Consider the following 115,343-nt stretch of genomic DNA (forward strand, 5'->3'; position numbering starts at 1 on the left):
GCATGAAGCCCCCCTCAAGATGAGATTTCCCATGGCGCAAGCTAGTAAGATCCCTGAAAGATGATCAGGTTGATAGGTCAGAGGTGGAAGCGTGGCGACATGTGGAGCTGACTGATACTAATAGATCGAGGACTTAACCAACGCTTTAAAAAGATGAACACCTTCTGATATTATCTAGTTTTGAAGGAATGAAAATTTCTTCTTGCATTTTTTAAAAAAGATGATATAATAATAGATGTCTTGAAAAAATGCTAACCAACAATGTTTGGTGACGATAGCGAAGAGGTCACACCCGTTCCCATTCCGAACACGGTAGTTAAGCTCTTCAGCGCCGATGGTAGTTGGGGGTTTCCCCCTGTGAGAGTAGGACGTCGCCAAGCTTGTATTGTTCCGCAGTAGCTCAGTGGTAGAGCATTCGGCTGTTAACCGAACGGTCGTAGGTTCGAGTCCTACCTGCGGAGCCATATTGGAGAGCTGTCCGAGTGGCCGAAGGAGCACGATTGGAAATCGTGTAGACGGGTAACCCTGTCTCAAGGGTTCAAATCCCTTGCTCTCCGCCATTTAATACCTGGCCCGTTGGTCAAGCGGTTAAGACACCGCCCTTTCACGGCGGTAACACGGGTTCGATTCCCGTACGGGTCACCATTTCGATAACTTATTGGAGGATTAGCTCAGCTGGGAGAGCATCTGCCTTACAAGCAGAGGGTCGGCGGTTCGATCCCGTCATCCTCCACCATTTCTTTTAAAAAGCATCAAGTTGTTTCTTTATGAATGAAACGTTTAACACGAAAACTTGAGGCATATAGTAACATTATTATTATCGCGGGGTGGAGCAGTCCGGTAGCTCGTCGGGCTCATAACCCGAAGGTCGCAGGTTCAAATCCTGTCCCCGCAATCTATGGTCCCGTGGTGTAGCGGTTAACATGCCTGCCTGTCACGCAGGAGATCGCGGGTTCGATTCCCGTCGGGACCGCCATTTTTAATTGTTTGGCTCAGTAGCTCAGTCGGTAGAGCAAAGGACTGAAAATCCTTGTGTCGGCGGTTCGATTCCGTCCTGAGCCACCATAGTAGTGCCGGTGTAGCTCAACTGGTAGAGCAACTGACTTGTAATCAGTAGGTTGGGGGTTCAAGTCCTCTTGCCGGCACCATGTTTCATCCGTGGAGGGGTAGCGAAGTGGCTAAACGCGGCGGACTGTAAATCCGCTCCTTCGGGTTCGGCAGTTCGAATCTGCCCCCCTCCACCATCTTACAGGGGTATAGTTTAAAGGTAGAACAGAGGTCTCCAAAACCTCCGGTGTGGGTTCGAGTCCTACTACCCCTGCCAATTTTATTGTTATGGCGATTGTGGCGAAGTGGTTAACGCACCTGATTGTGGTTCAGGCATTCGTGGGTTCGATTCCCATCAGTCGCCCCATTTTCAATGAAATGATGGTATAATGAATATAACATTAATGGGCTATAGCCAAGCGGTAAGGCAACGGATTTTGATTCCGTCATGCGAAGGTTCGATCCCTTCTAGCCCAGCCATATGCGAAAGTAGTTCAGTGGTAGAATACAACCTTGCCAAGGTTGGGGTCGCGGGTTCGAATCCCGTCTTTCGCTCCAAAAATGTTGGCGGCATAGCCAAGCGGTAAGGCAGAGGTCTGCAAAACCTTTATCACCGGTTCAATTCCGGTTGCCGCCTCCAACAAATTTTGCCCGAGTGGTGGAATGGCAGACACGCTGCACTCAAAATGCAGTGCCGCAAGGCGTGCCGGTTCGACCCCGGCCTCGGGTATCATACGGTCGAAGATATTAAATACAAAAAGGATCTCAACTTAATTGTTGAGGTCTTTTTTGTATTTAATAAACATGAGATTTAGATTATACGTCAGAAAGGATGTGAAATATGTCCATTCTCAATTCAGGTTATGCAATTCTTTCTTCAATAACTTAAGACATTTCCCTTACTTGTTATTTACTATGGTGATTGGATTATCAAAAATTCGAACCATAATGTTTTTATATGCGTTTAAAAAAGCGTTAAACGCAATGCTCTTAGTGAACGAAACTTATTGAAATAGGTTGAAACGCTAGGTGGTTTGCCCTGAAATTTTCTAATGACATGATTAAATTGAAAAATAAAGAGTTCAGTATAGGCGTTCTTACCCATTATCCTGTAATATTATTACTAAACGTAATAACAGGGGGTTTTTTGATATGAGCATTTCTTTAAGGACTAACATAAGCACTCAAGTATTGGATGAAACATCCGTTTTAGCTGCACTGGAGTCAAATTTAGCAATGATAGAATTCAATCTAAATAGAGAAGTAATATGGGTAAATGAAAACTTTGCAATGACCTTGGGATATACAATTGACGAAATGAAAAATATGCAGCATCATCAATTTTGTACAACGGAATTCAGGAATACCCGAGAATATGAATCATTATGGGTTACCCTCAAAAATGGAAAAAGGTTTCAAGAAAAAATTCAAAGGGTCGGTAAAACCGGGAATCTCCTATGGCTCGAAGCCACCTATATACCCATCCTAAATGAAGAAGGTAAAGTCCATGCTGTTCTTAAAATCGCAACAGATATTACAGAGCGTGAAAACAACACAATAAAAATCATTTCTCAGCTAAAAGATATGCCTGAAAAATTAGTGAATATCGTTGTTGAGAATTCCAATGAGAAAATTCAAGCAGTGGAGTCACTAAAAAAACAAACGGTTTTAATAAGTGATGTATCTAAAATCATACAAACCATCTCTTTCCAAACAAATGTATTGGCCTTAAATGCAGCGATCGAAGCAGCTCGAGTAGGGGAACAAGGTCGAGGTTTTAAAGTTGTTGCAGACGAAGTTAGAAGATTAGCAGGAAATGTTGATAAAGCCATAAAAAATATAAATTCCAATGTAGAAAATATTACTTTAGACGTAGAGAAGGTTAGTGAGATAACAGAAGATTTACAAAAAATAATCATCGACACTCAATCCATATTCAATAAGACGATCGAAAAGTTAGAAGGGATGACTAAATAAATGAGAATGCTAGGTTTCCATAAACTGAATATTCTTAATTTTTAAAAAATGTGGATAAAGAGAAATCATTACTTGATATCATAATGGAGTTATTGAAAATCTCTACAGATTGGCCCTCTTAGTATAGGGCTTTTTTTGTTTTCCAAGCTATGAGCTATATCAGGGCATGGGGCTGAATATTGAATCTAGGTATTAGGGATGATACTGCTAGATTTTTCGGAAAAATTATTGACAATGATAATCATTCTCGACTATGATGGTTTGGTGTGGTCCACCACATATACGGTAATGAGTAGGGAGAGAGCTTATTTTATGAGACAGAAAAAAACTTGGCTTCAAACGATGGCAGCAATTACGCTTGCCACATCTGCAATTCTACCAGTCGGTTCAATAGCTTCTGCGGAGGAGGAATCCAATACAGAGACCGATCAATTAATAGTTAAATATAAAACGAATAAAACCGCCTTATCAAAAAAACAAATGAAAAACATAGGCGTTGAAGATGTAGAAGAGGAAAATCAACTGGGGCTGTATGATGTAAAAGCTGAAGAAGCAAATACTGCCATTACAAAGCTTGAAAAGATGGATAACGTCGAATATGTTGAGAAAAATGTTACATATCAAACCGCTGAAACTATAGATGTAAATGATACATATTATAAAAACCAATGGAACTTAAGTGCCATCGATGCACAGGGCGCATGGGAAAACGTCAAGGATAATAGCAATCTAGTAAAAGTAGCTGTGCTTGATACAGGAGTTCAAGGTACTCATGAAGACTTAGCAGGCCGTGTACTAGAGGGGAAAACATTCGTAGAAGGATATGATGCAGCGTTTCAAGGGGATGACCAAGGTCATGGTACATTCGTATCCGGGATCATTGCCGCGAATGCTAATAATGGAAAAGGGATTTCCGGTATAGCAGGTGAGAAGAATGTCCAAATACTCCCTGTTAAGGTCATGAATAAATCAGGTGTCGGGGATGCCTTCAATATCGCACAAGGTATTGATTATGCAGTTGAGCAAGGTGCTGATGTCATCAATATGAGCATAAGCGGTGAATATAGCGAGACAATAGAAAAGGCCGTAAAGAATGCGGCGGACAAAGGTGTCGTCGTTGTAGCTGCTTCAGGTAACGGCGGCGGCAATGCAGATGCATCCTATCCTGCCGCTCTTCCGAATGTCTTATCGGTTGGTGCCATTGCTACAAAAGATCAAGTGTACGAGCGCTCGAATTATGGGAGCACGTTAGATATCGTGGCACCAGGCGTCAATGTTTTAAGTACATCATTACTTGGTGATTTAGGTACGGATGCAGGCCACTACTCCACTGGTTCTGGTACATCCTATGCTGCCCCGCATGTCGCTGCCGTTGCGGCGCTGTATAAGCTCAACCATCCAGAAGCGACTTCGAGTCAAGTCGAGGAAGCACTAACATCAACGGCAATCGATTTGAACGAAGAGGGCTGGGATGAGAAAACGGGCCATGGTAAGCTAAATGCGAAAGCCGCGTTAGCGGAAGATGTGGAAACTCCCTCATTAGCATTCGTCTTACCGAAAAAGAATGCGAATGTCGTTGGCACCACGACTGTACAAGTAGCGATTAATGATGCGAATACAAGTAAGACTATTTTCTATACAGACGAAGTAAACGATGGAAATGTCATCGGTGAGGTAAAGACAGCGAGTCAAACCTCGGTGCAATTCAAATGGGATACGACTAAGGTGGCAGACGGGTCACATCAGGTAATTGCCGTTGCACTCGATTCGAATGGTAAAGAACTGTCCCGTACTCAAACATCAGTGAAGGTAATGAATGCCCCGCAATCAGGCTACATGTTCACGGTTACGACACCAAGCGGTACGATTGCAAAAGGTGCATCCGTTAAACTGTATGAAAAAGTGGAACAAGAGGATGACACAAATGCTTATGGCTACAATGAATTGTGGACAGGCACGACAGATACGGAAGGAGCCGTTCGTGTACCGAGCCATGTGGGTACGGATTTGAAAAACTTACAAATTGTTGTCCAAGGGAAATTCGATACGGCAAAAGGTAACTCGTGGTTCATGTATTCACGTGAGGTGGCTTCATCAGGAACGATTACGTTAAAAAGTGAAAATACCGTTCCAGTCGCATTGAATACGGTGGATGAAGAAGGAAAAGGTTTGCCAGGTGCACAATACTTCATCGCCATGAAAGATGCAAAGGATATGACATTAGGTTCAACGACAATGATTAATGAGGAAGGTGCGAAAGAGGCACCGACTGTCTATTTAGATAAGGGCGCATATAACATTTTCTCCTACCATAAGGCCGAGGGGAAAACGTACTTCCTATCAAATACAGCAGCCCAAGTAGGGAACGATACGAAGACTTTGAATTTTGACAGCCGTGAAGCTGGGGAAGTGGCCATTGATAATCGTGATAAGGGACTGGAAAATGGCGTGTTGTATTTATATAATGATGCCATTTCAGAAGCAATCGGTTCAGACGAAGTCATCACTGGTCAAAAATTCTTTGTCACACCGGGTGACTACGATTATATGGTTGATGCGGAAGTGAAGGATCCGGATGGCGGGGAAAACTGGGTTTACGTCCTTGCGAATGATAAAACAAAAGCCGTCATCAAAAAAAATAAAAAGACGGTGATTAAAGCCGGTGGTTCAATCGATATTACAAAATTTGAACCGGATCAAGAATCACTTAAAAATTACTACAAGCAACGGGGCTTAACGTACATTGAACGTCCTTATCCAAATATTGCGTATAAACTAGATAAAGCATTTTACACGAAGCAAACATTTGGTGATGATTACGGCAATAAATTAGCGGGCATGTACCGAGGCTCCCTACATTCAGAAGATGCTTTGTATAAAAAAGATGTGAATACAGGAAAAACCGTGACCACTGTGGATGATGAAGCACAGATCGAAACGATTAACTTTGGTGATATTTATTCGAAGTACAAAGTTATGAGACTATCTGATAATAAAGTGATGCTTGATAGCCATGCGAAAAACGCAACAAACCCAGCCAACCGCCAATATTATTTCTATTCTTTCTGGGTGACGAGCAGTTCGGACGTGACAGAAGGAAAATATGAAATTTCACTGACGTTAGATGAAAACCCTTTAGCGAAAAAGGGCTTATACAAGGCAATCAATATTGACATGCAGGATTCAGGCACGACGATGCAGGTAAAAAATAAGGGTGGTAATAATGTTCCATCATACATCACGATCAATCGTTTAGAGAAAACGGAAGATGGCGATTCGGAATGGGTCCAATCTCTGGGTCAGAATACGGATACGACGAAAAGTTTATCATTACCAAGCAATCTCGAATTAAGCGATGAAGAAAATGGTAACATGGCGATTATTCGTTATATGCAGCCATCAGGTGAATACTCGTATATATTCCGCCAGTTCACCAGTTTAGATGAATTAAAGAACATCTCCATTCCGGATAATATGCAAAAGGTTGCGGTGACGGCGATGGATGGGGACAAAAAGCTTGATGGTGTCTCTACAAGACTTTGGATGATTAAAAAGCCTGTTACAATAGGTGGTCAAACAACCTATGTAACGGCGAATAATTTACAAAATTATAAGTATGATTCAATTTATCTAGAACCAGGAAACTTCGTCATGGAAGGGAACTATGTTTCATTACCGGATGAAAACAACCAGAAGGCCAACTATTATTTCCTTGAACCAACAGTACAAGTGAAAGATGGCCAAACGAATACAGTGGTTTTCGATAAAGAGAAATTAGCCCAAGTGAAGGTCTCAGCTGACGCAACAGGCTACAGCGATGTACGAGGGGCCATTATTTATCCGTACAACGAATATAGTCAGTCCTTTATAAAAACATTACGCGTTGGTCATACCTTTTATGTACCGTCCAATTTAAAAATGGATTTACAAGTTCAACTAGGTCTTGGCGACAATGAATCAGCGAATATCATTTGGAACTACTTCCTATCAAAAGGTGAACAAACATTCCAAAAAGGGCAGCAAGTCCAGTGGCAGGTTGGAGGCGACTTCAAGGCTAATATTACCCTCTCAAAAACAAAACTGCTTCAGGGAGACAAGCTTTCCGGTCATACATCCATAAATGATGCATATGGGAATGCCGTATCATCGGTATTAGTCAATCAGTCGACTGACTTCAGCATAGCTGACGATGCACTCATTGCCTATGAAAAACAAGCGAACGGGCAAATTGTTGAAAAAGCAGTGAAGAGCGACTATACGATTAGTCATGGTGGAACAACGGCTTCAGCTTCAAGTGTCAAGCCTGTACTGCGTATTTACGATAAAGCGGATAATAAGGTATTCGAAGACGCCAGTCTGAGATATTACGGACATATCGATGATAAGGATATATCTTTGAAGGAAGGTCAATATCGTGCAGAATTAGCACTGGCCGCAAGTCCTAAAGGACCAATCGCATCAGCGAAGAATACGGGACTATTCAAAGTCGGTAAAGACTCTGAGATGGTAGCACCGGTTCCGGGTATCAAAGAAGAAGTAAAGGTACCGACTATCTCACCGGTCACTGATCAAACAACCATGGTAAAAGGAAAAACGACGCCTAAAGCGGTTGTGACCTTAAAAAATGGTAAAAAGAATATCAAATCAGCAAAAGCGGATAAAAATGGGCAATACACAATGAAGATTTCCAAGCAAAAAGCGGGTACAAAGTTATCTCTTTCTGCGACACTAAAAGGCTATACGGCTAGTAAGGTAAAAACGATTACCGTGCTCGACCGCACCGCGCCAACCGTTAAGCCCATTACAGTGACAGATAAAACGACTGCTGTCACGATCGTTACCGAAAAAAATGTGACGATGACATTCACTGCAAAAGGAATGACGTATACAAAGCCTGTTTATAAAAATGGAAAGTATACATTAAAAATCGCCAAACTCCCTGCCAAGACGAAATGGACATTGATCGTCAAGGACAAAGCCGGGAATAAAACGAAGAAAACAGGCGTTGTATTAGATCGAACTGCTCCAAAAGCAGCGACTGTAGAAAAAGTGACAACGGCAACTACTATCGCGAAGGGAAAAGCTGAGAAAAAAGCCACGGTCACCATATATAAAGGAAAAGAAAAAGTAGCATCGGGTAAAGTCAATGCGAAAGGCACATTCTCAATCAAGGTGCCAAAGCAAAAAGCCAATACGACATTGCATGTTGTCGTCCAGGATGCAGCGAAGAATAAGTCAAAAGTGGCGAAAGTTAAAGTTGGGAAATAACTACGAACCAACCTCCGATATAGGAATATCGGAGGTTGGTTTTTTTTAGCTCTAAATGATTTGGGGGTAACAAACAATTCAGGGATAGAAAAATAATCGGATTGAATGTCTTACAATTCAAATGAAGATCATGGAGTCCTATCAACATACTGAGAAGAAACAAATATCTGGGAGGCTCGTACTATCACTTATTTCTTATTAATTAACTTACTGGCTTCGCCTTGCTGATTTACGGGAATATCTTTTCCGACTGTGACACGGCGTACGACGCGTTGGTCTTCGTAGTCTGCTATTGCGTAATGTTGAGTGGCCAAGTTATCCCAGATTACGACATCCCCTTCAGTCCACTGCCAGCGTACGGTGTTTTCCAAGCGCGTGACGTAAGAATCAAAGATGCTTAGTAATCTTTCGGATTCGCTTGTGGAATAGCCTTCGATCCTGCCTGCAAATCCTCCTAGTAACAGATGTTTTTTACCTGTTTCGGAGTGCACATGAACTACGGGATGTCTTGTTTTATAAACGGTCGATGCAAATACGGCACGATAGTTCTTTTTCACTTCATCATCAATCGTTTCACTTGGTTTGAATTGTGCATAATCATATTCATTTGTATGAATACCCCATGCTTCATCTGCAAGCTTTTGCAAACCTACCGGAAGGTCTTCGTATGCTTGATTCGTATTCGCCCAAACCGTGTCTCCACCCACATTTGGAATGGTGACGCCTCTTAGAATGGAGTATTTGGGAACTTCGGGAACGAACGTGACGTCAGTATGCCAATGGTTGGCTTTGGCACCTTGTTTGGAATCGAGCTCGAAGATATAGTTGGTATTGTCTTTTACGGGTACGGTTGGATGAGCGTAGGGTTCACCCAGTAGACTGGAAAATGCTTCTTGGCCTGCATCGTCTAAGTGGTGTTGCCCTCTGAAGAAAATCACTTTATGCTCGTTCAGTGCTTGCTTGATTTCGTTAAAAATAGCCGGGTCCAGGTCTCCGCTTAATTGAACACCTTGAATCTCCGCTCCGATTCTTCCTGCTACTGGTACCACTTTCACTTGTTTTGTCTTAACTTCAGTCATACTATATTCCTCCTCAATTTTTGAAATGAATGTCTCCTTGATATAACCTTATCAAATAAAAATATGGTAAAGTGGGGGGACCACTGGAAAAACCCACTACGCTCTATAGCTGCATGATGTTTCAGAAAAATCCACTTTGAAAAATTTCTTTTTTCTTTCCACTAACTAGAAGTCCCATTTTTTAGATGGTTTGATTTTCTAGTGAGGTTTCACTGACATTTACAATACATCCCGCTAATACTAATCGAGAGACCGTACCTTTTTAACTGGTACTATTCCTTCAATAAGTCCCCTCCTTGTTTTAAATTACACTTTACCTACTCGAATAGTCGACTTTTAAGACGTAAGAAACAAAAAAGAGATCCAACAAAGAGTTTCCTCTTGTTGAATCTCTGGTAGACCAGTTGATTCCGAACGTCTAACTATATGGTCTATTCTGGAAAGTGGTTTGTGTATGAATGCATCTTACCAATGATTGGATGAGTTTGTCAATCTTTTATGTATTAATCTTATAGTTTTAGTTGGAATAAAAGGAAAAATTGTTTTAACGTCCAATAGAAAAGGATGACCTTATGATAGCGGGTCACCCTTTGTACCTATAGTATCAATACACTCATCCCTTATATACAGGGAAATAAATAATAAAGGAACTTCCTTTATTCACTTGGCTTTCAACGACGATTTTCCCCTTGTACTTTTGGGCGATGGTATAGCAGACTGTCAGGCCGATACCGGTTCCTCTATCTTTCAGAGAATAAAAGGGGGTGCCGATTATTTCAAGCTGTTCTTTGGATAGACCGATGCCTGTGTCGGTTATTTTGATTTTTGCCATGTCTCGTTCCTGACTGGTCTCGACGATGATAAATCCTGGATTGTTCATGGATTCAATGCCATTTTTCATAATGTTGACCAGTAGTTGCTTGAGCTCAATGGGATTGATCTTTATGATTAAATCTTCCTTGAATAGTAGTTGGAATCCTATATTACGATTGTTTGCAAAGCTGGTCAAAAGGTCAGAGGTCTTCTGGATTTCCTGATTCAGCTGGATGACCTCAATATTATCGGTATGGGGTTTTGCCAATGATAGATAGTCATTGATAATGACCTGTGTGAATTCCAGTTCGGTAAGCATCGTTTGTACGTAGAATTTTTCCGTTTTGTTCAATTCCTTTTCTTGATCCAATAGCTGGGCAAATCCCTTTACGACCGTAATTGGGTTTCGAATCTCGTGGGCGATGGTGGCAGCAAGCTGACCGACCGAATCCAATTGCTTGGCTTGTTGTAATTCAGTATGAAAGGCATTTATGGAATTCATCCTGTTGTTTGTACTGATGAACACAAAGGCCAAGATGATCTGGATCGCGATGAAATTCAAGATATTTCCGAAACTATCAAATGAGACGTACTTATATGTATATTGTAAATTTGTATGAGAAATGAAATGGATGGAAATTGGACCGAGTATGGCATTTGATGCAGCTACAATGTAAAATCCGATTTTATCAAATAAAAATATGGGGATTAAGGGTGCCATGGCAAACATGGCCATCATGATGGCGGTATCTGGATACAACCAGAATTTCAGGTATAGGTAAATCGTGATGAGTAGAATGAAAATCGTTTTCCATTTGTTTTCGTCTTTTTTTATGAAAAAAAACAAAGATAGTATGATGGCGGATATCAAGAAAACTTGTATAGCCATATCGATAGGGTCATGTTTCCAGCTTATTGGCGATACGGAAATGCCCACCACTAGTAATAAAGACAACACAATCATGAAACTCTTAAGAATGAATCGTTGTTGGTTTTGAAAATACTGATGGTTTTTTAACATACATCACCTTATTCTAAAAATTCTATTTAATTAATAGTAATCTTTTCCTGGTTCTTTGTAAATCAGAAAAGATAGGGTGTGTGTTCAGCTTTTGATTTCCTGTCTATTACTAGAGTATGAAAGGCAGGTCAGTAAGGAAGTTGTTAGGCAGCAATAGGAATAGGTAGGAATGTATGCCCTGATTGAATCGTGGAAGTTTATTTTTTTACAAAATTTTCTTTGAAAATTTTCAAATGGGGACATATTAGTAAGATGGACGGGTATAAAAAAAGTAATAAGAATCCATTAGGAGGTTGAATATGAAGGCGGTAACTTTTCAAGGTGCAAAGGATATAAAAGTAAAAGAAGTGGAGGATCCGAAATTACAGCAGAAGGATGATATCATCGTACGGGTGACATCGACGGCGATTTGTGGGTCCGATCTTCACATTTATCAGGGAGCGCTCCCGACACATAAGGATTACGTCATTGGTCATGAGCCGATGGGAATTGTGGAGGAAGTCGGACCGGAAGTCACGAAGGTAAAGAAAGGGGACAGGGTCGTCCTTCCTTTCAATATTTCGTGTGGACATTGTTATTATTGTGAACATGATATGGAAAGCCAATGTGATAATTCGAACCGTAATGAAGAAATCGATACGGGTGGATATTTCGGCTTTACGGAACGTTATGGGAACTATCCAGGCGGACAGGCTGAATATTTGCGGGTACCATACGGAAACTTCATGCCATTCGTGATCCCGGAGTCGTGTGAACTAGAGGATGAGGCGCTTCTGTTCATGTCGGACGTGCTCCCGACCGCTTATTGGAGTGTGGAGAATGCAGGTGTGAAGGAAGGCAGCACGGTCGCCATTCTAGGGTGTGGACCAATCGGTTTGATGGCCCAGAAGTTTGCCTGGATGAAAGGCGCCAAGCGTGTGATTGCCATCGATAACCTTCCCTACAGGCTGAACCGGGCAAAACAGATGAACAAGGTGGAGACGTATAATTTCGATGAGTATAATGATATGGGTGCCTATATTAAGGAAATCACTTCAGGCGGAGTGGATATCGTTATTGACTGCGTCGGAATGGACGGAAAAAAATCAACCATTGAAGCCATCGAGCAAAAACTCAAGCTTCAGGGCGGAACATTAAGTGCCATCGAGATTGCGATGAACTCAGTTAAGAAATTCGGTACGATTCAACTGACTGGCGTTTACGGATCCAAATATAATATGTTCCCGCTTGGTAATTTATTCGAACGGAACATTAACCTGAAAATGGGACAAGCTCCGGTCATTCACTACATGCCGATGCTTTTTGATAAAATTACAAAAGGTGAGTTCGATCCGACAGAAATCATCTCACATAAAGTCCCGCTCGACCAAGCGAGTGCCGCTTATCAAATATTTAACGACCATGAAGATGAATGCATCAAAGTCGTATTAAAACCATAAAAATGCTTCATGCTTGCCAAAAGCCAATGGATCTATCCATCGGCTTTTTTTGGCGTGCAGAGGATGGCAAGACATGTATACGAGGTCCGGTTATTCCAGTATGGTCGATATAGGAAATGGACATTCTCGTATGTTGTCTGGCAGATTGGGGCCAGGTGAGGAAGAGACTATCAACATTCACTTTTAGAAAAATGTACTGTTATTAAGAAAGAATCGCTTCGAAGGGAGATTGAATAGACGCGTCAGGGGGAGAAAATGTTATATAATAATAGCAAAAGTAAGGGGGAAAGTGCATGATAGTGAATACTGTAGCAGAATTGTGTGCAGAAGTTGAGAAGGTGTACCAGCCGTTACATGTTACATTAACGATTGACATCCTAGATAAGAGATTCGGTCCTGTAAAGGCGGAAGCGGAGATTACCGTTTGCCCCGTTGAATCCAAGGGGTATTTCGAGATCCTGGTCGAGGAACTTGAATCGGAGCATATCTATGCTGCTGAAAATGGGTCCATTTATGGCAGCTTTGGCATTGACCAAAGTATCCAGGTTTATGATGAGGTATTGAACACGGTTCCATTCGATGCATTAATCGGAACGGGAAACTGGAAAGAAAAGATGGATTCATATTTGGCGGAAGATACATTAAAGAGTCAACTTGAAACCGTGCTGAAGAATTACCAGTTCAGCGATATGAGCGGGAAATATAAATTCAGAAAAATATGCACGATAACGGACTTTCACCTTGAAAAGTGAACAAAATAATAGAGAAGGCGATGTCGCCTTCTCTTTATTCTTTAATTAATTTAAATCCATTGGTATCCAGGATATATTGAATGCCTTGCCTAAAGGAATTGAAGGGACGAAAATCGATATCTATCCGAGTTCGGAGGATCGACTGAGCAAGTTTTGGTCCGATGCCGACCACGACGGGTTCCACACCCATTAAGGACAGGGCCTTGAATATTTTATTGATACCATCCAATTCGAACATATCAAAGTCATGTTTAAACGAAGTGAAATCCAGGATGATATACTCGATTTGGTGATCTCTACAATAGTTCAGGATTTTAGATTGAATCGTTTCTAAACGGTCGGGCGTCATTTTTCCTATGATAGGCACTAAAGCCGTTGAATCGTGGACGGTTGGGATTATCGGCGTATCGATTTCCATAAGCAGTTTTTTGCCTTCCTTGATCGTTTCCTCATATTCCGTTACATCTTGCCATGAGAGGATAAAGCCTGTTCGCTTTCCACTTTCATTCAGTATTTCATCCACCATGATATTGGCACTGAATTTTTTGAAAAGAACGATTTGTGCCGAGTGTGGAAAAGGACCATCCCGAAGAATTTTTTCCTGTCGTTCCCCGTGAAAGGAACTGACGTTTAGTCCAATGAAATCATCGGGATTTGTTATTCTCACATAGGGACCGATGGTTACTAAAAGATCCCTCGCATATTGGTTAAACCAAACAATGGTATGGTCGGAATCCGTTAAAAAGATGTTTTCTTCTATTTTATCCAACAGTTGGTATGTGTTGACGTTATTTAATATATCTGACATGGAGATACCCCTTTATGCGATTTCTTATGATGCTCGCTCGCCAAAAATCGTAACAGATTGAGATGGATCTGTCTATTCTTTATCATATGTTAGCGAGAATGAATAAAGGGTAGTAAAAAGGCATAGGAGTTAAAGCCAATCCCCATGCCAAACTACATCATTTATAAACCGACCCCGGGATTTTTACGGATGGGTTTCCGGAAGAATAGGGAGCTACTTCGTATTCCTGGAATATTAGATAAATTCCGTCTTTAGTGTAATAAAACTGGGAATGTTTGTTTACGGGAACATCACTTTGTTTATCGACAAAAAAGTCTTCATGTTTGCTCATGTATTTGTAAGCGTACTTCTGTACTTTCTTATATTTCTGTTTCGATGTGAGGATGTCGGCAATTTTCATTTGCTTGCCGGAAGATATTTTGAAATTATATGATGTTACAGCGCCGATTCCGTGTGCCCCGCCCTCATATACATAATTGTAGAGCAGGATACTTAGCTTTCCGTCTTGGTTGTACTTCACTTTATATTGGGTCGCATACATATAGTTACACGTTTTCCCATTGCACCACTCTTCATTTTTATCATCCTTATCCGCTTGTTTCACTTTTAAATAGGATGTATAAGCTTCTTTGGCATGTTTAGTGAATGCTCGGTTGATTTTTTCATGGGCTGTTTTACTTTTTAGTCCGGATACTTGAGGATACGATAAGTCACTGATACTTTTATACTTCTTCTTGGTAATCTTCACGGGGCTGAACGCTAAATATTTAGTAGATACATAGGATTTTTTGTCTTTGTAACGAATTTCCGACCATCCCGATTTGGTTCTGGAATAGACGGTCACTGATTTTCCTTTCTTTAGGGAGCCGACTTTTTTATAGTTGGTCCCAGGACCGCTCCTGACGGTCAAATCACTGTTCTTCGTATTGACCAAGGCATTTTCGGTAGTGGCAGCGGAAGCAGAGTCAGTTGATAGCAGAAAGTATGAAATAGTTGAAAAAGCTAGTATGGTAGCGAGGACGATTTTTGAGAGGTTTTTGATTGGCCACATGCGCATTCCTCCTAGTGCTATATTTTTACAGTTCCATTATATAAGGGTATTGATTAACTAGATAGTGTTATTTACGTATCAATTATATTACACAGATAATGAGGGGAATAGGATGAAAATTGGACTTGTACGACATTTTAAGGTCAATCATGATTTTCCAACCGGAAAGTATGTGACGGCCGATTTCATGGACCAATGGTTCAAGGATTATGATGAAGCGGATATTGTTTATGGGGAAACTCCACTATTGGATGTGGAGTGGAAGGCTTGCTACACAAGCGATATGTCGAGGGCACTGAAGACCGCCGAGCATATTTATCCCGATAAAATCATTCAAATGAAGGAACTGCGTGAAATTCCTTCGCCCCCTCTTAAAGGGAAGGTGAAACTGCCCTTCATTCTATGGGCCATCTGGATTCGGTGCTCCTCATTCTTGAACAAACAAACGAGACTGGAAATCAAGAAAGCTGAAAAGCGGATCAATCAAGCACTGGATCAAATCTTGGCAAATGGGGAGCAAGATACCTTGATTGTGAGTCATGCGGCTCTCATGGTGTATATAAGGAAAGAGTTGATCCGAAGGGGGTTCTCTGGTCCGAAGTATGCAGTCGCCAGCAATGGGAGGTTATATATGTTCGAAAAGGTCCCCTTTAATAGTTTGTAAGGGGCCACAATGATAGTGGATGGGTGGTTTGTATCTGTGTAAGTAATGCGAGAAGCTTTTTATTATTCCAGAAAAAGATGTAGGTAATTTCCCCAATAGTTATTCTTTTTCCAACCGTTGTGGTTTATTATTGTAATAGTGCAATTTTTTCGAATATAACGAATGGAAAAGAGGGTGAACGTCTTGGTGAAAGCCATATTTTTTGATTTGGATGATACATTACTCTGGGATCAGAAAAGTGTGAAAGAAGCTTTTGTAGCAACATGTGAAGTGGCAAAGGCGAAGTATGACGTAAATATTGGCGAGTTTGAGGAAGCGGTGCGCAAGGAAGCACGTGAGCTTTATTCTTCTTATGATACATACGAGTTTACGAAAATGATTGGAATCAATCCTTTCGAAGGGCTTTGGGGAGATTTTCAGGATGACCATGATGAGTTCCGGAAAATGGCCAAGATTGTGCCGATATACCGGAAAGAGGCATGGACAAGAGGGTTGAGGGCCCTAGGAATTGATGATCCGGCATTCGGGGCGGAACTTGCAGAACGCTTTCCGGCTGAGAGACGGAAAAAGCCGTTCATCTATGAAGAGTCCTTCCGTGTGTTGGATGAGTTAAAAGGAAAGTACAAATTGTTATTGCTGACGAATGGTTCACCCCAGCTTCAAAATACGAAGCTTGAAATCACGCCTGAACTTGTTCCATATTTTGATCAGATTGTCATTTCCGGAGCGTTTGGACGCGGAAAACCAGATGCTTCCATTTTTGAGCATGCACTTGAACTCATGAATCTTGATCAGGATGAAGTGCTCATGGTCGGTGATAATTTAATGACGGATATTCTTGGTGCCACACGTGCCGGCATTCAGTCGGTATGGATCAACCGTCATGACAAGGAACGGAATGAAGTCATCCCTACCTATGAAATCAAACATCTAGAAGAACTATATCCCATTCTTGAGGGGTTAAAAGAATAAAACAGAAATCCCCCTTTATCCGGGGGGATTCATTTTATTTCGTTTTATTAAAATGGAGGGGTGGTGGGACCAACCATCCTTTTTTCTTGTTCAAATGAAGGAATTTGGCACCCATAGCTGCATGTTCAGCATGGAATTGTTCGAACATCCCTGCAATATCCTCCCGTATGGATTGGGCTATCATATTGCTGCAAGCTATTAAACCGGCTGCAATATCCATGGATATGGAAGCGGCGATTTCCGGGTCCTGAAAGCGGGCGCCAACGGGGATTTCATCAATATCGACTTTTGATCGATCAGGTGGCGTTGGCGGTAATCCGATACCATTTTCCTTCAATAGTGCTTCCACTTCGGCGATTTCCTGTTTCCCTCGTTCGATTTTTTCTTAAATCAATTTACGCAGATCTTCATCACCAGCATGGTTGAGCAAGGTTTGATGACAAGCGACACAGCCCTTTGTCGTTACTAAATAGGTCCACGTTCCAAATACTTCTCCATAGTGCATCGGTTCTTCTTTTGGATTTCCACTTAATATTCCCATCGTCAACCTCCTTATGAAATAGGCAATCATATTGTAATGTATCCCGATATCAAACTGTTATTCATCGCAACGAAGAACGATATATCAATGAGAAATTTGGTCAATGGAAGGGAACAGGCATGAATATTCCCTATCGGTTTACCCATACTAATATTGGTTCCAACATCATACAAGGAGGGGATGTAAGTGCAAAATCAAAATCAACAACAGGGTCAAACACATCAAAATATGCAAACAGGCGCGGTACCTCCGCAAATGAATCATGGTGGTCATGAACTATTTGATGCACACGAAGTGCTAGCGGGGACGATTAGTGTTTTGGATACCTATATGTTGCTCCGTCAACATGTACAGGACCCAGAATTATTGGATATCCTTGATCGTCAATATCAGTTCATCCAACAGGAATATAATACTTCCTTAGAGGCTTTCCAGACGGGGCAAAAACCTTCCGTCCCAACCCAAACCTACAATATGAATCAAGGCAATGATTTTATTTATGGCCTAAAACCATCGAAGCCGAAGAAACCTTACCAATCGGTGTCAGAGATTAATGATCAAGGAATTTCGGGCTTGATGCTAGGGGCTTTGAAATCCAGTGCAACGTTAAAAGCCATGTCCGCACTTGAGATGACAAATCCAGTACTGCGTCGGGTCATCGCTGATTCCGTTCCGAATTGCATAGAGATGGCCTATGAGATTTCGCTTTATCAAAACAAACATCATTATTACCAAGTACCACAGCTTCAACAGCAGGATATGCAACAAATGATAAACTCATTTGCTCCTGCAAGCGGGAATCCAACCAATACCAACAACAATATGACCCATTGATCGGACCATAATCATTAAAGAAGGCGAGCATGCAATATGCTCGCCTTTCCTTGTTTCGATTGTTATTGTTTGAGCTGGTTCAAATCATCAATGCACGTTTGGATGAGCGTGACTGCCTGGCTCATCGCTGCACCACCACCAAATGCAACGGTTACGCCTATTGTTTCAAGTATTTCCTGTTCCGAGCAACCTTGATCGAGGCAGCCTTTCGTATGATAGATAATGCAATATTCATCCTGGGAATATAAGCTTATCCCTAAAGCTATCAGTTGTTTCTGCTTCTTCGATAAGATGCCTTCTTTAAAGCATTCTTCCGTTAAAGAATTGAACTTTGTTGCAAGTTCAGGCATCTTTTCCGTAAAAGAGCCGATTCCAGCTTTATATTCATGAAGAGCGGCTTCTGTCGTATTCTTCGTTTCAAATTCCAAGTTTAGTTCAGCTCCATCCTAATATTCTTTTCCTAGAAATTAGTATGAGCCAAATAGGGATGATTAAACATAAAATTATAGAGATTAAAATTCCGTATTTAGCGGCGGACGGGGTCTGGCGGTTTTATACCATTGAAAGCAAAGCAAACCAATGAGTACGAGGTCGATGGCATCCCCGGCATAGTACATGAGGACGGCTCCGGATTCCGCCTGGTGAGACATGACCCCGATTGGAGGGTTTGCATAGATGTATTTGGATAGGATTCCATGACCGGCTAAAGCAAGGACGAAGATAATGCATCGGAATACGAAACTGAACCGGTGCGGGGCCGGATCGATATAAACCATGGAAGCCGTGAAAAGATAGCCGGCAAGGAATACATGGATATGCACCAACAGATAGAGAGAGGCATGTTGATGCATGGCCGCATACAATTCCGTCGTATAAAGCACCCAAAGCCCTCCGATATTCAAGGTGGATGCTGTGATGGGGTTACTCAAAATGCGTACTGGCCAGGTTTTCAACAGACGTGAAAGACGCCTTGCGTGAGGCACTTTTAATGTGCGGAGCAGAAGAGTCATGGGTGCTGCAAGGACCATCAGCAGTGGAGCAAGCATGCCAAGGAGCAAATGGCTGACCATATGTGCGGTGAAACTCATATGACCCCGGTCCGCTATGGGTCCAATCACTGAAGCGGCAGCACAAGTCACTCCGAACACCCAAAAGAACATTCGGTGAAGTGGCCACTTTTTATGCTTTCGGTTGGAAAGGATCATCGCTGCTATATATAGGACCAAAATGATGGCGAGTAGTATCACCAGAGGGATTCCGGTAGAAGGCCCACTCGTGATATGATGCATATGTTCATCCTTCGTCATGATGATTTAGATTCTTTCGCTCTTTTTATCGTGCTTCGTCTTGTACGATAGATGAGGTAGACACCGACTACAATCAAAGCCGCAGCAATTATGTTCCAAATCAAATCGTACGGGAGGATATCCACATCATAACGAATTTGATGCAGCCTCATCAGCTTATGTTGGATGATCCCGTCATATAATTGGAAGCCACCAGCCCCTAGAAACACACCGCCTTGCCATCTTTTCAACCATAAGGCATTCCGCCTGCGAAGGTCAGCGAACATGAATAAAGAACCGATGGTCGCAAACCAGCTCAAAGCATGAAATAAACCATCAGAAACGAGTCCGATATTGGTCGTCGACTTATCATAAAAATGATGCCAATGCAGGAGTTGATGAAAGACCATTTCATCTATGAATGCGACAAGGCCGATGCCGAATAAGATGCCCGACCAAATATTGCGGGACGAGTAGATATAGCGATTTTCCGACATGGATTTATTTTTATGGTGCCGTGGTCTAACGTCCATATATGTATCCTCCTTCAATGAATCGTAGGTATACTATACCGTGAATCCTCTCAGTTTTTTTGAAACTATAATCCCCCCTACAGTTAAGCATCTTCCATATATTGATAATATCCATTGTTTCTACTATACCACCCAAAGGACAAAATGAACCTCTTATTCAACCAGTATTCACAAATTTTTTTGTGAAGATTTTTGTGGTTTTGGGGCAGGAAATCCGGGTAATAAAATAAACGTGACAGTAATTAGTAACCTTCCATTCGGAAAAAGGAAGGGACGATGTCAACCTAACAGCAAAGAAAGATTCATATAATAGCACGGATGAAAACTCTAGAAAATTAAAGGAGGAATCATTATGTTTCGTCATCAAAAAGAATTGCAATTTGAAGTAAAACCAGATCGTCCGGATCCTATGCTTGCCCGTCAAATCCAAGAGGTATTGGGTGGACAGTTCGGGGAAATGACAGTCATGATGCAATATTTATTCCAAGGCTTTAACTGTCGTGGAGAAGAAAAGTATAAGGACATGTTGATGGACATTGGTACGGAGGAAATTGGACACGTTGAAATGCTTTGTTCCTTGATTAGTCAATTGCTGGATGGAGCTTCACCCGAAGATCAAGCAGAAGCAGCCAAAGACCCGGTAACAGCAGCCATCATGGGCGGCATCAATCCACAGCATCTGCTTGTAAGCGGACTTGGAGGACTGCCAACGAACTCAAATGGTGTTCCTTGGAACGGTTCCTACATCGTAGCGAGTGGTAATTTATTAGCGGACATGCGTTCAAACCTGCATGCTGAGAGTCAAGGACGTTTGCAGGTAGCGCGTTTGTACCATATGACAAAAGATGAAGGTGTACGTGCGACCTTCCGTAAAATGCTTGCACGCGACCGTTATCACCAATATCAATGGATGGCGGCTATTGCAGAGTTAGAAGAGAAAAATGGTGTGGTCGTGCCGGCTTCCTTCCCACCTGAAGCCGAATTGGAATCACAGAAGGAAGCCTATGAATTCTGGAACCTTTCAGAAGGACAAGAATCAGCAGAAGGTCTATGGGCGACAGGAAGCGCTCCGGATGGAACAGGAGATTTTGTCTATGTAGCCGAGCCCGTTGCAAAAGGTCAAATCCCTAATCCAAAGGTTCCCGCTACTCAATTGCATCATGATCTGGATGGTAAGGCCGTATTGAAATAAGACCTTTTAATTATCAGGTTTTGTAACCTGTCCCTCGGGGGGCAGGTTTTTTCTGATTAGGAAGCAAGGGAATCATGCTTATTTTAACGCTTTCCTAGTTTTGACATTCAATGATTTGCCTGATGCTTTTATTTAGAGTAGCATATAGCTCACAAAAAGGACTGGGGGAGATTATAAATGAAAGCAGTGACAGTGAAGCAACCTGGAGGTGCGGATCAATTAGAATTTGAGGAATTTTCCATTCCACGTATAGGTCCTGGTGATTTGTTGATCAAGGTGCAGGCCTCTGCAATCAACAGAACGGATTAGCCAGGGAAGGAAAAGCAGAATACATGACCAATCCCATTTTAGGCATCGAAGTGGCCGGTGAAGTAGTGGAAGCAGCACCTGGAACCCGTATCGATTTAGGAACAAGGGTAATGGGACTCGTTAATGGTGGGGGATATGCAGAATACGCCGTCATGCCCGCGGACCGGGCAATGTTGGTACCGGAAAACCTCACATTTGAAGAAGCTGCAGCCATTCCCGAAGTATTTCTGACAGCTTATCAAACTCTGTTCTGGTTAGGACAAATAAAAGATCAGGATACCGTGTTGATTCATGCCGGAGGAAGCGGAGTCGGTACGGCCGCTATCCAATTGGCTAAACAAATGACCCAAGCAAGGATCATCACAACCGCCGGTTCGGAAGAAAAACTGGAGTTTTGCCAAGCCCTTGGGGCGGATGTATGCATCAATTATAAAAAACAATCGTTCGACGAAGAAGTACTGAAGGCTACTGATAATAAAGGCGTGGATGTAATTCTTGATTTCGTCGGTGCTTCATACTGGGAGAAAAATCTTAGAAGTATAGCCACGGATGGACGCTGGGTGTTAATCGGCATCCTGGGCGGAACCGTGGTGAATCAAGTGAACCTGATGGATCTGCTGCTTAAGAGGGTCCATTTGAAGGGTACCTTATTGACTCCAAGAAGCGATGCGTATAAAAAAGAGCTGACAGAAGAATTCGTCCAAAAAGCGATGCCGTTATTCAAACAAGGAAAAATCAGGGCGATAGTGGATCGAGCCTTCCGGTTTGAAGGCGTCCAAGAGGCCCACCGACATATGGAACAGAATAAGAATACAGGGAAAATAGTCATGAAGGTACATGAATAGAAGCAAAGGGGCTGACCAGGAGTTTTCTTGGTCAGCCCCTTTTTCATGATCATCAGAATGTCGATGCAAGCTTTTGAAGGATGCGTTCGATCACTTCATGGATCTGTTCATCCACTTCGCCGTCAATTGCCTCAGGTTTTAGCACTTGTACTGTCTTCGCTTGATAATGATCATAAAGGACATGCTTCAAGGAAAGTCCTTCTTTTAATAAAAAGGAGGAGTCCGTCATGACTTTCAGTGCAGCTTCATCCTGAATGATCAGGATTGTGGGATTCAGCTCATGGAAAATTCCATCTGCCATTCCCTGTGAATAGAACGAGTGGACGGTAGCCAGCCGTTCTTTTCTCGCCTCCATCTTTCTTGAATAGAGTGAGGGACAGCCAATCTTTAAGTCACTCATGAATATGTCAGAGGCATAAAGCGCCGATAAGACCGTTTGCTCATACACCTTTTGAAGCCGGATCTGATACGATAAGGACTCATCGGCAATCATCTGATCGGCTTCATGGATGTAGGCAAGGTAGTATTCGATCACTTCTAAAAGGATTTCTTCTTTTGAGGAAAAGTAATTATATAAAGAAGCCCGGCTTATATTCATCAATTTGGCCATATCTGAAATGGTCAGGGATAGGAACCCTTTCGTACGTACTACGTTCATGATTCTTTTTACATAGGATTTTCTCAATAATTGTTTTTCTTCAGGTGCGATTTTTCGCAAAAACGACACCCCCTTCAATACGAAAATTATATCATACTCCCATTTTCCATGCCTTGAGGCGGATAAGTTTACAAAAAGACGTAAGAGGTTTAAAGTATGAATATAAACACTTTAGACACTATTTATCTATTTTGTCTAAAGTGTTGGGCGGTTGCTTAAGCACATGAACAATCCCCTCGAAGTGAATGACACAATAGATACATGTAAAGGAGAAAACATAAATGATGAATATAGATTTTACTCGTATGTATATAGATGGAGAATGGCAAACAGGGAATAGTGACAAGTCGATGACGAACGTCAATCCTTTTACAGGTGAAGAACTTTTCACCATTCAGGCCGCTACAAGAGAAGATCTGAACAGGGCCTATGAAGCAGCAACCCTTGCACAGGAAAAGTGGGCTAACGAACTTCCGCAAGTTAAACGGGCAGTGTTGGAAAAAGCCATCCTTGTCATGCAGGATAATAAGGACATGATCACCGATTGGATTATTAAAGAATCAGGAAGTACCTTCATGAAGGCTCAGTCTGAATTCCAAGCTTCCCTCAACATCTTGAAAGAGGCTACCACTTATCCATATCGCATGGAGGGGAAAATCCTTCCTTCACAAGTACCAGGAAAAGAAAATCGTGTGTACCGAAATCCATTAGGCGTAATCGGCATCATTAGCCCATGGAATTTCCCTTTCCATCTGGCGATTCGATCTATAGCCCCGGCACTAGCTACCGGAAATGCGGTCGTCATCAAACCTGCTACAGATACACCGGTCACGGGCGGTTTGATCTTTGCCAGCATTTTTGAAGCGGCAGGCCTTCCAAAAGGCTTGTTGAATGTCATTGTCGGGCGCGGATCTGAAATCGGTGATGATATCGTTACCCATCCGACCCCACGCCTCATTTCCTTTACGGGCTCCACGGAAGTGGGCAGGCATATTGGAGAGCTTGCAGGCCGGGGACTTAAGAAAACAGCATTGGAATTGGGCGGAAATAATGCCTTCATCGTGCTTGATGACGCAAATATCGAGCAAGCCGTCGATTCCGCATTATTCGGGAAATTCTATCACCAAGGACAAATCTGTATGGCAATCAATCGGATTTTTGTCCATAAAGACATTTATGACGAATTTGCTGAACGATTCACCCAACTTGCAGGAAAACTTAAATACGGAAATCCTGCGAATGAGGATACCAATGTAGGACCGCTCATCAACCGAGATCAGGTCGATCGTATCTTAAAAGATATAGAAGGAAGCGTTGGGCAAGGAGCCAAGATTCGCTTGGGCGGACAAGCGAATGGCAATGTTCTTCAGCCGACCGTGATCACTGGAGTGACAAATACGATGCCACTTGCTGAGAACGAAATCTTTGGACCGGTTGCCATCTTGATACCTTTTGAAAATGATGAAGACGCAATCCAAATGGTCAATGCATATCCATACGGCCTAAGCGGATCCGTTCATTCTTCAAATCTTGAACGTGGCACACAAGTCGCTCATAAAATCCACACAGGCATGATTCATGTTAATGATCAATCCGTTAACGATGAGCCGCACATGCCTTTCGGAGGAGAAAAAGACTCAGGTCTTGGCCGCTTCAATGGAGAATGGGTACTTGAAGAATTCACGACGTTAAAATGGCTGTCCGTTCAACATAACAGCCGTAATTATGGTCCATTCATCAATAGATTGAAATGAATGGGATAAACCGAAAACATCCAAAGAGAACGTTCTTTGGATGTTTTTTGCGCGTATACATTTTTAGAATGATTAAAGGAATCAAAGTATGAATATTCATATTTAATATTTTTCGATTTCACGGGGGATATGATAAGGTACAAGACATATACCACACATCTTATCAAAACATTGAATAAGGAGAGTCGAACATGGGACAAATCAATGAATTGTTTCGAAAAAGAATTGGAATTTCGGAAAGTGAAAAAGTAACGTTTGGAAATATTCCCAACATACTTGAGAAAACGGCCAACACGATTCCCTTTGAAAACTCATCGGTCCTTGCCAAACAATCAAGTGATATCTCCGAAGAAAACATTATGGAGAAAGTCCTGATAAGGAATGAGGGGGGCGTTTGCTATGAACTGAATGCGGCCCTCTATTTTTTCTTCCTCGAAAATGGATTGGAGGTCTCCTTGGTTCGCGGAGTGATATACAACCAAGGATGGTCGATAACCGGAAGAACACATGTAGCCATACTATTAATGCATGAAGGTGAACCCTATTTAGTGGATACGGGTTTTGGAGGCAACTTACCATTAAGGCCAGTACCGTTAAACGGGGAAACCGTTCATTCTAACACTGGGGAATTCCGGGTGAAACGGATGGATACCGATCATGGCGATCATATCCTGGAACTGAAGCTGAAGCATAAAGATCCTGATTGGAGAATAGGATATGCCTTTGATACGGCACATCCTGTAGAACATATGAGGGAATTGAATGAGGTACAAACCATCATCAGGCAACATCCGAATTCACCTTTTAACAAAAGCCGACTGATCACACGACTTACCGACAATGGGAGTATCACGTTGACGGAAACCTCCTTTACCCGATGGGCAGACGGGAAAGTAGAAAAAGAGGAAGTCGATGAGAAACGTTTTAAAGAGATACTGAACCAATACTTCGGATAATGATGCAAATGGTGATAGGCTAACATGACCTGCGTATCACCATGTCTGATTTAATTTGTCACTATAAAAAACGATGGCTTCTTTATACTGTAATATGGATTCGTCAGATGTCGTTTCGACTAAAGTGTTTAGAAGGACTGCCATCGCTTTTTCATATTGCTTTAAATTATATAAGGTCATGGAATAAAAAACTTTTATTTGCTCAGAGTCTGGGAATAATAATAGCGCCTCTTCAAAAAGGTTCTGTGCCTCTACATATCTTCCTATTGATCGATAAGTACTTCCCAATCCTAAATAGGCTCCTTCTAAGTCTTTAGGAGGGAGTCCTAATTGAATGGCTTTTTCGTAATGAGGGACTGCCTCAGTTTCCAATCCCAAGTTATCGTAGCACCATGCCATTTGATATTGAAATACGGCATGGTCAGGTTCTTTATTTATTAATGTTTTCATTACGTTTTTAGCATCTTCAAATCTTCTCGCTTTTCGATATGTGAAAACTTTCATCAGTAAATCATTCATAGTAAACATCCTCCTGCCTCAGGTTGGTTTGGTATAACTTGGAATATGACCATTTATATCAAACTCCATAAAAACCCGCAAGAGAAAAAGAGACCAGGAATAGCGTTTTTATTTTTATATTCACCATATAAGCAGGACTATCATGTATCTCTGTCGAATAAAGTACGTTAGGTGAAAAGAGGATGATGAAAAATGAGTAAAGAGAAATATAAGTTTTATTATGTAAATGGAGTAACGGAAGAGTTAGAGGCAAATGAGCCATTAACTGATCATGCGAGCATCATTAACTTGCAGTTAATTCAGAATGCGACGTGGCTTCAAGTCGGCGGCAAACATATAAATTTGGCAAATGTCATTAGTATTGAGTTTGTTGGGGAACAAGATAGACTGAAACAAGACCCAATCCAGTATAGACCCAATAAATAAAGCGCAAATGTTTTTATTATGGAGTGAAAACTTTACGAAAAAGAATAATCCAGGGATGGTCATTTATGATCGTCCTTTTTCTTATGGGGATGAATTTCTGGAAGAAGGGACAAGGCATATAGGTATCTACCCGTCTAGTAGGGGTATCGTACTATTCACAGGTACGAGTATACTCCTCCCTAGTAAATAAAAACTTTTCATAAGAAATCTAGCCCATCCTCGAAAAGATTCTACTGAACCAGTAATGGATATCCAGTGGATGTTTTATATTTATCCAGACTACAAATATAACATTTTTTTATATTTATGTTATATTATAGGAGATAAGTAGTTGGTGAGAAAATACCTAAAAAGGTATATCGGAGGGATTTTATGAAGAAAATTGGTGTACTTAGTTTGTTTTTCATTCTTACTCTTTTAATCTCAGCTTGTGGAAGCAGTGACACAACAGTGAAAGAGAAAGGGAATGGTAGCGCCACAAAAGAGAAAAATGAAAAGGTTTACAAAGTGGGTGTGGATACAACCTATCCACCATTTGAATTTAAAGATGGAAATGATTATAAGGGAATTGATATTGATTTAATCCAGGCGATAGCGAAAGATCAAGGCTTTACGATTGAACTTTCCCCAATGGATTTTGGTGGGATCATCCCGGCACTGCAAGCGAATCAGCTTGACGTGGCCATTGCAGGAATGAGCATCACCGATGAAAGAAAAAAGGTAGTGGATTTCTCGGAGCCATATTTCGATGCCGGATTGACGGTGGTCGTCAATAAGGATAATACGGCCGTTAAATCTGTTGATGACCTTAAAGGAAAAACCGTGGCCGTGAAAAAAGGAACGACGGGTGCCAAATATGCACAAGATAATTCAAAGAAACTAGGAATTAAAGTCGTTCAATTCAATGACAGCCCAGCTATGTTTCAGGAAGTGTCGAACGGAAATGCAGAGGCGCTTATCGAAGATTACCCGGTTATCTCCTATGCAATCACTCAGAAGGACCTAGGCCTACAAATCGTGGGAGATCGTTTGAATGGTGATCAGTATGGCATTGCCGTATTGAAAGGGAAGAATCAGGAGTTGCTGGAACAAATCAATAAAGGGCTTGCCAACCTTAAAGAAGACGGAACATACGATGAGATTTTAAAAACATATCTTGGTGAATAAAGGATGCTTAAGGCGCGCTTAAAGCGCGCCTTCTTTTTTGAAAGGAGATGAAAAGAATGGATATCATTGTTTCGGCGTTACCCTATTTATTACAAGGACTGCAAGTGACGCTATATATATTTGTGATTGCCATCATATTAGGTTTTTTAATCGGTTTAGTCGTGGCCATGCTGCGCCTGGCCCCACTCAAGATATTGAATTGGATAGCAAAAATCTATGTAGACGCGATTCGGGGAACTCCCTTTATCGTTCAATTGTTTTTCATCTACTTCGGGATAAACTCCTTGCAATGGATCTCCCTGAACAATACAACGGCTGGGATCATCACCGTTGCAATCAATGCAGGGGCATACTTTGCCGAGATAATAAGAGCGGGCATACAATCCATTGATAAAGGACAAACGGAAGCAGCGAGATCCATCGGATTCACCAGTCCACAAACGATGCGCTACATCGTTCTTCCGCAAGCTTTCAGAAGAATGCTCCCTACTATCACGAACCAATCAATCATCAGTTTAAAAGACACCTCGCTTCTATCGATCATAGGCATTGCGGATTTGACCCAGCAAGGGCAGATTCAGGCGTCGGCGACATTTGAAGCGTTCAAGATTTGGCTGACTGTCGGTGTAGTCTACTTTATCATCATTTATCTGTTAACCTTGCTTGCTAATTTCATAGAGAGGAGGGTCCAATTAAGATGAGCATGATCACGGTGAAAAATTTGAAGAAATCCTTCGGTCAGGTGGAAGTCCTAAAAGATATCAATGCAGTTGTGCAGGAAAAAGAAGTGATTTGCGTTATTGGTCCTTCGGGTTCTGGAAAGAGTACATTCCTTCGTTGCCTTAACCTCCTTGAGGATGTTACGGGTGGGGAGGTAGTGATTAACGGGCATGAGATAACGAATAAAAAAACGAAAATCAATATAAATAAAGTGAGACAAGAGGTAGGGATGGTTTTTCAGCATTTCAATCTATTCCCGCATAAAACCGTTTTGGAGAACATTACATTGGGGCCCATTAAAATAAAGGATATCGAGAAAGGAAAGGCGGAAGAATTCGCATATGGATTACTGGATAAGGTAGGGCTTAGAGAGAAAGCGAAAAGTTATCCCGGAGAGCTATCAGGCGGGCAAAAACAACGGGTGGCCATTGCGAGGGCACTAGCCATGAATCCAAAAATCATGCTTTTCGATGAACCGACTTCCGCACTTGACCCTGAAATGGTGGGGGATGTTCTAGAAGTCATGAAACAGCTGGCCAAAGAGGGGATGACCATGGTTGTGGTCACCCATGAAATGGGCTTTGCCCGGGAAGTCGGGGACCGTGTCCTATTCATGGACGGTGGGTATATAGTCGAAGAAAACGAACCAAATGAATTATTTGGAAATCCCCGGCATGAGCGCACCCAGTCCTTTTTAAGCAAGGTGCTTTAATAGAAAGGGCTTCGTTAGGGGGCTGATGTCGATGTGTAGCGAAAACGATGCGTTTTAAGGAAGGCAACTTACCCTCAAGGGAAGTTGCCGTTTTTGCGCTGGAGAACTTTTTTATGAAGCCTTTTGCATCAACAGACAACCTCTTCTCTACCATGACAAATTCCGAGTTTTTTTGCCTTATTATTTTTGATTTTTATTGATTTACGCTATACTTTATAACAGAACAATAAAAAATGTTATCGTTAAAAGCCACTTGCACCATGGGCTGGAGACTGAAAAATAAGTAGGAACGAAGCGAAATGAAACGGGGAAATCAAATGCATAGTAGAAAGAAAAGAAGTAATAAACTGAAGGTCGTTTCCAAAGTAATCCTTATCATAATCGGTGCGCTTATTGCAGCATACGGATTGGAAGCCGTATTGATCCCGAATAACGTATCGGATGGAGGCGTAACAGGGTTAAGCATCGTTGGTTCCCAATTGTTTGGGTTACCGTTAGGCGTTCTGATTGGAATCATTAACATTCCTTTTGTTTGGTTAGGGTATAAGCAAATCGGTAAGAGTTTTGCTTTTTATTCCGTTATCGGCATTGCCTCGTTGGCAGTCGGTACGGTCCTGATGCATCATGTCCCTACAATCATTGAGGGTGATACATTGCTCGTTACCGTTGTCGGAGGGATCATCATCGGTTTTGGTATGGGTCTAGCATTGCGTAATGGTGGGGCATTGGATGGAATCGATATGTTGGCCGTATTGCTTTCTAGAAAATTACCTTTCGGAACAAGTGACCTTATCCTATTCTTGAACACGTTCGTGTTTATTGTCGTTTCCACAGTATTCGGCCTACAGGGGGCTATTCTATCGGCAATCGCATACTTTATTGCATCTAAAGTCATTCATATCGTCGAAGAGGGTTTAAGTGGTTCAAAAACTTTCAAAATCATTACGAAACAACCAGAATTAATGGTAGAGACGATTCGCGATCGCTTAGGTCGTGGTGCTACTTATAATGATGCTTATGGCGGTTATTCAAATGAGCTATTCAAGGAAATCACTTGTGTCATTAACCGTTTGGAAGAAAGTAAAATGAAAGAAATCATTTATGAAATCGATAAGAATGCCTTTGTGACCGTATATGACGTAGCTGAAGTCAAAGGCGGCAGTTTCAGGAAGCAAGATATTCATTAAAAGTATCTATACAAGGCAACAAGAAGATGACCTCCGTGCTTTATACGGAGTGTCATCTTTTTTTTCTTTCTTATGAATCATGAAGGATTAAGTATATTGCTAGTATTAAAATAATATCTTAGAACATACACTCTTATTAGGATGGAAAGGAAAGAAGGGAAGGGGAAATATGAATTTCGAGATGCAAATGGCGAGAATGCTGGCTGAAAATATAGATGGTTTTGTGAAGTTTGTCCAAGAACAGTACCAAGACGAACGTAATTGCTTTACATTGAATCGGGATAAGCTGTATCAGGTGAAGCTTCTAATAGAAGAGTATAAGTTTCAAATATTAGCGGATGAGCTCCAAAGAATAAATCGATTCACTTGGGATGAAACATACACATATTTATTGGTTGATAGATTTAGGGAAGGAATGGCCATCATCGATGAATATGTCGAAAATAACTATCAAGATTTATTCATCTTAACCGCTAGAATCTATACCTTGACTAACTTCAGCCTATCCATAGGCAGGAAGGAATTATTCAAGGAAAGTTGAAAAGGGCCCTGATAGGCCCTTATGCTATTTATATGATTTCATCTTAATTTTTGGATTTAATTTTTCCTAATTTTCTTTCGTTACGCTAGCCTCTTGAGCTTAATGGAGTCCATATTCATCCTCTGCAGCCTTCGATTTTACCTTATTTAGGTTTAAGGACTTTAGGTAAAGTGATGTTCACTTCCGTTCCTTTCCCTACCTCACTTTTAAAATCAATGATTCCCTGGTGTAGCTCGATAATGCGTCTATCAATCATCAGGCCTAATCCTGTTCCTTTTTCCTTCGTCGTATAAAAAGGTTCAAATAGCCTTTTTAACCTTTCTTTCGTCATGCCTGAGCCCTTATCCGTTATTTGGATTAAATAGTGCTGTTGGTTGATGTCTTTCAATGATACTTCTATGTCCCCACTATTTTCGTTGGTTGCTTCCAAAGCGTTTTGGATAAGATTCTTCAAAACCTTTGCGATGAGGCTTTGATCACATTCTGCTGTAATCATCGTTTGGTTATGAAGGTTGAGCTTAATGCCCTTTATAGCAACCTGACTTTCCAGACTTTTTATAACAGAAGCGATGATAGAGTTAATGGAGCATTCACTAATATTCATAGTTTTATCAGGTTGTGCTATAAACATGAATTTATTGACAATGTCGTCGATTCTATCTAATTCGTTCCTCATGATATCCAGATAATCTTGGATGGAATCATCCTTCACATGTTCTTTAATGACTTGGGTGAACCCGAATAGTGAAGTTAATGGATTTCTGATTTCATGAGCGATTCCCGCTGCCAACTCACTAACTACTGATAGTTTCTCTAATTCTTGTATTTTTGTTTCACTTCTTTTCTGATCTGATATATCGATGGCTGTCCCGATGACCTCCATGACTTGTCCATCCCTCATCATTGGATTTAACGAGGCAACATATTGTACGTCATCGATTTGCCCTTCATATGTAACGCTTTCCCCATTCCACGCTCTTTCATAGTATGTTAGCTTCTCTAAGGCTTGTTTCTGGGGTAAGAAGTCCTCTAAGGTATGACCCACAACCGTGGAGGAAGGGGTTATCGCATCTGTAATGAACGAACCTTCAACGAAAGTATGAACGAAGCGGTTATCTTTTTTTCTGAATTTAAATATAAACCCATTCCTTGGGATGAGTTCGCGGTAGTCAAGCGTATCGAAATTATGTAAGTCTTTATTTTTCATGTTTTTTCATCCTTAAAGGTGTTTTGTAATAAATTCCACATAATTCATAGCAATCCTTCATTAGGGAGAATTTTAATCTAATTGTAACAAACAAGGAAAATAATAGTGAGTAAGGGTGAAACCCTTAAGAGGGATGTGGTGACTTACAATCCGAAAAAATAAAGAGAATTCTTCAGAGTCAGGGTGAGCAGTTGACTGATAGTAAAGTCCCTTTAAACAAAATCCCCTGACAATGTAAAATTGTCAAGGGATTTTATGGTAGAGATTTTAATTAAAAGGGAAATTCACGATAATTTGTTTGAAGGGAAATCCATTTCGTCACAGTGAATTCTTCGACAATCCATGGGTTACCGAACCTTCCTAAGCCACTCATTTTGTTTCCGCCAAATGGTACATTCGTGCCATCATTAACCGTTTGGTCATTGATGTGTGTCATGCCACTGTCGATTTGAAGACCTAACCGTTCCGCTTTCTCCAAATCCGAAGAGAAGATGGCAGAGCTTAGTCCATACTTTGTGTCATTGGCAATCTCGATGGCGTCTTCATCTGTTTCTGCTTCAATGATGGAAACGACAGGAGAGAACAATTCCGTTTGGGCAATGGCATCTGAATTTTTAACATCTCGGAAAATGGTTGGAGTCAATACATTGCCAACGCGTTCTCCTTCTAATGCTACATTCACGCCGGCTGCTTTAGCATCTGCGATGACTTGTTGAACCTTTTCTAATTGGCGTTCGTTCACAAGTGGTCCAATCACGGTTTTAGGATCTAATTGATCACCATATGGAAGAGCTTTTGCCCGCTCTACGAATTTAGTGATGAATTCTTCGTAAAGGTCTTTGTGGACAATCAGGCGGTTGATGGCCATGCAAATTTGCCCTTGGTGAATGTATTTTCCAAAGATCGCAGCATCAACAGCACGATCCACATCCGCATCGGACAAGACGACGAATGGGTTGTTCCCACCAAGTTCTAGTGCAACTCGTTTCAGGTTTTGTCCAGCGATGGCCCCGATATGTTTTCCGACAGGAGTAGAACCTGTAAAACTGATTAGTCTAGGAATCGGATTTGTCAGCATACCGTCACCGATTTCCTCTAAATCCGTAAGAATCATATTGAAGATTCCTTTTGGTAGTCCAGCATATTCGAAGGCTGCGGCAATGAAGATTCCGCCTGCAAATGCAACTTGAACATCGGGTTTATGAACGATTGCGTTTCCTAATGCAATCGCTGGAGCAATGGTTCTCATTGATAAATTCATAGGGAAGTTAAATGGTGAAATAGAAGAAATAACTCCCAAAGGCAAACGATGTATATGATTGACCTTTCCATCGATGGCTGATGGCACTTCATGCATTTGATGAATTTCATCGACCATATTGACCGAAGCTTCTACTATTTCTGCAGTCAATTGAAACTCTACAGTCGCTTTGATAAGTGATCCACCCGTTTCGCGAGCGATCATCTCGATGATTTCTTCACGATTTTCCTGTAGGTATTCCCCGACTTTCATCATAACCTGGCGACGTGTGTCTGCAGAAGCTTTTGCCCAGTCTTTTTGAGCTTGTTTCGCTATTTCAAAAGTATCTTCCAGTTGCTTTGCTGTAGCCAAGCTAACGTTCGAGATTACTGAATTGTCATATGGGTTTAAGATATCATATCTACGTGAACTTAATCCTTCTACCCATTCTCCATTAATGAAGCTTTTGTTTAAATCTTTGATAGTTTTCATTCCATCCACCCCTTTTTTATTGAAACGTAATGAGTTTATCATGGTTTGCAACTAATTAAAAATACCTATATTATTACTTTTATATATGTTTGTCATATATAAAAATTCGAGGTGAAATATGGATATTAGACAGTTACGCTATTTTCTTGCCCTTTCGGAGGAGGGGCAAGTTTCTCGTGCGGCCAAAAGATTGAATATGTCTCAGCCACCGTTAAGCCAGCAACTTAATCTTATGGAAGAAGAACTGGGCGTGACGTTGCTTGATCGGAAAAGAAATGGAAAAAGGATGGAGTTAACCGAGGCTGGAAGAGCGCTATATGAGAAGTCTAAGGTGCTGTTGGAATTATTCGATGACTCCATGCTCGAAGTGAAGGAGACAGGTGAGGGGATACAAGGTACTTTAGCCATTGGAGCAGTACTTGCTTATATGTCTTACTTACCAAGCAAAGTCAAACAATTTAACGATAAATATCCTTCTGTTACTTTTAAATTATTCGCAGGAGATCCCTATGAGATCAACAATTATATGGAGAATCAGGATATCGAGCTCGCAATTGTTTATTTACCTGTGGATAGTAATCAAGTTTTCATCAAGAATATAGGGGAGGTACCGAACGTTTTTGTTGTTTCTGAAGAATGGGAGGACTTTCATTTTAAGGATAAAATTTCGTTGAACGATTTGGAAAATACGCCTTTGCTATTAGTACATAGGGAAAAAGGGTTGGGGATCTATGAAGAGATTATTGAGGAGTTTAAGAAAAATGAATTGAAGCCCAATATTCTGTGCGAGTGCCATGATGTAAATGTACTGCTTTCTTTGGTTTCAGCGGGTATCGGCGCAAGCATCGTCCCGAAATCTGCCGTCTCACCACACGGTATAAAAGGCGTAAGGGTGCTTGAAATTATCGATTCGGCGATTCAATCGAAAATCGCATTGATCTGGCGGAAAGACCGCTACCTTTCTAAGACGGCTAAACACTTCATTGATTTGTTTTAATTATAGAGTAAAAGGCATTCACCCGATCGTTACTTGCAATACCCGCAAATTTAATCTTCGAAGTATCTTCAATAGGGCATATTCCCTGGCATCGATTTGATTGAAGGACTTATTAAGTGAATGGTTAGGATCCTTACGAAAGCAGACTCCAAATGGGTTTGCTTTTTTTCTTTATTTTGTATAGGACAATCTTGTATCCGTAAATGCTGAAAGAAAGGAGGCGATGAAGGAATGGGCACTTTTGAAGTTCTGTCTCTCATGCTTGGTTTTGGGATGTTTGTCATTGCGATTCTTGATTTTAAAAATCATGATAAGAATTCTTGAATGGGTGGCTATAGATCATGGGCCCTGTGTGATAGGCTTGGCCATGGATTCTTTATATAACGGCACCTCACTCTGGATTGACAAAGCACAGGGCTACCCTTATTGTACTAGTAGACCGGTTGTTATAATTTTCAAGGAGTGATTCAGTATTGTCTGAAAAACCAACTTCCAAAGACATCCTTATTGAAGCGGCTTCTCGTCTTTTCAGAATCCGGGGTTATTATGGTGTAGGGCTAAAGGAAATCATTGAGGAAAGCAGTATTCCCAAGGGTTCACTTTATCATTATTTTCCAAAGGGGAAAGAAGAACTGGCTATTGAAGCGATTAACCATGCTAAGGATCTTGTCTTACGGGAGATAAAACATGTATTCGACAGCAATGATGATCCTGTTAAAGCACTTCAAGATCATGTTTATGAATTATCGAAATTATTCGGTGAGAATGGGGATCTCGTTGGCTTGCCGATAGGTACGATAGCGGGCGAGACATATTCCACGAGTGAGCCAATAAGATTGGCCTGTCAAGATGCGTTTACACAGTGGCAATCCATTTATGTGAATGAGTTTCTGGATGCGGGATATAGTAGAGAGCGGTCGAAGGAGCTAAGTTTTGCCATTAACGCTTTGATCGAAGGGGGCATCCTGTTATCGTTAACAGCGAAAAGCGCAGAACCCCTACAAGCAATTTCCAAGCTTATTCCGTCATTATTCATGAACAAGTAAGAGATACAGAAAAACTATGATTAGCTAGGTCTATTCAGTTAGTAATTGGAGGGAATTATTTTTATGTCAGATGCAACACAGCAACAAAATTCGACACCCGTCATTAGAACGACCCCTATTTTGATCGCTTTCCTAATAGCGGGATTCATCGGATTATTTAGTGAAACAGCTTTAAACATGGCATTGGGTGATTTAATTGAACAATTCAGTGTCAGCCCTTCCACGATCCAGTGGTTAACGACAGGCTACCTGTTGACGCTTGGAATATTAGTTCCGGTTTCAGGGCTTTTGATCCAGTGGTTCAGTACTCGTCAACTATTCTTTGCTTCATTGGTGTTCTCCATCATTGGAACGCTCATCGCCGCATTAGCGCCAGGTTTTGGTCTTTTGCTAGTAGCCCGTGTAATTCAGGCAATTGGAACAGCACTGTTATTGCCTCTTATGTTCAATACGATATTATTGATATTCCCAGTTCATAAACGGGGAGCAACGATGGGTCTAATGGGGCTCGTCATCATGTTCGCACCAGCGATCGGACCAACAGTTTCTGGCTTGATTCTTGAACACCTTACTTGGCATTGGATTTTCTGGATTTCGTTGCCTTTCCTTGTGGCCGCATTATTATTTGGCTTGATATATATGCAAAATGTCTCTCCAATCACTAAACCAAAAATTGACGTGCCATCGATTATTTTATCGACGATTGGTTTTGGCGGAATCGTATATGGCTTCAGTATGGCCGGGGACAAAGGATGGGGTAGTGCCATCGTCTTGATTACACTCATTGTCGGATTGATTGGCCTGCTCTTATTCTCCTTAAGACAATTGAAAATGGAAAAGCCGATGATCGATTTAAGCGTGATGAAATACCCTATGTTCACGTTAGGGCTCATTACCGTTTTCCTTGCTTTCATGGTCATCCTGTCTTCCATGATTCTTTTACCGATGTACTTACAAACGGGTATGGCATTGGCTGCATTCACAGCTGGACTTGTACTTTTACCTGGTGGTGTCCTGAACGGGATCATGTCGCCAATAACGGGACGTATCTTTGATAAGTATGGTCCTAGAGGGTTGGTCACTCCAGGATTCATCATCATGATTGTCGTGTTATGGTTCTTATCGAACGTCACGACAGAAACGACGATCACCATGATCATCATCCTGCATTCTTTATTGATGGTAGGGGTTTCCCTTGTCATGATGCCAGCACAGACGAATGGTCTTAATCAACTTCCGAAAGAACTGTACCCTGATGGAACGGCTCTAATGAATACATTACAGCAAGTGTCGGGTGCAATTGGTACGACAGTGGCGATCACCATCATGTCTGCTTCCCAAAAATCTTATATGATGAAATTGGAAAATCCATTAGACCCAGCTGCCATAGGAGCTTCATTGACAGCAGGTGTTCAAGATGCTTTCATTTTCGGTCTGCTTCTTGCGGTCGCCGGACTGGTTGTTTCCCTCTTCATTAAAAACGCACGTGAAAAGTAAATAAAAAAAATTAGCCAGAGAGAGAGTGATTCTCCTCTGGCTAATTTTTTTATATCGGTAGTAATCAAACTAGCTTAGATTTCTTAAGTTCTTCCATGGCGGCATGTTCTTTTTTACCATGTAAGAAGTAGTATAGGACGGTAGTGACAAGGACGGTAATACCCAGGATGACGTACAATGTACTGTATCCCGTTTTTGGAATGATGTATCCAAGAAGGTAAGGCCCAAATCCGAGCCCTGCATCAAGTGCAATGAAGAACGTTGATGTGGCTAACCCCATCCGGTGAGGCGGTGTCAGTTTGACTGCAATGGCCTGTGTGCTTGATTGCATGTTCCCAAATCCGAGTCCAATCAAGATACCGGACAATAGTAATGTAAAGCTATTTGTTGCTGTACTTAGGAGTAACATTCCCCCGGCAAAAATGATGAATGTAGGATACATAATGTAGTTTGCACCTTTGGAGTCCATCAATCGGCCTGTGAAAGGACGCGATACCAATACGGCAACAGCGTAGACAAGGAAGAAGAAGCTGGCTGTGCTGACCAGGTCGATTTCAATCGCATAGAAGTTAATATAAGAAAGGACGCTGGAATAACAGAATGCCACTAACAAAGTGATGATTGCAATTGGGACGGCATTCGGTTCAATAAAGCTAGAAAGCTTAAAGCCTTTCACCTCAGCTGTTTTAGTTGAGATCTCTAATTTCGGTACATATATGAAAAGAGCCGTCAGTACCCCGATGATGCCCAAGGCTACACAGAAAATCAATATCACTTGGAAGCTTGTATGCTGACTTAAAGATAGCCCGATGAAAGGTCCGATTGCTGTGGCTAATGTTGCACTCATGCTGAAATAGCCGATTCCCTCCGCTTTACGCGTAATCGGTATGATCTGGGCGACGATCGTTCCAGATGCAGTTCCGGCCATCCCCATTGTAAAACCATGAATTAAGCGGTTGGCGAGGAGGAAAGGAACCCCGAAATCCACAAAGTATAAAAGGGTAGCCAAGGTGAAGAAGACTAATCCGATCAATAATGTATTCTTCCGGCCAATGGCGTTGATGAAGCGACCGATCAAAAGCCGTCCAATCAATGAACCGATGATGAAAATTCCGGTAATGAGTCCTGCCTGGCTCGTGGTAGCACCATATTCTTCTACGGCATAGACCCCGATCGTGACCATTAATAAATAAAAGATTAACGTAATGAAAAAGTTGACGGAAGAAACGATGATAAAATCTTTCGTCCATAATTTTGGTTTAGCAGCTTGTTGCAATTTTTTGTCTCCTCACTTTATAAGTTTATTTCTTATGCTTTCCATGACGCGTATAGCTTCTTGTTGCTCAGCCTCCGAAACGCCTATCAGGATGTCCTGTTCGAATCGGTCAATCGTCACACGCACTTCCAGATAAACGGTTCTCCCCAGCTCAGTAAGATGCATGATTTTTTCACGCTTATCCTTACCAGGAATCTGTTCAACGTACCCGAGTTCTTCTAAGCGGTTAATCGTCCTTGTGACGGTCGGTTTTTCCACACCTTGATAATTGGATAACTCTACAAGCGTCGAAGGTCCGTCATTAAATAGGCGATATAAGATCGTCCATTGGGCCCTGTATAGATGGTGTTTACCAAGCTGTATATTGAGGTTGTTTTCAAAGGGTCTATATAACAACATTAGTTGATGGAAGAATTTACGATATGTCTCGATTTTTATTGCCTCCTCACCGATAATAGTTACCCTTGGTAACTATAGTAGTGTACCAGATGTGGTAATGGTCTGTATAGTGCTATTTTTCTTGTTTTGTGGATTGGGAAATTCATTTGATGCAAAATAAGAAAGTTTAGGATTTACAAATAGGGCTACATATAGAATAGTATTGGAAAAAGTAAGCAGAAACTTTGACCGTTAATCTGCATCAATGCTACGCTAACTTTTCTATAGTATGTAATAAAAATCAAGGAGGAACATGCATGACACAATCAACGCAACAAACGATCACACTGGCAAACCGTCCAAAAGGGATGCCTTCCAAAGAAGATTTCAAATTTGTGGAGAGTGAAGTTCCCTCACCGAAAGAAAATCAGATTTTAGTACGGACGCTTTATTTATCCGTTGATCCTTATATGCGTGGAAGAATGCAAGATACTAAATCCTATATTGCCCCATTTGAGTTGAATAAAGTCATCACTGGTGGCGTCGTGGCTGAAGTGGTGGAATCCAAATCGTCCAGCTTCAAGCAAGGCGATGTCGTTGTGGGAAATATCGACTGGGCGGAATATACGGTCGTGAATGAAAAGCAAGTCAGGGTGATTGATCCTAAAGTGGCACCAATCACGACTCATTTAGGCATACTGGGCATGACGGGATTGACTGCATACTTTGGGTTACTTGATATCGGTAAACCGCAAGAAGGCGAAACGGTCGTCGTTTCCGGAGCGGCTGGAGCCGTCGGTTCTGTCGTTGGACAGATCGCAAAAATCAAAGGTGCCAAGGTAGTGGGGATTGCCGGTTCGGATGAGAAAATAGAGTATTTAACAAAAGAACTGGGCTTTGACGGAGCTGTTAATTATAAGAAGGAAAGTTTTGAAACGGATTTGAAGAATGCAGTCCCTGATGGAGTCGATGTGTATTACGATAATGTTGGCGGCCAAGTAACGGATGCCGTTTTCAAACTGTTAAATATGAATGCGCGTATCCCATTATGTGGTGCAATCTCTTCTTATAATGCAGAAGGTAAAGATTTTGGGCCACGCCTGCAATCGGCCATGATCAAAACGAGCGCACTTATGAAAGGCTTCACGGTCGGGAATTATGCAAATCGTTTCCAAGAAGGAGCTTCAGATTTGGGGCAGTGGCTGCAACAAGGTAAACTGAAGTACGAAGAAACCATTGTGGAAGGGTTCGAAAACACCCCTGAGGCATTCTTGGACTTATTTAAAGGAAAGAACCTAGGGAAGCAGCTTGTCAAAGTTGCCGATCCGGAATACGCCGTTCTTTAAGTTTTTATACTGGGCATAGTGGAGGGAGACCTTTACTATGCTTTTTTTATGGTCCATGAAAGGGAACGCGTTAACTATTTTATAGGGAATGCACGAAATATGTGTAAAAATGCCATATTTCGTTATAAAATGTACATACAGACAGAAAGGGTGATGGATGATGTCAAATGTTGCGAAATTTCGAGATTTTTTAATGCGCGAAAAAATCCATATGAATGAGTTCAAAGAGGAAGATATCACCTTTTTCAGAGTGGAACAGAAGTTGAAGGATGGATGGAAGGTCCTGTTAGTCTTTTCATTTAATCAAGATGAAAAAGTGGCGGATTTATTTTGTTTTAATGTAACGGAGCTAAAGAATCCCGATAAGAAGGCAGCCGTTCATACGTTATTGAATGAATATAATGCTCAATTCCGATTTTCAAAGTTATATGAGGAAAATGGGACGATTTCGATTCGCTATTCGTATTCCCTTGATGGTGAATTTTTACCGGACTTGGCATTCCGAAAGCTGATCATGTTGCTTGAAACAGCGGAACAAGTTTATCCAAGGCTTATGGAAGTGATCTGGTCTTAATGTTTGGAAGAATCCTTTTGCCGGGAACTTTTTAACATCTTTATTGGGCCGAAACATATACTAATTCTATCTCCAGGAATTATTATTATTTTTTTCGAAAAGACTATTGCACTTTTGTGAAATTAGCTATATAATTATTTTGTTGTTAGTAATTCGACAAAATTCTACAAGGATATGCGGGTGTAGTTTAGTGGTAAAACCTCAGCCTTCCAAGCTGATGATGAGGGTTCGATTCCCTTCACCCGCTCCAATTATACATACTCATAACGCAGGGTTTCGTTACCTGGAGAACGAAGCTTTGCGTTTTTTATTTTCAAACAACAAGCGGGTATGAAAAAAATTCATTTAACGGTTGCATATTTTTCTATTAAGCTATATAATTATTTTATTAGTTGATTCGACAAAATTCTACAAGGATATGCGGGTGTAGTTTAGTGGTAAAACCTCAGCCTTCCAAGCTGATGATGAGGGTTCGATTCCCTTCACCCGCTCCAATCATACATACTCATAACGCAGGGTTTCGTTACTTGGAGAACGAAGCTTTGCGTTTTTTATATTTTCGAACAGAAATCCTACTGATTACAGCAGGATTTCTTTTTATTGTACAAATTTGTAAGTATCTGTTCTTTTACCTATAATTTAGGTAAGTGAAAATGGAGGAATGAGGTTGTACATGGATAAGAAGCTGAATGTGAAATCATTTTTTTCCTTGTTAAGATCGGAAAAACTGCCAATGGGAATGGTGTTATTTGTCGTAGTGTTAAGTTTGGTGGAAACGGTGGCGAGTCTCGTCGTCCCGTTGGTTACGAAGAATCTGGTCGATATGATATCTGGAAGCGGGATCGAGCGAACAACGATATTCCTTTTGCTAGGGGCTTTTATTGTCCAGACCGTTGCGGGAGGTTTTTCCTTCTACTTTCTGAGCTATATCGGTGAAAATGTTGTAGCTGGAATCCGTCGGAAATTATGGGATCATATTTTACAATTGCCCGTATCGTTTTTTGATTCCCACCAGTCCGGTGAAACGCTTAGCCGGATCACTCAGGATACGAATACGATTAAGACGATCATCACGAATCATTTCGTGACATTCATTTCAGGGATCATATCGATTATCGGGTCGATCATCATCTTATTCCTGTTGGACTGGCGGATGACGGTCATCATGCTCAGCATCGTACCACTATCCATGCTGATCCTGATTCCGCTTGGGCGGAAGATGTATAAAGTCTCTAAGCAGACGCAGGATGAAATGGCCACCTTCAGCGGAAATCTAGGGAGGGTCCTAGGCGAGGTCCGTTTAGTGAAGTCGCATAATGGCGAAGAGTTGGAACGTGAAAAAGGCAATCGTGGCGTTGGTGAGCTCTTTCGTTTTGGATTGAAGGAGGCTAGGATCCAAGCCATCATTTCCCCCTTCATGACGACAATCATGATGGTGATTCTCGTGATCCTTATTGGATATGGGGGAGTTCGGGTGGCTTCTGGTGCACTGACAGCGGGGACACTTGTTGCCATCATTATTTATATGATCCAAATCATCGTGCCCTTTAGTCAGATGGCCTCATTTTTTACGGCATTTCAAAAGGCGATGGGAGCGACGGAACGAATCCAGGGCGTCCTTTCGATACCTGGTGAAACCTATGAAGGGAAGCATGACACATTGGTCACAGCTGATTTGACGTTTAAGGATGTATCATTTTCCTATCAAGCGTCTAAGCCCATTTTGAATGATTTATCGTTTACGGTTCCTGCCAATAAGACGGTCGCCCTGGTGGGACCAAGCGGTGGTGGGAAGACGACGATATTTTCGTTGATTGAACGTTTTTATGAACCCACGAATGGGATGGTCTCGTTGGGAACGGTGCCAATTAAGGATATTGAACTTTCCATATGGCGGTCGCAAATTGGGTATGTGTCACAGGAAAGTCCAATCATGACGGGGACGATAAAAGAAAATATAGCGTACGGGCTAGGCCGTCAAGTTGAAATGGATGAAATCATCGACGCAGCAAAGATGGCAAATGCCAACCAGTTTATCGAAAGGCTTCCGGATGGCTTTGATACGGAGGTAGGGGAAAGAGGCGTGAAGTTATCGGGTGGTCAACGGCAGCGGATTGCCATTGCCCGGGCTGTGTTGCGCAATCCGAAAATCCTGCTATTGGACGAAGCGACATCCAATCTCGATAGTGAATCGGAACTTCTTGTTCAGCATGCCATCAAGAACCTGATGGCGGGCAGGACGACCCTGATCATTGCCCATCGGCTGTCGACGGTCATTGATGCGGATCGATTACTGGTTGTGGAAGAAGGGCGGATTACTGGGGCGGGGACACATGAAGAATTGCTTGCAAGTCATGGCTTGTATCGAAAGCTAGCCACGCAGCAATTGCAACTGCAGAATTGAGCACTTCAGGGGAGTAGCCTCCGAATCTGTTAAAAAATACACAAAAAAAACATGAGCCATTATCTCGATATGACTCATGTTTTTGCATTATCCTTCTAGGACGGAAAAAGATCCGTCTCCGCCGTGAATCTCGAGGAACATATCCATCAATGACTTTGTGAGCTGTTCGGCTTCTTTGATGGGTGTCTTTGCTTGTAAATAGATGATCTGGATGGCATGTTTGGTGTCTTCGGTGACCTTCGTCCGTTCCGAATCGACGTAGGGACTCCCGAATGCGCCGTCATCATCAGCTGAAACGATCATGTTTTCCATCGAGTTCACCCGCCCATTCAATCCAGGATATTGGTCCGGACTTCCACCAATTTTAATGGAGAGATCACCTGATAATGCATCTGCATCATAGATGCCAATCGGGACCTCGTATAAAAGCGAGAAGAAGTTATTCAAGTCGATGGCTGAATGGATAGGGGATAAGTAATTCTGCTTTTTGACTCGGCGGTATAGGGCCTCGACGGAAGGGCGATAGCGTGAAGGGTTCGTCCCGGTCATTTTGAAAATCTCCCGCCATTCTTTGATACCCGGAAAATCCGTGAGTTCCTTTTCTTCAAGATCAAAAAATAAAGCTTCTTGAAATAATTGAAGTCTCCCTTTTACCATTTGCGGCGAGGGGCCGACTTCGATGTTTTCGTATGTAATGAAACCAATCTTGAAATCGGGAACTTTGCTTGCGAGATTAGAGGAAATCTTAATTTCCAAGTGATACACCTCCAAAAATGATTGAAATTAGTTTATCATAGATACCAATGGTTTGATATGTTACAAGCATCATTGGGTAGAATGAAGAGAACGAAGGTGATAGAAATGGATATGCATGCACTCAAGCAAGAAGTGATTTTATATAGTAAGGAAATAGGCATCGATAAAATCGGTTTTACGTCAGCCACGACGTTCACGGAGTTGAAAAGCAGGCTGATCCGACAGCAGGAGCTGGATTATCAGTCCGGCTTTGAAGAAAAGGATATCGAAAAAAGGGTCAGGCCCGAATTGATCTTCGATAAACCGCAATCAATCATATCAATTGCGCTTGCCTACCCTTCGAAATTGAAGGATGCCCCTCAAAGCAAGAAAGGAGAGCGTCGCGGGATTTTTTGCCGGGCCTCCTGGGGAACGGATTACCATACCGTGCTCCGTAATAAACTGCAGCTACTTGAAGATTTTATAAAAGGGAAAGTCCCTGGAGCCATGGCGAAATCAATGGTGGATACGGGCGAACTTTCGGACCGGGCCGTTGCAGAGCGGGCAGGAATCGGATGGAGCGCTAAAAACAGCATGATCATCACTCCGGAATTTGGTTCGTATGTGTATTTGGGTGACATGATTACCAACTTGCCGTTCGAGCCGGATCAGCCGATGGAGGATCAGTGCGGCACATGCAATAAGTGTGTGGATGTATGCCCAACAGGTGCCCTTGTGCAAGGTGGACAGTTGAATGCCAAACGCTGTATTGCATTTTTGACGCAGACGAAAGATTTCCTTCCGGATGAATTCAGGACGAAAATAGGCAACCGGTTATATGGATGTGATACGTGTCAGACTGTCTGTCCAAAAAATAAAGGGATGGATTTTCATTTTCATGAAGAGATGGAGCCGGATCCAGAGCTTGCCAAACCGCTGCTGAAGCCATTGCTCACCATCTCCAATCGCGATTTTAAAGAGACATACGGACATGTATCTGGATCATGGCGTGGCAAAAAGCCGATTCAGCGGAATGCCATCTTGGCATTGGCTCACTTTAAGGATGAAACCGCCATGCCGGAACTGATTCAAATCATGCAAGAAGACCCGCGCCCCGTTTTGCGTGGCACGGCTGCCTGGGCGATCGGGAAAATCGGTCGGGAACGGTCGACCTCCATTTTGGAAGAAGCCAGGTTGAAGGAAAAAGACGAAGAAGTGCTCGCGGAAATTGAAAAAGGATTACAGTTCACTTACCATAATGAATAAAAAGGAAGGCCCCGAAAGCAACCATTCGGGGCCTTTCCATTTTTAGCAGTTTGACCGATAAATAGTGTGATTTGACCGATAAAAGTGGCAAAACGACCGATAAAAAGCCGAATTGACTGATAAAACTACCCCATCGACCGATAATTGCTTCTCAGTTGAGCAATGGACCGAATGAAGTTGTGTTTTTAACCAAGCCCTCCTTCATACACATTAGAAGAGGCGCTATGAAGGAGGGCTTGATTTTGAGGGAACAGTTGAAACGGCTTTTACAGGAAAGGGTTGAACTTTACACTTCCAATGAGCATGTACGGGGAGAGGGTAAGATCTATCTGAAAAAGGAAGCACTGAAGAAGCATGATACGGAAATTGTCCGTGTGAATGCTGCTGGAAAGGTTGACTCGGAACGGCAGGAAGGGGATTTGAAAATCCTGACCTATCAAGTGCATCTGCAGTATTTAATGAAGCAGGAGGATGGCTTCTATATAGAAGAGGAGATGGAAGAGAGGGAGGCGCGGTTTCGGGATGAATACTTAATAGAAGAACGGGAGCTTGAACCTGATTTAGAACCTGACGAGGACCCGGAAAATTGGGAAGTGGGTTTGGATCGGCTTACTTATAAGTATGACCGGATGAAGGCGGTTCAGTATGCGGAGCGATGGTGGAATGAGTTCAATCCACAGTATTATAAATTCACCGATGACTGCACCAACTTTATTTCCCAGTGCTTGCATGCCGGGAACATCCCGATGTGGGGCGAGCCGAACAAGAATAAAGGGTGGTGGATCAGAGGAAAGAATTGGAGCTATACCTGGACGACAGCTCATTCTTTGTATCATCTGCTTAAGGGAGGGAAAGGGATCAGGACAAAAGAAGTGGAGACGGCACAGGAATTGAACCTGGGTGACATCCTGTGCATTGACTTTGAAGGTGACGGGCGGTTCGATCATAACTTGATTGTGACGGCAAAGGACCAAAAAGGCATGCCTCTTGTGAATGCCCATACGATGAATAGTCGCCATCGATATTGGACGTATGAGGATTCGACTCGATATACACCGAACATCGTCTATAAATTTTTCGTGATATTAGATGGAGTGTGATTGTTTTTAGTCTGTTTGTTTAATGCTATAATTAGTTGAAGTTTAAACTAGAGGTGAAAATGAAGTGGCAATACATGTAGTTTTATATCAACCACAGATTCCAGCAAATACAGGAAATATCGCAAGAACATGCGCAGGAACGGATTCACACCTGCACCTTATCCGTCCGCTTGGTTTTTCAACGGATGATAAACAGCTTAAACGGGCTGGGCTCGATTATTGGGAACATGTGAAGATTCATTATTATGATTCATTGGAAGAGTTTTTTGAGAAGAATGCCGGCGGTGCATTTTATTACTTAACCAAATTTGGTGAACAGCCGCATACAACCTTCGATTACAGTGATCAAGAAAGTGAAATTTATTTTATTTTCGGACGCGAAACGACAGGACTGCCAAAAGAGTTGATCAAAGAGAATATGGACAGATGTCTCCGTATTCCAATGACGGATAAAATCCGGTCACTGAACCTTTCCAATACGGCCGCCATCTTGATTTATGAGGCGTTAAGACAACAGGATTACCGTGACTTGGAATTAAAAAGAGAATATTAAGGAGTTATTCGTCAGCGGGGTGGGGATGCTTTGCTGACGAATGCTTATACATAATTAGGGGGTAAAGCAATGAATAACATCATCGAGAAAATTCTGGACCACCGTTCCGTCCGTTCTTTTGAGGACAAGCTATTGTCTGCGGAACAAATTTCCACGATTGTTGAGTGTGCACAGGCTGCATCAACTTCAAGCTATATCCAGGCCTATTCGATCATCGGGGTGACCGACCCGGAAAAGAAAGCCAAGCTTGCTGAATTGGCTGGACCTCAATCATATGTAGAGAATAATGGACATTTATTCGTGTTTTGTGCCGATTTACATCGTATGGACATAGTAGCCGAGATGGAAAACGAAGATCTTACTGCACCAATTGAAAGTACGGAAAAATTCATGGTGGCCTGCATCGATGCCGCACTCGCTGCTCAAAATGCGGCGCTTGCTGCTGAATCAATGGACCTCGGCATTTGCTATATTGGTGGTATTCGTAATGACCTTCAACAAGTTTCGGAAATCCTGGACATCCCACATCGTGTCGTTCCTCTATTCGGCCTTGTTGTCGGATATCCAAAAAAACGTTCAGACAAAAAGCCAAGACTTCCTCAAGCCAATGTATATCATGAAAATGGCTATCAAACGGATAAACAGACCTTCATCGGTCAGCTAGAAGCATACAATGAAACGATTTCCGACTATTATGAGCAACGGACCAAAGGAAAACGGAAAGAAACCTGGACGCAACAAATGGCGGACATGGCCGGCAAGAAAAGCCGGATGTATATGAAGGACTTTGTGGAAAAACAAGGATTGAAAAAACAATAATTATAGGTGGATGATTCTCTACTTCATGTTCGAACATCCATTTAAAAGGATTACATCTCATTAATTATATAGAGCTTAAAAATAAGAGCCTGACACTAAGTGTTGGGCTCTTATTTCTTGTATAAATTAAAATAATGCAGATATTCTTTTTCTGATAGGATGTAAAAAAATTTTCCGATGAATTATTTCGAAGGTTCAAGGAGGCATGTCATAAATCAAGTATAAGGAGATTATCCGCTTTTTAACAAAGTAAATATTAACAAAGGCAATAGTGAGAAAACTTCACAGCCTAATTAAGTATATAATAAACATTTGTACTGATAACTTCATAATAAGAAAGGAAGTAACAATTTGCAGGTATTAGGTGGTATTTTATTTTTTTGTAGCTTCATATCTATCTTTGTATTTATCATTTTAGGTATAGTAGCACTACTCAAAAAGAACGGAAAGGCAAAATCACGTTTTATTGGAGTGGGTGGTTCATTTATTGTCGCCATCATTTCATTTATTATTATAGGAGCAAGCGGGGAATCTGAAGAAACCACAACAGATAAAGAGAAGCCAGCTCAAGAACAGAAAACAGAAAAGGCAGAAACACCTGAAGAGAAAGCAGAGAGAGAGGCCAAAGAGAAGGCCATTGTTGAGGAGAAAGCGAAACAGGCTGCTGAAGAAAAAGCTAAGGATGAAGCAGAGGCTAAGAAGAAGGCTGAAGCTGAGAAGAAAGCTAAAGAAGAAGCTGAAAAGAAAGCTAAAGAAGAAGCGGCTGCTAAAAAAGCAAATGCAAAGCCTATTGAATATAATAGGTTGAAGAAAAATCCAGATAAAATGATTGGTGAGTATACGAAATATACGGGTGAGGTTATTCAGATCCAGGAAGAAGAGGACTTTACGGCCATCCGTTTAGCTGTTACAAAAACATCATATGGATACGATCCTAATGACATTATAATGGTCATGTATGCAGGTACGACCGATTATATAGAAGATGATGTTATTACTGTGTACGGAACTATTTCTGGCGAATACAGCTACACTTCCCAAGCCGGTTGGGAAATCTCTATTCCAAGCATGCTTGCTGAAGAGTTTGAAAAGTAAAAGGAAAGTCACTCTTAGTGGAGGCACTTATTTGGTGTCTCTTTTTTATATGCTTTTCTTCCAAAAAAAGGGGCTTCCCCCACAAGTCATTTTCATGACTTGTGGGATAGCTCCCTTTTTCGTATGCTCTTATTTATTTTTCACACCTGGTTTGTCGGCATATCCACCAGTGAAGATGGCAGCTAAAAACGCAATTGTTACGGCAATGACAATAACTGTTCCCATGATGTAACCTCCCTTTACCCATATTGTCCCACTTAAGTATAGGCTTAGTATACCCCAATTTTTAGTAGATGTGCACGTAAATTTTCTTGCCCCGTGATTTGTCACCAAATATTCAAGACTTTAAAGGAAAACCTTGGATTGGGCAGCCGGACAAGATGAACCTCTTTGGAAAGTCTGACATGTTTGTCAAACTCGGCGCATAGATTTAAGTATTCTCTGAAAGTGATAGGGGGAGGTTCCTAGATGGATATTTTAAAGAAAATCGAAAAATTTAGAGAAGATGAACAGAAGCTGAAGTGGGAAGGCACCTTCGCAGAATACTTAGAGATACTGAAAGAAAAGCCATTAGTTGCACAATCTGCTCATTCGCGTGTATACAACATGATCAGAGATGCTGGGATAGAGGAAGTAGATGGAACGAAGAAGTACAACTTTTTCAGTGGTCAGCTGTTTGGACTTGAGGATTCATTGGAGAGGCTCATCGAGGAGTATTTTCATCCCGCCGCTAAGCGGTTGGATGTCCGAAAGAGGATTTTGCTTTTGATGGGACCGGTATCAGGTGGGAAGTCTACATTGGTTTCACTCCTTAAGAGGGGGCTTGAAAGTTATTCGTTAAATGACTCAGGGGCGATCTATGCGATAAAAGGATGTCCGATGCATGAAGATCCACTGCATCTCATTCCTCAAAACTTGCGGCAGGATTTCTTTGAGGAATATGGCATCCGGATTGAGGGGAATCTGTCACCGCTGAATGTGATGAGATTGGAACAGGAATATGGCAGCCGGATTGAAGACGTGATGGTTGAGCGTATCTTCCTTTCAGAAGACAAACGTGTGGGGATTGGTACATTCAGTCCATCCGACCCTAAATCACAGGATATTGCCGACTTGACCGGAAGCATCGACTTTTCGACGATTGCCGAATTCGGATCTGAATCAGATCCGCGAGCCTATCGCTTTGATGGTGAGCTCAATAAGGCAAATCGCGGAATGATGGAGTTCCAGGAAATGCTGAAATGTGATGAGAAGTTTTTATGGCATTTGCTCTCACTGACTCAGGAGGGGAATTTCAAAGCAGGAAGGTTCGCATTAATCAGTGCAGATGAACTGATCGTTGCCCATACGAATGAAACGGAGTACAAGGCATTCATATCCAACAAAAAAAATGAAGCCCTACATTCCCGGATTATCGTCATGCCGATCCCGTATAACTTAAAGGTGAGCGAAGAAGAGAAGATTTATGAAAAAATGATCCATGAAAGCGATGTTTCCGATGTCCACATTGCTCCGCATACCTTGCGGGTGGCAGCCATTTTCAGTATCATGACCCGTTTAAAGGATCCGAAAAAAGGTGATATCGATTTATTGAAAAAGATGAGACTGTACGATGGGGAAAATGTTGAAGGATTCAACTCCGCGGACATCAATGAGCTGAAGAAGGAATACCAAGATGAAGGCATGAGCGGGATAGATCCACGGTATGTCATTAACCGGATATCCTCCACTATCATTCGGAAGGAAAACCCGTCCATCAACGCACTTGACGTATTGATGTCGTTGAAGGCAGGCCTTGACCAGCATCCGTCGATAACGAACGAGCTAAGGGAACGATATTTGAACTTCATTTCGCTTGCACGTAAGGAATATGATTCGATTGCCAAAAATGAAGTGCAAAAAGCGTTTGTGTATTCCTATGAAGAGTCGGCGAAGATCCTTATGGACAATTACCTAGATAACGTCGAAGCATACTGCAATAAATCAAGACTGCGCGATCCACTGACTGGGGAGGAAATCAATCCAGACGAGAAATTGATGCGCTCGATTGAAGAACAAATCGGCATTTCTGAAAATGCCAAAAAAGCCTTCCGTGAAGAAATCCTGATCCGTATCTCGGCCTATGCAAGGAAAGGAAAACGATTTGATTATAATTCCCATGACCGCCTACGTGAAGCCATTCAGAAAAAGCTGTTTGCTGATTTGAAGGATGTTGTCAAAATCACGACTTCAACCAAGACACCGGATGAAAGACAACTGAAGAAAGTGAATGAAGTCATCAAGAGACTTATTGACGAACATGGGTATAACTCGACTTCCGCCAATGACTTACTTCGCTACGTAGGAAGCTTGTTAAACCGCTAAAAACAAGAAGACCCCTGCCTTAAAAGGTGGGGGTTTATCGAAAGAAAATATTGTAAATAATACCAATTCGTGATATCTTTTAGCTGAAGCAGTTATTCTCCGATGTTAATAAAACAACCTATTAAAATCCTCTGAAATACTTCGCGCTTCGGATATTTTCACATGATCGTCCAACATGTACATGAAGAAACGTTGTCGTTGTCATGGATCAGTAAGGTTTTTTCTGTTTTGTAAGCGCAATCATAAAAAGGTTGATGGAGGGATTTCAAATGAGTGTAATCGCTGAATTGAATGAATTGGCTGGTAAAATCAACAGTAATCCGGAGCATATCCAAAACGAGGAAAATCGTGTGTATCAATTCAACATTGAAGAGATTGGACCGGTTCAGCTGTTGATTAATAATGGACAAGTTGAAGTGATCGAAGGTACGACAAATGATCCAGAAGTGACATTGAAATTATCAGAGAAGAATTTCTCCAAGTTATTAAAGGACGATTTAAATACAACGGTCGCTTTTATGACAGGTGGCCTAAAGGTAGACGGAAACATCGCTTTGGCATTGAAACTGCAGGAAATTGTAAAACGTTATAAATGAAAATACCGAACTCTGCCGTTCTTGGGAGAGTTCGGTGTTTTTTGTGTTGTGGGTTCTTTTATTCAGTGACATTTAATCCGTATTGTTCGATGAGTGTGACGAGCTGGCTTGGTGATAACTTGTCTTCGCGGTATTCGATTTTGATTTCGCCGTCATCCACATCGATGATGGCACGCTCGACGCCTTCCGTACTCAATAGGATGGACTCTAAATTTAAAATTGGGCCCTCGGTTGTCGCTTCCCTCACATAGAGTGTAGTGGTTTCCATGCTCCATTCACCTCCTGGATTTTTTCCATATAGATTATCTATACCCTTTATCCATTGGACATATGTACGGTTTGAAAATTGGAAATATAGGGTATCAATAAGGTAGAGGTGATATAAAATGAGTAAAGAAGAATTGAAAAGAGAACATGTTCCAGAGAACAGTTCGATGGCGAAAGACTTAGACGAGATGAAAGAACTTGGGAAGCAAATGGAACGGCAGAGAACGAACGAAGAACTGAAGGAATGGGATAAACGACCAGGTACCGTCCAACATGAAGTCGAGGAAAAAAAAGAGTGAAAAGGCGTGCCATTGAAATCGTTCCATCCATGTAAAAAAGGGTATCCAAGGAAGTTACAGGATGCCCTTTTATTTGTGTCAATGCCTATCGAAAAACCGCATTGATCGGGATGGGAGATCGACATCCCCTGCAACTCCTCCTTTTATAGATCCTTCAAATCTTAATAACCCGTAACGTAACTACTTCATTCTCTTTGTTTTCTCTCTAAAACAACGATTCCGCCCGCTTATATCATTTCATTAGCACCGGTCACTCACTGAGGATATTGAGTTTCTTGTTGTTCAGGTTTATCCTTCCCTGTTGACCTGGGACAGCCGCAAAGCATGTCCAATTTCTTTTATCGCGTAGGAACCCGTCTTATTTTTTGGGCAAAACAACCATTAATGAATTTTTGTGTAAATTATCCTTCGCCGCTGCATAGGATAGAGTAATACTTTTATTTTTATCCGATTTTTCTCGAATTGTATATTTGAATAGCTAAACCTGTGTTGCTGTGGGCTTTCTCACACTAATTTATTATATGAAGGAATGATGAAAAGCGTGCAAACATTTTTAAGGGGGGAAGAGAATGTCAGAAGAGAATAATAAACAATACGTGATCTCAGAGGAAAACTGGTCCCTCCATCGGAAAGGCTATGATGATCAACAACGCCATCAGGAAAAGGTGCAAGAGGCTATCAAGAATAATCTGCCTGATTTGATTTCTGAAGAAAGCATCGTGATGTCCAATGGTAAGGATGTTATCAAAATCCCGATTCGCTCCTTGGATGAATATAAAATCCGCTATAACTATGATAAAAACAAACATGTCGGTCAGGGGGACGGGGATAGTAAAGTCGGGGATGTCATTGCAAGAGATGGATCGCCATCGAATGCCGGTTCCGGAAAAGGGCAAGGTGCTGGGGACAAGGCGGGCGAGGATTATTATGAAGCCGAAGTGTCGATGATGGAGTTGGAGGAAGCATTGTTTAGCCAATTGGAGCTGCCGAACCTTCAGAAAAAGGAACATGCGGAGCATACGCTTGAGCATATTGAATTCAATGATATCCGGAAAACCGGCTTGATGGGGAATATCGACAAAAAGAAAACGATGATATCGGCCTTCAAACGGAATGCCTTAAGCGGCGATCCAGGCTTTCATCCCATTTATAAGGAAGACTTCAAATTCAAGACATGGAATGAGGTCGAAAAGCCGGATTCCAAAGCGGTCGTGCTGGCGATGATGGATACATCAGGAAGCATGGGTCTGTGGGAAAAATATATGGCCAGGAGCTTCTTCTTTTGGATGAACCGCTTTTTACGGACAAAATATGAAACCGTCGAGATAGAATTCATTGCCCATCACACCGAAGCGAAAGTTGTGCCTGAAGAGGATTTCTTTTCAAAAGGGGAAAGCGGTGGAACGATTTGTTCATCCGTCTACCGTAAAGCATTAGAACTTATCGATCATAAATATGACCCTGTGAAATTCAATATCTACCCGTTCCATTTTTCCGATGGTGACAACCTCACATCCGATAATGCCAGGTGCGTCAAGCTCGTGGAAGAACTCATGAAGGTCTCCAATATGTTCGGTTATGGCGAAGTCAACCAGTATAACCGCCATTCCACCCTCATGACTGCCTATAAGAACATTGACAATGAAAAATTCAGGCATTATATCCTTAAGCAAAAGGCCGATGTATTCCATGCGATGAAGAGCTTTTTCAAGGAAGAAGAAAGTAAGAAATACGCGTAAAACAAAGAAAAAGAAGCCTGTGATGGCTTCTTTTTCTTTGTTGGCTTTAGGCCTCTACGAGAGAGGGTTCCAGCTTAGCTTTTGAAGAATCTTTCTTATGGGTGGTAAGTGTTACAACTAAACAGATGCCTAGGAATACAACAAATAAGCTGGAGATGACCCATAATGCCGTACCAAGGCTGGCTTGCATATTACCACCATAGTAAAGCAACGACCTCATTCCATCGACCATGTACCTCGTTGGAAGGAAGATGCTTGCGATACGGTGGAAATCCGGTAGGTTTGCGATAGGAACCGCCCCACCACTGCCGAAAATACCCATGATGTTGAGCGGGAACATTATAAGCATTCCCCATTTGCCAAAGAATAGGCTGATTACTTTAAACATGAGGAACATCGTCATACTGCTTAACAAGGTAAACCAGAATATTGGCCATATGCCAATGGAATGCACACTCCCGAAAAATCCGAACACAGCGAGTTGAAGCATGGCTGAAACCAGTAGTGTTACGATTAAACCGAAGAGCAATTCTGTAATGAGAATTTTTGTGTTGCTGATCGTGTGTCCCTTTGAGTTAAGAGTTTCACTGATTTTATTAATATAGCCATTTATCATTTGTACACCCAGCAGTCCTGTTATTGATGTAATCAGCACAATCATGAAGGGGGTCATCCCTTTATTTAAATTGGCTGGCAATCCAAGGACATTGGTTGATGTATAGTGGATGGGTTGATCTAATACAGAAGTTGAAAGTGGAGATACTTGCATATTTTTTGAAACCAATGCGGATTTAATTTGGCCGCTTAGGCCATCGGATGCTGATGATGCCATCGTTTGTAGCACATTAGAAGCAACTGCAGTAGCCATCTGACCACCAGCTTCATTGATCAAGATTTCCACCTCGGCCGCTTTTCCATCCGTCTCCCCTGAAATGAAGCCACCCTTCAATTCGTTAATGGAAGCTGAGAAGTTTTCAGGTATAACGATGGCTCCATAAGCATTATCATCCTTAATTTGATCGATTGCTTTTTCTTTGCTTGTCACCACAGACCATTGTAAGGAATGCCCGTCTACTTCTTTGGAAAGGTTACTTAGCAGACTTTTACCGAATGCAGAAGAGGTGAACTGTTCGTCTTCATTCACGATGATTAACGGAAAGTTGGACAATTTTGGATCGGCTCCACTGAATACGGGCAAATAGATGCATATCATGCTTAGCATTAGCAAGGGTACCGCCCAGATGGGAAACCAGGTCATTTTAATTTTTAATAATTTCTTCAAATCAATCATTCTCCTCAAACTAGTGAAACGGGTCAGTCATCAAGTCGGTCATTTGATTCTGCCTTTGAAAATACCTTTTTATTCATGATTTTTACCATTAAGTACAGCACTTCCCTGTCTTCCAGATCCATTTCCTCAAATATCTTAGAAGCATGGGAGTTATCTACAGAGTAAGAAACGACGCTATATCCAGCATCCGTTAATTGGATGAGTTGACTCCTTTTATCCAAAGGGTTTTCCACCCGTATAACCAATTCTTTTTTCTCAAGAGAATCGACTAAATAAGTGATCGATGCTGCTTTTAAGTTTAAATGCTGTGCCAATTGAATCGATAAGCAAGCGTTCTTCCGTTCGATATAGCTTAATATGGAATATTGATTGAGCGTCAACTCTTGTTTTCTCAAATGGCTGGCGAATGCCTTTAACCGATTGTTTGCCATTTTCTTGGCCAAATCATTATAAACACTTATTAACATGTCGACTGTAATCCCTTTATTCTCCTCCAAAAAAACACAACTCCTTAAAAGCGATAAAGTCAATAATACTTTAAATATTCTAAGTTGTAAAGGAGTTAAATCCGCTGATAATAAGGAAAATATTATAAAGTGCTTTGAATCATCAAAGTTTATTGTGTAAGCGTTCACAAACTCTCCTAAGAAATGATGGGTAATGGTCTTTTCCTAGGAGCAGTTATAAATAAAATTATAATGTGAGTGTGCTGGTTGCATTAACTAATTTCTTGAAGTGCCGATATAAGAAAAGAATGAAGGACTTTATACCTAAAAGGGGAGAGTTTTAAGAATAATAATAGTATACGGAGGGAAATAAAGTGAAGATGTATAGGAACTTGAAGATAAAAGTAAAATTGATTGTGGCATTTTTGTTAATGAGCATAATTCTAGGAGCTGTCGGAATATACGGATTAACGAATCTAAGTCATTCTAACGATGATCTTGAATCCATGTATCATGACCAGCTTGTGCCCCAGCAATATCTTAATGAAATCGAGGTTGCGTATCAAGATATTCGAATCGGTGTCCGTAATTTGGCATTTGTCGCAAAAACGCCTGCAGAAAAAGAAGCGGGTGAGCAGGTAATCCTTGAAAAGATGGACGAAATTGATGCATTAACGAAGAAATTTGAAAGCAGTAATATGAATGCTTCTGAAAGAAGCCTTGTTGAAGAATACAAGATAGCCCTGGCGGATTTTTATGTCCTGACGGAAAAAAATATGGCATTAGGGAAGGCGAATGATATAGAAGGATTCCTCCGAACATTAAAAGAAAACAAAGGGAAGGGCGACCAATTGGAAATAAAGATTGAGGAGCTAAATATCATGACGGATGAATTGGCCCGTGATGCTTATAAAAGCGCCAATGATTCCTTCACCCATACTAAGAGTACTACATATATCCTTATCATTTTTTCAGTATTGCTTAGTATTGCTCTAGGCTATTTTATTTCTCAGGTGATATCGAAACCGTTGAATAAGGTCGTGCAATTGGTCGTGGATATCTCAAAAGGAGATTTAACCCAAACATCGGATATTGATACGAAAGATGAAGTGGGGGTTCTTGCCAAATCAATGAATGAAATGGTAAGCAATCTTAGAAATATGATGAAGGGGGCATTCCACACATCCGATCAGGTGGCTGCCTCGTCAGAAGAGCTGACAGCAAGTGCTGAACAAACAAGTAAGGCAACGGCGGATATCTCCAGTGCCATCCAAATGATAGCGGATGGAGCCGGCAGCTCTGCAGCAAGCCTTGAGGAAAGTTCGACGGAGTTAGGGGAAGTATCGCTTTCCATTCATCATATGGCAGAAAGTTCCCATGCCATTGCGAAGTCTGGATTACATGTCGCTGAGCAAGCGAAATTGGGTGGCGAATTCGTTGATAAAACGGCGCTACAGATTCAGACGATTTCCCAATCAGTTGATAAAAGTGGAGAAGCGATTCAATCACTGGATAAAAGGTCTCAGGAAATAGGCGAAATAACAAAAGCGATTACAGAGATAGCGAATCAGACGAACCTGTTAGCATTGAATGCGGCCATCGAAGCAGCTAGGGCAGGAGAACACGGGAAAGGGTTTGCCGTGGTCGCTGATGAGGTCCGTAAGCTGGCTGAACAGTCTCAGCACTCTTCGACTCAAATCGCTGAACTTATTAAAGAAATTCAAGAAGACATGATGAAATCCAATCAATCCATCAACCAAGTCAAATTGGACGTGAAAGAGGGACTTGGTATCGTCTCGAAAACAGAGGAAAGTTTCAAAGTCATCTTGGATTCGATTAGGGATTCGAGTGATCAAATCGAAGAAATGGTCGCAACTTCCGAGCAAATGTCAGATAGCGCTCAAGAGGTTTTAACCAATTTAACGAGCATCACGACCATTGCAAGAAATGCAACAGGTCATAGTCAAAACGTTGCAGCCGCCACGGAAGAACAATTGGCATCCATGGAAGAAATAGCTTCTGCCTCCAATAATCTTTCGAGGATGGCCAGTGACTTACAGGAACTATTAGGTACGTTCAAACTATAAAAACGTCCAGCTCCGCCATCCCTACACTTCATAGGGATGGCATTTCTATTAGCGGTTTGTTTTCAAGTACGAAGCTCGGCAGGGAATAGATAAATAAAAACAATAAACAGCCGATATTATGGAATAAATTGATAATGAATGGACGTTGGGATGAAGAATGTCATTGAGAAAATCACGGAAAGAATCATAGATATAGAGGTGAAATCCACTCTTTTAATATATGTAATGAAAATTCGGCCAGATGAAAGGATCAAAAATGAGTGAAGAAACTAGGTATATGGAAAATGAATTATTAAATCTTTTAGATGCTTTCAAGGAGTTGAATTCAGATTTAGATGTGAAGGTTGTCTTTCAGAATATCATTCTCCAGATGGCCAAGCTTTTGGATGCAGAAGCAGGTACGTTATGGGTGACAGATTCAGATCGTGATGTGATAAAAGCCACTGCCGTATATGGGCCGACTTCCTCTAACATTCTCAAAGTAGAATTGAAAATGGATGAGGGAATCGTCGGAAAAGTGATCTGTTCAGGAAAACTACAGTTGATTTCTGATGTATCAACAGATCCGGCTTGGGCACCGAGAGTGGACAAGGATAGCGGTTTTACCACCAAGTCCATGCTTACGGTTCCGTTAATTGCAAAAGGGAAAGCGATTGGTGCCATGCAGCTTCTTAATAAAAAGAACGGCCAAAATTTCACTAGGAAAGATGCCCAAATGGCCCTCGTTTTAGCCAACCAGTCAGCATTGGCACTGTACAATAGCCAAATGTTCGAGGAAATTCAAAATATTAATCTAAGCATGATCCGCACGCTTGCCAAAACCCTGGATAAGAGAGACCCATATACTGCCGGTCACTCGGAAAGGGTGGCCACTTATTCTAAATGGATGGCTCTAAAAATCGGCTTGGATACCAAAACATGTGAGGAATTGTATAAAGCGGCCTTGCTTCATGACATTGGGAAAATCGGTATCCCCGATGAAATTCTACGAAAGCCTACTGAACTGTCGAATGAAGAATACGAGATCATAAAAAAGCATCCTGAAATCGGCGCGGATATTTTGTCGACCATGGAGCCAAAAAGAACAATCTTGAATGCGGTGGAAACGGCAAGATACCATCATGAAAGGCTGAATGGAAGTGGATACCCTGATCAATTGGCAGGAAAGGAAATCCCTCTCTTTGCGAAAATCGTCGGAATTGCCGATACATTCGATGCGATGACGACGGATCGACCATATAACAAGGGACTTAGTTACCATGAAGCGGCAAAAGAGCTGATGACATGCAGGGATACACATTTCGATGAAGCATTGGTTATTGCTTTTCTGACCGCCTTGGAAGAGCGAAAATACATAACGATAGAAGAGGGACATGGATTGGAGGGAAGGTAAATGAATCCATTTGATTTCATGTTGATTGGGCATTTCGTGGGGGACTTTCTGTTTTTAGACCCGGTGGATGGCTATCAACAAAGCCACAAAGTGGATTCTTCTATTCACGCATGTGACTGTCTATACTTCATCGTTTTTTTATTCGGTCTATTGGCAGGAGGAATCTTACTTTGGTGGCTCACAGTCATCTATTTCGGACATATCGTATTGGATCGGCAAACCTTCGTCTCTTTCTGGGGGAGGAATATCCAAATGGCCGATGAAGATCCAGGGTTGGTTATCGATCATGGTCAATGAAATCTTCCATATCATTCTACTGGCCATAGCGATTTATCTTTCATAAAGGGGGAACAGGGGATGGAACGTTTTATAAGAAAATATAGCATCGAAAAAGATTTTCCTTTATCTAGGTCCTTCGTTTGGAAGGTGTTGGGGGACAATGATCGCTTAAACCGGTTCATTGGTTTATTCCCTGTCGAATTCGGCAAAGTGGAAAACAAGCAAGGTGGGATTTTTTATCGAGATGCAATAGCAAAGGTAGCTGGATTCGTCGATATCTTGTGGAAGGAATATCCCTTTCAGTGGGTGAAAAATGAACAATATACCTTTGAACGCATATACGAAAAAGGTCCTTTTACTAAGTTGGTAACCACTTTTGAATTTTTGGAATCAACGATATACGAAAATGGATGCAAGGTCTTGATCAAGAGTGAATTTTCTCCTCGTAATCTATTGGGTTTGGCGGCGATCCCCCTCATAGGAATCAAATCAATGAAAAACACGATCCGGTATGTGGACGAGCAGATGCTAGTGGCCAACGGTACCATTGAAAAAATCCACTATCAGAAAAAATCAGTAGGACAAGTAAATCTTGAGGAATTGAATCGCTTAGAAACGCTGCTTGATGAAGCACCCGTTAACCCGGATTATAGGATAAAGTTGCATGGATTATTGAGGGATGGCGAAAGCAATGATGTAGTCAAGATGAATCCTTATAAAGTTGCAAGCGAATGGGGAGCGGAGCCACTAGAGGTCTTGCGTCTTTTTCTCTACGCAACAAAAGCGGGCCTCTTAAATTTAAGCTGGAACCTGATTTGCCCGAATTGCCGTGTCTCCAAGGTGGAATATACGACTTTATCAAAGCTGAAAGGTCAATTTCATTGTGATTTATGCGGAATTGACTATAACGCGGACTTCGGTAAATATGTGGAACTGAATTTTTCCGTGCATCCATCCATAAGGAAAGCATATGACCAGGTTTTTTGTGTAGGCGGGCCGATGATCACCCCGCATGTACACATGCAAAGGGTAATACAAAAGGGGAATGCCTTTGCCTTCCCTCTTCCCGATGGTTTTGTGAAAATGAGGATACGCGTGTTGCAGGCGAATCATATTGTTACATTCGATGAATGGCCGGAAGATAAAAATATTAAGGGGATGGCCTATACATATGAGGACAACGGTTGGCATAAAAGCGGAGAACAATATAATCTAAAGAACGATGAAATGATGATATCCAATGAAAGTTCGTCGGATATCGTCGTTGTCATGGAAAAAGCCGAATGGAACCAAGAAGTCGTAACAGCTGCTTGGGTCACCTCTTTGCAGGAATTCCGGGACCTGTTTTCGTCTGAAGTATTATCCCCCGGGCAGCAGGTTGGCATCGAGAGCGTGACCATTTTATTTAGCGACCTTCAAGGATCGACATCCTTATACGAAAGCATAGGGGATGCAGATGCCTACGGGCAGGTTCGCAGGCATTTCGAGTTTCTGAGCCATTGGATTTCAAAGAATTCCGGGGGTGTCGTCAAGACGATCGGAGATGCCGTGATGGCGGTATTTCATCTGCCGGAGGATGCCCTGAAAGCCGCCATTCAAATACAAGAACATGTGTCAGAGTTCAATGCCACGGTAGGTGATCCCATTGTCTTGAAACTAGGTTTATATAGTGGCCCAGCGATTGCCGTGAATTCGAATGATCGATTGGATTACTTCGGAAGGACTGTGAATATGGCTGCACGCGTACAAGGTCAAAGTGCCGGTCATGATTTAGTGCTTAGTGAAGATGCCCTTCAAAATGAAAAAATGCAAGCAATCATCATGGGGCTCGAAAGGTTTGAGATAATTCCATTCAAGGCTTCTCTAAAAGGAATCAATGATGATGTGGCGTTAATTCAGCTAAAAAAAAGAGTACCAGGCTCCCTTATCGTACAGAATGAAGAAGTGAGTGATGTATAATAAATACAAAAAATCCCAGTAAAATGAAGACTACTGGGATTTTCAGGCTGAGTATTACCGATTATGATGGTTAAACCAAGTAATGAAATTATCGACGACCACATCCAAAAACTGTACAGTCGGTTCATGGGTCAGGTTGCCTTCTTGATCGACTTTTTCATGCACGGCCCCTACATACACTTCATTTCCAGGAAGAAGCGGAGACGAGACGCCTGCGGCAAATAAGATATCCCGTAAATGCAATTGGGCCTTAACCGTCCCCAAATTCCCCATGGAAGCCCCGACGATCCACGATGGTTTACCAATCAAGACTTTATCCACACGAGATAACCAATCAATCGCATTGACTAACACGCCTGGCACTGTCCCATTGTATTCAGGAGTCACCCACAAGACCGCATCCGTATGGGCCACTTTGTTTTTAAACTCTTTCACAACGACTGGCGGGTCGTTTTCGATATCCTGGTCGAAAAATGGTAGATCCCGAATGTTCAAGATTTCAAGTTCGAATTTATCTTGATACCGCTTTTGAATGTATTTAGCGAGTTTCAGGTTATAAGATTCCTTTCGAATGCTTCCAACGATGGCAACAACTTTCATCATAAAACCTCCTATTATTTATTTGCACGAGCTGATTCTTCATTAATAGTATAATTGTTATTTTATTGAAAGGGAAAAGAGACGCTCATATGCTTTGCTCGAATGTCTCCATTCAAGAGATAAAAAATCTATGCCTCGTTTACCCTTCGATGGTAATACTTATCAAGGAAATAGCCGAAAACGGATGCAAGCATTTGTTGAAAGAGCATCCCGAGAATCACGGGCACGGCAACGGCTGCAGGGAAATAGGTGGTGGCAAGGACTGCACCGGCACTGATATTGCGCATCCCCCCGGTAAAGGTCAAGGTAATGACATCTTCTTTTTCCCAGTGTAGTAGTTTACCAATCGACCAGGAAAATGCATAGCCTGAAGCGGCGATGAAGAGTACCAAGAGTGCCATGACCAGTAGTTTCTCGTTGAAATGGGTCAGGTAGGGTGCGATTTTTGAACTGTTCAAGATCACGACAATCCCTACGCTTAGTTTGGAAAAAGGAGCCAGACGGGGGGCAAGCCTCTCTTTTATTTTCCCTTTTGTGGCCTGGTTCAAGAACATCGCAAGCATCGAAGGTATAACGATCATCCCGATCAGGCCTTTCACCATGGGCCATATCTCCATTTCAATCGTGCCTCCCCCAAAAAGTGAAACGCTATAAGGCACAATGAAGGGGGAAAGAAGGGTGTCGATAAGGATAATCGTCAAAGCTAACGCGGCATTCCCTTTATAAATGGTGATCCAGATGATGCTGGTGACTCCGGTTGGAATGACGACACCAAGGACCAATCCGGTAATCGTGAAAGCATCCCCTTGAAACACCAGGTGCCCGAGGGCCCAGGCCCAAATCGGCATAAGGATATGCAGGATCATTAATACTATGAAAATGGGTAAAGGATGATAGATTGCTCGTTTCAAGGATTTGAAATTGGAGCCTAGGCTACCTGTAAAGGTAATGAAAGCAAAAATCCATGGAACCAAAAATGTATAATCGGTTAGCCGTTCGGCCAACAAGACACCGATGACAACGCTTATCGGTGTGATGAATGGCATGGCTCTATTTAAATATGTATTGATTGACTGCAGCGACATCCATCCACTTCCTACCGTTTAATTTCTTCGTTTTTAAGTGTACCATATTCCAAACAATGAATATCGGAACAAAAATCCTTAGCTTATCACACTTGTGTATATACAAAAATAAACCAGTTTAGTAAAATATTTTTAATGACTAATATTTTGGAGCGAAAGGGGATTTCATGAAAAAAGAACTTTTTTCTTGGGTAAAATCGGTACTTATTGCATTAATCGTCGTTTTCATTTGTCGTCAGTTTTTATTTGTTCCAGTGACTGTAAAAGGTGAGTCCATGGAGCCCACTTACGAAAATAATGACCGGATTGTCGTTACGAAAGTCGGAAACATCGAGCATTTTGATATGGTTGTATTTCACGCTCCGGATGCAGAAAAAGATTATATTAAAAGAGTCATCGGACTTGCGGGCGATAGTGTGGAAATGAAGGATGACGTGCTTTACATAAATGGGAAACAATATAAGGAACCATACGTGGAATCAAAAAAAGAGGAAATCCAATCTGATGAAAACTTGACTGAGAGTTTCGACGTGAAAGTTCCAAAAGGGACTTTATTCGTAATGGGAGATAATCGCAGGCATAGTTGGGATAGCAGAAGGTTCGGTGTCATCCGCGAAGATTCACTTGTAGGGAAAGTGGAGTTTCGTTTCTTCCCTTTGAATGAACTGGGTGACCCTCAATGACATGATATTTTGTTGGTTAAAAAGAATCCTATTGATAGTATAGACTAATTCGAACTTTTAGAAGATGATAGGTAAAGGGCTTTTCCATTGGGTAAGGTCTTTTATTTGATATGTGGAGGTTTTTTGAATGATGAAGAATGGGCTAGCCACTCTATCCATCCCAGAGTTGGATGAAGAGATGGGAAGGCAAGTGAAAGGGTACGTGGATTCGCTGACTGTTCCGCAGGGAAGTTTGGGAAGGCTTGAGGAATTGGTTATCGAACTGGCGAAGATGACAGGCGAGGCCTTTCCGGAGGTGTCTAAACCAGGCGTGATCGTGTTTGCGGCAGATCATGGGATTACGGATGAAGGGGTATCCGCTTATCCAAAAGAAGTGACCGAACAAATGGCGCTCAATTTCCTTAATAACGGAGCGGCAATCAATGTATTCAGCCGTGCGATATCCGCTTACTTTGACATTGTCGATATTGGGATTGATGCGGATATTGAAGCACCTGAATTGACGTCAAGGAAAGTTCGTCGAGGAACTCGAAACTTTTATAAAGAGGACGCGATGACGCTAGAAGAAGTAAACCAAGCGCTTGAAGTCGGGTATGAACGGGCAGAGGCGATGATCGAGCAAGGTGCGAAATGTCTGATCCTTGGCGAAATGGGAATTGGCAATACGACAGCGAGTTCTGCCATCATCTCGGTCGTTAGTGGAAAAAGCGTGGAATCACTAGTAGGTCAGGGGACCGGCCTGAAAAGTGAAGGAATCATACATAAACAAAGAATCATTGAAGAGGCCATTTCATTAAGAAATCCTAATCCGAAAGATCCAATCGATATTTTAATGAAAATCGGTGGACTCGAGATTGCCGGTATGGCAGGGGCGATGCTTGCAGCAGCCAACAAACGAATACCGATTTTGCTGGATGGGTTCATTACGACAACGGCTGGTGTGATTGCAAACTTGATTTCGAATCGTTGTGCTGATTATATGTTCGTTGGCCATCAATCGGCAGAACCTGGCCACAGAACGGCCATAGAATGGCTTGGTAAAGAGCCGATTCTCCAATTGGACATGAGGATTGGGGAAGGAACCGGTGCTGCGGTTGCATTTCCCATTCTTCAGGCAGCGACGTTGGTCGTAAAAGAAATGGCAACATTTGAATCAGCAGGGGTATCCAATAAATAATGAAAACAAAGAGGCCTTCTTGATGGGGGCCTCTTATTTTTTATGTGAAAAATCCAGCTAAACGAAGCATAAGCCAGATGATCAGGGGGTAGGAAAGTAGGCTTCCGGTAAGCGTTACACACAAACTCCAAACTCGGACTACCTTATTTTTTAATACGTGTGCAAGCAGAATCATAGAAAAGAGACAGATGAAAAAGGCTGTAATAGCTCCTGGATTATACGAGCCAAAGTAAAAGAATAAAGCAAGATGCTGTACCGCATTGAAGAAAATGGCACCCTGTGTGAAGATGACCCAATGAATGGATGATAAGACCTGAATCTGATAAAGACAAATGATGAGGAATACTAGAACAGTCAAGATAGAAGCGGCAAGGATGAATTGAGATTGACTGATAAAAGGTATATGAAAGTGTTTTGTTAAGTATTCGGTCATACTTAATGATTCTTCCGAGTTGTGGAGGAGAAATAATAAAGGAATGAGCCATAACGTTTTGTTAATAGAAACACCTCCTTTAGGATGGGGAAGAAAACAAAATGGATAGAAAACCCGGACGATGAACATGTGAATGTCCATGAGTCCGGGCGGGTTGATCATCTACAGATTATAAGCGTCTACGTTGAAACCTTTTGCTTTGTAATAATCAAGTGTACCTTGATAGATTGCTTTGGCAGCCTGTTGTTTGTAATAAGTTTGTTTCAGTTTGGCTGCATCGCTAGCATTATCGATAAAACCTGCTTCCACTAGCGTTGCTGGCATGGAATTGTATTTTAGAACATAGAAGTTAGCTTCTTTTGTCCCTCTATTTTTAAAGTCCATATAATCTATCAATCTTGCTTGTATTTTTTGTGCTAGAAGTTTGCTATCAGCATTGTATGGATTGACGGCAGCCCTGCTATACGAACTATAATAGTACGTTTCGCCGCCAGTGCCACCGCCGGCATTAATATGGACGCTGACAAAGACATCATCGTCTGACTTCTTGTTCGCTGAAGCAAAGTCCATGCGCTTTTGCAGGGATTGGCTGGTGGAAATTTTACTTCCCGCCGTAACACTGCTTGTCTTTGAGGTTCTGGTCATGATCGTATGGATGGGTGTTTTATCAAATAAATCTTGTGCTCTCTCGCTGATTTCCAGAGTGAGAGCGGCTTCTTGCAGACCATTACCCACTGCACCGGGGTCCGTTCCACCATGACCGGGATCGAGAATGATGCTAAGTTCGCTTAATGGGGAGACGGTGGAGAGAGAATTATCCCAAACCCAGCCTTGAAGATTACCAGCCTGGATGTATCTCCAACCATTTTTCTCCTGAAAATAGCTCACGGTAGACCCTTTTGGGATAAGACCAATCGTTCCTAATGACTTTGTGGCAGATAAATATACATTTACATTATATATAGATTGAGAAACACCCTCAGATTTGGAGGAAATCTTCATCGTTTCCTTCATGTACTTATCTTCAATCCAACCCGTTGTATTGCTGCTTCTCACAGAGCGCCATCCGTTTTTCAGCTCTTTAATGGCAACTGTTTTATTTTTCGCAAGGGTTTTGCCTGTGGTTCCGCCGCTCTTATTAGGAGATTTGTAGATTTTAGCCGAACTCGTACCAGTGACTTTTGCGGTAGCAGTCGTGTCTACAAGAGAGTCTGACCAAGCCCACCCTTCATTTGATGAAGTTTGGATATATGTCCAATTTCCCATCGTTGCTAACGAAACAAGGGCTGTGCCATTGGTCACTTTTGTTTTAGCACCAGAACTTTTAGCTGGTCCTTTATATAGGTTGGCATAACTTTTCGCAATGACAGTTTGGTGTGAAAGGGTATCGTAATCGGTGTTAGTCAAGTGAGCGTTCCAAATCCAGTGGCTTTTTCCGTTTACAAACACATGACGCCAATTATTTTTCACTTCTGCATATGCGACAACACTACCGTTGCTCAATTTCCCAGACGTACCGTATTTCTTGCCGGCTCCATTATACAAATTGACATAACTAGCTTTGACCTTTCCTACACCGTATGTAGGCTGAATGTATTTCTCAGCTACCCATGCTTCCTGACCATTTACATAAATATGTCGCCAAGAGCCGGTCTTTTCAAATAGGATGGTTGTAGTACCTGCTTTTGAAGATCCTTCTTTCCCAAATGATGTTCCAGGTCCAGAATAAAGAAGATGTGAAGCTTTTCCGTTTGTCAGTACAGCTTCACCAAGAGAAGACTGTACAAACCTTGACGCAATCCAGCCATAATCATCGTTACTTTGGAAATACGTCCAGTTGCCGGAGGTTTTGATGATTGTCACCAATTCCCCTTTTCGCACTTTTCCGCCCGTTGTCCCATAAGCCTTACCAGGCCCTTTATAGACATTGGCACTGTTTATATTATGAATGATTCCCGTGTCATTGGATTCTGCAGCATTGACCTTAAGCGAAGGGCTGAGTGAAGTGGTCGTTATGAAGAATACGGCCATTGTAAGTAGTAGGATTTTTTTAAACATAATGGGTGACCTCCTTAGTTATAAGGACGCACAAAGAAAATGACTAATAATAACAGTCAGTTATGAATTGATCGTTATTATAAAAATGGCAACAAAGATTATGATTGTTCGAAAGGCACCTCCATTTATTTCAGCCGATATTTTTTCCATTTAAAGCACGTCTCGACATAATATAACATATTTAAGAGGTTTTGTTCAAAAAAATGTTAAATTGTGAGTTCTAAAGTTTCATGGATTTTAAGTATTGCTAGTCTAAAAGACTGGTTGTCTTACAAACATTTCCTTGAGACGGTGAAGACCAGTGAATTGAACACATCACGAATCAAAAAGGGAGGTGAATGGGTGGATTGGGAGTAAGCGGTAAAGTGGGTGAGGGAAGATGAAGGGAATAGCCAATGTACTTTTAGCAGGTAGACACTGGCTTTGCTTGAGAATGTTTCTTTCAATAAAGAATGACTCTGGCCATTTAAGTGGTAAGAGAGGCAAAAAAAGCGTGGGGAAGCCAGCAGGCGAAAAGAAATGTGTGCCGTACCGTTTTTTGTGCTAATCGGGACATTTCAAGGTTTTCAAAGCTTAGCTTTCACCCGCAATTTCTCTGCATTCGCTTTTGACATGCTAGCGTGAAATAAAAGGACTGCCGGTCACCCAAAAGCGCCAAGGATAGTCTTTCGCTTCCCCCGAGTTCCCGATGCCGATACGGGGTCCGCTTGAAATGTGATCGGGTCGTTTGCCGGAAGCAAGATAAAGTGGGGGTTCTGTAAACATATGTCCATAATCAGACATCGTGATGCCAAGTGCCTTGGATAACTTCCCGGGTCCATTCGTCAGTTTGCGGACATCAGAAAGACCACGCCTTTCATGCATTAATTCCACTCCCACATAGGGCTCCACTGCCCGAATCAAGATGGCTTCCGGAATTTCGGGACCGCCACTCACGACATTCACAAGGGTATGGGTATGCATGGAATATGTATAAATCATGCCGGACTCACCGAACATGACTTCCGTCCGCTTCGTCCTTCTATTGCCAAAGCTATGAGCAGCCCTGTCTATGGCCCCCATATAGGCTTCGGTTTCGACGATAAAACCAGCAGCCGTTCCTTCCGGGGTCCCTTTCACAAGCAGGCAACCCAAAAGGGATTGGGCCAGCTCAATCGTGGGCTGGTTGTAAAATTCCGGTGGCAAAATGGATGGGATGGTAGGTTCTTTTTGCATCGTATCACTCCAATAAGTAGGTTACAGTTAAAATTCCCTTATCGAAGAAAAAGAAACCTCAGGATACAAAATGAAAAAATCGACTACGCATGCAGCCGATCCATTAGCTTATAGGCTCCTATCGCTTTGCATTTCCTGATCCCGCTTGATTTTACCCGGCCCCACGGAAAGAGCGACCAATATTCCGGCAAAAATAAAAAAGACACCGGTAATGAAGACACTGGAAAAGGCATCGATCCAAGCATGTTCAATCGTCTTGATCAGGACTTGGCGGGCTTCTTCCGGCAGTTTCAGGTTTTCAGGATAAAGCATGATATTGAATAGCTTATCTGTCTGATTGGCTAGCCCTTTCAAAGCTTCATGCAGTACAGGGTTCTTTTCGCTCAGCACGGCATCATCCATATTTTGTTGAAGATGATGGTTCATGACGGCATTCAAGATCGTAATCCCCATCGTTCCGCCAATGGAACGAAAGAAGGTAGAGGCTGCGGTGACCGAACCAAGCTGCGACTTTGGGAATTCATTCTGAACGGCAATCATCAACGTCGGCATGACTAGCCCCATTCCCACTCCAAGGACTGCCATGAAAATAAAGGCGGTCAGGATATTGGTTTCACCATCCATCGTACTCATGAGGATGAATCCAAGCGTTGCAAAAAACATTCCGGAGGTAAGCACCGTATGAAAGCGGAAGGTTAACAGCAGCCGGCCCCCGACGATACTGGCGAGAATCATGCCGATCATCATCGGGGTCATGGTCGAACCCGCTTTAGTCGGTGACACGCCAAGCACGCCCTGCATGAAAAGCGGAACGAACATGATGGCCCCGAACATGCCAAGGCCCAGTAGAAACCCTAAAATGTTCGTGGTGGCAAATACCCTATTTTTAAATAGGGATAAATCCAGGATCGGTTCAATGGCCCTTCTTTCAAACACCACAAAAAGGGCAAGGAAAACGAGGGTGCTTCCAAAGATGGATATAGAGTCGATCGACATCCACTCGAACTTATCACCTCCGAAGGTCAAGCCCAACAAAAGCAACACGATGCCAGGGATTAAGGTGAAAATCCCTAGATAATCGATGTGAACGTTCTCTTTTTTCATGATGGTTTCATGCTTTAATCCGACGTAAATCATTCCTGCTGATAATAAACCGGTTGGTACATTGATGAGGAAAATCCAATGCCAGCTAATATGGTCTACAATCAGTCCACCCAAAAATGGACCGATAACGGCGCTTAATCCAAAAATGGCCCCGAAAACACCTTGCCATTTAGCTCTCTGTTCAGCTGTGAAAATGTCTCCGATAATGGTCTGGGATAAGGGCATGATCATCCCGCCCCCGATTCCTTGAAGGCCACGGTAAATGATGAGCTGCTCCATTGAAGTGGCGGTGGCGCATAAAAAGGAGCCAATCGTAAAGATGATCGTTCCCAGCAGGTAAAGGGAACGCCTGCCATATAAATCCGATAATTTCCCGACGATAGGAACGACGGTGGTGGAGGCAATTAAATAGGCGGTCGTCACCCAAGCGAAGATGGTGAAGCCATTCAATTCCCCGATGATCGTCGGCATTGCTGTACCGACAATCGTTTGCTCCAATGAGCTGAAAAACATCCCGATGATCAATCCGGTCAAGACAAGCTTGGTATTGATTGACTTTTTCTCCATGTCCATTTCGCGTCTCCATTCTTGTAAAGTTCAATCTACATTGTAAGATATTGACTAAGTGGCCAAAATTATAAACTTTTTCTGACTATATAGTCAATCCATATTTTTCGCTAAAAAAATCACTTGATTGGGATGGAATCTTAAAGGAATGGATCCCGTGATATTTTTCTTTTACACACACTAGGAAGTCTTGGGCATGTTTCTCATTTCTGAATCCGTTATAATAAGATACTAAATGAAGTTATGATTGGAAGTGGGAAATATGAATAAAAAAATTGGATTCATTGGATGCGGTAAAATGGGAGAGGCGATGCTGGGAGGCATGCTTCGTTCTGGCGTCGTATCTTCAGAAATGATCATGGTCAGTACGGCAAGTGTAGGGACCTTGACTAAAGTCACTTCAAAATATGGAGTGCAAGGGTGTTTGGACAATAAGGAAGTGGCAGGATTTGCCGATATGCTTTTCCTTGCTATTCCACCGTCCATGCACGAGCGGGTGCTATCTGAAGTGAAGGATTATATAAAAGAAGATGTTGTGATCGTTACGATGGCCGCTGGAATCACCTCGTCACAAATCGAAGAGGGCATCGGAAAACGGGTGAAGGTCGCAAGGACGATGCCGAACACTCCATCACTAGTAGGGGAAGGCATGACAGTAATCAGTATGAATGATGAAATCGATACTGCCGACATAAGGGAAGTCACAACACTATTGAACAGCTTTGGAAAAACGGAGCTCATCCAAGAACATCTGATGGATGCGGTGCCGGCAATCAGTGGATCTTCACCCGCCTATGTATACATGTTCATCGAAGCCATCGCGGATGGCGGTGTACGTGATGGTATCCCGAGGAAGCAAGCTTATCGGATGGCTGCCCAAGCTGTTTTAGGCGCGGCTAAAATGGTACTTGAAACGGAGAAGCATCCTGGAGCGTTGAAGGATGATGTGTGTACCCCGGGTGGTTCAACGATTGCGGCCGTTGCCACTTTGGAAGAGAATCGGTTCAGGGCAAGCGTTTTGGAGGCGATGAAGGCCTGCACGGATAAAACAAAGGGAATCAATCACTGAGAGAAGGGAATTTGCCTGACAAATGGGTAACTTCCCGGGAACTTTAATCAGAATATTTCGTTAAAAAACAGGGGGAAAAGACATGAAGGAACATATTGAACAATTAAGAAGCATTTTACCGGCAGGACAAATATCCGTGAATGAAACGATACTGGAACAACATAGTCATGATGAATCGTATCATGCGCCAAGGTTACCGGATGTGGTCGTTTATCCGAGAAATGCCTTAGAAACGAGTGCTGTCGTACGGTACGCCAATGAGCAAGGAATCCCAATCATTCCTTTTGGTTTGGGGTCGAGTTTGGAAGGGCATGTAGTCCCTGTAAACGGAGGGATCTCACTTGATTTATCCTTGATGAATAAGGTGCTTGAAATCAGCGCAGGCGATTTTTTAGTGAAGGTCCAACCGGGAGTAACACGGACACAATTGAATAAAGAACTGAAAAAATACGGGCTCTTTTTCTCGGTTGACCCAGGTGCCGACGCAACATTAGGTGGGATGGCGGCAACGAATGCAAGTGGGACGACTTCTGTTAAATACGGGATCATGCGGGATCAGGTTAGGGATATGGAAGTGGTGCTTGTGAACGGGGAAATTATACATACCGGAAGTTCAGCGGCAAAATCTTCATCCGGGATTCACTTGAATGGTTTATTTGTCGGTTCGGAAGGCACGCTAGGGGTATTTACCGAATTAACGTTAAAGGTCTACGGGATCCCGGAAGTGACGATGGCGGGGAGGGCCTCATTTCCAACCGTCGAAGCTGCGGTGGCAGCCGTGAATGGCATCATGGTTGCCGGCATTCCCATCGCACGAATCGAGCTAGTGGACTCGGAATCTATGAAAAAGGTAAATCAGTTCTTGGATAAGTCCTATGATGTAAAACCTACATTATTCTTGGAGTTTCACGGGAATGCAGCCGGGCTTGAGCAGGATGTGACATTCGCAAAGGAAATTGTCCGGGATTTAGGGTGTGAAGATATCCAGTTTGAAACGGATTCGAAAGCGCGTAACGAATTGTGGGAAGCCCGCCATAATCTTGCTTATGCATTCATCCATAGTGCACCAGGCAAAAAATTGATGGTAACTGATGTAAGCGTGCCTTTGAACGAATTGTCTCATGCCATTTTGGATTCGAGGGAAAAGATCGAACAATCGAAAGTGGAAGGTGCGATCGTCGGTCACGTGGGTGATGGGAATTATCATGTCTTGTTCATGGTGGACCTTAGTAACCCAGAGGAAGTGGTGGAAGCAAAGCGGATAAATGAGGAGATTGTCGAATACGCACTAACCAAAGGCGGTACGTGTACGGGGGAACATGGAGTAGGACTTGGGAAAAGAAAATATCAGCGGAGAGAGCACGGCACTGCATACGAAGTGATGAAAACGATCAAGCAGGCTTTGGACCCGAAAGGCATCATGAATCCTGGCAAAGTATTTGAAGACTGATCACACATAACGGTGGGTCGAAAATGATCATGTTCTGGTGCGTGTAGAAAAATACAAATACAAAAAAGGCTCCAGGACGTCATGAACGTCACTGGAGCTTATCATTTTAGGCATTAATATTATTTTGATCCAAGGCACTTACTACATTGACGTAGTTATATCCAAGGTCCGTCGCGACAGCCTCAAACGTGATTTCACCGTTGGCCACGTTTACCCCTTTTGCAAGGGCTTCATTTTCAAGAATGGCTTTTACAGCGCCTTTATTGGCAATTTGCAATGCGTAAGGAACGGTTACGTTCGTCAACGCAGTGGTCGATGTTTGAGGGACCGCACCAGGCATGTTCGCCACTGCATAGTGGACAACTCCGTGTTTTACGTAAGTAGGGTTGTCATGTGTTGTGATATGGTCAACCGTTTCAAAGATACCGCCTTGGTCGATGGCTACATCGACAATGACTGATCCCGGCGACATGGATTTGACCATTTCTTCCGTGACAAGTTTTGGAGCTTTTGCTCCTGGAATCAGGACAGCCCCGATGACTAGGTCCGCATCTTTAACGGCTTCCGCTACATTGAATGGATTGGAAATGAGAGTGGTTAACTGATTTCCAAAAATATCATCCAGTTGGCGAAGACGGTCGGGACTTAAGTCAAGGATGGTTACATCCGCTCCCAGACCGATGGCGATTTTGGCTGCATTCGTTCCAACCATACCACCCCCGATGACCGCTACTTTACCGCGTTTGACACCAGGTACACCGCTTAGGAGGATACCCTTACCCCCGTTGTTTTTCTCTAGGAATTGAGCACCGATTTGTGAGGCCATGCGTCCAGCGACTTCGCTCATTGGCGTTAATAATGGAAGTGTGCGATTTACGGAAACGGTTTCATAGGCAATGGCCAATACACCATTTTCCTTTAATGCTTTTGCCAATTCCGGTTCGGCGGCAAGGTGAAGATATGTGAAAAGAATCAAGTCTTTACGGAAATATTTATATTCAGATGGGATAGGTTCTTTTACCTTCATGATCATGTCCGTGCTTTCCCAGACGCTTGCAGCATCTTCGACCATGATGGCGCCGGCTTCCTGGTAGGATTCATTGGTGAAACTGCTTCCTAAGCCTGCGTTTACTTCTATAAAAACTTCATGTCCGGCATTGGCTAATGCCATAACACCAGCGGGAGTGATAGCTACACGGTTTTCGTTGTTCTTGATTTCTTTCGGAATGCCTATTCTCATCTAAAATACCTCCAATGGTTTCTTTTAAGTATTACCTAAAGTATAAACGCGATTGGAAAAGGTTAGTATGTGGAAATCAGAAAAGTGGAAAAGAGGCCTTTGTGGAATTCCACAAAGGCAGAGTCAAAAGGTATGGGTAACTATTGGATACGAGCCTGGATAACCAAGGTGTACGTAAGAAAATCTGACATGGAACTAATCAGTGGAACCGATTTCCTTCATTCGTTCTATAATTCTTCTTTTCTTATAAAGCATCATGCCTGTATCGGCCATATCGGAGATCATGGAACGATTGGTGAATGCACCAAAGATGATGCCTGCGACGGGAACCATCTGCAAAAGTTTCTTCCAACCGAATTGATCGCGATATGTATAGACCACTTCCCGCCAGCCTTGAAGCTCGGAAGCAATTTCTCTTTTAGATTCGGACCCAGGAAGGACCATGTTCTCCATTTCCTTTAAAAGCGTCTTTTTCCCGACGACATCAGATGTAGTGAACTGTAGGCATTTGACGATGAAAACCCGTTCCTGCTTGTCCCGTGGATTGTAACCATAGGCTACGGCCATGTCTTGCAGGGTTTTAATGGACATGCCAAGGAGGAGGGGGATATCGATGGCTAAAGTGAAAACTCCGCCTATTCCTGTACTGGCCCCCTGGACCGTCGCTAAATGACTACCCGATTTTTTAATATCTTGACCAACTTTGTCCATCACTTGGAGTGGCACATCCCTGGAGATATCTTCAATGGTAGTGATGTTCAAATTTGGGCTATGAACCTCCACCTTCCTGATGATGGCCGATTCCTTCGTTAGGTATTTGCCGCCTGTTTGTATGTAGCTACCTATTTCATCGAGCAGGGCACCCAACCTTTTTTGAATGAAGGACGGGGTCACTTTGTCGAGTATCTTAAAGGGGAGGCGACCGATCCGGTCCCAAAACCATAGACCTTTCTGTTCCTTTTCCCACTTATTTATGATTTGCAATTCTTTCTCAAGTTCTTCTCTTGGTTCCAGATTCATGGTGGTCATTCTCCTTTCCGTCTTCCTATCTTTACCCGTAATGTAAGATTCATCGTGCTTTTTTTAGAAATTCTTTATATTGTTCAATCTTGATATCTAGAAAGAGGGACATCTTTTGAATCGGGTCCTTTAGGCGGATATTCCCGATTTCACTTATCCGTTTTAATCGGTAGTTCAACGTATTCACATGGATATGGAGACTCCTTGAAGCTTCATTGGGATTGCCGTCTTTTTCGAGATAGATGGTCAGTGTGTGCAATAATTCGGTCTGATTTTTCATATCGTATGCTTTGAGCTTTAAAACAGAAGGATGGACCGTTCGCTGTTTGTTGTTTGCAAAGACATCAAGCATTTGAAACATGCCGAGCTCTTCATAATGCAGGATGTGATTCATATCGTTTGGAAAAATCGACTTCATTTTCAGGGTATATAGCGCTTCCTCATAACTTGATTTCACGTCGGTCAGGTTTTTATACATGTTCCCGGATGTTCCAAGGATATGTTCCACACCAAACCGTCGTTGCATTTCCAATATGAAGTAAGGGATGAATTCATAAGTGGAGAAGGCAGATTCATTCTCCTGATTGAATCCAGTAAAAAGGATGAGCCTATTCTGGTCTATGGCAAAAAGGAAACTATGAATCTTTTGGGTGGTCGTTAGCATATAGGAAATGAAACGTTCGACTTCACGGTTGATTTCGTTTGGGAATTCAAATACCAATATGGAAAAGACGACTGGGACATGGATGGAAAACTTAGTGAAATGCTCGAGTATTTCCGATTCTTCCTGATAGTGTCCCGTCAACATGCGCCAAAGAAACTCCTGGTGTCCCGCTTCTTTCCTTTTCTTTTTCAATTGCAGTTGTTGTAGTTGATTTTTGGCTTCCTTGGCAGAGAAGTGGAGAAATTCCATATCCTCTTCGGAGAAAGGTTCGTTTACTTCCAATGCCCAGATGAAGCCCAGGACTTCATTGTTTTTCCGGATGGAAACCGCTGCCCGATTGCCAAGCCCGACGTCATGCCTGGCATCTATTTTTATCGGCATCCCATCTTTCAACAAGGAAGGGATGATGCCGTCTTTCCATAAGCTATTGATGACTTTTTCGGGTACCCGTCTGCCAATAATGGTCATGATCCGGGCTTGGTCTGTTGTATCATCATGGGTACTATAGGCAAGGAGACGATGGTTTCCGTCTTCTATTGTAATCGGACAACCTAAAACGGAACTGATTCTATCAGCAAACTCCATCATATCCCCATAAAGGTCTTTAAAAATATCTCTATTTTTCGTAAATTCCTTCATACTGCTAAGGCACCTCGCTTAAAAAATTCCTTCTTATACAAATTTTAAACGATTATCCTTATTTAACATAGTGATAGGATAGAAGAATTCCAGAAAATGAAAAAACCTGCTGAATCAGCAGGTTTTTGGAAACGTTAGAAAAAGAAATTAATAACCATGTAAATCAACCCTGCTAATGTAGCAGAAATAGGCAAGGTAATGAACCAAGTGATTAGCATTCTTTTTGCCGTTCCCCATTTAACACCCTTAACCCGGTGGGATGCACCGACTCCTAGGATGGAAGATGAAATAACATGAGTCGTACTTACTGGCATATGAATCAAAGTGGCACCGAAGATGATGAAGGCACCCGTTAAATCAGCGGCAACCCCATTGATAGGGCGAATCTTCATGATCTTTCCACCGACGGTCTTGATGATTTTCCATCCACCGATCGATGTTCCAAGACCCATTGCCAAGGCACAACTGAATTGAACCCATAAAGCGATATCCGTGCTTGATGCATATCCATTGGCGATCAGGGCCAGTGTAATGATCCCCATCGCCTTTTGAGCATCATTCGTTCCATGTGTATACGATTGAAGGGCTGCGGTAGCAATCTGGATCGTACGGAACCTTTGATTCGTTTTCGTCAGGTTGTTGTTTTTGAAAACAACTTTAAAGATGCTGTAAACGATATACCCTATCACGAAAGCGATGATAGGAGAGAAAATCAACGCTTCGAGAATTTTCAAGAACCCTTCCCACTTAATGGAGGAGAATCCGGCTGCTGCAATTGCGGCACCTGCAATCGAACCTATCAATGCATGGGAGGAACTACTTGGTATTCCGTAATACCAAGTAAGAAGATTCCATATGATGGCCGAAAGTAGAGCAGCCATGATTACATAAGAACCATTCGGGAGGGTGAACGGATCCACAATATCCTTCGTGATCGTCTTCGCCACGCCTGTGAAAGTCATGGCTCCAACAAAATTCATGATAGCTGCTAAGATGATAGCATGCCTTGGTTTTAACGCTTTTGTTGAAACAGATGTAGCAATGGCATTCGCTGTATCATGGAAACCATTGATGAAGTCGAATGCAAGTGCTAGGAAAACAATGATAATCGTTAAAATCAATAAAGTATCCATTTTTTGGGGTACTCCTTAGGCGTTTTTCATTATGATTGTTTCAAGTGTATTGGCAACGGCTTGACAGTTGTCGGCAATTTCTTCAAGGCTCTCGTAAATCTCTTTATATTGGATGATTCTGATTGGATCTTTCTCAACCGTAAACAGGTTTTTGATGGATTGGCGTTGGATGCCATCACAAACAGATTCAAGTTCTTTAATCTTAATCGCGTTTTCACGGATCATTGGTAATTTTTTAGTAGATAGCGTATCGACAGCTGTTTCGATTTCATAGGTGCATTCTTTAATGGCATCGACGAATTTAAGCATGTACTCATCGGCATTAACGATAGAATACATTTCGAATAGAGCGGAACAATGCTCCAAACCGTCTATGACATCATCCATTCTCATGGTTAATTCAAGAATATCTTCACGCTCTATAGGAGTAATGAAGGCGTTGTTTAATTCTTTAATGATGGTGTGAACCATTTCATCGCCCTTGTGCTCATAATCTTTCATCGTATCTGAAAAAACTTTTAAGTCGCTGATATTTTTAAGCTTATAATCTGCGAAATAGTCCGCACTTTCTTTGATGTTTTGAGCAATATTTAATAACATCACTGCAAATTTGTCTTTTTTAGATTTAAAAGCCATGGTTAATGCCTCCCAATTAGTCAAGCGTAATTTTACGTATAAATGTGTACGCTTTAGTATTAACAACTTGATTGTAACGAATTCATCTAGCAATAGGGAAGGTTTTTCGACGAAAATTTACAAACTCTTAATAAAACTTTACAAAAAGATAAAGGAAAAGTGAAATTTGGGAATATCTACAATGATGAAGAGAGAAAAGAGAAGAAAAAAACCTTTCCGGATTGGAAAGGTTCAAGTGTTGGATTATAAAAATAATGAAATAATATAGTATATGGTTGCAGCCAATCCTGCGGAAATTGGTAACGTGATGAACCATGTCACCAGCATGCTTTTGGCGGTTGTCCATTTTACCCCTTTGATTCGGTGAGCTGAGCCTACACCAAGTATTGAAGAGGAGATGACATGGGTTGTACTTACAGGCATATGAATGAAGGTAGCCCCTAAGATGATGGCGGCACCCGACATATCAGCGGCCACTCCGTTTATCGGGCGGATCTTCATGATTTTCCCACCGACCGTCTTGATGATTTTCCATCCGCCGATTGAAGTACCTAAGGCCATGGCAATCGCACAGGAAAGTTGTACCCAGAATGGGATGTCGGAGCTATGAGCAAATCCATTAGCCATTAAAGCCAATGTGATGATCCCCATCGACTTTTGCGCATCATTTGTTCCGTGTGTATAGGATTGAATCGCAGCCGTAAGAATTTGAATCCTCCGGAAACGTTTATTGGTCTTGCCTAAGTTATTATTTTTAAAGATGATCTTGAAGATGCTATACACGATAAAACCGACTGCAAATGCAATGATAGGAGATAAGATCAAGGCTTGGACGATCTTAGAAAACCCACTCCACTTGATGGAATCGAAACCACCTGATATTATGGCAGCTCCAGCAATGGATCCGATGATGGCATGGGAAGAACTGCTTGGAATGCCAACGTACCAGGTGACCAAATTCCAGATAATTGCAGATAGTAGGGCAGCAAGAATGACATAAGAACCATTATTTAAGGTAAATGGATCGACAATGTCCTTCGTTATGGTTTGGGCTACCCCTGTAAAGGTCAATGCTCCCAATAAGTTCATGATCGCAGCCATGATGATGGCGTGCCGAGGTTGTAGTGCCTTAGTTGAAACAGCGGTAGCGATTGCATTGGCCGTATCATGGAACCCATTGATAAAGTCAAAAACTAAAGCAAAGAAGATAATTGCAGCTGTTAAAATGAATAGACTACTCATGCATGTAAGACTCCCTTAATGTTCAAGTATGTAAATATAAAACCTAGTTTGCGGATACAAAGTGGACGAGAGATTAGTCTTGAAACTCCTACTATTTAGAATGGGAGTTATATCGATTGATTATTCTTTTGAAAAGGTGGCACCTACTTTTAACATTTTTTTGCCCAACTATTCAATTGTAACGAATTTCTTATCTATAAGGATAGATGTTTCGTCATTTTTTTACAAAATATTTTATTCATTCGATGAAAAATTACCTATTCATTCTTTTTTTAAATAATAATGGATAGTTTACCAAAGGATTTGGTGGATTGAAAGCTGAAAATTCCGAGGTGAATGGTTAGAAATGCAAGGTATCTGATGCTATAATTGGAAAATAAAACTAAGGGGGAATGTCACGTGATTTCAAGTGTTGGTGAGAAGATAACTTTACATAATGGAGTGCAAATGCCGCAGCTGGGCTTCGGTGTCTTTAAGGTGAAAAACGGTGAGGAAACGGTTGAATCAGTCAAGAAGGCGATTGAGGTAGGTTACCGTGCAATCGATACGGCCGCCATCTACGAAAATGAAGAAGGTGTGGGGCAGGCGATTCGGGAAAGTGGCATCCCACGTGAAGAACTGTTCATTACGTCGAAAGTATGGAATACGGAACAAGGATATGAAACGACCCTTCAAGCTTTCGAGGATAGCATGGAACGTCTAGGTTTGGAGTATTTGGACTTATATTTGATCCATTGGCCAGGTCAGGATAAATACCTGGAAACATGGAAGGCACTTGAGAAACTTTATCATGATGGAAAAGTGAAAGCGATCGGCGTAAGTAATTTCCATGTTCACCATCTGGAAAACTTATTGGCAAACAGTGAGGTTAAGCCTGTCGTCAATCAAATTGAATTACATCCATTGTTAACTCAAACCGAAATTCGTGATTACTGCAAAAAACATGATATCAAGGTAGAGGCGTGGAGTCCGCTTGGACGCGGGCATTTAATCGATGAACCTACAATCAACCATATTGCGAAAAAGCATGGGAAAAGCGCTGCACAGGTATTGATCAGATGGCACCTACAACATGATATCGTAGTTATTCCAAAGTCGATTACACCTTCGCGTATCGTAGAAAATGCTCAAGTGTTCGACTTTTCATTGAGCCTTAATGAGATGAACCAAATCGACGCCTTGAATAAAAATGAACGATTCGGTAGCAACCCGGATGAACTGATTTTTTAACCAGTTTCACGAACCCTAAAAAGAGTGCCCAGAGAAATTCTGGACACTCTTTTTTTTAACATATTATAGATGGAAACTGTCTATACTAACAGTGGAAGACGAAATGAAAAATAGTATATACCCCTTTCTCTACATCGATAATCTCTTTTTCGGTTCCAAAAAAATTAAAATAAAATAAGGTTTTAGATTTAGAATAAGGGGAAAATACTTAGTACAACAGCAAACAAGAAGAAAACACACACAGACATTAAGCGGTGTCCAATCAACTTCATTTTAAAATGACAATTACCTTTTTAAATAACCAAAAACATTCGCATTATTAAGATATGCGTACCAGGCATTATACCTTTTGAGTGTAAAGGTTATGGTGTTGATCGGACACGAATAATGAAAGTGATGAGTATTTCTTCAAGTCTGTTGAATAAAATTCATTTACTCAAGGAGGAAATATATTATGGGATTCTTATGGTCATTAATTATCGGTGGTATTATCGGTTGGTTAGCAGGTATGATTATCGGACGTGACGTACCATTCGGTATCGTTGGTAACATCATTGCAGGTTTTGTTGGTGCATGGTTAGGTTCATTAATTCTTGGAACTTGGGGACCTTCAGTAGCAGATTTCGCTATCATTCCAGCATTAATCGGTGCTATCGTATTTGTCTTCATCTTAAGCTTAATCTTAAGAGGAACAAGAAAAGCTTCATAAATAAAGAAAATGTAGCTGGCCTAAACGGCCAGCTTATTTTTTTTTGGGGAATTTCAAGGTAATCGCTTTTAGCGGTTGCCTTCTTTCCGTTAATTAATATAGAAGAAAGCATTATTTGCTATTTAAATATATAAAAATTATTGTCATTTACTTAATAAAAAGGATAAACAATCAATATATAGGATGAATGTAAAATTATGATGTTTTTAAAATAATAATAATTGTATACTGAAAAATAGGGGGGAGAATGATGATATCAAAAAAAATGATGGGGATGCTGCTTGCAGTCACGGGCTTATTATTAGTGGCAGGCTGCGGGAGTGAAGAGAAAGTTCAAGAACAGACGATTAAAGTGGGCGTTTCCGCGGGCCCTTTTGAAGAGGTGGCCAAAAAGGTGAAAGAGGTGGCCAAGAAAGAGGGAATCAAAATGGAGATTGTCCCATTCAATGATTTCGTCACGCCTAACCGCGCTCTTGAAAATGGGGACTTGGATGTTAATGTATTCCAAACCAAACCATATTTAGAACAATATAACGAGAATCACAAAGCCAATATCGCAACGGTGGGGAAGGTTTTCACCACGAATATGGCTTTTTATTCGAAAAAATACAAAACGATCGAGGAAATTCCTGAAGGGGCCACTCTAGGAATCATGAATGATCCTCTTAATCTGTGGCGTGGTCTTTTGTTATATGAAGAAGCGGGTTTAATTAAATTGAAGCCGGGTCTTGAAAACTACGCAACCATCCAGGACATCGCAGAAAATCCAAAAAAATTGAAATTCAAGGAGTTAGAAGGCGGTATGCTTGCTCCAGCGATGAATAGCCTGGACGTTGCGATTATCCCTAGTAATTTTGCAATCCAGAATGGATACGACCCGAAGGAAGATCCATTATATATCGAACAAGGGGACAAGTTCCCGATTTACTTGGCAACCGCAGAAGAAAATAAAGATAATGAAGACTATAAAAAATTAACTGAATTATATAGTTCCAAAGAAGTGAAAGCATTCATTAAAGAAAAGTACGATGGTGTGTTCAAAACGGTCGATCATCCTTTTGAATGAAAGGAGAGAAAGGCACAGTAAAGAAGGCTCTTTGCTGGTCCAAACCTGGAAATGAAGGATAAGTAGGGGGGCTAGAATGATCCAGCTGACTGATATACACAAAACATATGTAGAGGGAAAAAAAAGCATTCATGCCTTAAAGGGTGTATCCCTTTCCGTGAACAGGGGAGAGATTTTCGGTGTGATTGGTTTTAGCGGAGCCGGAAAGAGCACGTTGCTTCGGACGGTCAATCTGCTGGAAAAGCCGACTAGCGGAAAAGTCATCGTGAATGGAGTCGATTTACTGCAATTGAGTGAACGGGAATTGCGGTCATCCCGAAAGAAAATCGGGATGATCTTTCAGCATTTTAATTTGCTGGATTCCTATAATGTGTTTGATAATGTCGCAGAAATCTTAAGAATGAATAAGATGTCCAAACGAGAAATCAAGCAAAAGGTGGACGGTTTGCTTTTGTTAGTGGGCTTGCAGGATAAAGCGGGGGAATATCCTGCCCAGCTGTCAGGAGGACAAAAACAAAGGGTGGGGATCGCTCGCGCCTTGGCGATGGACCCCGAACTTCTTTTATGTGATGAGGCCACCTCCGCGTTAGATCCACAAACGACGGAATCCATTCTTGAACTTTTGCTTGATATTAATGAAAAAATGGGATTGACGATCATGCTGATCACCCATGAGATGGATGTCATTAAAAAAATCTGTGATCGGGTGGCTGTCATGGAGCAGGGGGAAATCATCGAACAGGGGTCAGTTCATGATATTTTCAGTACACCTCAAGCCCCGACGACGAAAAACTTCATCCGAACCGTTTTCGATGATACGGTTCCAAAAGACTTGTTGAATAAAATGCAGCATGGAAGTTCGTCCTATAAAGTGGTCAGGATCTCATTCAGGGGAGACGATGCACTTAATCCTGTGCTACATTCTCTTGCCGTACGGTTTTCCGTGGTCACCAATGTGCTAAGCGGTTCGATGATTTCAGTGAAAGGAATGCCACTTGGGATGATGGTGCTACATATTTCAGGTAAGGAAGAATCGATTTTACAGGCCATCGATTTTCTCGAACAGGCGGTTCATCATGTGGAAATAAAACGGGATTCAGAGGTGATGATGTCATGATGGAGAGTTTGGTAGGGATGTCGCCGTTATTTACACAGTCGCTGTACGAAACAGTAATGATGGTTGGGGTCGCTCTTTTCGTGGCCACCATCATAGGCATTCCACTTGGGGTGTTATTGGTGATAACAAGAAAAGATCATCTAGCACCGAATAAACTGGTCTTTCTTATATTGAATATACTTGTTAACATCATCCGGTCCGTGCCGTTTATCATATTGATTGTGGCCATCATCCCTTTCACTGAATGGGTGGCAGGCACGGCGATAGGCGTTAAGGGCGCGATTGTCCCACTGATCGTATTTACCGCCCCGTATATCGCACGATTGATAGAAACGGCCTTGCTCGAAGTGGACCGCGGCATCATTGAAGCCTACTTGGCCATGGGAGCGACACGGACACAAATCATCTTTCGAATCATGTTACGTGAAGCTAGACCAGGGATCGTCCTTTGTTTGACGATTGCAACGATAGGGTTGATCGGAGCAACGGCAATGGCCGGGGCTGTGGGAGCGGGGGGACTCGGTGATCTGGCACTACGGTATGGGTACCAACAATGGGATCTTCCTGTCATGTTCCTGACGGTCCTCCTATTGATCTGCCTCGTTCAGCTAATCCAATCTTTTGGGAATTGGGCGGCCGCTACATTAAAAAAAGGATCATAATCAAAAAAAGCTGGCTCAAAGATGATGAGCCAGCTTTTTTATGGTTTATAACGTATCAAAGATACTGGGCTTATCCAGGAAAGGCGCTTCGATGGCGATTTTTTCTTCGGAGATAGGATGGATGAATTCCATTTTCCTGGCATGAAGGGCCTGACGTGGAAAGGACCTCTTTCCGCCATACAGAGTATCCCCGGCCAATGGATGATTCAAGTGGCTGAAGTGCACCCGGATTTGGTGGGTCCTGCCACTTTCTAATGTGCAGCTGACAAGTGTCCGATTTTCTTTAGGGTACCGTTCAAGGACTTGATAATGAGTGATGGCTGTCTGTCCGGATGGAGATACTCTTCGTCTCGTCGCATGATGCCGGTCCCGCCCAATCTTTTCTTCGATTTTTCCTGCGTTTTTTTGAAGGATCCCTTCCACTAAAGCATAATAGGTTCTCTTGATGTTCCGTTCTTCAAGCATTCTATCGAGCATGGAGCCGGTCAGTCGCTCTTTAGCAAAAAGGACGGCGCCGGTGGTATCTTTATCGAGTCTATGAATATGTTTTATCATGCAGGTTTGGCCGGTTACCTGAAGGTGGTGGGCCACCCCGTTGATCAGCGAATTCCTATCACCGGAATGAGAGGGGTGGGTATCCATTCCTGCCGGTTTGTTTGCAATCAATAACAAATCATCTTCATATAAGATGGTGATTCCCAAATCTGTAGCGGGTACTCGATCATCATCAACGTGAAGCAACGGAATCTGGATCGTATCCCCTTCAGAAATTTTACTTGTCCAAGGAGTGATGACATCATTCACTTTTACTTCCTTACTCATTCTCCATTCATGAACAAGTTTCTTTGGAGCCTTCCAATGGTCTCTAAAAAGACCTTCTAATGTAAAACCATCCAATTGTTTATGTACAGTGATGAATAATTCATCGTTTTTTACTGTGAAATGTTTCAAATTTATTCCTACTTTCGTTGGATTAGATTGTATTTTTAAGAAAAAAATATATAATAATTACAATGAACTGTGAAAAAAGAATCATTAGACCTATTGAAAATGAGTCGGTGGGTTAAATTACCACATTATTTTTACAGTTTTTATGTTATTCTATTAAAAAAAGGATGAACCTCTAAGATTAAACAAACAAAGATAGGACCAAAGTATTTGAAAAAGGTGGTTTTGTTGTGAAGGTTGTCTCTCCATCAACGGAAGAACAAGAGCAAGAAATTGCTGATCTTGTTGAACGTTTCTACGAATCTGTATTTCCGAGTTACTTCACAAAAGATGAAATCCTTCATTTTAAAGAAATAGGCGTTTTACAGCCTAATAAGGGCCGTTTCACCTACAATGGTACACTGAGGGAAGCGTATCAGGTGATGACATGCCTTCAAGTCCTCCTAACCATTTTGGACAAGGAGGAGAAGGTGAATACAAAGGCAATTGAACGTAAATCAGATGAATTGTTCAAGCGTAACATTACACTTTTGAATGAATGCGGGATATTCTTCCCCTTTGATTCTAATCATTTTAACCGAATGAGCGAACATGTGGGAATGGAAGGTTTGCCCATGTACAATGTTCAAGTGGCGAATTCATACTTAGTATAAGGCAAATAAAAAGAACCGGCTATAACGGACTGTTCCCGTTATAGCCGGTTCTTTTTATTAATTGATGTCGTTTTCCTCGAACCATTCTTTAAAGCCTGTCTTTTCATGGTAGCCAACTAACCGGGCTTTTTCTTTTCCATCAACATAATGGACAATGGTCGGCGTGCTCTCTATCCCATAATCGCTCCATCCTTGCTCGAATTCCAATAAATTGTATTGAACAAGGTCAATGCCCATCTCTTCGGCCAGGGGTGCGACGACTGGGGTGGTTTTTTGGCAATGCACGCATGTAGGACTATAATAGTAAACCGTCACTGCTTCTTTTTCCTGCAGGTCATTCTCTAACTCGGCGGGTAGAATCAGGTTTTGATAATTGGGATCATCCAATTGATCGACGGTGGCGGATTTAAGATTATCTTTTCCGTATGGATTGCCTTTTGCCTTTTCTTCTTTTTTCATATTGGTCACAACGCCCAATACGATAAATAGGGCGACGATTATTACTAAGAATATCGCAATCTTTTTCATTAAGCTGAAGCCTCCTTGGATCTTGTCCATACGATGTAGCTGCATAGGAATATAATGATGAATGCAACGAGAGCTAAGGCAGGGATTGTAATAAATCCAAACCAGTTAATATATTGACCTGTACATGGGACCCTTCCGCACGCAAGGGAATGGTCGGAAAAGAATGAAACCTTTTGAATCAAATAGTGATAGGTTGAAATGAGTGCACCGATACCGGACAATATCATGGTATAAAAGCTGATCCAATGGTCCTTACGAATGATGGCTATACCTAAAATGACTGTAAAAGGATACATGATGATCCGTTGATACCAGCAAAGGGTACAAGGTTCGTATTGCTTAATTTCAGAAAAATATAAGCTTCCAAACATGGAAATGATGGAAGCAGCCCATGCAATAAATAGCCAGTTTTCTTTACTGTCTTTTGTCTTGTTCATCGCTTCCCTACTCCACCTTCTTTTTCTTTAATAAAAGTATAGTCTGTATCGATGGCGTCTGTAAAATATATGTTCTTAAAATATGCTTCAGACGGGGTTTTTTCCAGGTACATAACAAGGGAATTAGGAGTTTCAAGTGTTATATTTTTAAAATTAGGGGTATAATCTTCGATGAAGAGAATAAAGGAGCCTGAGAAAAATGCCTAATTTAGACCTGCATAAATTTGAGAAAATCATGGAAATACGAAATATGAAGCTAGGGGACATAGACGAAATCATTGCTATGCAAGCGTCTTGTTTTCCAGGGATGGATCCATGGAAACGAGATCAGCTCGAGAGCCATTTGGAAATCTTTCCGGAGGGCCAATTCGTAGCTGAGTACGATGGCAGAGTGATTGGTTCTTGTTCAAGCCTCATTATCAATTTTGACGAATATGATGATCGCCATACTTGGGATGATGTAACGGATAATGGCTACATCACGAATCACAATCCAGACGGTTATAATCTATATGGAATTGAAGTCATGGTTCATCCAAAATTCCGCAGGATGAAAATAGGACAACGACTATATGATTCAAGAAAAGAACTAGCTGCACAAATGAACCTGAAAAGTATCATTATCGGCGGCAGAATTCCAAACTACCATAAGTATGCGGATGAATTGCTACCGAGAGAATATGTCAAGGAAGTGCAACTGCATAAAATATATGATCCAGTCTTATCGTTCCAGCTTTTAAATGGGTTCACCCTTATGAGGATCAATCCCAACTATTTGCCTGATGATCTGGCTTCCAATAAATACGCGACACTCATGGAATGGAATAATTGGGATTACCAACCGAAATCGAAGCGTTATTACAAGACGTCCGAACCTGTTCGGATATGCGTCGTGCAATACATGCTCCGTCGTATCGAATCATTTGAAGATTTCGCGAACCAAGTGGAGTATTTCACGGATGTAGCGTCCGACGCCAATGCTGATTTCGCTGTATTCCCAGAGCTGTTCACAACCCAGTTGATGTCGTTCTTAAATGAACGGTCTCCAAGTCTGGCAGTCAGGAAGCTTTCGGAATTCACGGAACAGTACATTGAATTGTTCACGAAGCTTGCAGTAAGATATAACGTCAATATCATCGGTGGTTCTCATTTCGTTAAAGAGGAAGATGACAATATTTATAATATTGCCTACTTGTTCCGTCGCGACGGAACCATCGAGAAACAATATAAAATCCATATTACACCAAATGAAAGAAAATGGTGGGGGATTAATGCGGGAGACCGCGTACGTGTCTTTGATACGGATTGCGGAAAGATCGCCATTCAAATCTGTTATGACATCGAATTCCCGGAACTTGCTCGTATAGCGACAGATATGGGTGCCAAGATCATTTTCACACCTTTCTGTACGGAAGACCGACAAGGTTATCTGAGGGTTCGCTATTGTGCCCAGGCACGTGCTGTGGAGAATCAGGTCTACACAGTCATCTCTGGAACTGTCGGGAACTTGCCACAAACGGAAAACATGGATATCCAATATGCACAGTCTGGAATTTTTGCCCCTTCAGACTTCGAGTTTGCCCGTGATGGTATCGTAGGGGAAACGAGCCCTAACCTTGAGATGGTGCTTATCGGCGATGTCGATCTGGAAATCTTACGACGGGAGCGTCAATCCGGTACGGTAAGACAATTAAAAGATCGTCGCCATGACATTTACAAATTGCAATACCAAAAAGGAGATAAATAAGGATTTACATGTGCTCGTGACGAAAAAGCAACAGTTGCTTTTTCATCACGAGCCTTTACTTCATTTATGGGGAAAAATATGTTAATTTTATAATAGGGTTAATACATAAAATTCAAAATATAGGCGTTGAGAGGAGATGTTGGAGATGGAATGGAAATCTTTCTACACCGCTTGGGCAGGTTACCAGAATTTAAATGGGGAATTACGTGTCCTGCTCGAGGAAATGCAACGGGATGAAGCAAAACTCGAAGATGCCTTTTATAAGAACTTGGAATTTGGGACAGGTGGCATGCGTGGGGAAATTGGAGCTGGAACGAACCGGATGAACCTGTATACGGTTCGAAAGGCAACGGTGGGACTGGCACAATATATTTCATCATTTGGGGAAGAGGCAAAAAGTAGAGGGACGGTCATCGCCTATGATTCGAGGCACAAGTCACCGGAATTCGCACTGGAAGCGGCTAAAACATTGGCGACTTTCGGTGTGAAAGCCTACTTATTCGATGAGCTGCGACCAACGCCTGAATTATCGTTTGCCGTCCGGGAGCTGAATGCCTTTGCTGGAATCGTGATTACAGCAAGCCATAACCCTCCTGAATATAACGGATACAAAGTTTACGGGCCGGATGGTGCACAGTTGCCTCCAAAAGCCGCTGACCAGGTCATTCAGTACGTGAATGCCATTGAAAGTGAACTTGATATACAAATTAAAGAAGTGGAAGCGTTAAAAGAGAAGGGGCTTATCGAGATTATTGGGGAAGAGTTGGATATCGCTTATAATCAACAGCTTTTGACGGTTCCTGAGAATCCGCAATTAGCCGAAGAAATGGATGTGTCACTTGTCTTCACCCCTCTTCATGGGACAGCCAATAAATCGGTTAGGCGCGCACTTAAGGACCTGGGGTATCACAATGTCCATGTCGTCAAGGAACAGGAATTGCCCGATCCGGACTTTTCGACGGTGAAATCTCCTAATCCTGAGGAGCCAGCCGCATTTGAAATGGCCATCGAACTTGGCAATCAGGTGGAAGCCGATCTATTGATTGCAACGGACCCTGATGCCGACCGGTTAGGGATTGCCGTGAAAAACGAAGCGAATCAATATGTCGTTTTAACTGGTAATCAAACGGGAGCCTTGTTCTTGGATTACTTATTGAGTCAGCAAAAGGAAAAAGGGACGATTCCTCAGAATGGAGTGGTCTTGAAAACAATTGTGACTTCGGAAATCGGGAGGACGATTGCAAAGTCCTACGGGTTGGAGACGGTGGATGTTCTGACTGGATTCAAGTTCATTGCCGAGAAAATAAATGAGTATCAGAAAACCGGGGCACATAGCTTCGTTTTCGGGTATGAAGAAAGTTACGGCTATCTAATCAAGGATTTCGCCCGTGATAAAGATGCCATCCAAGCAGCGGTTCTTGCTGTTGAAGTATGTGCTTATTACAAAAAGCAGGGCTTGACCCTTTACCAAGGCTTGATGAATGTCTTTGAAAAATACGGATTCTATTTGGAAGGGCTACGTTCATTAACCCTAAAAGGAATGGAAGGGGAAAAACAGATCCAAGGAATATTGGATCGATTCAGGCAAAACCCACCTACCCAAATAGGGGGTATCCCCGTAGTCATCGCCGAAGATTATCAGAACGGTAAAAAGTACGATTTGAGAACGACTGTTGAGGAAGTGATTGAACTTCCGACATCCAACGTTTTAAAATATTTCCTCGATGATGGAACGTGGGTATGCCTCCGTCCTTCAGGTACCGAACCGAAAATTAAATTCTATTTCGGTGTCCAAGGAAGTTCCCTGCAGGAATCGGAAGATAAGCTTTCCGCCGTCATTAACGATTTCATGAGTGAAATAGAAGCTTTGGTGTAATAAATAAAGGGAGAGCGAAGGCAAGTTCTTCGCTCTTTGTTCCGAAATAGGATAGAAATGGAATGTCTCAAATTCAAGGAAATTACGCATGGACTTTGGTATACTGATTGAGGATAATGGGATATTTTGATGAAATATATTTCAGACCTATCATTTCAAACTTACCAAGGAGGGGAATATCCATGAAATTAGTCATCATTAATGGTTCACCACGTAAACAAGGACGTACAGGGATTGCTTCACGCTTCATATCTAAACAATACGGAGCAGAATTAATCGATTTAAGCAATAGTGAAATCCCTTTATATACCGGGGAAGGCGAGCAATACCAAATGAAAGTGATTCAAGATCTTCGCACAAGCATCGAAGAAGCGGATGGTGTCATTTTAACGACGCCGGAATATCACGGTTCTATGAGTGGTGCTTTGAAAAATGCGTTGGATTTCCTAAGCAGCGATCAATTTACACATAAACCAGTCGCGCTTCTTGCCGTTTCAGGCGGAGGTAAAGGTGGAATCAACGCGTTGAATTCCGTGAGAACGGTAGGCCGCAGCCTTTATGCGAACGTGATTCCAAAACAACTAGTACTTGATCCGCACTGCTTCGATTACGAAAATGACGGATTGAATGAAGAATCCGCATTGCTTGTCGACGCTTTGATGGATGAATTGAAAATGTATGCAAGTGCATATGCGACAATAAAGAAATAATGGAAAAAGGGGTCAGGTATTTTCATACCTGACCCCTTCCTTGTTTCCATTAGGGTTTCACCAGCCATAGTTTAATCCCTGATAAGCAACTTGCATAATATTTCCCATTTTGTACAAACTATTGTTGAACTTCCGTTACATATTCATATTCACTCGTCTGTTCAGCAGCATGATCGAGATAACGAAATAGGGCATACAGCTGAGATTGAACGATTTGGTAATCATGCTCAAACCGATATGCGTGTAAAAAATGCTCAATTTTCTTCGAAAGAATGTGATCTTTCGTTCGTACCATCAAAACTAAAAGGCTGTCCCAATCCGATCGGTGTGTGTGAAACAAAGCCTGATCATAATCCGCTATCCTCATATCATTCTCCTCCTTACTAAGGAGCTATTTGTATTTTGTACAGAATGGGCAGAAGCTCTCCTTACAATAAGTGGTGATATAGAAAAACCGCGTTTGTTGTTTTTTACCTGAATAATAATCAAAGGTGAGTTCATGAAAAAAATCATTTTGCTTTGGTGGATCTGTTTTCTGCTTTATCCTTCATACGCATTCTCTGAACAGCCATATTCACCTGAAACAATGGAAAAAGATCTTCTGGAAATGGAAAAAAAGTATCAACTAAAAACCGTAATAATCGGTGAAACTGAAAAAGGAAAACCGATAAAGGCCGTTAAACTTGGTAGGGGGCAGAAGTCGATTTTAATGGTCGGTGCCCATCATGGACGGGAATGGCTTAGTACGATGATTCTGATGAAGATGCTACAAGATTATGCCTCCGCCTATCAAACAGGTGAGCCAATCGGTGATATCCCCTCGGACTTATTGGATGAGGTCAGCATCTGGTTCATCCCGATGTTAAATCCTGACGGGGTCAGGATCCAGCAGGGTGATTTCTCTCACTTAAATGTATGGGAGCGAGTGGCGGTCTGGAAAATGAACGACTATAGCACAGAGTGGTCCCGGTGGAAAGCCAATGCGAATGGCATCGATTTAAACAGGCAATATCCAAGTGGTTGGGATGACATAATCAATGAAGCGAAACAACCCACGTATCAGTTTTATAAAGGAAAACGTCCACTGATGGCATCGGAGGCAAAAGCACTTGTGTCCTTCACGAAGAAGCTCGACCCCCTTATTGCTGTTTCCTACCATACGTCTGGACGGGAAATATTTTGGCACTATCACAATAAACCTAAGAACATGGCAAGGGATTACGGCATAGCGAAGAAAACGGCAGAGCTAACCGGTTATGAACTGACCATCCCGGAAAAGGAAGCAATAGGCAGTGGATTTACGGATTGGTTCATTACCGAATTCGAGCGGCCGGCGCTGACCATTGAACTTAGTTATTTAGTGGAGGAAACGAATCCACCCTTGTCCGTATTTCCCGAAGAATGGGACCGGAACCGTCAAGTGGGGATGATGCTTGTTCAAGAAGCGAATCGATTGAATAACTATTGAGATGTTATACATAATAAGACTAACAAGTGAGAAATGGTGGGAGGTAAAGGGATGAAAAAATTTCTGATGCTGGTCATGGGGCTCATGATACTAACGCAAATGGCTCCAAGTGCACCAATTGCTGCAACTCCGGATTATGAGAAATACGGGAAGATTGCCATCACTGTCGTTCAGGCAGATTATCCTAGAGACGATGTGACCGACTATCAATATAAAGGCCGTAAAAATTTGGGCAATAAACAAGTGGAAGACGACTTTGTATTCGTAGTGGTGGAAAATGGCAAGGAATTCAACGTCATCGTTACCGTCCAGCATGATCTGGAGAATAAAAAGCTTTTGAGCTTGAAGGTCATGGAACAGAAAAGAAAATGAATGCAAAGGAATCAGCACCTTCTTTTTATCGAAGGTGCTTTTTTCTATGTCCGTAGTTGCATATGCATCCATATCTAGATTGTTTTGGTTCTGACCTATGATACACTAGAATTAACATAGTTTTCCTGTGAATAGTTGCATGATCAGTGGAGGTGTATCTATGCCCAATCTTTCCAATGAGGAAGAGTTAACAGGTGGGAACGTTTCGAAAGTATATCGTTCAGGTGATACCGTCAGACGGGAAATGAAGCCAAATAGCCAAAGGATTCATGCTTTATTAAAGCACCTGGAGGGAAAAGGTTACGAATATGCCCCTAAATTCCTTGGTATCGATGATAAGGGCAGAGAAATTCTATCTTTCATTGAAGGAGAAGCGGGGAATTATCCTCTACAAACATACATGTGGTCAGAAGATGTCTTACGGGAAATCGCGAAGATGCTCCGTCTTTATCATGATGCTGTAAGCGACTTTTCATTGGATGATCATTGGCAAGCAATCGATAATACCCCACAGCAAGCGGAGGTGTTATGCCATAATGACTTTGCCATGTACAACATCATTTTTCAAAATGAACGACCGATTGGCATTATTGATTTTGATGTGGCTGGACCTGGTCCACGACTTTGGGACATCGCGTATACGCTATACACTTGTGTTCCATTAAGCAGATTGTATCTTACTGAGACGGGTGAGACGGTCCATTATCATTCAGTTCACGATGCTTCCCGCATAAAAAACAGGGTTAGATCATTTTTTGATGCTTACGGTGAAGGAATTGCGGAGAATTATATCGAGATGATCCTGTTACGATTAGAAGGATTATGTAAGACAATCACAAGAAGAGCGAGTGAAGGTGATCTTGCCTTTCAAAAGATGGTGGAGCAAGGTCATCTTGAACATTACCGAAACGAAATGACATTCATTTCTGAGCATAGGAAGGAATGGACGTAAATTCTGGTCCTCTAAAGGGACTTAATGGAAGAAAGAAGGGAACTTCTAAATGTGGAAGTTCCCTTCATTTTGTTCGGAAATCCATTTTTCCATTGCATTTATAAGGAAGGAACAAGTATAGTTAATAACAGATTAAATACAGCAAGATTTTAGGGGAATTATAATGAGAAAGTTTAAAAAAGTATATGTCGAAATAACGAACATATGTAATCTGAAGTGTAATTTTTGTCCGAGTTCTAGCTTGCAAAGGACATTGAAATTTATGAATCCAGAAGGTTTTACGCACGTGATTGAAAAGATAAAACCACATACGGACCATATATATTTCCATCTAATGGGTGAACCATTTTTGAATAAAGATTTGGGCACGTTCCTGGATATTAGCGCCGAGAATGATTTGAAAGTGAATATTACGACAAACGGCACACTGATCCAAAAGGTGAAGGATAAGCTTCTATCCAAAAAAGCGCTTCGTCAGGTGAATATTTCCCTTCATAGTTTTGAAGCGAATGATACGAGCAATAGCCTGGAAAGTTATGTTAGTAATATAACCGACTTCATTAATGAGGCAAATGCAACGAGTGAAGTAATCTGTGCCATACGACTATGGAATATGGATTCAGATGAACTTAAAGCGAGTAATGGGTTGAATGATGATATTCTTTCGATGTTGGAAGAGAAGCTTTCACTGGACATTCGTTTAAGTGAAGCCCTTCAGGAAAAGAATAATATCAAACTGAAGGATCGGGTTTATATCAATATGGCGGAAAAATTCGAGTGGCCGGAACTTGACCGCGATATCATTGATGAAAATATTTTCTGCTATGCATTGAGAGATCAACTAGGAATCTTGGTGGATGGTACGGTGGTTCCTTGTTGCTTGGATAGTGAAGGGAAGATACCACTTGGGAATATATTCGATTCATCCCTAGAAGAAATCCTGGATGGTGAACGGGCGAAGAATATGTATGATGGCTTCTCGAGAAGATGCGCCGTTGAAGAACTCTGTAAACGATGTGGCTACGCAAAGCGCCACAAAAAATAAAAGATAGATGTAACCCACGGAGATACTCTTCGTGGGTTTTTTCGAATTCATTTTGATTATTTTATTAAAATATTCAGAATATTATTGATTTATGGAAAGGTGGGTGTTAGAATGTTCTCTATTATCAGTGAAGTCAGAACTTCAAATATATTTAAAAAAAGTATACGATTCATTTTTGTTACTGAAGGGAAGGATTTTATGGATGTTCGGCAAAAAGCAAAAGAGATATTCCCGGCATTAACGACTGGGCAAAAAAAAGTGGCCAAATACTTGTTGACTCATGCCCATACATTTGCCGTCAGTCCAGCTCAAGTGTTAGGGAAAGAAATTGGCGTGAGTGAGACCACGATCATTCGCTTTTGTTATTCGCTAGGGCTAAGTGGTTTTGCTGAACTTCAAAAACTGATTCGCAATCAGCTGATTTTCGAGAGCAGTAGCTTGAATGAATACCATACTTCTAAACTCGAAGTCGCAAACGAGCCAAACTTCATGGCACAAGTGATGGAACAAGATATCGAGAGCATCAAAAAGACCATACATAATCTATCAAATGAGGATTTTACAAAAGCGGTGGACAAAATTACGTCAGCCGATAGTATTTTAATTTCCGGACATCGTTTATCCTTTTCGGCCGCACATTGGCTGACGTTCACACTAAGGCTTGTGAAGGAGGATGTTCATTTATACCGGCCGGATACAGACGATATCTTTTTACAATTGGATAAAATGACGGAACGTTCCGTTTTCATAGCGATATCCTTTCACCGTTATGTGAAAGAAACGGTGAAAATTACGGAGATGGCTAAACAGGCTGGGGCCTTTGTGATCGGGATTACCGACTCCGAACTTGCCCCTCTTGCAGATTTCGCGGATGTATTATTACCGGTATCAACGCCGAAGACTTCGACCATCGATACAGCACCTGTTTTATTTTCCTTATTGAATAGTTTAGTAGCGGGTGTCTCAATAAAAGACGAACAAGGATTCAAAGATAGAAAGTCTAAATACGACACATTTAAACAGGATGATTTTTTCTTCTGAAGGGGAGTTGGAAATGGATATAACACAATCGCTTGTAAAGTTAAGACCACGGATCATCGAGATATTTGACCATCTGCACGCTCATCCAGAAACGAGTTGGAATGAAGTGAAGACAACAGACTTCATTGCGGACATTTTAACGGAAAACCAATGTACCGTGACAAGATTTGCCGACTGTACCGGCGTGATTGGTGAGATGGGGGAAGGCCGGTTCACGGTGGGCCTACGATCGGATATCGATGCATTATGGCAAGAAGTGAATGACACATTCCAGGCCAACCATTCATGTGGCCACGATGGGCATATGACTCTGGCTCTTGGCGTTTTCCTTGTATTGAAGGAAATGAACTTTCAACCAAAAGGGAAACTCAAATTCCTTTTTCAGCCTGCAGAAGAAAAAGGAACGGGTGCCTTGAAGATGATTGAGGAAAAAGTCGTCGATGATATAGATTTTCTGTATGGCGTGCATGTAAGGCCTGCGGAGGAAGTGAGCGATGGCCAGGCGGCACCAGCCATCGTTCATGGTTCAGCACAGTTCATAAAGGGCGAAATCCTAGGAACGGATGCACATGGTGCAAGGCCCCATCAAGGTCAAAATGCAATCGAGATCGGGGCCTCTTTCATCACATTGTTGAACAGCATCCATCTTAATCCTTCCATCCCTTATTCCGTGAAAATGACGCAGTTTTCTGCAGGCGGGGAAAGTTCGAATATCATTCCAGGGAAGGCTACTTTTTCGCTGGACTTACGCGCCCAGGATAATGATGTCATGAAGGAATTGACCATGAAGGTGAAGAAAATCGCACAAACTCTGGCCATTGCCAATGGCGTTGAAATTACCCTTGAACCAAGTGCATATGTAGCCGCTGCACATGTCGACGAACAAGCCCAAGCCATCATGGCAGAAGCCATAACAGATACACTCGGTAAAGAAAATTTGGTGCCTCCCGTCATTACGACTGGTGGAGAGGATTTTCATTTTTATACGTTGAAGAAACCGACCATTAAAGCGACGATGCTTGGATTGGGTTGTGGCTTAACGCCAGGCCTGCATCATCCACTTATGACCTTTAATAAAGAAGCGCTGCTTTCGGGGATCGAGATTCTGACGAAAGCCATCCTTCTTACTTTCGATAAATATGGAGAAGGGGATCGCCATGACTCATGAATTACATATCAAATCATTATCGACATTAGAAGAGTTACAAGAGGTGCAACAATTGGAGACGCTTGTATGGGGGATGGATTCCATACCAACCCACCAGACGCTGACGGCAGTTAAAAACGGGGGGCTTGTCATAGGCGGTTACCTCGATGAGCAGTTAGTGGGCTTTCAATACAGCTTCCCTGGTTTTAAGGATGGAAAGGTCTTTCTTTGCTCACACTTGTTGGCGATCCACCCGGAACATCAAAAGAAGGGGTACGGAAGATTGCTTAAATTGGCACAAAAAGAAGAAGCACTGAAAAAGGGCTACGACTTGATTTGCTGGACATACGATCCGTTGGAAAGCGTGAATGCGAATTTAAATATCGGAAAACTTAAAGCAGTTTGCCGTACCTATATGGAAGATTGCTACGGAAAGCTTGAAGGCTCACTTAATGAAGGGCTGTCGACGGACCGCTTCATGGTGGAATGGACGATCAATCAAGATTTGCAGTCGGATGCGAATCTCCCTAGTGAAGCGTCACAATTAGTGACGATAGAAAAGGATGAACAAGGTTTTCCAGTCATCACGGAATATAGGCTGGATACATATGCAGACGTCATTGCCATTCCGATACCAACGGAGATACAAAAAATGAAGAAGGAAAATCTTTCGTTGGCGATTGATTGGCGTTCGAAAACAAGAGAGATATTCAAAAACCTCTTTGCCCAGGGATATGCTGTAGTGGGAATTGAACGGATCAAAGAGGACAACATACAACATTACATCTTACAAAAACAGAAATAAGTGGGGGAATTAAACATGAAAATAAAAGAAGTGCGTTTACGTCATCTGAATATGGATTTGATTGCTCCATTCACAACTAGCTTTGGTACATTCGTGGATAAAGAGTTTATTTTAGTAGAGGTGAAAAATGAAGCGGGATTATCAGGATGGGCTGAATCTGTAGCTTTTGCCGCGCCATGGTATAACGAAGAAACCATCAAAACGAACTGGACGATGCTGGAGGATTTCCTGATTCCGCTCGTGCTTAATAAAGAAATAGAGCACCCAGGTGAAGTAGCGGAACTGTTCGCTCATATTCGGAAAAATAATATGGCGAAATCGGCAATCGAAGGAGCTATTTGGGATCTGTACGCGAAAGAAAAGAACATTCCACTGAGCACGGCACTAGGTGGAGAGCTGGATAAAATCGATGTCGGCATCAGTATCGGTATCCAAAAAACCGTTCCAGATTTATTGAAAAAAATCGAGAATGGACTGAAAGATGGTTATAAACGAATCAAGATAAAGATTCAGCCGGGCTGGGACGTCGATGTTATCAGGGAAGTACGTAATCATTATCCGGATGTACCGATCATGGCGGATGCAAACTCGGCTTACCGTTTGAAGGATATCGAATTATTGAAACAGCTGGATCAATTCGATTTAATGATGATCGAGCAGCCTTTGTCATCGGATGATATTGTCGATCATGCGACATTGCAAGCGAGCATCACAACACCGATTTGCTTGGATGAAAGCATACATTCCGTCGAAGATGCCAGAAAGGCGCTGGATTTGGGAAGCTGTAAAATCATCAATATCAAGATTGGTAGAGTGGGTGGCTTAACGGAAGCTAAGAAAATTCATGATTTATGTAAAGAGCGAAACGTGCCAGTATGGTGCGGTGGCATGTTGGAATCTGGGGTCGGTCGTGCACATAATATCGCATTGACCACACTTGATAATTTTACAATGCCTGGCGATACGGCCGCTTCTGCGAATTATTGGCATAAAGACATCATTAAACCGGAAGTGACGGTGGAAGATGGGGTCATCACCGTGCCAAAGACGGCAGGTATTGGATACGAAGTAGATACGACCATTGTCGATGAATTTACCTCCTATAGTAAACGATACAAAAATTGAGCAGGTTGAGTCCGCCAAGCTTTGGTATTTTCTTACTGAAGATTGGCGGAGCTTTAAACGTGAGGTAGCCAAAAGCTACCCATGCACTAAATTGTCAGAATTATCTTTAAATTGGGGTGGATTTCCATGAAGAACAGTATCAATCTAGCAGGCGCATATATTGGAATCATCATAGGGGCAGGTTTTGCTTCAGGACAAGAAGTATTGCAATTTTTCACGAGCTTTGGAATCTATAGTGTATTGGGAATTGTCGTGGCGACTGCATTATTCGCTTTCCTTGGAATGCGAGTTACGGAGTTAGGGAGCTCGCTTCAAACACGCTCTCATAAAAGCATAATCGATCACCTTTGTGGCCGTCATCTAGGCAGGGTTGTCGATGTGATCATTACCTTTTTCTTATTTGGCGTAACGGTGATCATGATTGCAGGTTCCGGATCTATTTTCGAAGAACAATTTGGCATCCCAAGTATCGTGGGTGCCGCGATCATGACGATCCTCACCATTGGAACGCTTTTGCTTAAAGTCGATAAAATCATGTCGATCATTAGTGCCGTAACGCCATTCTTATTCATCATCATGATTGTCATTGCGGGTTATTCATTCTTTACATCAAATCTTAGCTTCAGTGAAATCATTGCCTCATCCAGTAAAGAAACGGCCGCAACGGGAAATTGGCTAATGGGTTCATTGTTATATGTTTCTTATAATATGACGGCTGGAATCGCGATGCTGGCCGTAATGGGAGGCACAATGAAAAGCAAGAAAGAAGCAGGAATGGGAGGCATTTTAGGCGGGATAGGTTTAGGGGTTTTATTACTTCTAATCAATATGGGGATGATGTCCGACCTTAAATCGATTGAGGGAGTAAGCATGCCCACTCTTTATTTAGCAAATGAAATCTCGCCTTGGTTGGGAAATATTCTGTCCGTAGTGCTGTTAGGCATGATTTATAATACGTCAGTTGGTATGCTGTACGCATTTACTGCTAGACTTGTACCTTCCGAAACAAAGAATTTTAAAATCTCGGTCATCGTCGTAGGGATGTTAGCTTTCCTTGCCAGCTTTGTTGGCTTCATTAAATTGGTTGGTACGGTATATCCTCTTACAGGATATTTAGGTTTTGTCATCATTGCAGCTCTTATCATTTCGTGGGTTCGCTCAAAAACGAAAAAACGGGCATTACATGCAGAAATAGCCAAGTAATAGTAAGAAAGAGTGCCTGTTCTACTGATTCCTGACATCTTCCCTTTTGGAGGATGTCTTTTTTCTATGTACGATTGCCCTTTAAGAAGGAACAAAGCATTTTTCCGCCCTTTTTTCATACATTAGACTAAAGACAAAAGACTAGGGGGATATAAGATGAATGGATCGGAGCAGAAGGATCTGGAATATGCCATCAGTGAAATCACAGAAATAGCCACTGGATTCGGATTGGATTTTTACCCGATGCGTTATGAAATTTGTCCATCGGAAATCATTTATACATTTGGTGCGTATGGAATGCCTACCCGTTTTTCACATTGGAGCTTCGGGAAACAATTTCATAAAATGAAGCTGCAATATGATTTCGGATTAAGCAAAATCTATGAATTGGTCATTAACTCTGATCCATGTTATGCGTTCTTGTTGGATTCCAATTCACTTGTGCAAAACAAATTGATTGTGGCGCATGTTTTGGCGCATTGTGATTTCTTCAAGAATAATGTCCGTTTCCGGAACACCAAGAGGGATATGGTAGAAAGCATGTCGGCCACGGCAGAAAGAATCCGGGAATACGAAGTGTTGCATGGCAAGCGGGAAGTGGAAACATTCCTTGATGCCCTTCTTGCCATCGAGGAACATATCGATCCATCACTGATGAGGCCGAAGCTTGCCTGGACGATGGAGGATGAGGAAGAGGAGGAGGAAATCAAGCCGGCAGCGACGGAGTATGATGATTTATGGAATCTCGAAGACAGAGATGTGAAGAAGCATCCGACCGCTAAAAGGCGTAAGAAGTTCCCGCCACGGCCTGAAAAAGATATCATGCTATTCATTGAACAATACAGCAGGGATTTAACCGATTGGCAAAGAGATATCATGACCATGATCCGAGAGGAAATGCTCTATTTCTGGCCGCAGCTCGAAACGAAAATCATGAACGAAGGCTGGGCATCGTACTGGCATCAAAGGATCATGCGTGAACTGGATTTGACCTCTGGCGAATCGATTGAATTTGCGAAACTGAATGCGGGAGTCGTGCAGCCATCACGCACGAGCATCAATCCTTATTATCTAGGGCTGAAGGTGTTTGAAGATATCGAAGAACGCTATGATAACCCGACAGAGGAAATGCTCAAGCTCGGCATCAAGCCAGGAACGGGCCGGGAAAAAATGTTCGAAGTCAGGGAAATAGAATCGGATATTTCCTTCCTCCGTAACTATTTGACCAAAAATCTCGTCATGCGTGAGGATATGTACTTATTTCAGAAGCAAGGCAAAGACTACAAAATCGTTGATAAGGCATGGGAACAGGTGCGCGATCAGCTCGTCAGCATGCGGGTGAATGGCGGCTTTCCGTATATCACGGTCAATGACGGCGACTATATGCGAAATGGCGAGCTGTATTTGAAACATTGGTACGAGGACATTGAACTGGACCTGAAATACCTTGAAAAAGTCATGCCTTATATCCACCAGCTCTGGGGACGTCCCGTGCACATGGAATCGGTCATGGAGGGGAAAGAAGTCATGTTTTCCTACGACGGAAAAGGGATTCACCGGAAATATTTATAGGGAAGGAAGCAAGTATTTATAAAGAAACTTTGGTCGTAATAAATAAATTCTCTCATAAAAAAGAGCGAGCAATGTAATTCGAATTGAATTACATTGCTCGCTCTTCTAAAGGCTATGTTAAAGGTTAAGGTTGATCTAAAAATGCACCCATTAGTTAGTCGAAGAAAAATTACATTCAATCACAGTCAGTTTAAACACATATGTGTATTAGTTATTAAAATCCTTTGATTAAATCTTTTACAAGATTAAGAAAAATAGTTTCCTGAAAATTAGATTTTCCAAACCCCACTTTTCATTATTAGTATATCTTCTTCTTGATCTAATAATCCATAGACACTAATGGAGCTATCGCCAATCATAATATCTTCATGAACGGCAGATTTATTCATACCTAGCTCAGTTAGTTCTTCTTCAGTTCTTATGGAACCATCCAAAATATTATTAATGTAAGCTTGACCTAGTGCGATATGACAAGCTGCATTTTCATCAAATAGTGTACTTTTGAAAGTGATTCCCATTTTGGCAATACTCGAATTGACTGATACAAGTGCAACTTCTCCAAGCATTCCAGCACCATTATCTGTTTGAAGAAAATCGAGAACGACTTGGTGTTTCGGTTTAATTCGTATCACTTTCCCATTTTCAAAGAACAGCTTTAAAATTTGAATAGTTTGTCCTGCTAATATAAGGGGTTTTGTGATGGTAACATATCCATTCACTTGATACTTATTTGGCATTGTCCAAACTTCTTCAACAGGGATATTAGACATGAATTCTCTTCCATCTTTAGTCGTTTCAGATCCCCCTAACCAAACATGATTTTTGACTAAAGAAACAGTTAAATCTGTTTTTTTACTAACAAATCGCAAACCAGAAAACTTATAATTGTTCAACTTTTCCGCTATACTTTTCAAGGTAATATCATGTTGTTTCCAAGCTGAGATAGGGTTTGGCTCATTTGATTTTGATGCTTCAAAAATATATTTCCATAAAAGTTCAATAGCTTCATTTTCAGGATGGTCTGGAAACACTTGCAGTGCCCATTCTTTTGTTGGCGCGTTAACAAGTACCCATTTATTATGATTTTCCATACCATATGTTCGTATTGGGCTCATTGCGATTGATTTTGCTTTAGTTACTATTGATGTTCTTTCATCCCAATCAGAATCCATATCTGAAAACGTCGGTGCAACGATTGTGATTGTCGAATACCCAGACTTCGCATAATTTAATTCATTTTCAATTAATGATTTTGGAAAAACGTCTAAAAATTCGTCAGGAAGAAAACGCACTCGATCCTTTTCGATTGTCGAATCCCGTAAATCAAGTGATACATATTGCGCCCCACTCTTATAAGCCTCTTTTGAAATTTCGCGTACTAACGACAAATGTTCAGGAGAAAAAATGATTTTAATTAAATCTCCCTTTTCAACTGTCACTCCAATATTCACAATTACTTTTGCATAATTATTTAAAGACATATATTACTCCTTTTATTTTAATAGCATTAATCCTCTTCTTCATAAACTTCAACGGTTCATCAAGGCTATGTTAAAGCTATTGGTTGCTTTTGAATTTATAGGAAACAAAAATGAGCTGGGAAATGAAACTCCAGCTCAATGTATTTTTATGTCCGCTGTTTTTAATAAATTAATATTAGCTTAAGAAGGGTTATTTGTTCTGTTTCTTCCTATAAAGAAAACGCCAAATATAAAACGATATTAATGCTATTACTAGCAAAATCCATAGCACATAATTATAAATGTAGCCCCCGATAAACAGAAATAAGTTTCCTATAATAAAAGCTGGTACCATGATGTAAATCCACATTCTAACTTCCTTGTTTTTAAAACTTAGTTCGAATCGTTCACTCATCTACCACACCCCACTTGAATAAACAAAACTGTCCTTAGTGTAAGTGTAAACCCACACAGTCATATTTTATTTTAACATAAATATCCATTTCTGGTGAAAATGGTTTAATCAGATGTAGGGTAGTTGTTACCACAACACTTAAATATAAATTAAGCTTTTCTTTTAATAACCAAGAAAAAAGATATTTGACGGTTATGTGAACAGGTAGGATTAGCAACTAGACATAAAGAATACCTAACTATAAAAAGGGGACGTCTATAATGGAAAAAAACGTACTATCTGTGAAATGTTCGTGCTGCAAAAAGGAATTGGACGCAATAGATTCGGTCATCATCAATGACTCACATCAGCTGACGCATATTCAATGCCCTGATAAAGGAGAAAAACTAATAATTGATGTAGGCTATTTTAATGCTGTATCCCGAAAATATCTGGTCTTTAATTGATGTAGCCCCTATTAAGTGGGTTTGTAAATTCCATGACCTTGTATTATAAACAAAACGTTATATAACTAACGATTTTGTTAGCCAAAGATCGGAGCTACCTTAGAGGCAGCTCCGATCTTTTGTATATATCTTGTTAAAGAATTTAAGGGAGTAGCAGGTGTACTTACATTTTTCTATTTCGCATCCGAGGCGTGCCCTATTTGAAAAAAAGCTGTCGTAATAACCTTAGGGTTGAAAAAACCAATTATTCCATTTTAGACTCAATAGTTGTCTAAAGAAAGAATATCAACCATTATTTATCAAGGCTGTTTTCGCACACTTTGTTGCCATTAAAAGGAATCTTCCAAAATGTGATAATTAGGATATAATTAGTAAAACGTATAATGGAAATAACATTTAAGATTGGAAGTTTTTATATTATTGGGGGTAAGTCGTATTAAGTTGAGATATGTTTATTTAATGGCAATCATACTTGTTGTTGCACTACTTTTTATTGTTATTAGATGGAATGACTATCGTGAGAAAGAATTAGTTGATGTGCTGGATGCTGGGGAAATAGAAGAAGTTCTTTACAGAAAGTTACCCCTTGAGAATGATGTGGTTGATTTTAATCGGACAGTTAATAATCCAGAATCTATTCAAGAACTGGTAGATTTTTTTAGTCAATATAAAGTAAAGAAAATAGGAATAAGAAATTTCACTTCTAAATACCCCGATGAACAATTTATTTTTCAACTTGAGTATGCAGACGAACGAATTACCATACCTTCTCTTATTGAAAGAGACGTAGTCCTTGTTGATGAAGAACAATATATTATTACAAATGGACCAATAGATTATAAATGGATTGAAGACTTTATAGAAAAGTCTAAATAAACTTTCAATAGGATGATGATAAGATGAGAGAACCATATAAAAAAGGGGAGGCGCTAGTGAAACGATGTATGGTTCTTCTGTGTTTCTTTTCAGTGGTCATGCTTTTGACGGCTTGTTCATCAAAACCATCTATCGAACTTGTAAAGACAAGTGTCGATGTGATCAACGATCAAGAGATAGTGGGCGCCCAAAGGATCACGGAAGGAGACAAAAAGGGACAGGATCTTGTCCCAACAGCCCTCTATTATGAGTTTACCCTGAAGAATACAGGGAAGAAAAAAATCGGGGACACAGGTGATACGGGTTTGGAAATCCAAATCAACCCCCATGATCCTTTAGTTGCTTCGTCCAAAGAAATCATTGGTTTTAATGTGTTTAATCCGTCCGAGTATGATGAAAGTGGATTGGGGTATGGACAAACCTTTGTATCTATTCTCGAGCCTGGCCAAGAGGGATTGTATACCCTACACTACGAATTGGGCGTCAGCGAAGAAGACCCCCCATTCCCGTTCCTTGTGCCGCCAAAAGAACAATTGGAAAAACTGAAGAACGTAGCAAAAGATGCTACCTTGCTCATCCTGTTGGATGGGGAGGAACTCGCTCGTTTTGATTTGCAGGACCTATAAACAAAACAGGCATCGGAGATATCTCCGATGCCTGTTTATTGATGGATCTTATGCTAACGCATAGGCTTCCGTCGGCGCTTTCACGACCGTAATTTTGTCAAACCCTCTTAACCGTTTGGTTTGCATGTTCACTGTCGCCGAACTTGGGAGAGCGATGATGACCTTTTTGAAGCGCCAGATAAAGAACTTTCTGTGTACGCATCCTGTTATACAAGTTGAATAAAATCCAAAAATATTTGCATTACAATATCACATTAGAAAAAAGGCATAAAGATAGTTACTTAAAGTGGATGGATTGGAGAAAGATATTTGACGGTTATGTGAACAGGTAGGATTAGCAACTAGACATAAAGAATATCTATTTATAAAAAAGGGGGCGTCTATAATGGAAAAAAACGTACTACCTGTGAAATGTTCGTGCTGTAAAAAGGAATTGGACGCAATAGACTTGGTCATCATCAATGACTCACTTCAGCTGACGCATATTCAATGCCCTGATAAAGGAGAAAAACCAATTATTGATGTAGGATATTTTAATGCTGTATCCCAAAAATACCTGACCTTTACATGAAGGCTCTGTTAAATTTGAATGTTGATATTTATACAAAAACAAAGGGAAACCAGATTGTTAAGGTTTCCCTTTGTTTTTATGACTAATCTATTTAATTTCCATAACAAATGTGTAGGAAATTGTTCCGTTAGTCCATTCTGCTAATGCTTCATAGATATATTTACCTTTACTTGAAGGAAGGGTTATTTGATTATCATTATGTTTTATTTCTATTTCTCTTCCTTTTTCATTCCATAAATAAACTTCGATATTTGGATTTCCATCAATCTTAATATCAACTTTTTGATTTGGATTTGCGCTAATTGATTCTATATGCTCTGCCATTTGGTACGGAGACGCGTGGTCTGTTTGTACAACCTCAATTTCTACTCCTTTCTTTCTTTCTTTCTTTCCCATCTATAACTGCCGCTTTCAATCTGATATTCCGTATCATTAATAATGATTAGTCCTTTCTGAGATGGAGGGAACTCACTGTCTATGTCTTCGTTTTTTTATCTACATTATTTGAACAACCCATAACCGAAAATATTGATAACACAAATATCATTATAAAGAAATATTTTAATCTCAAAATATCACCCCTTTACTGATTTGACGATATATTTTTCCAAAAGTTTCAATTATTGTACTAATCGAAACAATTTAAAACTAAACAGTAAAATTTGAAGTACGCAAACTATCACAAGTATCGGTCATTTCAAATACAAATGATGATAATAAAAATTCTTTAATATTGTGATTTGTACTTTCGTTACTACGGCTATCAACAAACAAAAACCAAGCAAGATAATTATCAAGATATTTCGTAGCCACACCTTTAAAGCGGGCTATCCATTGCTTCAAACGAGAATGGAGAGCGTTGACATTTTGAATGTGATACAAGCCCTTGTCCTTAGACAGCTTTGAGTCAATTAAAATATCGACTTTTGTTTTCACAATACGCCCCATACAAGCAACTTTTGAGACGGTTGCTTTTGTACGGTCTCTGGCAACAAGAACACAGACCTGTTCGTGGCTTATTCCTCTATGTTTGGACTTTCCGCCACTTTACGAGGTTTACGTTGCCCCGTTGCCCTCTTTGAGAGTATAGAAAATAGGTTTCGTCAATTTCAACGATACCTTCCAAATGTTCAACATTCATTTGTTTTAAGGTGTTTAACAGCTTGTGCCTCCAATAAAAAAGCATAACCCAAGTAACCCATCAACATTAACTAATAACAGAGCCTACATGAAAAAGCTTCTATTAAGTAGGTATGACAGCAACTTTATTCAACCCTTTAGCTAAATAGTACCGTTTGGATGCTGTATGAAGTTCGCTTAGTTGAGGAAGGGATTTTTGTGGGAATTATAGAATAGGTTACCTAATGATGTTTCGCTTATTTTCACAAACCCTATATGAGGTGAATTTAATTGAGGATAGGTAATAAAATAGTTATTGAATGGATCATTGCGAGAGTTTACGAGGATTTTTCTTTTGCAAAGGCAGTAGATAATGCCCTAAAGCAAGTAACTTTAAATGAAAGAGAAAAGGTCGAACTTCACCAAATTGTAAATGTAGGCGAATTTAATAATGAAAAAATATTTTTAATTATTTTAAATGTTATTTCCAGTAAAGAATAGATCTATCGAGTAAATGGATATTTTCTACTCAACTAAAGGGGGCTTTAGTAAAAAATAAACATCAAAATAGAATGAGCTTGGAGATACATTTTCCAGCTCATTTTTTTATGAGCATTTTTAAATCAACTTTTCCCTTTAACATAGCCTTTTTATTTTAATTTGTTTGGATTGAACCGCTTTATTGGAATCTTGGCTGGGCATCGTACTGGCATCAGCGCATCATGCGTGAACTGGATTTGACCTCTGGCGAATCGATTGAATTTGCGAAACTGAATGCCGGAGTCGTGCAGCCATCACGCACGAGCATCAATCCTTATTATCTAGGGTTGAAGGTGTTTGAAGATATCGAAGAACGCTATGATAACCCGACAGAGGAAATGCTCAAGCTCGGCATCAAGCCAGGAACGGGCCGAGAAAAAATGTTCGAAGTCAGGGAAATAGAATCGGATATTTCCTTCCTCCGTAACTATTTGACCAAAGATCTCGTCATGCGGGAGGATATGTACTTATTTCAAAAGCAAGGCAAAGACTACAAAATCGTTGATAAGGCATGGGAACAGGTGCGCGATCAGCTCGTCAGCATGCGGGTGAATGGCGGGTTCCCGTATATCACGGTCAATGACGGCGACTATATGCGAAATGGCGAGCTGTATTTGAAACATTGGTACGAGGACATTGAACTGGACCTGAAATACCTTGAAAAAGTCATGCCTTATATCCACCAGCTCTGGGGACGTCCCGTGCACATGGAATCGGTCATGGAAGGCAAAGAAGTCATGTTTTCTTATGACGGAAAAGGGATTCACCGCAAGTATTTATAAGGAATGGAGGCTGCCGGGAGATCGGCAGTTTTTTTTCATGAAGGCAATTCGAGAAGTACTCTGATAAAATCTCTCCAAGCCAAAACCCTTGCAACGGTCAAACCTATCGTGATAACATAAGCATTATATTATATAAGCATTTAATTATATATAGTGGGAGGACACTAGATGAACCAAATCGAGGAGATGTCTCGTCAATTAAAGGCCGTGAGCGACCCGAACCGATTAAAGTTATTGGCATGTCTGAAACAAGGCGAAGTTTGTGTATGTGATTTTGTGGATATCCTGCAGATTTCCCAGCCAGCAGTCAGTCAACAAGTGAAAAAATTAAAAGACGCAGGAATCATTTTAGAAAGAAAAAAGGGAACATGGAAACATTTCCGATTAAATGATGTTCAACAGCCCTATATTCAAGCCATCATCGATTCTTTAGAACCTGTTCAGGCTCCATGTTGTTCAACGGAATGTAATTCTTCATCATGTTAGGGGAGAAAAGGATGGAAAATAAAAGTGTAACAAAGCGATTATCCTTCTTGGATCGCTATCTTACTCTATGGATTTTTGTGGCGATGTTCGTCGGAGTCATGATTGCAGTATGGGTACCCGATTTCAAAAGTGTATTAGATACCTTTTCGGTAGGAACTACTTCTATACCAATCGCAATTGGGTTAATCGTCATGATGTATCCACCGCTTGCAAAAGTGAAGTACGAAGAAATGTGGCGAGTGTTCAAGGATTGGAAAGTGCTTCTGCTCTCCTTGTTTCAAAACTGGCTGTTAGGGCCGGTCTTGATGTTTTTCCTTGCGATTCTCTTTTTACGCGATTATCCGGAGTATATGGCCGGATTGATCATGATTGGCTTGGCCCGTTGCATTGCGATGGTCATTGTCTGGAATGATCTGGCTCGGGGAGATAGGGAGTATGTCGCGGGACTCGTGGCGTTCAACTCGATATTCCAGATCCTATTCTATTCCGTATTCGCCTACTTTTTCTTGAATGTGTTGCCTGGCGTATTCGGCATGGAAAACCTATCTGTCGTGATATCAATGTGGGAAATCACGAAAAGCGTCATGATATATCTTGGTATTCCATTCGTAGCAGGGATGTTGACTCGATTCATTGGGTTGAAAATTAAGGGGAATGAGTGGTATGAAAATAAGTTCTTACCCAAGATCTCACCATTAACTTTGTTTGCTTTATTGTTTACGATCGTCATGATGTTCTCTTTAAAAGGGGACACCATCATTGCCTTGCCACTTGATGCAGTGCGGATTGCGATACCGCTTTTCATCTACTTTTTAATCATGTTTGTCGTATCGTTTTTTGCATCAAGAAAGGCGGGTGCATCCTATCCAGTTACCGCTTCCCTTTCCTTTACGGCAGCAAGCAATAACTTTGAACTGGCGATTGCGGTGGCCGTTTCCGTATTCGGAATCAATAGCGGCGCGGCGTTTGCGGCGGTCATTGGACCACTCGTGGAAGTGCCGGTCCTGATTGCTCTCGTCCATGTCGCTCTACGCTGGGAAAAGAAATATTTTAGAACCATTAAATTGTAATTTCTTTTTTTCAATACAGGAGGAAACCTTCATGACACATAGAAAAACCATCTACTTCTTATGCACAGGCAATTCATGCCGCAGCCAAATGGCTGAAGGCTGGGCGAAAAGGCTCTTACCGGATTGGATTGTGAAAAGCGCAGGTCTTGAGGCTCACGGATTGAATCCCAATGCTGTTAAGGCGATGAGGGAAGTAAACATTGATATTTCCAATCATACATCGGATGTGATTGATAGGGAAACCTTGAATCATGCAGATTTAGTGGTTACATTGTGTGGGCATGCAGACGAGCATTGCCCAATCACGCCTCCACAAGTAAAGCGAGTCCACTGGGGTTTTGATGATCCAGCCAAAGCGGAAGGAACCGATGAGGAAAAGTGGTCCTTCTTCCAACGCGTGCGTGATGAAATTGGCGAACGGATCGAAGAATTCGCTGAAATGGGAGAATGAGCCTGCAAATAGCCAAGGAAAATTACTTGGCTATTGATTTATCCGTAATATAGGCATCTGCTTATTTATATAAAAAGGAGTGACTTCAATGAAAGAAATACAGATTTTTGACCCTGCCATGTGTTGCCCTACAGGTGTATGCGGTCCTTCAATCGACCCTGAGCTATTAAGGATGTCTTTTGTGACAAGTAATCTGAAGAAAAAGGATTATCCGATCGAACGATATAATTTAACCAATGATACCGAACAGTTCATGCAACATGAACAAGTTAGTACGTTATTGAACGAAAAGGGTCCGGATGTCTTACCGATTGTATTCGTTGATGGAAACGTGGTACGAACAGGGAGCTATCCAAGTAATGAGGAGTTGGGAAGGTGGACGGGGTTCTCTGTTGAGGAACTGATCCAAAAGCCGAAAGTGCGATTGTCACTGAAGACGCAAAAAGATGGGGAGAGCTGACATGAAGTTATTCACTGATGAATTCTTCCCACAAACGCGATTTATATTTTTCACAGGCAAAGGTGGAGTGGGGAAAACATCCGTGGCAAGTTCGCTTTCCCTTTCTTTATCGAAGCAAGGACAAAAAGTTCTGTTGATCAGTACAGATCCCGCTTCGAACTTACAAGATGTATTCGGGCAACCGTTAACCAATCATCCCCAATTGATCAAGGGCACATCGAACCTGTATGCCCTGAACTTGGACCCTGTCCAAGCGGCAACCGAATACAAGGAACGGATGGTTGCCCCGTATAGAGGAAAGTTACCAGATGCGGTGCTTGCAACGATGGAAGAGCAAATGTCAGGGGCTTGCACCGTCGAAATTGCGGCATTCAACCAATTCTCGACCCTTTTGACGGATTCAACAATTACGGAGGAATATGACCGGATTGTATTTGATACCGCACCAACTGGTCATACGCTGAGGTTATTACAACTACCAACTGCATGGTCCGGTTTTTTAGATGTAAATACAAACGGGGCATCTTGCCTGGGTCCGTTAGCGGGATTGGAAAGTCAGAAGCAGATGTATCAGAAGGCCGTCAAGGTGTTGGCGGACAAAGGGCAGACTACACTAGTCCTTGTGAGCCGACCTGAAGAGGGGCCATTGAGGGAAGCGGCACGTGCGTCGGATGAGTTGAAGGAAATCGGGATTGCCAATCAACTCTTGATCGTGAACGGTGTCTTCGAACAGACGGATCGAGGTGATCGTTACGCAAATGCCTTGCATGACCGACAACAGCGGGCATTGGAAGACATTCCGAATCCATTGAAAAAACATCCGACTTTTTATTTGCCTCTTGTTTCATTTGCCATCACAGGAATCAATCACATGGAGAAATGGTTCACTCAAACATATGTGGAGTCTGAAAACTTATTAGATGAAATAGAAACGATCCCTCATCACTCTATTAAAGATTTGGTGGATTATTATGAATCAAACTCCCATCGGGTCATCCTTACGATGGGAAAAGGCGGGGTTGGCAAAACGACAGTAGCGTCACTTGTCGCCTTGGGACTCGCCGAAAAAGGGAAAAAGGTCCACTTAACGACCACGGATCCAGCCGCTCACATTGCTTGGACTTTTGATGATAACACCTTATATGACAATCTAACGATAAGCAGCATCGATCCGAAGAAAGTCGTGGAAGAGTATAAAGATGAAGTGCTTTCTAAAGCAAGTGAAACGATGGATGAAGAAGGCTTGGCCTTCATAAAAGAAGACCTGGAATCTCCTTGTACCGAGGAAATCGCCGTTTTCCGGGCACTCGCCAATGTTGTGGCGCAATCCGAAGATAGCATGGTCGTAATTGATACGGCACCAACAGGTCATACCCTTCTATTATTGGATGCATCCGAAGCCTATCATAAAGAAATTTCCCGTTCTTCTGGTGATATACCAGAGCCGGTACGCGATTTGTTGCCAAAATTAAGAGACGGGTCCTATACGAGCATCATCATTACGACACTTCCTGAGATGACACCTGTTTTGGAAGCAAAACGATTGGCAGAAGATTTGAAACGGGCGAATATATCCATCCATTGGTGGCTCATCAACCAAAGTTTTTTCGTCACGGATACAATGGAACCGATGCTTACCAGGAAAGCAAAGGGAGAGAAGAAATGGATCGAGAAAGTGAAAGAGCTATCCGGCAACCAAACTGTCATTCTCCCTTGGAGCCGGGAAGAGCCAAAGGGAATCAAACAATTGCATCAAATTCTGGACATGTAAAAATGACATGCGAAACCTATTGGAGGAATAGAACATGAAAATGACCAATCAAGCAAAAGAGTATTTACAAGAAGCGATGAAGGCAAATGACGTATCCACTCTACGATTTTATGGAATTGCAGGGTGTTGCGGAATGAACCTTGGCGTTGCCTTACAAGAAGCAGAAACAAATGATATGGTGGTAGAAGTGAATGGGGTGAACATTGCCATTCAACCAGAGATGAAGGAACAGTTATCAGATGTAACCATAGATGTAGAAGAGAAAAATGGTGAAATGGGCATAGTGCTTACAGGATATAATGAAAACTCTTGCTGTTAAATATGAATGGGAAGGATATGGAGAGAATGAGTGAAATGAAAAAAGATGAAATTCGCGAAAGCGTACGAAGCAATTATAAAAAAATCGCCCTTAAAGTCGTTAACTCTGACAGCTGTTGTGCGCCAAGCTGCTGTACACCCGAAGAAAACCAAAATATTTCCGTCGAAGAGATTTCTAAAAAGATGGGATATACCAAAGAAGAGCTTCAAAATATCCCGAATGGCGCAAACATGGGATTAGGCTGTGGAAACCCTCAGGCGATCGCGGACTTAAAAGAGGGGGAGACCGTCCTTGACCTTGGGAGCGGGGGAGGGTTCGATGCTTTCTTGGCTTCTCCTAAAGTGGGGGAAAAAGGAAAAGTCATAGGCGTTGACATGACACCTGAAATGATTAGCAAAGCTCGGAGCAATGCCGAAAAAAATCAATTCGTAAATGTCGAATTTCGTTTAGGGGAAATCGAACATCTGCCTATTGCCGATCAATTCGTTGATGTAATCATGTCGAATTGCGTCATCAACCTATCCCCGGATAAAAGAAGAGTCTTTCAGGAAGCGTATCGTGTTCTGAAAAAGGGCGGGAGATTAGCGATTTCCGATATCGTGTTGACTGCGAATCTGCCTGAAGCATTGCAAACGGATATGAACCTCTACTCCGGATGCATCGCCGGGGCATCTTCAATTGAAGAATTGTCCGAGACGATGAAACAAGCTGGATTTAAGAACATCTCCATTATCCCTAAAGATGAATCCAAAGAATTCATCAAGGAATGGGCACCGGAACATAAGGTAGAAGAATATATTGTCTCAGCGATTATCCAGGCGGAGAAGTAGAGTGGCTGAATACTAGAAGTTAGTTATATGTAAGCAGTTAAGAAGAACATGACCAACTGCATATAGTCTATTATTGTCGAGGAAGGAACTGATATGCAGTTCCTTGGGCATGAGTTCGGTATTGTACCGGGCTCATGCCTTTTATTTTTCCCGGTTCGTTCAAGAAATGGTATTCTATCTATTTGAATCTCTAATATCCGTAACCTCATCGCATTTGTAGCAATCTAGCCCACAGACTTCCATGAAGATACTTGGTTTTTTGAACGCGTTTCTACTATTATATGGTAATTGGTTTCACCCATTCATCAGATTCGAAAAACGCCCCACTGAATGAATTTCAATCATCGGAGCGTCTTATCCATAGGTATATAGATTTTAACATGAACCATGATCGGTACTTTACTACATGGCTCTTTTGATGCTAGGCAATTTCTTTTTTCCTTGCCAACGATAATACATTTTCATCAAAGGCATAATTAAAATAAAAATGAACAGGAGCCTGAACGTTTGGAACATTGAAACAAGCGAGACATCTGCATGCACTGCATTCGCTAATAACACCATTTGATCTAAGCCCCCTGGGGCGGTGCTTAGGAAACTTGTAGCGAAGGTTGTATCCAATGCAAAGGACATGAAGAAGCTTGATCCAAATGTTAGCGCAATTAGTGCGAAGGCACTGAAAATGCCCCCTACAAGTATGCGTACCGGCAGTTTGATCATATGCGGCTTGAGCATGAGTCCGATATGGGCACCGATTAGTAACTGAGCAACATCCATGATTATACCAGGTATTTGAGGCATTGCCAGTGGTGTTGTGAGTTGCAATGTAATGAATAAAAGAATGGGTGTAATGAAAAATGCGACTGGCAAATGGATG

At 41.8% G+C, this 115,343-nt stretch carries 109 protein-coding genes, 17 tRNA genes, 2 rRNA genes and 3 pseudogenes (1 of these 131 running past the window's edge); 93 read left to right on the plus strand and 38 right to left on the minus strand.

What is annotated here, in order from left to right:
* The 19 genes from ACIQXQ_RS02910 to ACIQXQ_RS03000 all read left to right on the plus strand — a co-directional run.
* Positions 1–141 (plus strand): 23S ribosomal RNA (locus tag ACIQXQ_RS02910); the annotation flags it as partial.
* Between the two features lie 123 nt (positions 142–264).
* Positions 265–380: ribosomal RNA gene (gene rrf / locus ACIQXQ_RS02915) — 5S ribosomal RNA — on the plus strand.
* 9 nt (positions 381–389) lie between these two features.
* Positions 390–464 (plus strand) — tRNA-Asn (locus tag ACIQXQ_RS02920).
* Between the two features lie 4 nt (positions 465–468).
* Positions 469–560: transfer RNA gene (locus ACIQXQ_RS02925), tRNA-Ser, on the plus strand.
* Between the two features lie 10 nt (positions 561–570).
* Positions 571–645 (plus strand) — tRNA-Glu (locus ACIQXQ_RS02930).
* A gap of 15 nt (positions 646–660) precedes the next feature.
* A tRNA-Val gene (locus ACIQXQ_RS02935) sits at positions 661–736 on the plus strand.
* Positions 737–821: 85 nt separating this feature from the next.
* A tRNA-Met gene (locus ACIQXQ_RS02940) sits at positions 822–895 on the plus strand.
* 5 nt (positions 896–900) lie between these two features.
* Positions 901–976 (plus strand) — tRNA-Asp (locus tag ACIQXQ_RS02945).
* Positions 977–989: 13 nt separating this feature from the next.
* Positions 990–1,065 (plus strand) — tRNA-Phe (locus ACIQXQ_RS02950).
* Positions 1,066–1,072: 7 nt separating this feature from the next.
* Positions 1,073–1,148, plus strand: a tRNA-Thr gene (locus ACIQXQ_RS02955).
* Positions 1,149–1,160: 12 nt separating this feature from the next.
* Positions 1,161–1,244 (plus strand) — tRNA-Tyr (locus tag ACIQXQ_RS02960).
* Positions 1,245–1,250: 6 nt separating this feature from the next.
* A tRNA-Trp gene (locus ACIQXQ_RS02965) sits at positions 1,251–1,324 on the plus strand.
* A 14-nt stretch (positions 1,325–1,338) separates the two neighbouring features.
* Positions 1,339–1,414 (plus strand) — tRNA-His (locus ACIQXQ_RS02970).
* A 38-nt stretch (positions 1,415–1,452) separates the two neighbouring features.
* Positions 1,453–1,527, plus strand: a tRNA-Gln gene (locus ACIQXQ_RS02975).
* A gap of 3 nt (positions 1,528–1,530) precedes the next feature.
* Positions 1,531–1,605 (plus strand) — tRNA-Gly (locus ACIQXQ_RS02980).
* Between the two features lie 8 nt (positions 1,606–1,613).
* Positions 1,614–1,687, plus strand: a tRNA-Cys gene (locus ACIQXQ_RS02985).
* Between the two features lie 9 nt (positions 1,688–1,696).
* Positions 1,697–1,777 (plus strand) — tRNA-Leu (locus ACIQXQ_RS02990).
* A 422-nt stretch (positions 1,778–2,199) separates the two neighbouring features.
* Positions 2,200–3,024, plus strand: a complete 825-nt coding sequence (locus ACIQXQ_RS02995; RefSeq protein WP_402955158.1) for a methyl-accepting chemotaxis protein — start codon at positions 2,200–2,202, stop codon at positions 3,022–3,024.
* Positions 3,025–3,336: 312 nt separating this feature from the next.
* On the plus strand, positions 3,337–8,292 hold the full coding sequence (locus ACIQXQ_RS03000; RefSeq protein WP_402955161.1) for a S8 family serine peptidase: 4,956 nt from the start codon (positions 3,337–3,339) through the stop codon (positions 8,290–8,292).
* A 188-nt stretch (positions 8,293–8,480) separates the two neighbouring features.
* On the opposite strand, the gene ACIQXQ_RS03005 is transcribed toward ACIQXQ_RS03000, so the two are convergent.
* Both ACIQXQ_RS03005 and ACIQXQ_RS03010 read right to left on the minus strand, forming a co-directional pair.
* The gene (locus tag ACIQXQ_RS03005; protein WP_402867466.1) at positions 8,481–9,371 is read right to left on the minus strand and encodes a TauD/TfdA dioxygenase family protein; all 891 of its coding nucleotides are present in this window, start codon (positions 9,369–9,371) and stop codon (positions 8,481–8,483) included.
* Positions 9,372–9,984: 613 nt separating this feature from the next.
* Positions 9,985–11,142: an ATP-binding protein gene (locus ACIQXQ_RS03010; protein WP_402955164.1), complete on the minus strand. Its 1,158-nt coding sequence runs from the start codon at positions 11,140–11,142 to the stop codon at positions 9,985–9,987.
* A 362-nt stretch (positions 11,143–11,504) separates the two neighbouring features.
* On the opposite strand from ACIQXQ_RS03010, the gene ACIQXQ_RS03015 reads away from it, so the two are divergent.
* Both ACIQXQ_RS03015 and ACIQXQ_RS03020 read left to right on the plus strand, forming a co-directional pair.
* Positions 11,505–12,644, plus strand: coding sequence for a zinc-dependent alcohol dehydrogenase (locus tag ACIQXQ_RS03015; RefSeq protein ID WP_402955167.1), 1,140 nt, complete (start codon positions 11,505–11,507; stop codon positions 12,642–12,644).
* A gap of 293 nt (positions 12,645–12,937) precedes the next feature.
* On the plus strand, positions 12,938–13,396 hold the full coding sequence (locus ACIQXQ_RS03020; RefSeq protein WP_402867469.1) for a hypothetical protein: 459 nt from the start codon (positions 12,938–12,940) through the stop codon (positions 13,394–13,396).
* Positions 13,397–13,430: 34 nt separating this feature from the next.
* On the opposite strand, the gene ACIQXQ_RS03025 is transcribed toward ACIQXQ_RS03020, so the two are convergent.
* Complete coding sequence (locus ACIQXQ_RS03025; protein WP_402955170.1) at positions 13,431–14,204, minus strand: STAS domain-containing protein; 774 nt, start codon at positions 14,202–14,204, stop codon at positions 13,431–13,433.
* Between the two features lie 157 nt (positions 14,205–14,361).
* Positions 14,362–15,255: a PdaC/SigV domain-containing protein gene (locus ACIQXQ_RS03030; RefSeq protein ID WP_402955173.1), complete on the minus strand. Its 894-nt coding sequence runs from the start codon at positions 15,253–15,255 to the stop codon at positions 14,362–14,364.
* A gap of 112 nt (positions 15,256–15,367) precedes the next feature.
* On the opposite strand from ACIQXQ_RS03030, the gene ACIQXQ_RS03035 reads away from it, so the two are divergent.
* The gene (locus ACIQXQ_RS03035) at positions 15,368–15,919 is read left to right on the plus strand and encodes a histidine phosphatase family protein (RefSeq protein ID WP_402955176.1); all 552 of its coding nucleotides are present in this window, start codon (positions 15,368–15,370) and stop codon (positions 15,917–15,919) included.
* Positions 15,920–16,102: 183 nt separating this feature from the next.
* A complete protein-coding gene (locus tag ACIQXQ_RS03040) occupies positions 16,103–16,891 on the plus strand; it encodes an HAD family hydrolase (RefSeq protein WP_402955179.1) in 789 nt (262 codons plus the stop codon).
* 34 nt (positions 16,892–16,925) lie between these two features.
* Here ACIQXQ_RS03040 and ACIQXQ_RS03045 read toward each other — a convergent pair.
* Positions 16,926–17,432, minus strand: a pseudogene (locus tag ACIQXQ_RS03045) (DUF3231 family protein).
* Positions 17,433–17,660: 228 nt separating this feature from the next.
* On the opposite strand from ACIQXQ_RS03045, the gene ACIQXQ_RS03050 reads away from it, so the two are divergent.
* Positions 17,661–18,266 (plus strand): spore coat protein, encoded by a 606-nt coding sequence (locus ACIQXQ_RS03050; RefSeq protein ID WP_402868498.1) that lies wholly within the window; start codon positions 17,661–17,663, stop codon positions 18,264–18,266.
* A gap of 62 nt (positions 18,267–18,328) precedes the next feature.
* Here the strand turns inward: ACIQXQ_RS03050 and ACIQXQ_RS03055 are convergent, their stop codons facing one another.
* The 3 genes from ACIQXQ_RS03055 to ACIQXQ_RS03065 form a co-directional block, all read right to left on the minus strand.
* On the minus strand, positions 18,329–18,694 hold the full coding sequence (locus tag ACIQXQ_RS03055; protein ID WP_402955182.1) for a carboxymuconolactone decarboxylase family protein: 366 nt from the start codon (positions 18,692–18,694) through the stop codon (positions 18,329–18,331).
* An 84-nt stretch (positions 18,695–18,778) separates the two neighbouring features.
* Positions 18,779–19,555, minus strand: a complete 777-nt coding sequence (locus tag ACIQXQ_RS03060; protein WP_402955185.1) for a cytochrome c oxidase assembly protein — start codon at positions 19,553–19,555, stop codon at positions 18,779–18,781.
* 14 nt (positions 19,556–19,569) lie between these two features.
* Positions 19,570–20,085 (minus strand): DUF2243 domain-containing protein, encoded by a 516-nt coding sequence (locus tag ACIQXQ_RS03065; RefSeq protein WP_402955188.1) that lies wholly within the window; start codon positions 20,083–20,085, stop codon positions 19,570–19,572.
* Between the two features lie 352 nt (positions 20,086–20,437).
* On the opposite strand from ACIQXQ_RS03065, the gene ACIQXQ_RS03070 reads away from it, so the two are divergent.
* The 3 genes from ACIQXQ_RS03070 to ACIQXQ_RS03080 all read left to right on the plus strand — a co-directional run bounded on the left by ACIQXQ_RS03070 (position 20,438) and on the right by ACIQXQ_RS03080 (position 22,431).
* Positions 20,438–21,277, plus strand: coding sequence for a manganese catalase (locus tag ACIQXQ_RS03070; RefSeq protein WP_402867477.1), 840 nt, complete (start codon positions 20,438–20,440; stop codon positions 21,275–21,277).
* Between the two features lie 177 nt (positions 21,278–21,454).
* The gene (locus ACIQXQ_RS03075; protein WP_402955191.1) at positions 21,455–21,586 is read left to right on the plus strand and encodes a hypothetical protein; all 132 of its coding nucleotides are present in this window, start codon (positions 21,455–21,457) and stop codon (positions 21,584–21,586) included.
* A gap of 23 nt (positions 21,587–21,609) precedes the next feature.
* Positions 21,610–22,431 carry an NAD(P)H-quinone oxidoreductase gene (locus ACIQXQ_RS03080; RefSeq protein ID WP_402955194.1) on the plus strand — a complete coding sequence of 274 codons (822 nt, stop codon included), beginning with the start codon at positions 21,610–21,612 and terminating at the stop codon, positions 22,429–22,431.
* Positions 22,432–22,483: 52 nt separating this feature from the next.
* Here ACIQXQ_RS03080 and ACIQXQ_RS03085 read toward each other — a convergent pair whose 3' ends face one another.
* Complete coding sequence (locus ACIQXQ_RS03085; RefSeq protein ID WP_402955197.1) at positions 22,484–23,149, minus strand: TetR/AcrR family transcriptional regulator; 666 nt, start codon at positions 23,147–23,149, stop codon at positions 22,484–22,486.
* A 224-nt stretch (positions 23,150–23,373) separates the two neighbouring features.
* Between ACIQXQ_RS03085 and ACIQXQ_RS03090 the strand changes: the two genes are divergently transcribed.
* Both ACIQXQ_RS03090 and ACIQXQ_RS03095 read left to right on the plus strand, forming a co-directional pair.
* Positions 23,374–24,843 (plus strand): aldehyde dehydrogenase family protein, encoded by a 1,470-nt coding sequence (locus ACIQXQ_RS03090; protein WP_402956016.1) that lies wholly within the window; start codon positions 23,374–23,376, stop codon positions 24,841–24,843.
* 191 nt (positions 24,844–25,034) lie between these two features.
* Positions 25,035–25,799, plus strand: a complete 765-nt coding sequence (locus ACIQXQ_RS03095) for an arylamine N-acetyltransferase family protein (protein WP_402955200.1) — start codon at positions 25,035–25,037, stop codon at positions 25,797–25,799.
* A gap of 36 nt (positions 25,800–25,835) precedes the next feature.
* Here the strand turns inward: ACIQXQ_RS03095 and ACIQXQ_RS03100 are convergent, their stop codons facing one another.
* Positions 25,836–26,318, minus strand: a complete 483-nt coding sequence (locus ACIQXQ_RS03100) for a tetratricopeptide repeat protein (protein WP_402955203.1) — start codon at positions 26,316–26,318, stop codon at positions 25,836–25,838.
* 192 nt (positions 26,319–26,510) lie between these two features.
* On the opposite strand from ACIQXQ_RS03100, the gene ACIQXQ_RS03105 reads away from it, so the two are divergent.
* The 6 genes from ACIQXQ_RS03105 to ACIQXQ_RS03130 all read left to right on the plus strand — a co-directional run bounded on the left by ACIQXQ_RS03105 (position 26,511) and on the right by ACIQXQ_RS03130 (position 31,071).
* Positions 26,511–26,744, plus strand: coding sequence for a hypothetical protein (locus tag ACIQXQ_RS03105; protein WP_402867482.1), 234 nt, complete (start codon positions 26,511–26,513; stop codon positions 26,742–26,744).
* Positions 26,745–27,116: 372 nt separating this feature from the next.
* Positions 27,117–27,911, plus strand: coding sequence for a transporter substrate-binding domain-containing protein (locus tag ACIQXQ_RS03110; protein ID WP_402955206.1), 795 nt, complete (start codon positions 27,117–27,119; stop codon positions 27,909–27,911).
* Positions 27,912–27,967: 56 nt separating this feature from the next.
* Positions 27,968–28,612, plus strand: coding sequence for an amino acid ABC transporter permease (locus tag ACIQXQ_RS03115; RefSeq protein WP_402867484.1), 645 nt, complete (start codon positions 27,968–27,970; stop codon positions 28,610–28,612).
* Complete coding sequence (locus ACIQXQ_RS03120) at positions 28,609–29,343, plus strand: amino acid ABC transporter ATP-binding protein (RefSeq protein WP_402867485.1); 735 nt, start codon at positions 28,609–28,611, stop codon at positions 29,341–29,343. Before ACIQXQ_RS03115 ends, ACIQXQ_RS03120 begins: the two co-directional genes overlap by 4 nt.
* Positions 29,344–29,642: 299 nt before the next feature.
* A complete protein-coding gene (locus ACIQXQ_RS03125; RefSeq protein WP_402867486.1) occupies positions 29,643–30,530 on the plus strand; it encodes a YitT family protein in 888 nt (295 codons plus the stop codon).
* 169 nt (positions 30,531–30,699) lie between these two features.
* The gene (locus tag ACIQXQ_RS03130) at positions 30,700–31,071 is read left to right on the plus strand and encodes a hypothetical protein (RefSeq protein ID WP_402955209.1); all 372 of its coding nucleotides are present in this window, start codon (positions 30,700–30,702) and stop codon (positions 31,069–31,071) included.
* A gap of 142 nt (positions 31,072–31,213) precedes the next feature.
* Here the strand turns inward: ACIQXQ_RS03130 and ACIQXQ_RS03135 are convergent, their stop codons facing one another.
* Both ACIQXQ_RS03135 and ACIQXQ_RS03140 read right to left on the minus strand, forming a co-directional pair.
* Positions 31,214–32,278, minus strand: a complete 1,065-nt coding sequence (locus tag ACIQXQ_RS03135) for an ATP-binding protein (protein ID WP_402955212.1) — start codon at positions 32,276–32,278, stop codon at positions 31,214–31,216.
* Positions 32,279–32,549: 271 nt separating this feature from the next.
* Positions 32,550–34,010: an aldehyde dehydrogenase family protein gene (locus ACIQXQ_RS03140; protein ID WP_402867489.1), complete on the minus strand. Its 1,461-nt coding sequence runs from the start codon at positions 34,008–34,010 to the stop codon at positions 32,550–32,552.
* 118 nt (positions 34,011–34,128) lie between these two features.
* Here ACIQXQ_RS03140 and ACIQXQ_RS03145 point away from each other — a divergent pair, with 118 nt between their 5' ends.
* From ACIQXQ_RS03145 to ACIQXQ_RS03160, 4 genes are all read left to right on the plus strand, one after another.
* Complete coding sequence (locus tag ACIQXQ_RS03145; protein ID WP_402955215.1) at positions 34,129–35,007, plus strand: LysR family transcriptional regulator; 879 nt, start codon at positions 34,129–34,131, stop codon at positions 35,005–35,007.
* A 231-nt stretch (positions 35,008–35,238) separates the two neighbouring features.
* Entirely contained in the window at positions 35,239–35,331 is a 93-nt protein-coding gene (locus ACIQXQ_RS03150) for a putative holin-like toxin (RefSeq protein ID WP_402867491.1), read from the plus strand.
* 149 nt (positions 35,332–35,480) lie between these two features.
* A complete protein-coding gene (locus ACIQXQ_RS03155; RefSeq protein WP_402867492.1) occupies positions 35,481–36,053 on the plus strand; it encodes a TetR/AcrR family transcriptional regulator in 573 nt (190 codons plus the stop codon).
* A gap of 63 nt (positions 36,054–36,116) precedes the next feature.
* On the plus strand, positions 36,117–37,550 hold the full coding sequence (locus ACIQXQ_RS03160; protein ID WP_402955218.1) for a DHA2 family efflux MFS transporter permease subunit: 1,434 nt from the start codon (positions 36,117–36,119) through the stop codon (positions 37,548–37,550).
* Positions 37,551–37,614: 64 nt separating this feature from the next.
* On the opposite strand, the gene ACIQXQ_RS03165 is transcribed toward ACIQXQ_RS03160, so the two are convergent.
* Together ACIQXQ_RS03165 and ACIQXQ_RS03170 are read right to left on the minus strand one after the other, a co-directional pair.
* Positions 37,615–38,826 (minus strand): MFS transporter, encoded by a 1,212-nt coding sequence (locus tag ACIQXQ_RS03165; RefSeq protein WP_402955221.1) that lies wholly within the window; start codon positions 38,824–38,826, stop codon positions 37,615–37,617.
* Positions 38,827–38,838: 12 nt separating this feature from the next.
* Positions 38,839–39,225, minus strand: coding sequence for a MarR family winged helix-turn-helix transcriptional regulator (locus ACIQXQ_RS03170; protein WP_402867495.1), 387 nt, complete (start codon positions 39,223–39,225; stop codon positions 38,839–38,841).
* Between the two features lie 296 nt (positions 39,226–39,521).
* Here ACIQXQ_RS03170 and ACIQXQ_RS03175 point away from each other — a divergent pair, with 296 nt between their 5' ends.
* The 5 genes from ACIQXQ_RS03175 to ACIQXQ_RS03195 all read left to right on the plus strand — a co-directional run bounded on the left by ACIQXQ_RS03175 (position 39,522) and on the right by ACIQXQ_RS03195 (position 43,528).
* Positions 39,522–40,550, plus strand: coding sequence for an NADP-dependent oxidoreductase (locus ACIQXQ_RS03175; RefSeq protein ID WP_402955224.1), 1,029 nt, complete (start codon positions 39,522–39,524; stop codon positions 40,548–40,550).
* 160 nt (positions 40,551–40,710) lie between these two features.
* Complete coding sequence (locus ACIQXQ_RS03180; RefSeq protein ID WP_402955227.1) at positions 40,711–41,124, plus strand: YbjN domain-containing protein; 414 nt, start codon at positions 40,711–40,713, stop codon at positions 41,122–41,124.
* Between the two features lie 176 nt (positions 41,125–41,300).
* Positions 41,301–41,374, plus strand: a tRNA-Gly gene (locus ACIQXQ_RS03185).
* A gap of 170 nt (positions 41,375–41,544) precedes the next feature.
* A tRNA-Gly gene (locus tag ACIQXQ_RS03190) sits at positions 41,545–41,618 on the plus strand.
* A gap of 179 nt (positions 41,619–41,797) precedes the next feature.
* The gene (locus ACIQXQ_RS03195; RefSeq protein ID WP_402955230.1) at positions 41,798–43,528 is read left to right on the plus strand and encodes an ABC transporter ATP-binding protein; all 1,731 of its coding nucleotides are present in this window, start codon (positions 41,798–41,800) and stop codon (positions 43,526–43,528) included.
* 87 nt (positions 43,529–43,615) lie between these two features.
* Here the strand turns inward: ACIQXQ_RS03195 and ACIQXQ_RS03200 are convergent, their stop codons facing one another.
* Complete coding sequence (locus ACIQXQ_RS03200; protein WP_402955233.1) at positions 43,616–44,284, minus strand: B3/B4 domain-containing protein; 669 nt, start codon at positions 44,282–44,284, stop codon at positions 43,616–43,618.
* Between the two features lie 105 nt (positions 44,285–44,389).
* Between ACIQXQ_RS03200 and queG the strand changes: the two genes are divergently transcribed.
* From queG to ACIQXQ_RS03235, 7 genes are all read left to right on the plus strand, one after another.
* Positions 44,390–45,529, plus strand: a complete 1,140-nt coding sequence (gene queG, locus ACIQXQ_RS03205; protein ID WP_402955236.1) for a tRNA epoxyqueuosine(34) reductase QueG — start codon at positions 44,390–44,392, stop codon at positions 45,527–45,529.
* Between the two features lie 242 nt (positions 45,530–45,771).
* Positions 45,772–46,629, plus strand: a complete 858-nt coding sequence (locus tag ACIQXQ_RS03210; RefSeq protein ID WP_402955239.1) for an amidase domain-containing protein — start codon at positions 45,772–45,774, stop codon at positions 46,627–46,629.
* Between the two features lie 64 nt (positions 46,630–46,693).
* On the plus strand, positions 46,694–47,182 hold the full coding sequence (trmL, locus tag ACIQXQ_RS03215; protein WP_402867501.1) for a tRNA (uridine(34)/cytosine(34)/5-carboxymethylaminomethyluridine(34)-2'-O)-methyltransferase TrmL: 489 nt from the start codon (positions 46,694–46,696) through the stop codon (positions 47,180–47,182).
* Positions 47,183–47,251: 69 nt separating this feature from the next.
* Complete coding sequence (gene nfsA, locus ACIQXQ_RS03220; RefSeq protein WP_402955242.1) at positions 47,252–48,001, plus strand: oxygen-insensitive NADPH nitroreductase; 750 nt, start codon at positions 47,252–47,254, stop codon at positions 47,999–48,001.
* A 351-nt stretch (positions 48,002–48,352) separates the two neighbouring features.
* A complete protein-coding gene (locus ACIQXQ_RS03225; protein WP_402867503.1) occupies positions 48,353–49,096 on the plus strand; it encodes a hypothetical protein in 744 nt (247 codons plus the stop codon).
* Between the two features lie 468 nt (positions 49,097–49,564).
* On the plus strand, positions 49,565–51,460 hold the full coding sequence (locus ACIQXQ_RS03230) for a PrkA family serine protein kinase (RefSeq protein WP_402867504.1): 1,896 nt from the start codon (positions 49,565–49,567) through the stop codon (positions 51,458–51,460).
* Between the two features lie 269 nt (positions 51,461–51,729).
* Complete coding sequence (locus ACIQXQ_RS03235; protein ID WP_402867505.1) at positions 51,730–52,056, plus strand: SCP2 sterol-binding domain-containing protein; 327 nt, start codon at positions 51,730–51,732, stop codon at positions 52,054–52,056.
* A gap of 58 nt (positions 52,057–52,114) precedes the next feature.
* Here the strand turns inward: ACIQXQ_RS03235 and ACIQXQ_RS03240 are convergent, their stop codons facing one another.
* The gene (locus ACIQXQ_RS03240) at positions 52,115–52,324 is read right to left on the minus strand and encodes a heavy-metal-associated domain-containing protein (protein ID WP_402955245.1); all 210 of its coding nucleotides are present in this window, start codon (positions 52,322–52,324) and stop codon (positions 52,115–52,117) included.
* A 118-nt stretch (positions 52,325–52,442) separates the two neighbouring features.
* On the opposite strand from ACIQXQ_RS03240, the gene ACIQXQ_RS03245 reads away from it, so the two are divergent.
* Both ACIQXQ_RS03245 and yhbH read left to right on the plus strand, forming a co-directional pair.
* Complete coding sequence (locus tag ACIQXQ_RS03245; RefSeq protein ID WP_402955248.1) at positions 52,443–52,622, plus strand: hypothetical protein; 180 nt, start codon at positions 52,443–52,445, stop codon at positions 52,620–52,622.
* Positions 52,623–53,191: 569 nt separating this feature from the next.
* Complete coding sequence (yhbH, locus tag ACIQXQ_RS03250) at positions 53,192–54,361, plus strand: sporulation protein YhbH (RefSeq protein WP_402867508.1); 1,170 nt, start codon at positions 53,192–53,194, stop codon at positions 54,359–54,361.
* A 46-nt stretch (positions 54,362–54,407) separates the two neighbouring features.
* Here the strand turns inward: yhbH and ACIQXQ_RS03255 are convergent, their stop codons facing one another.
* Together ACIQXQ_RS03255 and ACIQXQ_RS03260 are read right to left on the minus strand one after the other, a co-directional pair.
* Entirely contained in the window at positions 54,408–55,643 is a 1,236-nt protein-coding gene (locus tag ACIQXQ_RS03255) for an ABC transporter permease (RefSeq protein WP_402955252.1), read from the minus strand.
* A 32-nt stretch (positions 55,644–55,675) separates the two neighbouring features.
* On the minus strand, positions 55,676–56,149 hold the full coding sequence (locus tag ACIQXQ_RS03260; protein WP_402955257.1) for a MarR family winged helix-turn-helix transcriptional regulator: 474 nt from the start codon (positions 56,147–56,149) through the stop codon (positions 55,676–55,678).
* Between the two features lie 329 nt (positions 56,150–56,478).
* Here ACIQXQ_RS03260 and ACIQXQ_RS03265 point away from each other — a divergent pair, with 329 nt between their 5' ends.
* The 4 genes from ACIQXQ_RS03265 (at position 56,479) to ACIQXQ_RS03280 (ending at position 61,816) form a co-directional block, all read left to right on the plus strand.
* A complete protein-coding gene (locus ACIQXQ_RS03265; protein ID WP_402956018.1) occupies positions 56,479–58,185 on the plus strand; it encodes a methyl-accepting chemotaxis protein in 1,707 nt (568 codons plus the stop codon).
* 256 nt (positions 58,186–58,441) lie between these two features.
* A complete protein-coding gene (locus ACIQXQ_RS03270) occupies positions 58,442–59,578 on the plus strand; it encodes an HD domain-containing phosphohydrolase (protein WP_402955260.1) in 1,137 nt (378 codons plus the stop codon).
* On the plus strand, positions 59,579–59,875 hold the full coding sequence (locus ACIQXQ_RS03275; RefSeq protein WP_402955263.1) for a hypothetical protein: 297 nt from the start codon (positions 59,579–59,581) through the stop codon (positions 59,873–59,875).
* A 60-nt stretch (positions 59,876–59,935) separates the two neighbouring features.
* Positions 59,936–61,816 carry an adenylate/guanylate cyclase domain-containing protein gene (locus ACIQXQ_RS03280; protein WP_402955265.1) on the plus strand — a complete coding sequence of 627 codons (1,881 nt, stop codon included), beginning with the start codon at positions 59,936–59,938 and terminating at the stop codon, positions 61,814–61,816.
* 54 nt (positions 61,817–61,870) lie between these two features.
* On the opposite strand, the gene ACIQXQ_RS03285 is transcribed toward ACIQXQ_RS03280, so the two are convergent.
* Both ACIQXQ_RS03285 and ACIQXQ_RS03290 read right to left on the minus strand, forming a co-directional pair.
* Positions 61,871–62,416 (minus strand): NADPH-dependent FMN reductase, encoded by a 546-nt coding sequence (locus ACIQXQ_RS03285; RefSeq protein WP_402955267.1) that lies wholly within the window; start codon positions 62,414–62,416, stop codon positions 61,871–61,873.
* A 128-nt stretch (positions 62,417–62,544) separates the two neighbouring features.
* Positions 62,545–63,501 carry a bile acid:sodium symporter family protein gene (locus ACIQXQ_RS03290; RefSeq protein ID WP_402955270.1) on the minus strand — a complete coding sequence of 319 codons (957 nt, stop codon included), beginning with the start codon at positions 63,499–63,501 and terminating at the stop codon, positions 62,545–62,547.
* Between the two features lie 167 nt (positions 63,502–63,668).
* On the opposite strand from ACIQXQ_RS03290, the gene lepB reads away from it, so the two are divergent.
* The gene (gene lepB / locus ACIQXQ_RS03295) at positions 63,669–64,184 is read left to right on the plus strand and encodes a signal peptidase I (RefSeq protein ID WP_402955273.1); all 516 of its coding nucleotides are present in this window, start codon (positions 63,669–63,671) and stop codon (positions 64,182–64,184) included.
* Positions 64,185–64,314: 130 nt separating this feature from the next.
* On the plus strand, positions 64,315–65,361 hold the full coding sequence (cobT, locus tag ACIQXQ_RS03300) for a nicotinate-nucleotide--dimethylbenzimidazole phosphoribosyltransferase (protein ID WP_402868504.1): 1,047 nt from the start codon (positions 64,315–64,317) through the stop codon (positions 65,359–65,361).
* Between the two features lie 40 nt (positions 65,362–65,401).
* Here cobT and ACIQXQ_RS03305 read toward each other — a convergent pair whose 3' ends face one another.
* From ACIQXQ_RS03305 to ACIQXQ_RS03320, 4 genes are all read right to left on the minus strand, one after another.
* The gene (locus tag ACIQXQ_RS03305; RefSeq protein WP_402956020.1) at positions 65,402–65,923 is read right to left on the minus strand and encodes an HXXEE domain-containing protein; all 522 of its coding nucleotides are present in this window, start codon (positions 65,921–65,923) and stop codon (positions 65,402–65,404) included.
* 33 nt (positions 65,924–65,956) lie between these two features.
* Positions 65,957–67,852, minus strand: coding sequence for an N-acetylmuramoyl-L-alanine amidase family protein (locus ACIQXQ_RS03310; protein WP_402955276.1), 1,896 nt, complete (start codon positions 67,850–67,852; stop codon positions 65,957–65,959).
* A 615-nt stretch (positions 67,853–68,467) separates the two neighbouring features.
* Positions 68,468–69,067 carry a DNA-3-methyladenine glycosylase gene (locus tag ACIQXQ_RS03315; protein ID WP_402955279.1) on the minus strand — a complete coding sequence of 200 codons (600 nt, stop codon included), beginning with the start codon at positions 69,065–69,067 and terminating at the stop codon, positions 68,468–68,470.
* Between the two features lie 108 nt (positions 69,068–69,175).
* A complete protein-coding gene (locus ACIQXQ_RS03320; RefSeq protein ID WP_402955282.1) occupies positions 69,176–70,744 on the minus strand; it encodes an MDR family MFS transporter in 1,569 nt (522 codons plus the stop codon).
* Between the two features lie 256 nt (positions 70,745–71,000).
* Here ACIQXQ_RS03320 and proC point away from each other — a divergent pair, with 256 nt between their 5' ends.
* Positions 71,001–71,807: a pyrroline-5-carboxylate reductase gene (gene proC / locus ACIQXQ_RS03325; protein ID WP_402955285.1), complete on the plus strand. Its 807-nt coding sequence runs from the start codon at positions 71,001–71,003 to the stop codon at positions 71,805–71,807.
* Positions 71,808–71,889: 82 nt separating this feature from the next.
* Entirely contained in the window at positions 71,890–73,257 is a 1,368-nt protein-coding gene (locus ACIQXQ_RS03330; protein ID WP_402955288.1) for an FAD-binding oxidoreductase, read from the plus strand.
* A gap of 106 nt (positions 73,258–73,363) precedes the next feature.
* Here the strand turns inward: ACIQXQ_RS03330 and ald are convergent, their stop codons facing one another.
* From ald to ACIQXQ_RS03360, 6 genes are all read right to left on the minus strand, one after another.
* Positions 73,364–74,497 (minus strand): alanine dehydrogenase, encoded by a 1,134-nt coding sequence (gene ald / locus ACIQXQ_RS03335; protein ID WP_402867523.1) that lies wholly within the window; start codon positions 74,495–74,497, stop codon positions 73,364–73,366.
* Positions 74,498–74,692: 195 nt separating this feature from the next.
* Entirely contained in the window at positions 74,693–75,517 is an 825-nt protein-coding gene (locus ACIQXQ_RS03340; protein WP_402867524.1) for an EcsC family protein, read from the minus strand.
* Between the two features lie 49 nt (positions 75,518–75,566).
* A complete protein-coding gene (locus ACIQXQ_RS03345) occupies positions 75,567–76,820 on the minus strand; it encodes a PucR family transcriptional regulator (protein WP_402955291.1) in 1,254 nt (417 codons plus the stop codon).
* A gap of 134 nt (positions 76,821–76,954) precedes the next feature.
* Positions 76,955–77,953: an inorganic phosphate transporter gene (locus tag ACIQXQ_RS03350; RefSeq protein ID WP_402867526.1), complete on the minus strand. Its 999-nt coding sequence runs from the start codon at positions 77,951–77,953 to the stop codon at positions 76,955–76,957.
* Positions 77,954–77,968: 15 nt separating this feature from the next.
* Complete coding sequence (locus ACIQXQ_RS03355; RefSeq protein ID WP_402868506.1) at positions 77,969–78,589, minus strand: DUF47 domain-containing protein; 621 nt, start codon at positions 78,587–78,589, stop codon at positions 77,969–77,971.
* A gap of 243 nt (positions 78,590–78,832) precedes the next feature.
* Positions 78,833–79,831, minus strand: a complete 999-nt coding sequence (locus tag ACIQXQ_RS03360; RefSeq protein WP_402867527.1) for an inorganic phosphate transporter — start codon at positions 79,829–79,831, stop codon at positions 78,833–78,835.
* Positions 79,832–80,278: 447 nt separating this feature from the next.
* Here ACIQXQ_RS03360 and ACIQXQ_RS03365 point away from each other — a divergent pair, with 447 nt between their 5' ends.
* The 5 genes from ACIQXQ_RS03365 to ACIQXQ_RS03385 all read left to right on the plus strand — a co-directional run bounded on the left by ACIQXQ_RS03365 (position 80,279) and on the right by ACIQXQ_RS03385 (position 84,615).
* Positions 80,279–81,061: an aldo/keto reductase gene (locus ACIQXQ_RS03365; RefSeq protein ID WP_402956022.1), complete on the plus strand. Its 783-nt coding sequence runs from the start codon at positions 80,279–80,281 to the stop codon at positions 81,059–81,061.
* Positions 81,062–81,515: 454 nt separating this feature from the next.
* Positions 81,516–81,770, plus strand: coding sequence for a GlsB/YeaQ/YmgE family stress response membrane protein (locus ACIQXQ_RS03370; RefSeq protein WP_402867528.1), 255 nt, complete (start codon positions 81,516–81,518; stop codon positions 81,768–81,770).
* A 250-nt stretch (positions 81,771–82,020) separates the two neighbouring features.
* Entirely contained in the window at positions 82,021–82,836 is an 816-nt protein-coding gene (locus tag ACIQXQ_RS03375; protein WP_402955294.1) for a MetQ/NlpA family ABC transporter substrate-binding protein, read from the plus strand.
* Positions 82,837–82,912: 76 nt separating this feature from the next.
* Positions 82,913–83,953 carry a methionine ABC transporter ATP-binding protein gene (locus ACIQXQ_RS03380; protein ID WP_402955297.1) on the plus strand — a complete coding sequence of 347 codons (1,041 nt, stop codon included), beginning with the start codon at positions 82,913–82,915 and terminating at the stop codon, positions 83,951–83,953.
* Positions 83,953–84,615 carry a methionine ABC transporter permease gene (locus ACIQXQ_RS03385; RefSeq protein WP_402956024.1) on the plus strand — a complete coding sequence of 221 codons (663 nt, stop codon included), beginning with the start codon at positions 83,953–83,955 and terminating at the stop codon, positions 84,613–84,615. The genes ACIQXQ_RS03380 and ACIQXQ_RS03385 overlap by 1 nt, the downstream gene beginning before the upstream one ends.
* A 45-nt stretch (positions 84,616–84,660) precedes the next feature.
* Here the strand turns inward: ACIQXQ_RS03385 and ACIQXQ_RS03390 are convergent, their stop codons facing one another.
* Positions 84,661–85,566, minus strand: a complete 906-nt coding sequence (locus tag ACIQXQ_RS03390) for an RluA family pseudouridine synthase (protein ID WP_402955300.1) — start codon at positions 85,564–85,566, stop codon at positions 84,661–84,663.
* A gap of 227 nt (positions 85,567–85,793) precedes the next feature.
* Here ACIQXQ_RS03390 and ACIQXQ_RS03395 point away from each other — a divergent pair, with 227 nt between their 5' ends.
* Complete coding sequence (locus ACIQXQ_RS03395) at positions 85,794–86,216, plus strand: DUF5365 family protein (protein ID WP_402955303.1); 423 nt, start codon at positions 85,794–85,796, stop codon at positions 86,214–86,216.
* Positions 86,217–86,273: 57 nt separating this feature from the next.
* Here the strand turns inward: ACIQXQ_RS03395 and ACIQXQ_RS03400 are convergent, their stop codons facing one another.
* On the minus strand, positions 86,274–86,744 hold the full coding sequence (locus tag ACIQXQ_RS03400) for a thioredoxin family protein (protein ID WP_402955306.1): 471 nt from the start codon (positions 86,742–86,744) through the stop codon (positions 86,274–86,276).
* The gene (locus tag ACIQXQ_RS03405) at positions 86,744–87,181 is read right to left on the minus strand and encodes a disulfide oxidoreductase (RefSeq protein WP_402955309.1); all 438 of its coding nucleotides are present in this window, start codon (positions 87,179–87,181) and stop codon (positions 86,744–86,746) included. Before ACIQXQ_RS03405 ends, ACIQXQ_RS03400 begins: the two co-directional genes overlap by 1 nt.
* Before the next feature lie 199 nt (positions 87,182–87,380).
* On the opposite strand from ACIQXQ_RS03405, the gene ACIQXQ_RS03410 reads away from it, so the two are divergent.
* The 3 genes from ACIQXQ_RS03410 (at position 87,381) to ACIQXQ_RS03420 (ending at position 91,514) form a co-directional block, all read left to right on the plus strand.
* On the plus strand, positions 87,381–88,928 hold the full coding sequence (locus ACIQXQ_RS03410; protein WP_402867535.1) for a GNAT family N-acetyltransferase: 1,548 nt from the start codon (positions 87,381–87,383) through the stop codon (positions 88,926–88,928).
* Positions 88,929–89,073: 145 nt separating this feature from the next.
* A complete protein-coding gene (locus tag ACIQXQ_RS03415) occupies positions 89,074–90,804 on the plus strand; it encodes a phospho-sugar mutase (protein WP_402955313.1) in 1,731 nt (576 codons plus the stop codon).
* Between the two features lie 182 nt (positions 90,805–90,986).
* Positions 90,987–91,514, plus strand: coding sequence for an NADPH-dependent FMN reductase (locus ACIQXQ_RS03420; protein WP_402955318.1), 528 nt, complete (start codon positions 90,987–90,989; stop codon positions 91,512–91,514).
* Between the two features lie 118 nt (positions 91,515–91,632).
* On the opposite strand, the gene ACIQXQ_RS03425 is transcribed toward ACIQXQ_RS03420, so the two are convergent.
* Positions 91,633–91,881 (minus strand): YhdB family protein, encoded by a 249-nt coding sequence (locus tag ACIQXQ_RS03425; protein WP_402867538.1) that lies wholly within the window; start codon positions 91,879–91,881, stop codon positions 91,633–91,635.
* A 132-nt stretch (positions 91,882–92,013) separates the two neighbouring features.
* Between ACIQXQ_RS03425 and ACIQXQ_RS03430 the strand changes: the two genes are divergently transcribed.
* The 10 genes from ACIQXQ_RS03430 (at position 92,014) to ACIQXQ_RS03475 (ending at position 102,244) form a co-directional block, all read left to right on the plus strand.
* Positions 92,014–92,982, plus strand: a complete 969-nt coding sequence (locus ACIQXQ_RS03430) for a M14 family zinc carboxypeptidase (protein WP_402955322.1) — start codon at positions 92,014–92,016, stop codon at positions 92,980–92,982.
* 51 nt (positions 92,983–93,033) lie between these two features.
* The gene (locus tag ACIQXQ_RS03435) at positions 93,034–93,354 is read left to right on the plus strand and encodes a DUF3889 domain-containing protein (protein ID WP_402955324.1); all 321 of its coding nucleotides are present in this window, start codon (positions 93,034–93,036) and stop codon (positions 93,352–93,354) included.
* Between the two features lie 160 nt (positions 93,355–93,514).
* Positions 93,515–94,306, plus strand: coding sequence for a phosphotransferase (locus ACIQXQ_RS03440; RefSeq protein WP_402955327.1), 792 nt, complete (start codon positions 93,515–93,517; stop codon positions 94,304–94,306).
* 163 nt (positions 94,307–94,469) lie between these two features.
* A complete protein-coding gene (locus ACIQXQ_RS03445) occupies positions 94,470–95,351 on the plus strand; it encodes a radical SAM/SPASM domain-containing protein (protein ID WP_402867542.1) in 882 nt (293 codons plus the stop codon).
* A gap of 198 nt (positions 95,352–95,549) precedes the next feature.
* Positions 95,550–96,392, plus strand: a complete 843-nt coding sequence (locus ACIQXQ_RS03450; protein WP_402955330.1) for a MurR/RpiR family transcriptional regulator — start codon at positions 95,550–95,552, stop codon at positions 96,390–96,392.
* A gap of 13 nt (positions 96,393–96,405) precedes the next feature.
* Positions 96,406–97,560 (plus strand): M20 peptidase aminoacylase family protein, encoded by a 1,155-nt coding sequence (locus ACIQXQ_RS03455; protein WP_402955333.1) that lies wholly within the window; start codon positions 96,406–96,408, stop codon positions 97,558–97,560.
* Positions 97,550–98,344, plus strand: a complete 795-nt coding sequence (locus tag ACIQXQ_RS03460; RefSeq protein ID WP_402955336.1) for a GNAT family N-acetyltransferase — start codon at positions 97,550–97,552, stop codon at positions 98,342–98,344. The genes ACIQXQ_RS03455 and ACIQXQ_RS03460 overlap by 11 nt, the downstream gene beginning before the upstream one ends.
* 15 nt (positions 98,345–98,359) lie before the next feature.
* Positions 98,360–99,469, plus strand: coding sequence for an o-succinylbenzoate synthase (gene menC, locus ACIQXQ_RS03465; protein WP_402955339.1), 1,110 nt, complete (start codon positions 98,360–98,362; stop codon positions 99,467–99,469).
* Between the two features lie 126 nt (positions 99,470–99,595).
* Positions 99,596–100,672 (plus strand): YkvI family membrane protein, encoded by a 1,077-nt coding sequence (locus tag ACIQXQ_RS03470; protein WP_402955342.1) that lies wholly within the window; start codon positions 99,596–99,598, stop codon positions 100,670–100,672.
* Between the two features lie 156 nt (positions 100,673–100,828).
* On the plus strand, positions 100,829–102,244 hold the full coding sequence (locus ACIQXQ_RS03475; RefSeq protein ID WP_402955346.1) for a SpoVR family protein: 1,416 nt from the start codon (positions 100,829–100,831) through the stop codon (positions 102,242–102,244).
* Between the two features lie 269 nt (positions 102,245–102,513).
* Here ACIQXQ_RS03475 and ACIQXQ_RS03480 read toward each other — a convergent pair whose 3' ends face one another.
* Positions 102,514–103,725: an aminopeptidase gene (locus ACIQXQ_RS03480; protein ID WP_402955349.1), complete on the minus strand. Its 1,212-nt coding sequence runs from the start codon at positions 103,723–103,725 to the stop codon at positions 102,514–102,516.
* A gap of 654 nt (positions 103,726–104,379) precedes the next feature.
* Between ACIQXQ_RS03480 and ACIQXQ_RS03485 the strand changes: the two genes are divergently transcribed.
* From ACIQXQ_RS03485 to ACIQXQ_RS03500, 4 genes are all read left to right on the plus strand, one after another.
* Positions 104,380–104,565 carry a hypothetical protein gene (locus ACIQXQ_RS03485; RefSeq protein ID WP_402955352.1) on the plus strand — a complete coding sequence of 62 codons (186 nt, stop codon included), beginning with the start codon at positions 104,380–104,382 and terminating at the stop codon, positions 104,563–104,565.
* A gap of 441 nt (positions 104,566–105,006) precedes the next feature.
* The gene (locus ACIQXQ_RS03490; RefSeq protein WP_402955355.1) at positions 105,007–105,441 is read left to right on the plus strand and encodes a hypothetical protein; all 435 of its coding nucleotides are present in this window, start codon (positions 105,007–105,009) and stop codon (positions 105,439–105,441) included.
* 23 nt (positions 105,442–105,464) lie between these two features.
* Entirely contained in the window at positions 105,465–106,067 is a 603-nt protein-coding gene (locus ACIQXQ_RS03495) for a hypothetical protein (RefSeq protein ID WP_402955358.1), read from the plus strand.
* Positions 106,068–106,452: 385 nt separating this feature from the next.
* Positions 106,453–106,638, plus strand: a complete 186-nt coding sequence (locus ACIQXQ_RS03500) for a hypothetical protein (protein WP_402955361.1) — start codon at positions 106,453–106,455, stop codon at positions 106,636–106,638.
* 87 nt (positions 106,639–106,725) lie between these two features.
* On the opposite strand, the gene ACIQXQ_RS03505 is transcribed toward ACIQXQ_RS03500, so the two are convergent.
* The gene (locus ACIQXQ_RS03505; protein WP_402955364.1) at positions 106,726–107,034 is read right to left on the minus strand and encodes a hypothetical protein; all 309 of its coding nucleotides are present in this window, start codon (positions 107,032–107,034) and stop codon (positions 106,726–106,728) included.
* A 252-nt stretch (positions 107,035–107,286) separates the two neighbouring features.
* Positions 107,287–107,836: pseudogene (locus ACIQXQ_RS03510) on the minus strand (IS1595 family transposase); the annotation flags it as partial.
* Between the two features lie 212 nt (positions 107,837–108,048).
* Here ACIQXQ_RS03510 and ACIQXQ_RS03515 point away from each other — a divergent pair.
* The 9 genes and pseudogenes from ACIQXQ_RS03515 (at position 108,049) to ACIQXQ_RS03555 (ending at position 114,466) form a co-directional block, all read left to right on the plus strand.
* Positions 108,049–108,258: a hypothetical protein gene (locus ACIQXQ_RS03515; RefSeq protein WP_402955367.1), complete on the plus strand. Its 210-nt coding sequence runs from the start codon at positions 108,049–108,051 to the stop codon at positions 108,256–108,258.
* 185 nt (positions 108,259–108,443) lie between these two features.
* A pseudogene (locus tag ACIQXQ_RS03520) lies at positions 108,444–109,079 on the plus strand (SpoVR family protein); the annotation flags it as partial.
* A 168-nt stretch (positions 109,080–109,247) separates the two neighbouring features.
* Positions 109,248–109,565: an ArsR/SmtB family transcription factor gene (locus ACIQXQ_RS03525; protein ID WP_402955370.1), complete on the plus strand. Its 318-nt coding sequence runs from the start codon at positions 109,248–109,250 to the stop codon at positions 109,563–109,565.
* Between the two features lie 11 nt (positions 109,566–109,576).
* A complete protein-coding gene (gene arsB, locus ACIQXQ_RS03530) occupies positions 109,577–110,635 on the plus strand; it encodes an ACR3 family arsenite efflux transporter (protein ID WP_402955373.1) in 1,059 nt (352 codons plus the stop codon).
* 31 nt (positions 110,636–110,666) lie between these two features.
* Positions 110,667–111,086, plus strand: coding sequence for an arsenate reductase (thioredoxin) (arsC, locus tag ACIQXQ_RS03535; protein WP_402955376.1), 420 nt, complete (start codon positions 110,667–110,669; stop codon positions 111,084–111,086).
* A gap of 88 nt (positions 111,087–111,174) precedes the next feature.
* Positions 111,175–111,546 carry an arsenite efflux transporter metallochaperone ArsD gene (arsD, locus tag ACIQXQ_RS03540; RefSeq protein WP_402955379.1) on the plus strand — a complete coding sequence of 124 codons (372 nt, stop codon included), beginning with the start codon at positions 111,175–111,177 and terminating at the stop codon, positions 111,544–111,546.
* A gap of 1 nt (position 111,547) precedes the next feature.
* On the plus strand, positions 111,548–113,317 hold the full coding sequence (gene arsA / locus ACIQXQ_RS03545) for an arsenical pump-driving ATPase (protein WP_402955382.1): 1,770 nt from the start codon (positions 111,548–111,550) through the stop codon (positions 113,315–113,317).
* A 34-nt stretch (positions 113,318–113,351) separates the two neighbouring features.
* Positions 113,352–113,636 (plus strand): iron-sulfur cluster biosynthesis family protein, encoded by a 285-nt coding sequence (locus ACIQXQ_RS03550; protein WP_402955385.1) that lies wholly within the window; start codon positions 113,352–113,354, stop codon positions 113,634–113,636.
* A gap of 26 nt (positions 113,637–113,662) precedes the next feature.
* Complete coding sequence (locus tag ACIQXQ_RS03555; RefSeq protein WP_402955388.1) at positions 113,663–114,466, plus strand: arsenite methyltransferase; 804 nt, start codon at positions 113,663–113,665, stop codon at positions 114,464–114,466.
* A 402-nt stretch (positions 114,467–114,868) separates the two neighbouring features.
* Here the strand turns inward: ACIQXQ_RS03555 and ACIQXQ_RS03560 are convergent, their stop codons facing one another.
* Positions 114,869–115,343 carry the 3' end of an AbrB family transcriptional regulator gene (locus ACIQXQ_RS03560; protein ID WP_402956026.1) on the minus strand. 566 nt of this gene lie beyond the right edge of the window, so the window shows 475 of its 1,041 coding nt (coding positions 567–1,041); the start codon falls outside the window, past its right edge; it ends in the stop codon at positions 114,869–114,871.

The organism is Peribacillus sp. NPDC097198, from assembly GCF_044762055.1.
In the GTDB taxonomy this organism is placed as follows: Bacteria; Bacillota; Bacilli; order Bacillales; family DSM-1321; genus Peribacillus.

Coding starts and splice junctions, on each gene's coding strand:
- ACIQXQ_RS02995 (WP_402955158.1), top strand. CDS start 2,200: ATGAGCATTTCTTTAAGGACTAACATAAGCACTCAAGTATTGGATGAA.
- ACIQXQ_RS03000 (WP_402955161.1), top strand. CDS start 3,337: ATGAGACAGAAAAAAACTTGGCTTCAAACGATGGCAGCAATTACGCTT.
- ACIQXQ_RS03005 (WP_402867466.1), bottom strand. CDS start 9,371: ATGACTGAAGTTAAGACAAAACAAGTGAAAGTGGTACCAGTAGCAGGA.
- ACIQXQ_RS03015 (WP_402955167.1), top strand. CDS start 11,505: ATGAAGGCGGTAACTTTTCAAGGTGCAAAGGATATAAAAGTAAAAGAA.
- ACIQXQ_RS03020 (WP_402867469.1), top strand. CDS start 12,938: ATGATAGTGAATACTGTAGCAGAATTGTGTGCAGAAGTTGAGAAGGTG.
- ACIQXQ_RS03025 (WP_402955170.1), bottom strand. CDS start 14,204: ATGTCAGATATATTAAATAACGTCAACACATACCAACTGTTGGATAAA.
- ACIQXQ_RS03030 (WP_402955173.1), bottom strand. CDS start 15,255: ATGTGGCCAATCAAAAACCTCTCAAAAATCGTCCTCGCTACCATACTA.
- ACIQXQ_RS03035 (WP_402955176.1), top strand. CDS start 15,368: ATGAAAATTGGACTTGTACGACATTTTAAGGTCAATCATGATTTTCCA.
- ACIQXQ_RS03050 (WP_402868498.1), top strand. CDS start 17,661: ATGCAAACAGGCGCGGTACCTCCGCAAATGAATCATGGTGGTCATGAA.
- ACIQXQ_RS03060 (WP_402955185.1), bottom strand. CDS start 19,555: ATGCATCATATCACGAGTGGGCCTTCTACCGGAATCCCTCTGGTGATA.
- ACIQXQ_RS03065 (WP_402955188.1), bottom strand. CDS start 20,085: ATGGACGTTAGACCACGGCACCATAAAAATAAATCCATGTCGGAAAAT.
- ACIQXQ_RS03070 (WP_402867477.1), top strand. CDS start 20,438: ATGTTTCGTCATCAAAAAGAATTGCAATTTGAAGTAAAACCAGATCGT.
- ACIQXQ_RS03075 (WP_402955191.1), top strand. CDS start 21,455: ATGAAAGCAGTGACAGTGAAGCAACCTGGAGGTGCGGATCAATTAGAA.
- ACIQXQ_RS03080 (WP_402955194.1), top strand. CDS start 21,610: ATGACCAATCCCATTTTAGGCATCGAAGTGGCCGGTGAAGTAGTGGAA.
- ACIQXQ_RS03090 (WP_402956016.1), top strand. CDS start 23,374: ATGAATATAGATTTTACTCGTATGTATATAGATGGAGAATGGCAAACA.
- ACIQXQ_RS03095 (WP_402955200.1), top strand. CDS start 25,035: ATGGGACAAATCAATGAATTGTTTCGAAAAAGAATTGGAATTTCGGAA.
- ACIQXQ_RS03100 (WP_402955203.1), bottom strand. CDS start 26,318: ATGAATGATTTACTGATGAAAGTTTTCACATATCGAAAAGCGAGAAGA.
- ACIQXQ_RS03105 (WP_402867482.1), top strand. CDS start 26,511: ATGAGTAAAGAGAAATATAAGTTTTATTATGTAAATGGAGTAACGGAA.
- ACIQXQ_RS03110 (WP_402955206.1), top strand. CDS start 27,117: ATGAAGAAAATTGGTGTACTTAGTTTGTTTTTCATTCTTACTCTTTTA.
- ACIQXQ_RS03115 (WP_402867484.1), top strand. CDS start 27,968: ATGGATATCATTGTTTCGGCGTTACCCTATTTATTACAAGGACTGCAA.
- ACIQXQ_RS03120 (WP_402867485.1), top strand. CDS start 28,609: ATGAGCATGATCACGGTGAAAAATTTGAAGAAATCCTTCGGTCAGGTG.
- ACIQXQ_RS03125 (WP_402867486.1), top strand. CDS start 29,643: ATGAAACGGGGAAATCAAATGCATAGTAGAAAGAAAAGAAGTAATAAA.
- ACIQXQ_RS03130 (WP_402955209.1), top strand. CDS start 30,700: ATGAATTTCGAGATGCAAATGGCGAGAATGCTGGCTGAAAATATAGAT.
- ACIQXQ_RS03135 (WP_402955212.1), bottom strand. CDS start 32,278: ATGAAAAATAAAGACTTACATAATTTCGATACGCTTGACTACCGCGAA.
- ACIQXQ_RS03140 (WP_402867489.1), bottom strand. CDS start 34,010: ATGAAAACTATCAAAGATTTAAACAAAAGCTTCATTAATGGAGAATGG.
- ACIQXQ_RS03145 (WP_402955215.1), top strand. CDS start 34,129: ATGGATATTAGACAGTTACGCTATTTTCTTGCCCTTTCGGAGGAGGGG.
- ACIQXQ_RS03150 (WP_402867491.1), top strand. CDS start 35,239: ATGGGCACTTTTGAAGTTCTGTCTCTCATGCTTGGTTTTGGGATGTTT.
- ACIQXQ_RS03160 (WP_402955218.1), top strand. CDS start 36,117: ATGTCAGATGCAACACAGCAACAAAATTCGACACCCGTCATTAGAACG.
- ACIQXQ_RS03170 (WP_402867495.1), bottom strand. CDS start 39,225: ATGTTGTTATATAGACCCTTTGAAAACAACCTCAATATACAGCTTGGT.
- ACIQXQ_RS03175 (WP_402955224.1), top strand. CDS start 39,522: ATGACACAATCAACGCAACAAACGATCACACTGGCAAACCGTCCAAAA.
- ACIQXQ_RS03180 (WP_402955227.1), top strand. CDS start 40,711: ATGTCAAATGTTGCGAAATTTCGAGATTTTTTAATGCGCGAAAAAATC.
- ACIQXQ_RS03195 (WP_402955230.1), top strand. CDS start 41,798: ATGGATAAGAAGCTGAATGTGAAATCATTTTTTTCCTTGTTAAGATCG.
- queG (WP_402955236.1), top strand. CDS start 44,390: ATGGATATGCATGCACTCAAGCAAGAAGTGATTTTATATAGTAAGGAA.
- nfsA (WP_402955242.1), top strand. CDS start 47,252: ATGAATAACATCATCGAGAAAATTCTGGACCACCGTTCCGTCCGTTCT.
- ACIQXQ_RS03230 (WP_402867504.1), top strand. CDS start 49,565: ATGGATATTTTAAAGAAAATCGAAAAATTTAGAGAAGATGAACAGAAG.
- ACIQXQ_RS03235 (WP_402867505.1), top strand. CDS start 51,730: ATGAGTGTAATCGCTGAATTGAATGAATTGGCTGGTAAAATCAACAGT.
- ACIQXQ_RS03240 (WP_402955245.1), bottom strand. CDS start 52,324: ATGGAAACCACTACACTCTATGTGAGGGAAGCGACAACCGAGGGCCCA.
- ACIQXQ_RS03245 (WP_402955248.1), top strand. CDS start 52,443: ATGAGTAAAGAAGAATTGAAAAGAGAACATGTTCCAGAGAACAGTTCG.
- yhbH (WP_402867508.1), top strand. CDS start 53,192: ATGTCAGAAGAGAATAATAAACAATACGTGATCTCAGAGGAAAACTGG.
- ACIQXQ_RS03265 (WP_402956018.1), top strand. CDS start 56,479: ATGTATAGGAACTTGAAGATAAAAGTAAAATTGATTGTGGCATTTTTG.
- ACIQXQ_RS03270 (WP_402955260.1), top strand. CDS start 58,442: ATGAGTGAAGAAACTAGGTATATGGAAAATGAATTATTAAATCTTTTA.
- ACIQXQ_RS03275 (WP_402955263.1), top strand. CDS start 59,579: ATGAATCCATTTGATTTCATGTTGATTGGGCATTTCGTGGGGGACTTT.
- ACIQXQ_RS03280 (WP_402955265.1), top strand. CDS start 59,936: ATGGAACGTTTTATAAGAAAATATAGCATCGAAAAAGATTTTCCTTTA.
- ACIQXQ_RS03285 (WP_402955267.1), bottom strand. CDS start 62,416: ATGAAAGTTGTTGCCATCGTTGGAAGCATTCGAAAGGAATCTTATAAC.
- ACIQXQ_RS03290 (WP_402955270.1), bottom strand. CDS start 63,501: ATGTCGCTGCAGTCAATCAATACATATTTAAATAGAGCCATGCCATTC.
- lepB (WP_402955273.1), top strand. CDS start 63,669: ATGAAAAAAGAACTTTTTTCTTGGGTAAAATCGGTACTTATTGCATTA.
- cobT (WP_402868504.1), top strand. CDS start 64,315: ATGAAGAATGGGCTAGCCACTCTATCCATCCCAGAGTTGGATGAAGAG.
- ACIQXQ_RS03305 (WP_402956020.1), bottom strand. CDS start 65,923: ATGTTCATCGTCCGGGTTTTCTATCCATTTTGTTTTCTTCCCCATCCT.
- ACIQXQ_RS03310 (WP_402955276.1), bottom strand. CDS start 67,852: ATGTTTAAAAAAATCCTACTACTTACAATGGCCGTATTCTTCATAACG.
- ACIQXQ_RS03315 (WP_402955279.1), bottom strand. CDS start 69,067: ATGCAAAAAGAACCTACCATCCCATCCATTTTGCCACCGGAATTTTAC.
- ACIQXQ_RS03320 (WP_402955282.1), bottom strand. CDS start 70,744: ATGGACATGGAGAAAAAGTCAATCAATACCAAGCTTGTCTTGACCGGA.
- proC (WP_402955285.1), top strand. CDS start 71,001: ATGAATAAAAAAATTGGATTCATTGGATGCGGTAAAATGGGAGAGGCG.
- ACIQXQ_RS03330 (WP_402955288.1), top strand. CDS start 71,890: ATGAAGGAACATATTGAACAATTAAGAAGCATTTTACCGGCAGGACAA.
- ald (WP_402867523.1), bottom strand. CDS start 74,497: ATGAGAATAGGCATTCCGAAAGAAATCAAGAACAACGAAAACCGTGTA.
- ACIQXQ_RS03340 (WP_402867524.1), bottom strand. CDS start 75,517: ATGAATCTGGAACCAAGAGAAGAACTTGAGAAAGAATTGCAAATCATA.
- ACIQXQ_RS03345 (WP_402955291.1), bottom strand. CDS start 76,820: ATGAAGGAATTTACGAAAAATAGAGATATTTTTAAAGACCTTTATGGG.
- ACIQXQ_RS03350 (WP_402867526.1), bottom strand. CDS start 77,953: ATGGATACTTTATTGATTTTAACGATTATCATTGTTTTCCTAGCACTT.
- ACIQXQ_RS03355 (WP_402868506.1), bottom strand. CDS start 78,589: ATGGCTTTTAAATCTAAAAAAGACAAATTTGCAGTGATGTTATTAAAT.
- ACIQXQ_RS03360 (WP_402867527.1), bottom strand. CDS start 79,831: ATGAGTAGTCTATTCATTTTAACAGCTGCAATTATCTTCTTTGCTTTA.
- ACIQXQ_RS03365 (WP_402956022.1), top strand. CDS start 80,279: ATGCCGCAGCTGGGCTTCGGTGTCTTTAAGGTGAAAAACGGTGAGGAA.
- ACIQXQ_RS03370 (WP_402867528.1), top strand. CDS start 81,516: ATGGGATTCTTATGGTCATTAATTATCGGTGGTATTATCGGTTGGTTA.
- ACIQXQ_RS03375 (WP_402955294.1), top strand. CDS start 82,021: ATGATATCAAAAAAAATGATGGGGATGCTGCTTGCAGTCACGGGCTTA.
- ACIQXQ_RS03380 (WP_402955297.1), top strand. CDS start 82,913: ATGATCCAGCTGACTGATATACACAAAACATATGTAGAGGGAAAAAAA.
- ACIQXQ_RS03385 (WP_402956024.1), top strand. CDS start 83,953: ATGGAGAGTTTGGTAGGGATGTCGCCGTTATTTACACAGTCGCTGTAC.
- ACIQXQ_RS03400 (WP_402955306.1), bottom strand. CDS start 86,744: ATGAAAAAGATTGCGATATTCTTAGTAATAATCGTCGCCCTATTTATC.
- ACIQXQ_RS03405 (WP_402955309.1), bottom strand. CDS start 87,181: ATGAACAAGACAAAAGACAGTAAAGAAAACTGGCTATTTATTGCATGG.
- ACIQXQ_RS03410 (WP_402867535.1), top strand. CDS start 87,381: ATGCCTAATTTAGACCTGCATAAATTTGAGAAAATCATGGAAATACGA.
- ACIQXQ_RS03415 (WP_402955313.1), top strand. CDS start 89,074: ATGGAATGGAAATCTTTCTACACCGCTTGGGCAGGTTACCAGAATTTA.
- ACIQXQ_RS03420 (WP_402955318.1), top strand. CDS start 90,987: ATGAAATTAGTCATCATTAATGGTTCACCACGTAAACAAGGACGTACA.
- ACIQXQ_RS03425 (WP_402867538.1), bottom strand. CDS start 91,881: ATGAGGATAGCGGATTATGATCAGGCTTTGTTTCACACACACCGATCG.
- ACIQXQ_RS03430 (WP_402955322.1), top strand. CDS start 92,014: ATGAAAAAAATCATTTTGCTTTGGTGGATCTGTTTTCTGCTTTATCCT.
- ACIQXQ_RS03435 (WP_402955324.1), top strand. CDS start 93,034: ATGAAAAAATTTCTGATGCTGGTCATGGGGCTCATGATACTAACGCAA.
- ACIQXQ_RS03440 (WP_402955327.1), top strand. CDS start 93,515: ATGCCCAATCTTTCCAATGAGGAAGAGTTAACAGGTGGGAACGTTTCG.
- ACIQXQ_RS03445 (WP_402867542.1), top strand. CDS start 94,470: ATGAGAAAGTTTAAAAAAGTATATGTCGAAATAACGAACATATGTAAT.
- ACIQXQ_RS03450 (WP_402955330.1), top strand. CDS start 95,550: ATGGATGTTCGGCAAAAAGCAAAAGAGATATTCCCGGCATTAACGACT.
- ACIQXQ_RS03455 (WP_402955333.1), top strand. CDS start 96,406: ATGGATATAACACAATCGCTTGTAAAGTTAAGACCACGGATCATCGAG.
- ACIQXQ_RS03460 (WP_402955336.1), top strand. CDS start 97,550: ATGACTCATGAATTACATATCAAATCATTATCGACATTAGAAGAGTTA.
- menC (WP_402955339.1), top strand. CDS start 98,360: ATGAAAATAAAAGAAGTGCGTTTACGTCATCTGAATATGGATTTGATT.
- ACIQXQ_RS03470 (WP_402955342.1), top strand. CDS start 99,596: ATGAAGAACAGTATCAATCTAGCAGGCGCATATATTGGAATCATCATA.
- ACIQXQ_RS03475 (WP_402955346.1), top strand. CDS start 100,829: ATGAATGGATCGGAGCAGAAGGATCTGGAATATGCCATCAGTGAAATC.
- ACIQXQ_RS03480 (WP_402955349.1), bottom strand. CDS start 103,725: ATGTCTTTAAATAATTATGCAAAAGTAATTGTGAATATTGGAGTGACA.
- ACIQXQ_RS03485 (WP_402955352.1), top strand. CDS start 104,380: ATGGAAAAAAACGTACTATCTGTGAAATGTTCGTGCTGCAAAAAGGAA.
- ACIQXQ_RS03495 (WP_402955358.1), top strand. CDS start 105,465: ATGAGAGAACCATATAAAAAAGGGGAGGCGCTAGTGAAACGATGTATG.
- ACIQXQ_RS03500 (WP_402955361.1), top strand. CDS start 106,453: ATGGAAAAAAACGTACTACCTGTGAAATGTTCGTGCTGTAAAAAGGAA.
- ACIQXQ_RS03505 (WP_402955364.1), bottom strand. CDS start 107,034: ATGGGAAAGAAAGAAAGAAAGAAAGGAGTAGAAATTGAGGTTGTACAA.
- ACIQXQ_RS03525 (WP_402955370.1), top strand. CDS start 109,248: ATGAACCAAATCGAGGAGATGTCTCGTCAATTAAAGGCCGTGAGCGAC.
- arsB (WP_402955373.1), top strand. CDS start 109,577: ATGGAAAATAAAAGTGTAACAAAGCGATTATCCTTCTTGGATCGCTAT.
- arsC (WP_402955376.1), top strand. CDS start 110,667: ATGACACATAGAAAAACCATCTACTTCTTATGCACAGGCAATTCATGC.
- arsD (WP_402955379.1), top strand. CDS start 111,175: ATGAAAGAAATACAGATTTTTGACCCTGCCATGTGTTGCCCTACAGGT.
- arsA (WP_402955382.1), top strand. CDS start 111,548: ATGAAGTTATTCACTGATGAATTCTTCCCACAAACGCGATTTATATTT.
- ACIQXQ_RS03550 (WP_402955385.1), top strand. CDS start 113,352: ATGAAAATGACCAATCAAGCAAAAGAGTATTTACAAGAAGCGATGAAG.
- ACIQXQ_RS03555 (WP_402955388.1), top strand. CDS start 113,663: ATGAGTGAAATGAAAAAAGATGAAATTCGCGAAAGCGTACGAAGCAAT.